At 71.3% G+C, this 109,007-nt stretch carries 104 protein-coding genes and 1 riboswitch (2 of these 105 cut by a window edge); of the genes, 48 read left to right on the forward strand and 56 right to left on the reverse strand.

The features are described from left to right. From lysC to QSJ33_RS07045, 5 genes are all read right to left on the reverse strand, one after another. Positions 1-461, reverse strand: partial view of a lysine-sensitive aspartokinase 3 gene (gene lysC, locus QSJ33_RS07025; RefSeq protein ID WP_285723960.1) — the start only. The gene continues 877 nt to the left of window position 1, outside the view; 461 of the gene's 1,338 nt are visible here — the first part of the coding sequence; it begins with the start codon at positions 459-461; its stop codon lies beyond the left edge, outside the window. Next, on the reverse strand, positions 458-1,513 hold the full coding sequence (asd, locus tag QSJ33_RS07030; RefSeq protein WP_285723962.1) for an aspartate-semialdehyde dehydrogenase: 1,056 nt from the start codon (positions 1,511-1,513) through the stop codon (positions 458-460). The genes lysC and asd overlap by 4 nt, the downstream gene beginning before the upstream one ends. A 17-nt stretch (positions 1,514-1,530) precedes the next feature. After that, positions 1,531-2,565, reverse strand: coding sequence for a M20 family metallopeptidase (locus QSJ33_RS07035; RefSeq protein ID WP_285723965.1), 1,035 nt, complete (start codon positions 2,563-2,565; stop codon positions 1,531-1,533). A gap of 58 nt (positions 2,566-2,623) precedes the next feature. Beyond that, positions 2,624-2,803: riboswitch (Lysine riboswitch) on the reverse strand. 42 nt (positions 2,804-2,845) lie between these two features. Beyond that, entirely contained in the window at positions 2,846-3,370 is a 525-nt protein-coding gene (locus QSJ33_RS07040) for an RBBP9/YdeN family alpha/beta hydrolase (protein WP_285723967.1), read from the reverse strand. A 26-nt stretch (positions 3,371-3,396) separates the two neighbouring features. Next, entirely contained in the window at positions 3,397-4,011 is a 615-nt protein-coding gene (locus QSJ33_RS07045; RefSeq protein WP_285723969.1) for a TetR/AcrR family transcriptional regulator, read from the reverse strand. Positions 4,012-4,098: 87 nt separating this feature from the next. Here QSJ33_RS07045 and rhlP point away from each other — a divergent pair, with 87 nt between their 5' ends. Genes rhlP through QSJ33_RS07060 form a run of 3 tightly spaced genes read left to right on the forward strand, consistent with a single transcriptional unit; the run spans position 4,099 to position 6,429 of the window. Then, on the forward strand, positions 4,099-4,905 hold the full coding sequence (gene rhlP, locus QSJ33_RS07050; RefSeq protein ID WP_285723971.1) for a rhombotarget lipoprotein: 807 nt from the start codon (positions 4,099-4,101) through the stop codon (positions 4,903-4,905). A 37-nt stretch (positions 4,906-4,942) separates the two neighbouring features. Beyond that, positions 4,943-5,608 (forward strand): hypothetical protein, encoded by a 666-nt coding sequence (locus QSJ33_RS07055; RefSeq protein ID WP_285723973.1) that lies wholly within the window; start codon positions 4,943-4,945, stop codon positions 5,606-5,608. Between the two features lie 44 nt (positions 5,609-5,652). Then, positions 5,653-6,429 (forward strand): thiazole synthase, encoded by a 777-nt coding sequence (locus QSJ33_RS07060; protein WP_285723975.1) that lies wholly within the window; start codon positions 5,653-5,655, stop codon positions 6,427-6,429. 71 nt (positions 6,430-6,500) lie between these two features. Here QSJ33_RS07060 and QSJ33_RS07065 read toward each other — a convergent pair whose 3' ends face one another. After that, on the reverse strand, positions 6,501-7,946 hold the full coding sequence (locus QSJ33_RS07065) for a M20/M25/M40 family metallo-hydrolase (protein ID WP_285723977.1): 1,446 nt from the start codon (positions 7,944-7,946) through the stop codon (positions 6,501-6,503). A gap of 103 nt (positions 7,947-8,049) precedes the next feature. On the opposite strand from QSJ33_RS07065, the gene QSJ33_RS07070 reads away from it, so the two are divergent. Beyond that, complete coding sequence (locus QSJ33_RS07070) at positions 8,050-8,691, forward strand: YceH family protein (protein ID WP_285723979.1); 642 nt, start codon at positions 8,050-8,052, stop codon at positions 8,689-8,691. 1 nt (position 8,692) lies between these two features. On the opposite strand, the gene QSJ33_RS07075 is transcribed toward QSJ33_RS07070, so the two are convergent. From QSJ33_RS07075 to QSJ33_RS07085, 3 genes are read right to left on the reverse strand one after another with little or no spacing between them, the layout of a single operon-like run. After that, positions 8,693-9,157 (reverse strand): barstar family protein, encoded by a 465-nt coding sequence (locus tag QSJ33_RS07075; protein ID WP_285723980.1) that lies wholly within the window; start codon positions 9,155-9,157, stop codon positions 8,693-8,695. After that, positions 9,157-9,570 carry a guanyl-specific ribonuclease gene (locus tag QSJ33_RS07080; RefSeq protein WP_285723982.1) on the reverse strand — a complete coding sequence of 138 codons (414 nt, stop codon included), beginning with the start codon at positions 9,568-9,570 and terminating at the stop codon, positions 9,157-9,159. Before QSJ33_RS07080 ends, QSJ33_RS07075 begins: the two co-directional genes overlap by 1 nt. Positions 9,571-9,601: 31 nt before the next feature. Continuing rightward, the gene (locus tag QSJ33_RS07085) at positions 9,602-10,924 is read right to left on the reverse strand and encodes an MFS transporter (RefSeq protein ID WP_285723984.1); all 1,323 of its coding nucleotides are present in this window, start codon (positions 10,922-10,924) and stop codon (positions 9,602-9,604) included. 287 nt (positions 10,925-11,211) lie between these two features. Between QSJ33_RS07085 and QSJ33_RS07090 the strand changes: the two genes are divergently transcribed. Together QSJ33_RS07090 and QSJ33_RS07095 are read left to right on the forward strand one after the other, a co-directional pair. Further along, positions 11,212-12,897 carry a M4 family metallopeptidase gene (locus QSJ33_RS07090; RefSeq protein WP_285723986.1) on the forward strand — a complete coding sequence of 562 codons (1,686 nt, stop codon included), beginning with the start codon at positions 11,212-11,214 and terminating at the stop codon, positions 12,895-12,897. A gap of 92 nt (positions 12,898-12,989) precedes the next feature. Continuing rightward, positions 12,990-13,712, forward strand: coding sequence for a hypothetical protein (locus QSJ33_RS07095; RefSeq protein WP_285723988.1), 723 nt, complete (start codon positions 12,990-12,992; stop codon positions 13,710-13,712). 6 nt (positions 13,713-13,718) lie between these two features. Here the strand turns inward: QSJ33_RS07095 and QSJ33_RS07100 are convergent, their stop codons facing one another. From QSJ33_RS07100 to QSJ33_RS07110, 3 genes are read right to left on the reverse strand one after another with little or no spacing between them, the layout of a single operon-like run. Beyond that, the gene (locus tag QSJ33_RS07100) at positions 13,719-15,650 is read right to left on the reverse strand and encodes an APC family permease (RefSeq protein ID WP_285723990.1); all 1,932 of its coding nucleotides are present in this window, start codon (positions 15,648-15,650) and stop codon (positions 13,719-13,721) included. Positions 15,651-15,688: 38 nt separating this feature from the next. Next, positions 15,689-17,584, reverse strand: a complete 1,896-nt coding sequence (locus tag QSJ33_RS07105; RefSeq protein WP_285723992.1) for an APC family permease — start codon at positions 17,582-17,584, stop codon at positions 15,689-15,691. Positions 17,585-17,602: 18 nt separating this feature from the next. After that, positions 17,603-18,013 (reverse strand): EamA family transporter, encoded by a 411-nt coding sequence (locus QSJ33_RS07110; protein ID WP_285723994.1) that lies wholly within the window; start codon positions 18,011-18,013, stop codon positions 17,603-17,605. A gap of 309 nt (positions 18,014-18,322) precedes the next feature. Here QSJ33_RS07110 and QSJ33_RS07115 point away from each other — a divergent pair, with 309 nt between their 5' ends. From QSJ33_RS07115 to QSJ33_RS07125, 3 genes are read left to right on the forward strand one after another with little or no spacing between them, the layout of a single operon-like run. After that, positions 18,323-18,598, forward strand: a complete 276-nt coding sequence (locus QSJ33_RS07115; protein ID WP_285723996.1) for a hypothetical protein — start codon at positions 18,323-18,325, stop codon at positions 18,596-18,598. A 58-nt stretch (positions 18,599-18,656) separates the two neighbouring features. Continuing rightward, the gene (locus QSJ33_RS07120) at positions 18,657-19,499 is read left to right on the forward strand and encodes an MbnB/TglH/ChrH family RiPP precursor modification enzyme (RefSeq protein WP_285723998.1); all 843 of its coding nucleotides are present in this window, start codon (positions 18,657-18,659) and stop codon (positions 19,497-19,499) included. Then, positions 19,492-20,280, forward strand: coding sequence for an HvfC/BufC family peptide modification chaperone (locus tag QSJ33_RS07125; protein WP_285724000.1), 789 nt, complete (start codon positions 19,492-19,494; stop codon positions 20,278-20,280). The genes QSJ33_RS07120 and QSJ33_RS07125 overlap by 8 nt, the downstream gene beginning before the upstream one ends. Before the next feature lie 3 nt (positions 20,281-20,283). Here QSJ33_RS07125 and QSJ33_RS07130 read toward each other — a convergent pair whose 3' ends face one another. Next, positions 20,284-21,186: a hypothetical protein gene (locus QSJ33_RS07130; protein ID WP_285724001.1), complete on the reverse strand. Its 903-nt coding sequence runs from the start codon at positions 21,184-21,186 to the stop codon at positions 20,284-20,286. 39 nt (positions 21,187-21,225) lie between these two features. Between QSJ33_RS07130 and lipA the strand changes: the two genes are divergently transcribed. After that, entirely contained in the window at positions 21,226-22,152 is a 927-nt protein-coding gene (lipA, locus tag QSJ33_RS07135; protein ID WP_285724003.1) for a lipoyl synthase, read from the forward strand. Between the two features lie 109 nt (positions 22,153-22,261). Continuing rightward, positions 22,262-23,446, forward strand: a complete 1,185-nt coding sequence (locus tag QSJ33_RS07140; RefSeq protein WP_285724006.1) for a glycoside hydrolase family 5 protein — start codon at positions 22,262-22,264, stop codon at positions 23,444-23,446. 7 nt (positions 23,447-23,453) lie between these two features. Here the strand turns inward: QSJ33_RS07140 and QSJ33_RS07145 are convergent, their stop codons facing one another. The 3 genes from QSJ33_RS07145 to purB are packed head-to-tail and all read right to left on the reverse strand — an operon-like array spanning position 23,454 to position 26,402. Beyond that, the gene (locus tag QSJ33_RS07145; RefSeq protein WP_285724008.1) at positions 23,454-24,101 is read right to left on the reverse strand and encodes a 4Fe-4S dicluster domain-containing protein; all 648 of its coding nucleotides are present in this window, start codon (positions 24,099-24,101) and stop codon (positions 23,454-23,456) included. Continuing rightward, positions 24,101-24,934: a hypothetical protein gene (locus QSJ33_RS07150; protein ID WP_285724010.1), complete on the reverse strand. Its 834-nt coding sequence runs from the start codon at positions 24,932-24,934 to the stop codon at positions 24,101-24,103. Before QSJ33_RS07150 ends, QSJ33_RS07145 begins: the two co-directional genes overlap by 1 nt. Before the next feature lie 16 nt (positions 24,935-24,950). Continuing rightward, the gene (gene purB / locus QSJ33_RS07155; RefSeq protein WP_285724012.1) at positions 24,951-26,402 is read right to left on the reverse strand and encodes an adenylosuccinate lyase; all 1,452 of its coding nucleotides are present in this window, start codon (positions 26,400-26,402) and stop codon (positions 24,951-24,953) included. A gap of 118 nt (positions 26,403-26,520) precedes the next feature. Here purB and QSJ33_RS07160 point away from each other — a divergent pair, with 118 nt between their 5' ends. Together QSJ33_RS07160 and QSJ33_RS07165 are read left to right on the forward strand one after the other, a co-directional pair. After that, positions 26,521-27,759, forward strand: coding sequence for a serine hydroxymethyltransferase (locus QSJ33_RS07160; RefSeq protein ID WP_285724014.1), 1,239 nt, complete (start codon positions 26,521-26,523; stop codon positions 27,757-27,759). A gap of 77 nt (positions 27,760-27,836) precedes the next feature. Beyond that, a complete protein-coding gene (locus QSJ33_RS07165; protein ID WP_285724016.1) occupies positions 27,837-28,268 on the forward strand; it encodes a gamma-glutamylcyclotransferase family protein in 432 nt (143 codons plus the stop codon). A 54-nt stretch (positions 28,269-28,322) separates the two neighbouring features. Here QSJ33_RS07165 and gyrA read toward each other — a convergent pair whose 3' ends face one another. The 4 genes from gyrA to dnaA all read right to left on the reverse strand — a co-directional run bounded on the left by gyrA (position 28,323) and on the right by dnaA (position 36,296). After that, a complete protein-coding gene (gene gyrA, locus QSJ33_RS07170; protein WP_285724018.1) occupies positions 28,323-30,923 on the reverse strand; it encodes a DNA gyrase subunit A in 2,601 nt (866 codons plus the stop codon). Positions 30,924-30,977: 54 nt separating this feature from the next. Then, entirely contained in the window at positions 30,978-33,530 is a 2,553-nt protein-coding gene (gyrB, locus tag QSJ33_RS07175; RefSeq protein ID WP_285724020.1) for a DNA topoisomerase (ATP-hydrolyzing) subunit B, read from the reverse strand. 40 nt (positions 33,531-33,570) lie between these two features. Then, positions 33,571-34,704: a DNA polymerase III subunit beta gene (gene dnaN / locus QSJ33_RS07180; RefSeq protein WP_285724022.1), complete on the reverse strand. Its 1,134-nt coding sequence runs from the start codon at positions 34,702-34,704 to the stop codon at positions 33,571-33,573. Between the two features lie 215 nt (positions 34,705-34,919). Beyond that, positions 34,920-36,296, reverse strand: a complete 1,377-nt coding sequence (gene dnaA / locus QSJ33_RS07185; protein ID WP_285724024.1) for a chromosomal replication initiator protein DnaA — start codon at positions 36,294-36,296, stop codon at positions 34,920-34,922. Positions 36,297-36,513: 217 nt separating this feature from the next. On the opposite strand from dnaA, the gene rpmH reads away from it, so the two are divergent. Genes rpmH through thiS form a run of 9 tightly spaced genes read left to right on the forward strand, consistent with a single transcriptional unit; the run spans position 36,514 to position 43,600 of the window. Next, entirely contained in the window at positions 36,514-36,648 is a 135-nt protein-coding gene (rpmH, locus tag QSJ33_RS07190; RefSeq protein ID WP_285724026.1) for a 50S ribosomal protein L34, read from the forward strand. Between the two features lie 25 nt (positions 36,649-36,673). After that, on the forward strand, positions 36,674-37,039 hold the full coding sequence (locus QSJ33_RS07195; RefSeq protein ID WP_285724027.1) for a ribonuclease P protein component: 366 nt from the start codon (positions 36,674-36,676) through the stop codon (positions 37,037-37,039). Continuing rightward, positions 37,036-38,583, forward strand: coding sequence for a YidC/Oxa1 family insertase periplasmic-domain containing protein (locus QSJ33_RS07200; RefSeq protein WP_285724028.1), 1,548 nt, complete (start codon positions 37,036-37,038; stop codon positions 38,581-38,583). The genes QSJ33_RS07195 and QSJ33_RS07200 overlap by 4 nt, the downstream gene beginning before the upstream one ends. Positions 38,584-38,593: 10 nt before the next feature. Next, a complete protein-coding gene (locus QSJ33_RS07205; RefSeq protein WP_285724030.1) occupies positions 38,594-39,058 on the forward strand; it encodes a R3H domain-containing nucleic acid-binding protein in 465 nt (154 codons plus the stop codon). Between the two features lie 16 nt (positions 39,059-39,074). Beyond that, the gene (locus QSJ33_RS07210) at positions 39,075-40,391 is read left to right on the forward strand and encodes a tRNA modification GTPase (RefSeq protein WP_285724032.1); all 1,317 of its coding nucleotides are present in this window, start codon (positions 39,075-39,077) and stop codon (positions 40,389-40,391) included. 13 nt (positions 40,392-40,404) lie between these two features. Continuing rightward, positions 40,405-41,865 carry an Asp-tRNA(Asn)/Glu-tRNA(Gln) amidotransferase subunit GatB gene (gene gatB, locus QSJ33_RS07215; RefSeq protein ID WP_285724035.1) on the forward strand — a complete coding sequence of 487 codons (1,461 nt, stop codon included), beginning with the start codon at positions 40,405-40,407 and terminating at the stop codon, positions 41,863-41,865. Positions 41,866-41,885: 20 nt separating this feature from the next. Continuing rightward, positions 41,886-42,173, forward strand: coding sequence for a hypothetical protein (locus QSJ33_RS07220; protein WP_285724037.1), 288 nt, complete (start codon positions 41,886-41,888; stop codon positions 42,171-42,173). 36 nt (positions 42,174-42,209) lie between these two features. Beyond that, positions 42,210-43,403, forward strand: coding sequence for a trans-sulfuration enzyme family protein (locus QSJ33_RS07225; RefSeq protein ID WP_285724040.1), 1,194 nt, complete (start codon positions 42,210-42,212; stop codon positions 43,401-43,403). Further along, the gene (gene thiS, locus QSJ33_RS07230; RefSeq protein ID WP_285724042.1) at positions 43,400-43,600 is read left to right on the forward strand and encodes a sulfur carrier protein ThiS; all 201 of its coding nucleotides are present in this window, start codon (positions 43,400-43,402) and stop codon (positions 43,598-43,600) included. Before QSJ33_RS07225 ends, thiS begins: the two co-directional genes overlap by 4 nt. A gap of 6 nt (positions 43,601-43,606) precedes the next feature. On the opposite strand, the gene QSJ33_RS07235 is transcribed toward thiS, so the two are convergent. From QSJ33_RS07235 to ftsY, 3 genes are read right to left on the reverse strand one after another with little or no spacing between them, the layout of a single operon-like run. Further along, positions 43,607-45,289: a hypothetical protein gene (locus tag QSJ33_RS07235; protein WP_285724045.1), complete on the reverse strand. Its 1,683-nt coding sequence runs from the start codon at positions 45,287-45,289 to the stop codon at positions 43,607-43,609. Positions 45,290-45,339: 50 nt separating this feature from the next. After that, positions 45,340-46,461 carry a bifunctional diaminohydroxyphosphoribosylaminopyrimidine deaminase/5-amino-6-(5-phosphoribosylamino)uracil reductase RibD gene (gene ribD, locus QSJ33_RS07240; protein WP_285724047.1) on the reverse strand — a complete coding sequence of 374 codons (1,122 nt, stop codon included), beginning with the start codon at positions 46,459-46,461 and terminating at the stop codon, positions 45,340-45,342. Beyond that, positions 46,454-47,359: a signal recognition particle-docking protein FtsY gene (ftsY, locus tag QSJ33_RS07245; RefSeq protein ID WP_285724049.1), complete on the reverse strand. Its 906-nt coding sequence runs from the start codon at positions 47,357-47,359 to the stop codon at positions 46,454-46,456. The genes ribD and ftsY overlap by 8 nt, the downstream gene beginning before the upstream one ends. A 147-nt stretch (positions 47,360-47,506) precedes the next feature. On the opposite strand from ftsY, the gene QSJ33_RS07250 reads away from it, so the two are divergent. The 4 genes from QSJ33_RS07250 to QSJ33_RS07265 are packed head-to-tail and all read left to right on the forward strand — an operon-like array spanning position 47,507 to position 51,483. Then, positions 47,507-48,604, forward strand: coding sequence for a hypothetical protein (locus tag QSJ33_RS07250; protein WP_285724051.1), 1,098 nt, complete (start codon positions 47,507-47,509; stop codon positions 48,602-48,604). Beyond that, the gene (locus QSJ33_RS07255) at positions 48,597-49,070 is read left to right on the forward strand and encodes a QcrA and Rieske domain-containing protein (RefSeq protein WP_285724053.1); all 474 of its coding nucleotides are present in this window, start codon (positions 48,597-48,599) and stop codon (positions 49,068-49,070) included. The genes QSJ33_RS07250 and QSJ33_RS07255 overlap by 8 nt, the downstream gene beginning before the upstream one ends. Position 49,071: 1 nt before the next feature. Continuing rightward, positions 49,072-50,124, forward strand: coding sequence for a cytochrome b (locus QSJ33_RS07260; protein ID WP_285724056.1), 1,053 nt, complete (start codon positions 49,072-49,074; stop codon positions 50,122-50,124). A 3-nt stretch (positions 50,125-50,127) separates the two neighbouring features. Further along, entirely contained in the window at positions 50,128-51,483 is a 1,356-nt protein-coding gene (locus QSJ33_RS07265) for a c-type cytochrome (RefSeq protein WP_285724058.1), read from the forward strand. A 42-nt stretch (positions 51,484-51,525) separates the two neighbouring features. Here the strand turns inward: QSJ33_RS07265 and QSJ33_RS07270 are convergent, their stop codons facing one another. Genes QSJ33_RS07270 through QSJ33_RS07300 form a run of 7 tightly spaced genes read right to left on the reverse strand, consistent with a single transcriptional unit; the run spans position 51,526 to position 59,718 of the window. Further along, entirely contained in the window at positions 51,526-52,365 is an 840-nt protein-coding gene (locus tag QSJ33_RS07270; RefSeq protein WP_285724060.1) for a tetratricopeptide repeat protein, read from the reverse strand. After that, positions 52,365-54,767, reverse strand: a complete 2,403-nt coding sequence (gene lon, locus QSJ33_RS07275; RefSeq protein ID WP_285724061.1) for an endopeptidase La — start codon at positions 54,765-54,767, stop codon at positions 52,365-52,367. The genes QSJ33_RS07270 and lon overlap by 1 nt, the downstream gene beginning before the upstream one ends. A 27-nt stretch (positions 54,768-54,794) precedes the next feature. After that, complete coding sequence (nrdR, locus tag QSJ33_RS07280; RefSeq protein ID WP_420801379.1) at positions 54,795-55,334, reverse strand: transcriptional regulator NrdR; 540 nt, start codon at positions 55,332-55,334, stop codon at positions 54,795-54,797. Between the two features lie 33 nt (positions 55,335-55,367). After that, positions 55,368-56,918, reverse strand: a complete 1,551-nt coding sequence (locus QSJ33_RS07285) for a diguanylate cyclase domain-containing protein (RefSeq protein ID WP_285724065.1) — start codon at positions 56,916-56,918, stop codon at positions 55,368-55,370. Then, positions 56,911-57,300 carry a response regulator gene (locus QSJ33_RS07290; RefSeq protein ID WP_285724067.1) on the reverse strand — a complete coding sequence of 130 codons (390 nt, stop codon included), beginning with the start codon at positions 57,298-57,300 and terminating at the stop codon, positions 56,911-56,913. Before QSJ33_RS07290 ends, QSJ33_RS07285 begins: the two co-directional genes overlap by 8 nt. Next, positions 57,297-59,222: a PAS domain-containing sensor histidine kinase gene (locus QSJ33_RS07295; RefSeq protein WP_285724069.1), complete on the reverse strand. Its 1,926-nt coding sequence runs from the start codon at positions 59,220-59,222 to the stop codon at positions 57,297-57,299. Before QSJ33_RS07295 ends, QSJ33_RS07290 begins: the two co-directional genes overlap by 4 nt. Before the next feature lie 49 nt (positions 59,223-59,271). Further along, complete coding sequence (locus QSJ33_RS07300; protein WP_285724071.1) at positions 59,272-59,718, reverse strand: OsmC family protein; 447 nt, start codon at positions 59,716-59,718, stop codon at positions 59,272-59,274. Between the two features lie 78 nt (positions 59,719-59,796). Here QSJ33_RS07300 and QSJ33_RS07305 point away from each other — a divergent pair, with 78 nt between their 5' ends. Continuing rightward, positions 59,797-60,960 (forward strand): CsgG/HfaB family protein, encoded by a 1,164-nt coding sequence (locus QSJ33_RS07305; protein WP_285724073.1) that lies wholly within the window; start codon positions 59,797-59,799, stop codon positions 60,958-60,960. 39 nt (positions 60,961-60,999) lie between these two features. After that, positions 61,000-62,283, forward strand: coding sequence for a transcription antitermination factor NusB (locus tag QSJ33_RS07310; RefSeq protein ID WP_285724075.1), 1,284 nt, complete (start codon positions 61,000-61,002; stop codon positions 62,281-62,283). A gap of 1 nt (position 62,284) precedes the next feature. On the opposite strand, the gene QSJ33_RS07315 is transcribed toward QSJ33_RS07310, so the two are convergent. The 10 genes from QSJ33_RS07315 to QSJ33_RS07360 all read right to left on the reverse strand — a co-directional run bounded on the left by QSJ33_RS07315 (position 62,285) and on the right by QSJ33_RS07360 (position 68,886). Further along, a complete protein-coding gene (locus QSJ33_RS07315; RefSeq protein ID WP_285724077.1) occupies positions 62,285-62,698 on the reverse strand; it encodes a nuclear transport factor 2 family protein in 414 nt (137 codons plus the stop codon). Next, on the reverse strand, positions 62,695-63,072 hold the full coding sequence (locus tag QSJ33_RS07320) for a cupin domain-containing protein (RefSeq protein ID WP_285724079.1): 378 nt from the start codon (positions 63,070-63,072) through the stop codon (positions 62,695-62,697). Before QSJ33_RS07320 ends, QSJ33_RS07315 begins: the two co-directional genes overlap by 4 nt. 50 nt (positions 63,073-63,122) lie before the next feature. Continuing rightward, positions 63,123-63,623 carry a hypothetical protein gene (locus QSJ33_RS07325; RefSeq protein ID WP_285724081.1) on the reverse strand — a complete coding sequence of 167 codons (501 nt, stop codon included), beginning with the start codon at positions 63,621-63,623 and terminating at the stop codon, positions 63,123-63,125. 3 nt (positions 63,624-63,626) lie between these two features. Further along, a complete protein-coding gene (locus QSJ33_RS07330) occupies positions 63,627-64,130 on the reverse strand; it encodes a TspO/MBR family protein (RefSeq protein ID WP_285724083.1) in 504 nt (167 codons plus the stop codon). After that, the gene (locus tag QSJ33_RS07335; RefSeq protein ID WP_285724085.1) at positions 64,127-64,663 is read right to left on the reverse strand and encodes a hypothetical protein; all 537 of its coding nucleotides are present in this window, start codon (positions 64,661-64,663) and stop codon (positions 64,127-64,129) included. Before QSJ33_RS07335 ends, QSJ33_RS07330 begins: the two co-directional genes overlap by 4 nt. A gap of 32 nt (positions 64,664-64,695) precedes the next feature. Then, a complete protein-coding gene (locus QSJ33_RS07340; protein WP_285724086.1) occupies positions 64,696-65,151 on the reverse strand; it encodes a GNAT family N-acetyltransferase in 456 nt (151 codons plus the stop codon). 81 nt (positions 65,152-65,232) lie between these two features. Next, positions 65,233-65,625, reverse strand: coding sequence for a nuclear transport factor 2 family protein (locus QSJ33_RS07345; protein WP_285724089.1), 393 nt, complete (start codon positions 65,623-65,625; stop codon positions 65,233-65,235). A 7-nt stretch (positions 65,626-65,632) separates the two neighbouring features. Beyond that, positions 65,633-66,145, reverse strand: coding sequence for a hypothetical protein (locus QSJ33_RS07350; protein WP_285724091.1), 513 nt, complete (start codon positions 66,143-66,145; stop codon positions 65,633-65,635). A 382-nt stretch (positions 66,146-66,527) separates the two neighbouring features. Continuing rightward, the gene (locus QSJ33_RS07355; protein ID WP_285724093.1) at positions 66,528-68,114 is read right to left on the reverse strand and encodes a M28 family peptidase; all 1,587 of its coding nucleotides are present in this window, start codon (positions 68,112-68,114) and stop codon (positions 66,528-66,530) included. Positions 68,115-68,160: 46 nt separating this feature from the next. Next, the gene (locus QSJ33_RS07360; protein WP_285724095.1) at positions 68,161-68,886 is read right to left on the reverse strand and encodes an RsmE family RNA methyltransferase; all 726 of its coding nucleotides are present in this window, start codon (positions 68,884-68,886) and stop codon (positions 68,161-68,163) included. 88 nt (positions 68,887-68,974) lie between these two features. Between QSJ33_RS07360 and QSJ33_RS07365 the strand changes: the two genes are divergently transcribed. Continuing rightward, positions 68,975-69,919, forward strand: a complete 945-nt coding sequence (locus QSJ33_RS07365) for a TerC family protein (protein ID WP_285724097.1) — start codon at positions 68,975-68,977, stop codon at positions 69,917-69,919. Continuing rightward, positions 69,919-70,854: a bifunctional riboflavin kinase/FAD synthetase gene (locus tag QSJ33_RS07370; RefSeq protein ID WP_285724099.1), complete on the forward strand. Its 936-nt coding sequence runs from the start codon at positions 69,919-69,921 to the stop codon at positions 70,852-70,854. The genes QSJ33_RS07365 and QSJ33_RS07370 overlap by 1 nt, the downstream gene beginning before the upstream one ends. Before the next feature lie 19 nt (positions 70,855-70,873). On the opposite strand, the gene QSJ33_RS07375 is transcribed toward QSJ33_RS07370, so the two are convergent. The 3 genes from QSJ33_RS07375 to QSJ33_RS07385 all read right to left on the reverse strand — a co-directional run bounded on the left by QSJ33_RS07375 (position 70,874) and on the right by QSJ33_RS07385 (position 72,295). After that, positions 70,874-71,062 (reverse strand): hypothetical protein, encoded by a 189-nt coding sequence (locus QSJ33_RS07375; protein ID WP_285724101.1) that lies wholly within the window; start codon positions 71,060-71,062, stop codon positions 70,874-70,876. A 111-nt stretch (positions 71,063-71,173) separates the two neighbouring features. After that, positions 71,174-71,503, reverse strand: a complete 330-nt coding sequence (locus QSJ33_RS07380) for a hypothetical protein (RefSeq protein WP_285724102.1) — start codon at positions 71,501-71,503, stop codon at positions 71,174-71,176. A 177-nt stretch (positions 71,504-71,680) separates the two neighbouring features. Further along, the gene (locus tag QSJ33_RS07385) at positions 71,681-72,295 is read right to left on the reverse strand and encodes an acyltransferase (protein ID WP_285724105.1); all 615 of its coding nucleotides are present in this window, start codon (positions 72,293-72,295) and stop codon (positions 71,681-71,683) included. A gap of 30 nt (positions 72,296-72,325) precedes the next feature. Between QSJ33_RS07385 and QSJ33_RS07390 the strand changes: the two genes are divergently transcribed. Next, positions 72,326-73,009 carry a MarC family protein gene (locus QSJ33_RS07390; RefSeq protein WP_285724107.1) on the forward strand — a complete coding sequence of 228 codons (684 nt, stop codon included), beginning with the start codon at positions 72,326-72,328 and terminating at the stop codon, positions 73,007-73,009. Here QSJ33_RS07390 and QSJ33_RS07395 read toward each other — a convergent pair whose 3' ends face one another. Continuing rightward, complete coding sequence (locus QSJ33_RS07395; protein ID WP_285724110.1) at positions 73,010-73,561, reverse strand: glutathione peroxidase; 552 nt, start codon at positions 73,559-73,561, stop codon at positions 73,010-73,012. It lies immediately after the preceding gene. Between the two features lie 70 nt (positions 73,562-73,631). Next, entirely contained in the window at positions 73,632-73,988 is a 357-nt protein-coding gene (locus tag QSJ33_RS07400; protein WP_285724112.1) for an energy transducer TonB, read from the reverse strand. Between QSJ33_RS07400 and QSJ33_RS07405 the strand changes: the two genes are divergently transcribed. The 3 genes from QSJ33_RS07405 to QSJ33_RS07415 are packed head-to-tail and all read left to right on the forward strand — an operon-like array spanning position 73,975 to position 78,892. Next, positions 73,975-75,201, forward strand: coding sequence for a sensor histidine kinase (locus tag QSJ33_RS07405; protein ID WP_285724114.1), 1,227 nt, complete (start codon positions 73,975-73,977; stop codon positions 75,199-75,201). The two genes, QSJ33_RS07400 and QSJ33_RS07405, sit on opposite strands and share 14 nt — an antisense overlap. Then, complete coding sequence (locus tag QSJ33_RS07410) at positions 75,198-75,923, forward strand: LytR/AlgR family response regulator transcription factor (RefSeq protein ID WP_285724116.1); 726 nt, start codon at positions 75,198-75,200, stop codon at positions 75,921-75,923. Before QSJ33_RS07405 ends, QSJ33_RS07410 begins: the two co-directional genes overlap by 4 nt. Positions 75,924-75,964: 41 nt before the next feature. Further along, positions 75,965-78,892 carry a WD40/YVTN/BNR-like repeat-containing protein gene (locus QSJ33_RS07415; RefSeq protein WP_285724118.1) on the forward strand — a complete coding sequence of 976 codons (2,928 nt, stop codon included), beginning with the start codon at positions 75,965-75,967 and terminating at the stop codon, positions 78,890-78,892. A gap of 135 nt (positions 78,893-79,027) precedes the next feature. On the opposite strand, the gene QSJ33_RS07420 is transcribed toward QSJ33_RS07415, so the two are convergent. Genes QSJ33_RS07420 through uppS form a run of 4 tightly spaced genes read right to left on the reverse strand, consistent with a single transcriptional unit; the run spans position 79,028 to position 82,903 of the window. Beyond that, on the reverse strand, positions 79,028-80,161 hold the full coding sequence (locus QSJ33_RS07420) for a M50 family metallopeptidase (protein ID WP_285724119.1): 1,134 nt from the start codon (positions 80,159-80,161) through the stop codon (positions 79,028-79,030). Positions 80,162-80,175: 14 nt separating this feature from the next. Continuing rightward, positions 80,176-81,333 carry a 1-deoxy-D-xylulose-5-phosphate reductoisomerase gene (gene dxr / locus QSJ33_RS07425; protein ID WP_285724120.1) on the reverse strand — a complete coding sequence of 386 codons (1,158 nt, stop codon included), beginning with the start codon at positions 81,331-81,333 and terminating at the stop codon, positions 80,176-80,178. After that, on the reverse strand, positions 81,330-82,217 hold the full coding sequence (locus QSJ33_RS07430) for a phosphatidate cytidylyltransferase (protein ID WP_285724122.1): 888 nt from the start codon (positions 82,215-82,217) through the stop codon (positions 81,330-81,332). The genes dxr and QSJ33_RS07430 overlap by 4 nt, the downstream gene beginning before the upstream one ends. Beyond that, on the reverse strand, positions 82,217-82,903 hold the full coding sequence (gene uppS, locus QSJ33_RS07435) for a polyprenyl diphosphate synthase (protein ID WP_285724124.1): 687 nt from the start codon (positions 82,901-82,903) through the stop codon (positions 82,217-82,219). The genes QSJ33_RS07430 and uppS overlap by 1 nt, the downstream gene beginning before the upstream one ends. A gap of 444 nt (positions 82,904-83,347) precedes the next feature. Between uppS and QSJ33_RS07440 the strand changes: the two genes are divergently transcribed. Next, on the forward strand, positions 83,348-85,726 hold the full coding sequence (locus QSJ33_RS07440; protein ID WP_285724126.1) for a PAS domain S-box protein: 2,379 nt from the start codon (positions 83,348-83,350) through the stop codon (positions 85,724-85,726). Between the two features lie 64 nt (positions 85,727-85,790). Further along, positions 85,791-86,984 (forward strand): hypothetical protein, encoded by a 1,194-nt coding sequence (locus QSJ33_RS07445; protein WP_285724128.1) that lies wholly within the window; start codon positions 85,791-85,793, stop codon positions 86,982-86,984. Positions 86,985-87,033: 49 nt separating this feature from the next. Here the strand turns inward: QSJ33_RS07445 and QSJ33_RS07450 are convergent, their stop codons facing one another. Next, positions 87,034-87,753 carry a response regulator transcription factor gene (locus QSJ33_RS07450; protein WP_285724130.1) on the reverse strand — a complete coding sequence of 240 codons (720 nt, stop codon included), beginning with the start codon at positions 87,751-87,753 and terminating at the stop codon, positions 87,034-87,036. A 57-nt stretch (positions 87,754-87,810) separates the two neighbouring features. Here QSJ33_RS07450 and QSJ33_RS07455 point away from each other — a divergent pair, with 57 nt between their 5' ends. Next, complete coding sequence (locus tag QSJ33_RS07455) at positions 87,811-88,761, forward strand: glycosyltransferase (protein ID WP_285724131.1); 951 nt, start codon at positions 87,811-87,813, stop codon at positions 88,759-88,761. A 4-nt stretch (positions 88,762-88,765) separates the two neighbouring features. Here QSJ33_RS07455 and QSJ33_RS07460 read toward each other — a convergent pair whose 3' ends face one another. Then, complete coding sequence (locus QSJ33_RS07460) at positions 88,766-88,957, reverse strand: DNA gyrase inhibitor YacG (protein WP_285724133.1); 192 nt, start codon at positions 88,955-88,957, stop codon at positions 88,766-88,768. Between the two features lie 153 nt (positions 88,958-89,110). Here QSJ33_RS07460 and dnaK point away from each other — a divergent pair, with 153 nt between their 5' ends. The 7 genes from dnaK to QSJ33_RS07495 all read left to right on the forward strand — a co-directional run bounded on the left by dnaK (position 89,111) and on the right by QSJ33_RS07495 (position 97,933). After that, positions 89,111-90,997: a molecular chaperone DnaK gene (dnaK, locus tag QSJ33_RS07465; RefSeq protein ID WP_285724136.1), complete on the forward strand. Its 1,887-nt coding sequence runs from the start codon at positions 89,111-89,113 to the stop codon at positions 90,995-90,997. Positions 90,998-91,076: 79 nt separating this feature from the next. Continuing rightward, the gene (locus QSJ33_RS07470; RefSeq protein ID WP_285724138.1) at positions 91,077-92,141 is read left to right on the forward strand and encodes a J domain-containing protein; all 1,065 of its coding nucleotides are present in this window, start codon (positions 91,077-91,079) and stop codon (positions 92,139-92,141) included. After that, the gene (locus tag QSJ33_RS07475; RefSeq protein ID WP_285724140.1) at positions 92,134-92,514 is read left to right on the forward strand and encodes a MerR family transcriptional regulator; all 381 of its coding nucleotides are present in this window, start codon (positions 92,134-92,136) and stop codon (positions 92,512-92,514) included. The genes QSJ33_RS07470 and QSJ33_RS07475 overlap by 8 nt, the downstream gene beginning before the upstream one ends. Before the next feature lie 55 nt (positions 92,515-92,569). Then, positions 92,570-93,433, forward strand: a complete 864-nt coding sequence (locus QSJ33_RS07480; protein WP_285724142.1) for a sigma-70 family RNA polymerase sigma factor — start codon at positions 92,570-92,572, stop codon at positions 93,431-93,433. A gap of 38 nt (positions 93,434-93,471) precedes the next feature. Further along, on the forward strand, positions 93,472-94,317 hold the full coding sequence (locus QSJ33_RS07485) for a P-loop NTPase family protein (protein WP_285724144.1): 846 nt from the start codon (positions 93,472-93,474) through the stop codon (positions 94,315-94,317). Continuing rightward, entirely contained in the window at positions 94,314-96,881 is a 2,568-nt protein-coding gene (locus QSJ33_RS07490; RefSeq protein WP_285724146.1) for an MMPL family transporter, read from the forward strand. The genes QSJ33_RS07485 and QSJ33_RS07490 overlap by 4 nt, the downstream gene beginning before the upstream one ends. Next, positions 96,878-97,933: an SAM-dependent methyltransferase gene (locus QSJ33_RS07495; protein ID WP_285724147.1), complete on the forward strand. Its 1,056-nt coding sequence runs from the start codon at positions 96,878-96,880 to the stop codon at positions 97,931-97,933. Before QSJ33_RS07490 ends, QSJ33_RS07495 begins: the two co-directional genes overlap by 4 nt. 3 nt (positions 97,934-97,936) lie before the next feature. Here the strand turns inward: QSJ33_RS07495 and QSJ33_RS07500 are convergent, their stop codons facing one another. The 3 genes from QSJ33_RS07500 to QSJ33_RS07510 all read right to left on the reverse strand — a co-directional run bounded on the left by QSJ33_RS07500 (position 97,937) and on the right by QSJ33_RS07510 (position 102,322). Further along, a complete protein-coding gene (locus QSJ33_RS07500) occupies positions 97,937-99,853 on the reverse strand; it encodes a CocE/NonD family hydrolase (protein WP_285724149.1) in 1,917 nt (638 codons plus the stop codon). A gap of 55 nt (positions 99,854-99,908) precedes the next feature. Continuing rightward, positions 99,909-101,042 (reverse strand): methyl-accepting chemotaxis protein, encoded by a 1,134-nt coding sequence (locus QSJ33_RS07505; protein WP_285724151.1) that lies wholly within the window; start codon positions 101,040-101,042, stop codon positions 99,909-99,911. Between the two features lie 110 nt (positions 101,043-101,152). Continuing rightward, complete coding sequence (locus QSJ33_RS07510; RefSeq protein WP_285724153.1) at positions 101,153-102,322, reverse strand: hypothetical protein; 1,170 nt, start codon at positions 102,320-102,322, stop codon at positions 101,153-101,155. Positions 102,323-102,429: 107 nt separating this feature from the next. Between QSJ33_RS07510 and QSJ33_RS07515 the strand changes: the two genes are divergently transcribed. From QSJ33_RS07515 to QSJ33_RS07530, 4 genes are read left to right on the forward strand one after another with little or no spacing between them, the layout of a single operon-like run. Continuing rightward, positions 102,430-102,573: a hypothetical protein gene (locus tag QSJ33_RS07515; RefSeq protein ID WP_285724155.1), complete on the forward strand. Its 144-nt coding sequence runs from the start codon at positions 102,430-102,432 to the stop codon at positions 102,571-102,573. Next, a complete protein-coding gene (locus tag QSJ33_RS07520; RefSeq protein ID WP_285724157.1) occupies positions 102,570-103,241 on the forward strand; it encodes a PIG-L deacetylase family protein in 672 nt (223 codons plus the stop codon). The genes QSJ33_RS07515 and QSJ33_RS07520 overlap by 4 nt, the downstream gene beginning before the upstream one ends. Next, positions 103,238-104,362 (forward strand): glycosyltransferase family 4 protein, encoded by a 1,125-nt coding sequence (locus tag QSJ33_RS07525; protein ID WP_285724159.1) that lies wholly within the window; start codon positions 103,238-103,240, stop codon positions 104,360-104,362. Before QSJ33_RS07520 ends, QSJ33_RS07525 begins: the two co-directional genes overlap by 4 nt. Before the next feature lie 34 nt (positions 104,363-104,396). Then, a complete protein-coding gene (locus QSJ33_RS07530) occupies positions 104,397-105,551 on the forward strand; it encodes a glycoside hydrolase 100 family protein (RefSeq protein WP_285724161.1) in 1,155 nt (384 codons plus the stop codon). Here QSJ33_RS07530 and QSJ33_RS07535 read toward each other — a convergent pair. Both QSJ33_RS07535 and QSJ33_RS07540 read right to left on the reverse strand, forming a co-directional pair. Then, positions 105,542-107,005 carry a glycoside hydrolase family 130 protein gene (locus QSJ33_RS07535; RefSeq protein WP_285724163.1) on the reverse strand — a complete coding sequence of 488 codons (1,464 nt, stop codon included), beginning with the start codon at positions 107,003-107,005 and terminating at the stop codon, positions 105,542-105,544. The genes QSJ33_RS07530 and QSJ33_RS07535 overlap by 10 nt on opposite strands. Beyond that, positions 107,002-109,007: the 3' portion of a glycosyltransferase family 4 protein gene (locus tag QSJ33_RS07540; protein WP_285724165.1), read on the reverse strand. Its footprint extends 277 nt past the window's final position; only the last 2,006 of its 2,283 coding nucleotides appear in the window; its start codon lies off the right edge, out of view — the gene reads right to left on this strand; it ends in the stop codon at positions 107,002-107,004. The genes QSJ33_RS07535 and QSJ33_RS07540 overlap by 4 nt, the downstream gene beginning before the upstream one ends.

Consider the following 109,007-nt stretch of genomic DNA (forward strand, 5'->3'; position numbering starts at 1 on the left):
CCGAAGGCGCCGTCCGTGCGGAGGACGGTGCGGGCGTCCACCCAGGCCGCGCCCAGCCGCTCCGCGAAGATCCGGGTGGAGAGCCGCTCGCCCAGGGAGGCGATGGCATCCATGCTCCGGGGGCTCAGCTCCCGCAGCAGCGCCACGCCGCGCAGCAGCAGCTCCAGCTCGCCAAAGTGCTCCGTGAGGGCCGTGTCCAGCGACTCCGGCACGGCCCCTGCGAAGAGCTCCTCCGCGGCCCGCCGGTGGGCGGTCATGATGGCCCGCTGCACCTCCAGGGCGCCGGGGAGGTCCCCGGATTCCGCTGTCCTGGCCGCCTGGAAGAGCGCGTTCGTGGTCTTGCCCATGGCCGAGAGCACCACCAGGGGGGCCTCCGGCAGGGCCGCGCGCACCAGGGTCTCCACCTGGCGCATGCAGGCCGCATCCGCGACGCTGCTGCCGCCGAATTTCATCACGATCATCGGAGGTACCCCTTCGCGTGGGCCAGCTCGGCATTGAGGATGCTGCCGCCGGCCGCCCCTCTCTCCGTGTTGTGTCCGAGCAGCGCGAACTTCACGCCCAGCACGGGGCAGGCCCGCAGCCGCCCGATGTGGATGCTCATGCCGTCGTCCAGCTCCACATCCCGGCGCACCTGGGGGCGGTCCTCCTCGTCGTGGAGGCGGATGGGCACCGCGGGCGCCGAGGGGAGGCCCAGGTGCTGCGGCTCGGGATGCCAGTCCAGCCAGGCGGCGCGGACATCCTCCAGGGTGGGGTTCCCCCGCAGGCGCACGCTGACGGCCTCGGTGTGCCCCTCCAGCACCGGCACCCGGTGGCAGAGGGCGCTCACGGCCAGGTCCGCGGGCGTCACGGTGCGACCCGCGAAGCGCCCCAGCATCTTGGGGATCTCCTCCTCCACCTTCGGCTCCTCGTTGCGGATGAAGGGGATCACGTTGCCGAGGATGTCCAGGCTGGGCACGCCGGGATAGCCCGCCCCGCTGACGGCCTGCATGGAGGTCATCAACACCGCCTCCACCCCGAAGGCGGCATGGAGGGGGGCCAGGGCCATCACCAGCACGGTGGCCGTGCAGTTGGCGTTGGTGACGATGCCGCCCGACCAGCCGTGGTGGGTGCGCTGGACCTTCAGCAGCTCCAGGTGTTCGGGGTTCACCTCGGGCACCAGCAGGGGCACCTCCGGGGCCATGCGGAAGGCGGAGGCGTTCGAGAAGACCAGGGCCCCGGCCCGGGCGAAGGCGGGCTCCAGCTCCGTGGCGGGGCCCGTGTCCAGGGCGCTGAACACGACCGGCGAGAGGGTGTGCTCGGGGGCGCCCTCGCCCATGACCTGGTCGCCGAGGCCGCCGTAGGGTTCGCCGTCCAGGCGCCAGGCGCAGGCCTCCCGGTAGCGCTTGCCGGCGCTGCGGTCGCTGGCGGCGAGGTGCTCGATGCGGAACAGGGGATGGTCGGCCAGGCGGCGCACGAAGCGCTGGCCGACGACGCCGGTCGCGCCCAGGACGGTGACGGGGATGCGGTGGCTCATGGGGCGTCTCCTTGGGATCAGGCGTTCAGGAAGTGGTGGGCGAGGCGGAGGTTGAGGCCCACGCCCGCCTCGAGGTCGGCCAGGGCGAGGTGCTCGTCGAGGGTGTGCGCCACGGCGATGCTGCCCGGGCCCGCCAGCACCACGGTGCGGTCCGGCACCAGGGCCCGCAGGGCCGGGGCGTCGGAGCCGAAGGGCATGGCCGCATGCTCGAAGCCCGGGATCTCCGGGTAGCGGTCCGGCGGCTCGTCCAGGCGCACCTCCAGTGAGCCCTCCGGCGGCGCCAGGCGGCGCACCGCCTCCGCGAAGCCGCTGCCCGGGAGGCTGCGCAGGAGGATGTCCGCCCGGGCGGCGGCCGGCACCGAGTTGAGCGCTTCCCCCGCCTGCAGCAGGCCCAGGTTCCACACCTCGGGGCCCAGCTGCGGGTCCGCCGCCCGCGGCAGGTCGCGCAGGCGCTGGAGCCAGTCCAGCAGGGGCCAGGTGGCATCGTGGCCCAGTTCGGGACTGCCGCTGTGGGCCGCCCGGCCCGCGCACTGGAGGCAGAGGTGCTGCACCCCCCGCTGTCCCGTGGCCAGCTTCAACTCGGTGGGCTCGCCGTTCACCAGCACCCGCAGGTCCTGCAGCAGGTCCGCGAGGCCCAGCGCCGCACGGGCCCCGGCGCTGTCGGTCTCCTCGCCCACCACCCCCAGCCAGGCCACGCCCTCGGCCCCCTCGGCCAGGAGCCGCTTCACGGCCCCCAGCTGGGCCATGATCTGGCCCTTGGCGTCGCAGGCCCCCCGGCCGTGGAGGATCTCCCCTTCGAGGCGGGGCGGCAGGAAGGGGGGCACGGTGTCGAGGTGCGTGGAGAAGAGCACCCGGGGCCGTCCCCAGGTGGCCAGGACGTTCGTGCGGCCCGGCCCCACCGGCTGCTCGACCACCTCCGCGCCGAGCTCCGCCAGCAGGGGCAGCAGGACCGGCCGAAGGGCGTCCTCCTCCCCGGAGGTGCTGTCGCAGGCGCACAGGGCCTCCAGCCGGCCCGTGAGCCAGGTTCGGAGATCGGCGGTGGAAGCGTCCATGGAACCCTCGTCGTGCCGACGGTGCCATCCGGAACGCGGGAGGCCTGGGGCCTGCCGCCGCTCCTCAGGCCCTCCACGCGGGGTGTCCCGCGCGACAGCCGCCGGGCTTTCGCCTCGACGTCCAGGGTGCGCGCCGATGATTCGCGAACCCTTCGGCGATCCTCCCCGTTCACGTCGGGTCACCGGGTTCATCGCCCTCGCCGCCGCTACTGATGGGGACCGCTCCTCCATCGGAACCTCCACCTTCCCATGGTCCGGGGACCGGACACAACCCCCGTGGCTACATCAACTCCTGCAGGAGGGCTTCCCCCAGGGGCCATTCCCCGTGGCCGGAGGCCTGGTTCAGGTGGCCGCAGGGCCCGAGGTCCACGAAGCGGGCCCCCCAGGCCTCCGCCAGCCACCGGGCCCGGTCCAGGGCCATGAAGGGGTCGTCGCTGGAGGCGGCCACCAGGGCCGGGAAGGGCAGCGTGGCCCGGGGGATGGGGCCGAAGCCCCGGAGCACCTCCAGGGTGTCGGGCCGCTCCACATCCGGCGGGACCGCCAGCAGCGCTCCCCGCACCTCCCGCGGGCTCCCGGCGGCCCAGTGCACGATGGCCAGGCACCCCAGGGAATGGCCCACGAGGAGGGGCGGCTCCCCGCAGGCCGCGACGGCGTCATCCAGGGCCTCCACCCAATCCGCCCGGTGGGGGAAGTCCCAGTTGGGCATCTCCACCCGCCGGGCATCCCGCTGGGTGCCCTCCCAGAGGCTCTGCCAGTGGCCGGGGCCCGAGTTCTGGTAGCCGGGGACGAGGAGGATGGGGGACATGGGACACCCGATGTGGGTCCCGGCCGTCAGGGCCCGGGAGGATCTGGGATCGCGGGCGGGGGCGCGACGGCATCCGCCAGGTGGCGGACGTAGCCGCTCAGGTCCGTGACCGCCCGGACAGCCTCGGGCGCGGCCCGGAGGAGCTGGAAGTAGCCCAGGTAGGCCGCATAGACCAGGAGGGCCCGCTGCCGGCTTTCGGCCTCGGATAGCCCGAGGGCCTGGAAGGCCTCCATGCCCAGGGCCATGCGCCGCTCCGTGGCGCGGCGCAGGAAGGGGCTCACCCGGGGATCCTCGCTGGAAGCCGCCAGGGCGGCGAAGATGAGGCCGTTCTCCAGGTCCTCGAAGGCCGCGAACATGAGCACCCGAAGGCGGCGGTGGGGATCCAGGATGCCCCGGTAGCGGTCCACCACATCGGTGCTCTGGTCCTGCTCCCAGGCCTCCAGGGCCGCCTGCACCAGGGCGTCCCGGTTCTCGAAGTGCCAGTAGAAGCTGCCCTTGGTCACCCCAAGAACCTGGGCCAGGGGTTCCACGGCGACGGCGGACACCCCCTCCCGGGCCATGAGCAGCTGGGCCGCCTTCACCCAGGCCTCCGGAGAGAGGGGACCGGCCGGTCGGGCGGCCTTCTTGCGGGGAGGGGGCATGGGGACCTTGACAGGGCGGACGCCATGACCATACTCGTCAGTATGGAATCCATACGCAAGCGTATGTTCATCCAACCCGGAGGTCCCATGAGCCTCTCCCGCAGCATCCTTGCCGCCGTAGCCCTGGCCCTGCTGGCCCTGGGCTGCGCCACCCCCGAGACGGTCCAGCGCCGCAGCAGCCTGGCCTCCTACCTGGGCGCCAAGCCCGCCCCGCCGGCCGCCCCCGCCCCGGGGCCCGCCGAGGTGGCACTCCCCTTCCGGCTCGGCATCGCCTTCGTGCCGGCCGATCCCACCCAGAGCCGGGGCGACATCGCCCCCACCAACCAGCTGGGCCCCCTCGGCGCCGGCCAGGAGCCCGAACTCCTGGATCGGGTGACCACCTCGTTCGCGCAGAAGGCCTGGGCCAGGGACCTGAAGCCCATCCCCTCCCTCTACCTGGCCCGGGGCGGTGGCTGGGAGGACCTGGACAAGGTGGCCCGCAGCTTCCAGGTGGAGGTCATCGCCCTGGTCTCCGTGGACCAGGTCCAGTTCAGCAATCCGAAGTGGTACGCCTGGACCTACTGGACCCTGGTGGGCGCCTACATGGTGAAGGGCGACAAGAACGACACCACCACCGTGGTGGATGCGGCCGTCTACCACGTGCCCTCCCGCACCCTGCTCTTCCGGGCCGGGGGCCTGGGCACCGCCAAGGGCACCTCCACCTGGTCCGGGCGGGAGGACGCCTTCCGGACCCAATCCCGGGAGAGCCTGGCCCTGGCCATGGCCGACCTCTCCGCCTCCCTCGACCGCGAGGCCGCCGCCTTCCGCCAATCCGTGGCCAAGGGTGCCCGGACGGACGTCCGCCTGGTGGACCCCACCCTGCCGGCGCCCCCCACCGAGCCCGTCTCCCGCTGACCCGCCCGGAGCCGGACGGCGGGCCACGGAGGCTCCCATGAAACCGGTGCTCCTCGCCCTTCTGTGCGCCCTGGTCGCGGCCCTCGGCTGCGCCCGCATCTACCGGCCTGTGGCCCTGGCCATGCCTCCGACGGCCGCCTCCACCGAGGGGCTCGCGGGCTCCCTGGCCCTCCAGCCCTGGGGCGACAATTCCCGCTACGAGGCCCAGGCCCGCCGGGCCGGGCTCCGGGTGGCCGTCCTGGTCCTGGAGAACGGCTCGGCCTCCGACCTGGAGCTCCTGGGCCTGGAAGCCCCCGACAACGTCAGCATCCTCTCGGCAGAGACGGCGGCTGGCCTCGTGAAGCAGCACGCCGTGGCCTACCTCCTGTACCCGTTGGTGCCGGGGATGCTCATCCCGGGATCGGCCACCAAGGGATCCTACGGCCCCTCCGACCAGGCGATGTTCTCGGCCCTGGCCATCGTCGGCGCCTGCATCGGCGTGCCCAATGCCCTCGTGGCCGCCCGGAGCAACCGCCGCCTGGAGGCCTTCCTCCGCGACTCCGCCTGGGCGCCGGGGACCCTGCGCCCGGGCCAGGTGGTGCGGGGCCTGGTCTTCGTCCGGAGCCGGGATCCCTACACCCCCCTGGTCCTCCGCCTGCGCGCCCGCGGGGGCACCGGGGAGCAGGCCCTGGCCCTGGCCTGTCCCGGCGTGAGCCCGCCCTGAGCCGTGACTCGGGCCGGCGCTAGACTGGAGGTCTGGAGCGCGCCATGTCCCTCGTGATCGCCGGCAGGACCTTCGAGAACCGCCTCGTGCTCGGCACGGGCAAGTATCAGGACTTCGCCACCATGCAGGCCTGCTACCGGGCCGCGCGGGTGGAGATGGTGACCCTCGCCGTGCGCCGCTTCGACCTCAACGCCGCGGGGGAGGAGAACATCCTCAACTGGATCCCCAAGGACATCGCCCTGCTGCCCAACACCGCCGGCTGCTACACCCGCGAGGAGGCCCTGCGCGTGGCCCGCCTGGCCCGCGAGGCCCTGCAGACGGACTGGGTGAAGCTCGAAGTGATCGGCGATCCGAAGAGCCTCTACCCCGACAACGAGGAGACCCTGGAGGCCGCTAAGATCCTCGTGAAGGAGGGCTTCACGGTGCTGCCCTACGTGAACGCCGATCCCATCCTGGCCAAGAAGCTCTGCGACGTCGGCTGCGCCGCCGTGATGCCCCTGGGCAGCGCCATCGGCTCCGGCCTGGGCGTCCAGAACCCCATGACGCTGCTCCTCATCAAGGAGGTGGTGGAGGGCTACAAGCTGCCCATGATCGTGGATGCCGGCGTGGGCACCGCCTCCGACGCCACCCTGGCCATGGAGCTGGGCGCCGACGGCGTGCTGCTCAACACGGCGGTGGCCGAGGCGGGCGATCCCATCCGCATGGCCCAGGCCATGGACCACGCGGTGGTCGCCGGACGCCTGGCCTTCGAATCCGGCCGCATGCCCAGGCGCCTCTACGCCAGCGCCAGCAGCCCACTGGCGGGCGTCGTGGGGCGGTAGGACCTGGCCGGGCTGCAGGACAGGAAGGGGCCCCGGTCGGGGCCCCTTCCGCTGGACAGACGAGCCCGGGGCTAGTCCTTCTTCTCCGCCGGCGCGATGTGCGGCACGCGCTCGGGCATGTTCAGGAACTCCCAGGCGGTGGCGGCCATGGCCTGGGCCCCCTGGATGAGGTCCGCCGGGATCACGTGCGTGAAGGTGTCCGCCTGGCTGTGGTGGGTGATCTTCATGTAGTCCACGGGATCCTGGATGGCGGCGAAGGCCGGCACGCCCAGCTGGAAGAAGGGCCAGTGGTCCGTGTCGCCGGGCTGCGTGAAGGCGCCGATCTCCCGGCAGCCGAGGTTGTTGGCCGGGGCCATGGCCTGGGCGAGGGGCGCCCGCCAGATCTCCTGGCCCATGTCCGGCCAGCCCAGGATGCGGCCGGTGCCCATGTCGTCGATGAGCACGGCCTGCAGGTTCGCGGCCTCGGCCGCGTGGGCCTTGGCGTAGGCGTTGGAGCCCAGGAGGCCCTCCTCCTCGCCACTGAAGAGCACCACGCGCAGGGTGCGCCGGGGCTTCAGGCCCAGGGCCTGGATGGCCCGGAGCACCTCCATGGCGGCCATGGCGCCGGTGCCGTTGTCCGTGGCGCCCGTGCCCAGGTCCCAGGAATCCAGGTGCCCGCCCACGATCACCACCTGGTCGGGCCACTCCGAGCCCTTGATCTCGGCCACCACGTTGTGGGCCTGCACGGGCTCCTTGCCCATCTCCCCGGCGATCTGGATCTCCACGACGGGGTGCTGGCCGCGTTTCACGAGGCGCGTCAGCATGTCCGCCTGCTCGCCGGAGAGGAAGGCGGTGGGCGTTGTGGCGCGGCCCCAGCGGGGCACGGGGCTGCCGGTCATGTTGAGGAGGTCGTCCGGGCGGCCGGAGCCGCGGAGCAGCACGGCGGCCTTCAGGTCCTTCATCAGGCCCATGAGCTCGCTGTAGTAGGTGCGGCGGTCGACCTTGGGGTCGGGCTTGGGCAGGGCGCCCATGAGCACGATCTTCCCCTCGAGCGTGGGGAGGAGTGCCTTGAGCTCCTCCACGGTCTGGGCCTGGAGGACCACCAGCTCCCCCTTCACCGGGCCCTTCGTGGCCGGGCTCCAGGCCATGGCCGCCAGGTGCAGGTCCATCCCGTTCAGGTTCACCAGCCGGCCCCAGTCGTGGCCCCGGGTCCAGCTCGGGCCGAAGTCGTAGGCCTCCGTGTGGACGTTCAGGGCCCCGTAGGCCTTGAACTTGTCCATGGCCCAGGCTTCCGCCTTGAGCAGCCGCTCCGACCCCGTCAGGCGGGGGCCGATGTCGTCGCTCAGGGCCTCCAGGTTCGTCACGACCTGGGGGCGTTCCCCGATCTCGCGGATGAGGCGCGCCACCTCGCTGGTGAAGGGCTTGTCGGGGATGCCGAACTCGAAGCGGGGCTTCTCGGCCTTCCTGGGCTCGGCCGGAGCCTGGGCCAGGAGGGAGAGGGCGCCAAGGCCCAGGGCGAGTGCGGAGAGGGGACGCATGGGGGCTCCGGGAAATCAGCCATCACCTTACGAGGGTGGAATAGCTACCGCAACAGGAAATCGGGGGCTACCCCGGCTCCGGGGTCCATGGCCCAATACGGCCATGTCCCACCCGGCCCTCGCCCCCCTCGAAGCCCGCATCCTCGGCTGCCTCATCGAGAAGCAGCTGAGCACGCCGGACGTCTACCCCCTGTCCATGAACGCCCTGCTCCATGCCTGCAACCAGACCAGCAACCGGGACCCGGTGATGCAGGTGGCCGAGGAGGACCTGCCGGCGGCGGTGGACCGGCTGGTGGACCAGGGCCTGGCCGAACGGTGGCCGGGACGGGTGCTGAAGCTCGCCCACCTGGCCAAGCCCCGCTGGAACCTCTCCGTGCAGGAGTCCGCCCTCCTGGCGGAGCTGCTGTTGCGGGGCCCCCAGACGCCGGGCGAGCTGCGGACCAACACCCGGCGCATGTACCCCTTCCCGGACATGGCTGAGCTGGAGGCCTGCCTGGGGGCCCTCCTGGAGGCGGATCCGCCCCTCGTGCTCCGCCTGCCGCGCGCCCCGGGGGCCCGCGAGGCCCGGGTGGCGCACCTCCTCGGGGAGCCCCCCACCGGGGGGACGGAGGCCGCGCCCCCCCCTGCCCTGGCGACGCCGGCCCGGACGGGCCGTCTGGAGGCGCTGGAGGCCGAGGTCGCGACCCTGCGGACCGAACTGGCCGAGCTCCGGGACGCCTTCGAGGCCTTCCGCGCCCAGTTCTGAATCAGACCTCGTCCGCGCCCAGCCCCAGGGCCCGCAATCCCTCCAGCAGGGTCCCGTAGCGGGCGGGGTCCGCCTGAAACACCACGTGGAAGGGCCGGTCGGCGAGCTCCTCCGCCACCTCCCGCAGGATGGCACCGAGGGTGGCCGCCTCCTGGGGCGGAGCGTCGGCCAGGAGCCGGTCCGCCTCCAGCACGAAGAAGGCGGCCCCCGCCTCGGGCAGCTCGGCCAGGGCGTCCCGGAAGGCGTCCCAGGTGCCCCCGAAGTAGGGCGGGAACTGGGCGGCCGCGGCCCACTCGTCCAGCAGGCCCGCCTTCGTGCGCATGTGGCCACCCCGGAGCCAGCGGAGGGAAGGCCGGCCGGGTCCCTGCGCCGCCAGGGCCGTGACTTCGTCGGCCAGGTCCGCCGCCGACCCCTGCCAGGCGTGGAACCGCGGCCCTTTCCCCGAGGCGAGGAAGGCCCAGGCCATCACTTCACCTCGAGAAACGTGCGGTAGTGGTCATCGGTGTACCAGGCCCGGCCGTCGCTGCCCGTCACCAGCCGCTCGGCGCCGCGGTTCCGGTGCTCGGCCATGGGGTGGACGTCCCACTCCCGGTAGAGGATGCGCTTCCGGCGGGCGTCGTAGCGCGGCAGGACGCCCTCGTAGTTGCCGAAGACCCGGCCGCCCACATAGCCCGGCGCGGCGTAGCCGTGCTGGCGGATGTAGGCCAGGGTCTCCCGGGCCGCCGGGGGGATGCGGTCCTTCGGCGCCGCCTGCACCTGGGCCTGGGCCGCCGGGGGGGGCGGAACCTCACCGCCGCCGCAGGCTCCCAATCCCAGGAGCGAGGCCGCCACCAGCAGGCCCCCGGCCAGGGATGCGAGGGTCCTCCGCCAGCAGGTCATGGGGCCTCCGTGCGAGGGGAAGTGTACGCCCTCAGCCTTCCTTGGCGCGCCCAGCCTCCAGCACCCCGCCCAGTCGCTTGTCGGACCGGAGCAGGAGGAAGGCGAAGATCAGCCCGGCGATGCCGAGGCCCGCGAACATGACCTGGGTGGCGGTGTAGGTGCCCGTCAGGTCCCGCAGCTTGCCGTTCAGGAAGGGGAACAACCCGAGACCCAGGTTCTGGATGGCGGTCATGAGCCCGAAGGCGGTGCCCACGCGCTTCTCGTCCACCACCAGGGGCACGGAGGGCCACATGGCGGCGGGCACCAGCACGAAGGCCGCGCCCAGCATGACCATCATCGGGATCGGGTTCCAGTGCGTGATGCCCATGAGGAGGTGGGCGGGTATGAGGATCAGGGAGCCCACCACCATGAGGGAGGCGCGCCGGCCGATGCGGTCCACGAGGTCCCCCGCGAAGGGCGCGAAGATCATGGAGGCGGCGATGACGATGCTGGTGATGCCCGGCGCCGTCGTGAACATGTGGGTGAAGTTGAAGAAGACCTGGGACAGGAAGCTGCCCGAGCTGGCGCTCACGAGGGGCAGGCCCCACTTGTCGTGGAACATGTCCGTGGCCAGGGCCGTGAAGGGGAAGATGGCGCTGTAGAAGGTCACGCAGAGCAGCACCACGAACCAGTACGAGGACGTGAACTTCTTCACATCGGAAAGGACGATCTTGTCCCCGGCATCCGGCTTGGGGAGGGCCAGGACCTTCTCCCCGTGCTTGTCCATGAGGTTGAAGACCAGGTTGCAGAGGACCGAGAACAGGCACAGGAGGGCCGCGGCCCAGAGCGCCGTCCGGAAGCTGTGGGTGTAGCTCGCGATGAGCTCCTCCGTGTTGAAGCTGAAGAGCGTCCCCACGCGGCTGATGGTCAGGGCGATGCCGAAGGCCATGGCCATCTCCTTGCCCTTGAACCAGCGGCTGATGATGGCGCTCTGGACGACAATGAGCGATTCGGACCCGGCCCCGAAGATCAGGCGTCCGCCGAAGAGCATCCACTTGGTCCGGGCCATGGCCACCATCACGGCGCCGAGGAAGATGAGGCAGCTGAAGAGGAGGCTGGCCCGGCGGGGGCCCAGCTTGTCGTAGAGCATGCCACCGAAGAACACGATGGCGATGGCGGCCACGGAATAGGCCGTGTAGAGGTTGCCGATGGTGCTGCGGTCCAGGTGCAGCTCCCGCATCAGCGTGGTCTCCAGCGCGCCGATGCTGTCGTAGGCGAAGTAGCTGCCGAAGACCAGCAGGCTGATGAACAGCAGGATCGTGAAGCGGTAGAGGCGGGTGCTGGGGTGGAACCCGCCGGGGTGTTCGGTCGTCATCGCATGCACCTCATGGCCAACATCGCTGCGGATCCGTCCGGGGCGGACCGTCCGAACACCCGCCCCGGAAAGGCGTGGAGGGTTTCCATCCGGCCCTGCTTGGACGCCGCCAGGCGGGCCCAGACCCTGCGATGGTGCCACGGCCCCGGGGGGCCGCGCATCAATGCAATTGATTTACCGTCTCCTTGACAACTCTTAACACCCCCGGTCCCGCACGCCTCCTACACTTCGGACACCTTTCCGTCCCATCCCCATCCCATTGGAGTTCCCACTCCGAGGAGGCCCCCGTGCAGACCCGACTCGCCCTCCGGCTCGTGGCCACCCTGGCCCTGGCCACCCCCACCCTCTTCGCGGCCCGTCCCGACGGCCTGGCCTCCGAGGCCCAGCGCCACCTGGACGCCCGGGTGTACGACCTGGGCCTGGACCGTGACCACAGCTTCGCCCTCAAGAACGTGTTCGAGGAGCCCTCGGGCGAGGCCCACGTCCGCATGCGCCAGTTCTACAAGGGGGTGCGGGTGATGGGCGGCGAGGCCATCGTCCACCTGACCGGCGGCCGGGTCTATGACCGCACGGACGCCCTGGTCCGCGGCCTCAGCCTGAACGTCACGCCGGCCCTGGGCCGGGCCGAGGCCCTGGCCGCCGCGGACCGCGCCCTGGCCCCGAAGGGCGCCTACGCCGTGGCCCCCACCGCCGAGCTCGTCATCGCCCAGGTGGACACCGAGCTCGTCACGCGCGGCGGGTCGCGCACGGTGACGCGCCCCGTCCTGGCCTACCACGTCCACACCGAGCTGGAGAACGCCCAGGAGACCCGTCACACCGACTTCCTGGTGGACGCCCGCACGGGCGCCGTCCTGGAATCCTGGAACACCCTCCACACCGCAGGCGCCACCGGGACCGGCAACTCCCAGTACTCCGGCACGGTGGCCCTGGCCACGAACAGCGCCACGGGCGGCTACGAATTGCGGGACATGACCCGCGGCACAGGCGGCACCTTCGGCGCCAATGTGGTGACCAACCTGAACCACGCCACCTCCGGCAACGGCACCCTCTACACGGACGCCGACAACACCTGGGGCGACGGCGCCAACTACGTGGAGGGGTCCTCCACCACCGCCGCCAACGGCGAGACCGCGGCCGTGGATGCGGCCTACGGGGTCCAGCAGACCTGGGACTACTACAAGAACGTGTTCGCCCGGAACGGCATCGACGGCGCCGGCACCGCCACCTACAGCCGGGTGCACTACAGCAACAGCTACGACAACGCCTTCTGGTCGGACAGCTGCTTCTGCATGACCTACGGCGACGGCAGCAGCTTCCAGACCCTCACTTCCATCGACGTGGCCGGCCACGAGATGAGCCACGGCGTCTGCGCCCGCACGGCGAACCTCACCTACCGCGGCGAATCCGGCGGCCTGAACGAGGCCAACTCCGACATCATGGGCACCATGGTGGAGTTCATGGGCCACGGCGGCGGCACCACCACCATCCCGAACTACACGGCCATCGGCGGCACCATCAGCACCGTGGGGGGCGTGGTCCCGGCGGCCAACTACCTCATCGGCGAGCAGCTCGAGACCTCCGCCTTCGCCCACCCCCTGCGCTGGATGTACAAGCCCAGCCTGGACGGCAAGAGCCCCGACGCCTGGTCCACCAGCCTCAAGCGCCTGGACGTCCACTACAGCTCCGGCGTGGCCAACCACTTCTTCTTCCTCCTGGCCCACGGCAGCCAGATCGACGCCTTCTCCGGCAACATCCAGTCCCCCATGGCCAACGGCGTCACCAGCGTCGCGGGCATCGGCAACGACAAGGCCGCCCGCATCTGGTACCGGGCCCTCACGGTCTACATGACCTCCAGCACCACCTACGCCGGCGCCCGCACCGCCACCCTGAGCGCCGCCAAGGACCTCTACGGCGCCACCTCCGCCGAGTACAACGCGGTCAACACCGCCTGGCTGGCCGTGAATGTGAAGTAGGCCCTCCAGCCGCCCCTGGAAGCCCCGGCCCCGGCCGGGGCTTCCCCTGTACCGGGTTCCCCGCGGGCGCCGGATGCCCGATAGTGGGGGCGATGAGCACCTCCACCCGGCGCACCTGCCCCAGCTGCCACACCCGCCTCTCGCCCCTGGCCGCGGAGTGCCCGGAGTGCGGCCTGGCGCTGGCACCCGCCCGGCAGGGCCGGCCCATGCTCTTCCAGGCCTCCGCCCTGGCCCAGGCCTCCTTCGACCCTCCTCCACGGGCCCTCACCGCCCCCGCCCTGGGCCGGATCGCCCCGGTCTCCATTGAGATCGCCCCCGAAGAACTCCACCGGACCCAGGATCCCGCCGAAACCCTCCCCGAAGCCCCTGTCGAGCCCCGCCCTGCCCTGGCGGACCAGGAGCCCGTGGCGAGCTTCTGGCCCCTGGTGAAGGTCGAAGTGACGGAGGCCGTCCTCCTGGTCGCCTTGCAGGCCCTGGCCCTGGCCCTCCCCGCCTGGGCCCTCGGGGTACCCCCCTTGCGGATGCTGGGCGGCGCCTGGCCCTTCGTCGTCCCCTACCTCCTCGCCACCTCGTGGGTGTTCTTCATGGCCCCCCTCGTCCTCACGGGCAAGTCGCCGCTCATGGGGCGCTTCGGGGTCACCCTGGCCGAGAACAGCCCCGAGCGGCGCATCGCCTTCTCCCTGGTCCACCTGCTGTCCGTGCTTTGTTTCCCCCTGAGCTTCCTCTGCATGGTGCTCAGCCCCCGGCACCAGACTCTCGCCGAGCTGCTGAGCGGCCAGGAGCTGCTGTCGCGGCCCGCCGACCGCCTGCGCTGAGACGCCCTACTGGGGCAGGTGCATGGGCACGGAGGTCACGATGATCCCCGGCTTGAGCAGCAGCGAGGCCTTGATCCGGAAGGCCGTCTGGTTGTGGAGGAACTGCTGCCACCACTTCGGGGCCACGAACTCCGGCAGGATGACCGTGAGGGCCAGCTCCGGCTCGGCCAGGCGGATGCGGTCCACCTCCTCCAGGATCGGCTCCACCACCTTCCGGTAGGGGCTGTGGAGGCAGCGGAGGGGGACCCCCATGCCGTAGCTGGTCCAGTCCGAGCGCAGCTTCTCCATGGCCGGGCTCTCGTGGTACCCGTCGGAGCCCAGGTCCACCGTGAGGGCCTCCACCCGGTCCCCGGCGATGAGCCGGCCGTAGAGGAGGGCCTGCACCACGCCCCGGTGGATGCCGTTCACCAGCACCAGCGCGTGGTGCTTGGTGGGGAGGAAGGCATCCGTGCGGCTGGCGGCCAGCCGAGACTTCACGCTCACGTAGTGGCGGCGGATGTTGAAGTGGATCACCACCAGCACCGGCACCAGGAGGATCACGATCCAGGCGCCGTGGATGAATTTCGTGATGGCGATGTCCAGCAGCACGATGAAGGCGGTGAGGGCGCCCAGCCCGTTGATGGCCGCCTTGGCGTGCCAGTGGGTGCCGCGGATCTTCAGCCAGTGGACCACCATGCCCGTCTGGCTGAGGGTGAAGCCCATGAACACGCCGGCGGCATAGAGGGGCAGCAGCACGTCCGTGTTGGCGTGGAAGAGCCAGACCAGCACCCCCGAGAAGACGAAGAGGATGAGGATGCCGTTGGAGAACACCAGGCGGTCGCCCTGGCTGGCGAACTGGCGGGGCAGGAAGCCGTCCCGGGCCTGGAGGGCGGCCAGGCGCGGGAAATCCGCGAAGGCGGTGTTGGCGGCGACCACCAGGATGGCGAAGGTGAAGCCCTGCACGGTGTAGTAGACGAGCTTGGGGAATCCGTGGGTGACGTCGCCCAGGATGGCCTTGTTCAGCTTGGACAGGAGGGTTTCCGCCACCACGGACGGATCCGCGCTGTGCTGGTAGGTCACCCCGAAGCGATGCGCGAGCAGGGTGATCCCCAGGAACATGGTGGCCAGGAGCCCCACCATCCAGATCATGGTCTTGGCCGCGTTGGGGCCCGTGGGCTCGCGGAAGGCGGTGGTGCCGTTCGAGATGGCCTCCACGCCCGTGAGGGCCGTGCAGCCCGCGCTGTAGGCCCGCATGAACACCCAGACCATGGTGAGTCCGGCCAGGCGGCTGCCCTGGTCCGCGGCCTGCTGCACCTCCACGGGCGAGGGGACATGCCCCAGGAGCAGGCGCACCACGCCGTAGCCCAGGAGGCCCAGGATGCCCACCACGAAGCCATAGGTGGGCACGGCGAAGAGGCTGCCGCTCTCCCGGATCCCGCGGAGGTTCATCAGCGCGATGAAGCCGATGGCCGCCAGGGTGAGGGCCACGTTGTGCCCCGACAGGGCCGGCACCGCCGCCGTGATGGCCGCCACGCCGGAGGAGACGGACACGGCCACCGTCAGGATGTAGTCCAGGAGGAGCGAGGCGCCCGCCGTGAGGGCGGCGATGTCCCCGAGGTTCTCCATGGCGACGATGTAGGCCCCGCCGCCGCCGGGGTAGGCCAGGATGGTCTGCCGGTAGCTGATGGCCAGGATCACCAGCAGGGCCACGATGCCGAGGGCCACCGGGATGGACCAGCCGAATATCGCGTACCCCGCCGCCCCGGCGAGGGCGGTGGCGCCCAGGACATGCCCCACCGAGGCGGAGAGCGCCGCCATGATCTCCTGGGTGGCGTAGGCCACCGAGGAGAGGGCGTCCGAGCTGAAGACCGCCAGGGCGATGGGATTGCTGATCCGGGTCTGGTGGGTCTCCTCGCTGGCGAGCCGCCGCCCCAACAGGATCCGCCGCAGGTTCAACATGCCCCTCCGCTCACCAGCCCGAGGCCGGTTCCTGGAAGCTACTCCAGTATCGGCTCCAGATGGTAGGGGATCGAGATCACAACCGTCTTCGGCTTCATCAGGAGGGTGCCCTTGATGCGCCAGGCGGTCTGGTTGTGGAGCAGGTTCTCCCACCAGTGGGCGGTCACGAACTCGGGGAGGATCACCGTGATCGTGTACTCCGGCTCCACCCGCCGCATGCGGTCCAGCTCCTCCACCACGGGCTCCACCACCTTGCGGTAGGGGCTCCGGATGGCCCGGAGGGGGATGCCCTCGCAGTAGCGGGGCCAGTCGGACCGGAGCTTCTCCAGGGCCGCGCTGTCCCGGCCGTGCTCATCGGGAAAGTCCACGGTGAGGGCCTCGACATTGCCGTGCTCGGCGATGACCTTGGCGTAGTTCAGCGCCTGCACCACGCCGGAATGGATGCCGGAGACCAGCACCACCACCCGGTTCTTGCGGGGCGAGATGAAGTCCGCCCGGCTGGCGGCCAGGATGGACTTCACCCGGATGTAGTGCCGGTGGATGTTGAAGAAGGTGGCCACCATCAGCGGCACGAGGACGATCACGATCCAGGCGCCGTGGGTGAAGCGCGTCACGGCGATGACCAGCATCACGAGGAGCGTGGTGAGGGCCCCCAGGCCGTTGATGAGGGCCTTGACCTGCCAGTGCGGCCCCTTCCGGCGGAACCAGCGCCGCACCATGCCCGTCTGGCTGATGGTGAAGCCCAGGAACACGCCCACGGCGTAGAGGGGGAGCAGGTGGTCCTCCTTGGCCCCGAACATGGCCACCAGGAAGCCAGCCGCCAGCGACAGGATGAGGATGCCGTTGGAGAAGACCAGCCGGTCGCCCTGGCTGGTGAACTGGCGGGGCAGGAAGCCGTCCCGGGCGTGGAGGGCCGCCAGCCGCGGGAAGTCCGCATAGGCCGTGTTGGCCGCCAGGGCCAGGATGGCCATGGTGAAGCCGGTGGTCGCCAGGTAGATGAGCCGCGGGACCCCGTGCTCCGCACCGCCGAGGATCTTGTGCGTGAGCTGGGAGAGCAGGGTCTCCGGGGAATCCGGGTGGTAGGTGAGGCCGTAGTGGTTCGTGAGGTAGGTGATCCCCAGGAACATCGTCCCCAGGAGGACCACCATCCAGGTCATGGTCTTGGAGGCGTTGTGGGACACCGGCTCCTTGAAGGCCGTGACCCCGTTGCTGATGGCCTCCACCCCCGTGAGGGCGGTGCAGCCCGCGCTGTAGGCCCGGGCGAAGAGCCAGACCGCCGCCAACCGGGCGGTGCCGTCGATGTGCACCGGGGGCGCCGTGAAGTGGCCCGCGCCCTTGTCCCCCATGGCCACGTTCCAGAACCCCCGGGCCAGGAGCCCGAGGATGCACATCACGAAACCGTAGGTGGGCAGCGAGAAGATCAGGCCGCTCTCCTTCACGCCCCGCAGGTTCATGAGCCCGATGAAGGCGATGATCCCCTCCGCGAGGAACACGCGGTGGGGCTCCAGGGCCGGGAAGGCGGAGGTGATGGCCGAGACGCCCGCGGAGACGGACACGGCCACGGTCAGGATGTAGTCGATGAGCAGGGAGGCGCCGGCGGTCTGGGCTGCGCCCTCGCCCAAGTTGTCCTTGGCCACCAGGTAGGCCCCGCCGCCGCTGGGATAGGCGTGGATGGTCTGCCGGTAGCTGACGTTCAGCACCAGCAGCAGGCCCACGATGCCCAGGGCCACCCACCAGGACCAGCCCAGCACCCCCGCGCCGAACATGGCCACCGCCATGGTGAGGGGCGTCATGATCTCCTGGGTGCCGTAGGCCACGGAGGAGAGGGCGTCGGAGCTGAACACCGCGAGCGCGATGGGGTTGCTGATCCGGGTTTCGTGCGTCTCTTCGCTGGTGAGGCGTCGGCCCAGGAGGATGCGTCGGAGGTTCGCCATGGCGTCGTCCTGGGGAGATCAGCGGGCCATGAGCCAGAGGCCCGCGAGGGTTGCGGCCAGCCCCACCAGCCGGGTGGGCTGAAGGTGCTCGCGGAAGAACAGGAAGGCCAGGAGGGCCACCAGCAGGAAGTTCGCGTTCATGATGCCGATGACGATGGCCGTCCGTCCGCCGCGGGAGAAGCTCTCGTTGACGAAGACCAGGGCCAGGGACGTGGCGAAGCCCGCGCCGAGGGCCCAGGCCACCGCGCCGGCCGGGGCCCCGGACCGCCCGCGGAGCATCCCGTAGAGCACCGCCAGCGGCAGCTCACCGGCCACCACCCAGAACAGCACGCCCGCGGAGGAGAGCCCCCGCTGGCTCGCCGCCTTCATACCGAGATTCCCCAGCCCCATGAAGACGAAGGCCGCCAGTGCCCATCCCAACCACGCCATGCCCGACCATCCCAAAGGGACCCATTATGGCCCCAGGTCCCCCGGCCTCGCGCCACGAATCCCGCGGCAGGGCCACGCCCGCCTCCGCCACGGCGTCGCCGACCGGTGGGTCCACAACCGACATATCAACAAGATTAATAAAAACAGCTAAATACATATTTTTTGAAAAAATGATCCGCCCCCGCCGTGATCCCTGTCACAGCCCGGGATGGACCCGCACCCAACAAGGCACATCGCTCCTTCGGGAGGATCCCCACTCACCGGGTCCACCGGACCCATCGGCGGAAGCGTCCGCCAGGAGACCTCGACATGAACCGCACCACCCCCTCCCTCGCCACCCTCTTCGCCGCCGGCGCCTTCGTGGCCGCCAGCGCCGTCCCGGCCGTGGCCGCCACCCCCGTCTCCACCCACTCCGCCAACACCTTGACCGAGGCCGGCTGCGGCGCGAAGGACGCCAAGGACGCGAAGTGCGGCAAGGACGGCAAGTCCAAGAAGGACGCCAAGGAGACCAAGGACACCAAGAAGAAGGGCGACAAGGACGCCTCCTGCGGGAAGGGCTCCTGCGGCAGCCAGAAGAAGGGCTGAGTCGTTCCGGGATCGCGGGCGGAGCGCTGCTCCGCCCGCCCCGCCTTTCCGAGGAGCCATGACCTTCAGCGGCGTCGGACTGGGCCTGCGGCGGCCCCACATCGAGCAGGTCGCGGCCCTGGCGGCCGCGCCGGTGCCCTTCTGGGAGATCGCCCCGGAGAACGTGGTGGGCACGGGCGGCGCACGGCACCGGATGCTCACGGGCGTCCTGGAGCGGGACGACGTGATCACCCACGGCCTCTCCATGTCCATCGGCGGCTTCGACGCCTGGCTGCCCGAGGTGCTGGATCGCCTCGTGGCCTTCCTCAAGGCCACGGGCACGCCGTGGCACTCCGAGCACCTCTGCTGGAGCAGCTTCGGGGGCGCCCACACCCACGAGCTGCTGCCCATGCCGTTCACCCGGGAGGCCGTGCGCCACACCGTGACCCGCGTGAAGGCCCTCCAGGCAAGGCTTCCCGTGCCCTTCCTCCTGGAGAACATCAGCTACTACGCCGAACTGGGCGCCGCGGAGATGTCCGAGCGGGAGTTCGTCCTGGAGGTGCTGGAAGGCGCGGACTGCGGGTGGCTGCTGGACATCAACAACGTCTACGTGAACAGCGTGAACCACGGCTTCGACCCCAAGGCCTGGCTTGCGGGGATGCCCCTGCATCGGGTGGCCCAGCTGCACATCGCCGGCCACACATGGCTGGAGGCGGAGGGGGTCCTCCTCGATACCCATGGCGCCCCGGTGGTGGATCCGGTGGCGAACCTCCTGGCCTGGGTGCTCGCCCGCCTCGGCCGCCCGGTGCCGGTGCTCCTGGAGCGGGACCACGAGATCCCGGAGCTGGCGGTCCTGCTGGCGGAGCGCGAGGCGCTCCAGCGGGTGTACGACCGGGCCCTGGCGGGGGTGGCCCATGCCTGAGGCCGGGACTCCGCACCTGGCGCGTCTGCAGGGCCTCGTCACGGACCTCGTGCTGGCACCGGAGGCCGACGGCTTCCGGGAAGACGCGGCTGCCTTCAGCGCGGAGCGCGGCCTCGGGCCTGACGACCAGGCGGCCCTGGTCCTCCGCCGCGACCGCTGGCTGCTCTACCGCGACCTCGTCCGCACGGCCCTGGAGGATCCCCTCCTGGATGCCTTCCCTGTGACGCACGCCCTGCTGGTACGGCAGGAGGCCTGGACCTGGGCCGTGGACGCCTTCCTGGCCAGCCGCACGGTCTCGAGCCCCTACTACCGCGACGTGGCCCCGGCCTTCGTGGCCTGGCTGGCCGACAGCCGCTGGGGCCAGGACCGCTGGCCCTTCCTGCTCCAGCTCGCCCATTTCGAGGTGCTGGAACTGGACGTGGTGCGCCATCCCGACGAGCCCCCGCCCCCGGGGCTCCTGCGCGAACCCGCCAGCGACCGGGTGGCCGTGCTGGATCCGGCGGCCCGGAACGTGGCCTACGGCTTCGCGGTCCAGGCGGCCACCGTCGAGGCGCCGGAACCCCCGAGCGCCTGCGCCTGGCTCCTCTGCCACCGGGACCGCGACGGGACCTTCCGCGTGCTGGAGCTGACGCCCCATGTCTCCGCCCTGCTGGCCCGGAGCCAGGAGGGCCAGGCCCTCGGCCCCGCCGCCGCCGAGCTGGGCGTGGACCCGTTGGCGGCCTTCGAGCTCCTGCGAGACTTCCGGGACCGGGGCGCCCTCCTCGGGTTCCGCCCCGCCTGACCCTCAGGGCCGGGCGTGGAGGGCCTCCACCAGGTGCCGCTGGTCCGGGGCCAGGTCCCAGAGCCAGCGTCCCCGGGCCCCCACCGTCAGGCCCGAGCCGGTGAGGAGGGCCGGGACATCGATGCCGGCCAGGGGATCCCGCGCCTCCAGGGGCGGGGCCGATATCTGCAACTGGTCCACCCAGGCGTCGGTCCAGGGCCCCAGCTCCAGGCGCCCCCCGCTGAAGACCACGGCCCGGTCGTGGACCAGCCAGAGGTCCGCCCCGCTGGGGACCAGCACCTGCAGGAACGCGGCCACGGCCCGGGCGGTCCAGGCCTCCAGGGCCTCCGCCAGGGGGTCCGGCCGCTCGGGGTCCGTCTCCCAGGGCGAGGCCGGGAGGAACAGGGCCTCCACCAGCCCCTCGGCCACCACCCCGAACTGGCCCATGAGGTTGGCGGCGAGGATCGTCCCCGGCCGGTGCTCCCCGATCCAGGCCGACAGGGCCACGGGTCGCGGCTGCAGCGAGGGGAGGAGCCCCGTGAGGCGTCGCGCCGCAGCCCGGGGATCCCGGTGCCGGCCGGACCAGGGTTCCCCCAGGGCCCGACGGACCGTGGCCTCCAGCTCCGCCAGCCCGCCCGTGGCGTCCTCGAAGGTCCAGGGCGCCCAGCGGAAGTGGCGGAGCCAGGTGCGGACCCGGCTCCAGGGGTCCGCGTCCCACCCCTCCGTCAGGGGCGGCGCCAGGGCCCAGGGCACCTCCAGGCCGGACCCCGCCCCCAGCACCAGCACGGGCCGGGCGGGGTCCGCCGCCGTGAACCCCTCGCCCAGGAAGGCCCGCACCCGCGCCAGATGGGCCTTCCAGCCGGCCCGGTCCCGGGCCAGGAAGGCGCGCTGCTCGCGGCGCAGCAGTCGGGAGAGGGGTTTGGACATGGAGGAGATGCTACGGGAAACTGGGGGTCTGGAGTTCGAATGCCCCGATTCTCGAAACGCGTCGGCCGCGAAGTGCTGGAGGGGCATCCCCGGCTGCCCGAGTGGATCACCAAGGAGCGGGTGAAGCTCGGCGACCTGCACGGCATGAAGAAGGACCTCCGGGCCTCGGACCTCCACACGGTCTGCGAGGAGGCCCGCTGCCCCAACCGCACCCACTGCTTCACCCACGGCACGGCCACCTTCCTCCTCATGGGCGAGGTCTGCACCCGGGCCTGCGGCTTCTGCAGCATCCAGAGCGGGAAGCCCAGGGCCCTGGATTCCCGGGAGCCGTTTGAAACGGCCGAGCGCGTGGCCGCGCTCGGATTGCGCTTCGCGGTGCTGACGTCGGTGAACCGCGACGACCTGCCGGACGGCGGCGCCGCCCACTTCGCCGACACGGTCCTGGCCATCCGCCGCCGCAACCCGGGGGTGGGCGTGGAGGTGCTGGTGCCGGATTTCCTCGGCGACCTGGACGCCGTGGCGCGGGTGGTGGCGGCGGGTCCCACCGTGTTCAACCACAACACGGAGACCGTGCCCAGCCTCTATCCCGAGGTGCGCCCGGCGGGGCGTTTCGAACGGAGCCTCGCCGTCCTGCGCCACGCCAAGGTCCTGGGCACCTCCCTCTACGGCTCCGCCATCCAGACCAAGAGCGGCCTCATGCTGGGCCTGGGCGAGTCCGAGGCCGAGTTGATGACGGTCTTCGAGGCCCTGGCCGGCGCCGGCGTGGACATCCTCACCCTGGGCCAGTACCTGCGTCCCACCCGGCACCAGCTCCCCGTGAAGCGGTATGTCCATCCGGACGAGTTCGCCGCCCTTGGGGCCAAGGCCAAGGCCTTCGGCTTCCAGACCGTCTACGCCGGTCCCCTCGTCCGCTCCAGCTTCAACGCCCACGAGGTGGCGGAGATGAAGGGGATCAGCATCGCCTAGGGGCCCCGGGGCCAGCGCGGCGGGTTTCCGACGGCGCCCTTCAACCCTCCATGGGGCTGGGACCTCCATGGACTATCCCTGTACCGCGGACCTCCGACCCCGAGCCCCCATGCCCCCGCCTCCCGCCGCCCCCAAGCCCCCCGGCCAGCCGATCACCCGGCGCACGGCCCTCCTCGCCCTGGCCAGCACCCTCGGGGCCGTGGCCTGCGGAGGTGGCCCCTCGTCCGGGGCCGCCGCGCCTCCCCCCGCTCCCCCGCCCACCGGTGCCCCCGCCCGGCTCACCCTGAAGGGCTCGCAGGTGCTGCTGCCCGACGGCACCCCCGTCGTCCTCCGCGGGATGAACGAAGGCACCTGGGGGGAGATGCAGGGCTACGACGCCCCCACCCTCGCCGGGCAGGGGGCCCGGGTGGTCCGCCTGCTGATCCGCTGGTGGGGGCTCTACGGGGGAAACGACGTGGAGAGCCGGGCGGACACCGCCCCGGGCCATTTCGACCCCGCGCACCTGGCGCGCCTGCTCCAGGAGATCCAGTGGTGCATCGACGCCGGGCTCTGGGTGGTCGTGGCCATCGATTCGAACTGCGGCCAGAACGGCCTCCAGAGTGCGGCCATGGCCAGCTACTGCGACCCGGCGGGCACCTACCCGGGCGGACGCAACTTCTGGACGGACCTCAGCCAGCGGCAGCTCTTCAAGGAATCCTGGATCTACCTCGCGGGCCTCCTCAAGGGCACCCGGAACATCGCCTGCTACGAGCTGCTGCCCGAACCCCTGGCGGGCCGGGACTCCTCCTACGGCGCCGAGGTCTCCGCCTTCTACCAGGAGCTGATGGCCGCCATCGAGGACCAGGCCGGGGACACCCGCACCCCCTTCCTGGTCGGCCCGCGGGACGCCTACAACATCACCCTGTGCGACGAGGCCTACATCCCCGACCCCCGCTGGGCCAACCGGGTGCTCTACACGGGCAACCTCTTCATCCACCCCACCGGGGCCCTCGACCCGGACCTGGCGACCCTGGACGCCCGGCTCGGCGCCCTCGTGACGATGAAGGCGGCACGCAATGTCCCCGTCTTCATCCAGCAGTTCGGCGTCCGCAGTGGCGACGACCCGAACCAGGTCTACCTGGACGCCGGCCTGAGCCGCCTGGACGCGGCCGGCATCGGGTACACCGGGTGGCAGTGGCGGCAGAACACCACCAGCCCCGACGAGTACGCGGTGGTCCTCACGGATCCGAACACCGGCCAGGATGTCGTGAAGACGGCCGTCCTCGCCGTGTATTCGAAGTACTGGCGGGCCTGAACCGGCGCTAATCCCGCCGCGGCTCCACGACGATGGCGGGCTCGGCGGTGGGGCAGGCGAAGACGCAGAGGCCGCAGCCCGTGCAGACGTCGGCGATGACCTCCGGGTGGCCGATGGCCTCGCCCTCCGCGGGCTCGGCGATGCGGATGGCCTCCTCGGGATAGGGGCAGCGATCCACGCAGACCCGGCACGCCCGGGCCTGGCGGGTCTCCGTCTCGTAGGTCACGCAGAGCCGCGGCTTCACCCGGGCGGTGCCCATCCGGGTGGCCTTGGCCCCTTCGAGCACCGTGCCGTCGGCCAGGGTCCGTTCCGGCCAGACCAGGGCCCCGTCGTCGCACTCGGCCACGCAGGGCAGCGTGACGCAGAGGAAGCAGGGGATGCCCCGGGGCTCGATGTAGGGGGTGTTGAGGGCCAGGCCCATGTTCGCGCCGGCCTTCTTGATGGCGTTCTCCGGGCACGCCCGGATGCACTTGTCGCAGCGGGTGCAGGCCGTGAGGAAGGCGAACTCGTCGAGGGCGCCGGGGGGCCGCAGGAGCTTGGGGCCCAGGCCGGTGATGGCGTCCTCCAGCCGGCTGGCCACGAAGCCGGCGAAGAGGCTGCCCAGGGACTTGAAGAAGTCCCCCCGCTCCTGCGGCTCCTCGAACTTCTTGGCCATCAGCCCTCCATGAGGCCCAGGACCCGCATGGCCGGCCGCAGGACGCCCCACAGGATGGGATCGAAGCCCAGGACCAGGGTGGCGCTGGTTCCGTCGGCGCTGGCCTCCAGGTGGGCCAGCAGGTCCGAGCTCACGGCCACGTCGCGGGAGCTGGGGGGGGCTTCCACCCAGCGCACCCCGGCCGGGGGCTCCTTCCTTGCCAGGCGCTGGCCCTCGGCGGACCGCAGGTGGAGGACCAGGAGGTCGCCGTGGAAGGCCGGCACGCGCACCTCCAGCAGGCGCCCCTTGCCGGCCAGGGCCGGCACCGGCACCACCTCGAAGGCCTGCCGGTAGCCCAGCTTGGCCAGATCCGGATCCTCGCCATTGAGCACGGAGAGCGTCTGCTCCATGAGGCCGTCCAGGCCCCGGTCGCCCATCCAGGCCACGGGGCGCAGGTGGGTGCCCGCCACCTCGCCCAGGTGGTCCACCAGGGAGGGCAGCAGGGCCAGCACCTGCTCCAGGGCCGGGCGCGCCCGCAGGGCGGGGGCCTCCTTGGGCCAGCGGCCCGCCAGGGGCATGGCCTCCAGCTTCGGGTCGGGCTCGGGCCGAAGGTCCAGGAGGCGCCCGTGGAAGGTGTCCAGCTGGCCGGGGCCCGGCGTGTCCGCCAGCAGCACCACGTCCAGGCCCACGAGGAGGGCCGGGTCCGGGGCGAACATCACGAGGTCCCCCTCCTCCTCCGCCAAGGTCAGGGGGCCCGTGGACAGGGGCACCACGGAGGCCTCGGCGGCCTCCAGGGCCCCCACCAGTTCGCGCCCCAGGAGGGTCTGGGCGCCGATCACCGCGAGCTTCAACATGGACGACCTTTCAGGTTCAGACACGGACGGCGGCTTCATCCGCCGGGAGATGGCCCGCCAGGGCCGCGGCCACGGGGCCGGCCAGGAACGTGCGCACCTGCTCCCCGGCCCGGCCGGTGAACCGGCGGGCATCGAGCAGGGCGGCCAGTTCGAGTTCGGTCATGGCCCAGGCGGGGTCCTCGGCCAGGAGCTTCAGCAGCTCGTTGGGCCGGCCCTCGGCCTTGATGCGCCGGCCCGCCTCCAGGGCCGCTCCGCGGAACCGCTCGTGCAGGTCCTGGCGGTCCCCGCCCCGCTTCACGGCCTCCATGAGCAGCACCTCGGCCGCCATGAAGGGGAGCTCCTGGGCGAGGCGCGCCTCGATCATCCTCGGGTACACCACGAGGCCCGAGGCCACGTTGCGGAAGAGCACGAGGATGGCATCCACGGCCAGGAGGCCCTGGCTGATGGCCAGGCGCCGGTGGGCGCTGTCGTCCAGGGTGCGCTCCATCCACTGGTTGGCGCTGGTCTGGTAGGTGGAGGGCATGAGGCCCAGGACGAAGCGGGCGAGGCTGTTGATGCGCTCGGAGCGCATGGGGTTGCGCTTGTAGGGCATGGCGCTGGAGCCGATCTGCTTGGACTCGAAGGGCTCCTCCACCTCCTTGAGGTGCTGGAGCAGGCGCAGGTCGCTGGCGAACTTCCCGGCGCTGGCGGCGAGCCCGCAGAGCACCTGGCCGATGCGGTCCTCCAGCTTGCGGGTGGCGGTCTGGCCGCTGACGGGGATGGCGGGGAAGCCCACCTTTTCGCAGAACCGCCGCTCCAGGGCCTCCACCTTCGCGCCGTCGCCCCCGAACAGCTCGAGGAAGCTGGCCTGGGTGCCCGTGGTGCCCTTCACGCCCCGCACGGGCGTGGTGCGGATGAGGTGGTCCAGGTCCTCCAGGTCGAGCAGAAGGTCCTGGATCCAGAGGGTGGCGCGCTTGCCCACGGTGGTGGGCTGGGCCGGCTGGAAGTGCGTGAAGCCCAGGGTGGGCTGGTCCTGCCACTGCGCGGCGAAGGCCGCCAGGGCGGCGATCACGTCCTGCAGGCGGCGGCGCAGGAGGGCCAGGGCCTCCTGCACGATGAGCAGGTCCCCGTTGTCGGTGACGAAGCAGCTGGTGGCGCCCAGGTGCAGGATGGGCCGCGCCCCGGGCGCCTGCTCGCCCCAGGCGTGGATGGCGGCCATGACGTCGTGGCGGAGGGCGGACTCGTGGCGCGCGATGGCCTCGAGGTCCACGTCGTCCTGGGTGGCCCTCAGCTCCGCGATCTGCGCGGCCGTGACCGGCAGGCCCAGCTCGGCTTCCGCCTCGGCGAGGGCGATCCAGAGGCGCCGCCACACCCGCTGGCGGTAGAGGGGCGAGAGCAGGCGCACCATGGCCTTGCTGGCATAGCGGCTGGCCAATGGGTGCTCGAAGCGCTCCAGCTCGGAACCATCGTGGGGAGGCAGGAAGGACATGGGATCTCCGACCCTCCAGTTTCGCACGGACCCGGAGCTGTGATCCCGCTCACGAATCGAGGTCCTTGGCGGGCGCGGGCCGCGGCTAGGATAGGGACAACTTCTCGGAGTCTTCCCCATGTACGAAGTGATCCGCACCTCCGATCCCGCGGTGTTCCAGGCCCTGGAGCTGGAGGTCCAGCGCCAGCGGCACCACCTGGAGCTCATCGCCTCCGAGAACTACGCCTCCCGCGCGGTCATGCAGACCATGGGCTCCCACTTCACGAACAAGTACGCCGAGGGCTACCCGGGCAAGCGCTACTACGGCGGCTGCAGCCACGTGGACACGGTGGAGAACCTGGCCCGCGACCGCGCCAAGCAGCTCTTCGGGGCCGAGCACGCCAACGTGCAGCCCCACAGCGGCGCCCAGGCCAACATGGCCGTCTACCTGGCCGCCCTGAAGCCCGGCGACACCGTCATGGGCCTGGACCTGGCCCACGGCGGCCACCTCACCCACGGCCACCCCCTCAACAGCTCCGGCATCCTCTACAAGTTCATCCCCTACCACGTGCGCCAGGAGGACGAACGGGTGGACATGGACGAGGTCCGCGCCCTGGCCCGGGAGCACAAGCCCCGCATGATCGTGGTGGGGGCCTCCGCCTACTCCCGCACCTGGAACTTCCCCCTCTTCCGGGAGATCTGCGACGAGGTGGGCGCCCTGCTCATGGTGGACATGGCCCACATCGCGGGACTGGTGGCCACGGGGCACCACCCCAACCCCGTGCCCCACGCGGATTATGTCACCACGACCACCCACAAGACCCTGCGCGGCCCCCGCGGCGGCATGATCCTCTGCAAGGCCCAGTACGCCAAGGACCTCGACCGCGCCGTCTTCCCGGGCATCCAGGGCGGCCCCCTCATGCACGTCATCGCCGCCAAGGCCGTGGCCTTCCATGAGGCCCAGCAGCCCGACTTCAAGGCCTACAGCGGCCAGGTCATCCGCAATGCCCACGCCCTGGCCAAGGGCCTGCAGGAGCGCGGCTGGCGCATCATCAGCGGCGGCACGGACAATCACATGTTCCTGGTGGACCTGCGGGACCACGGGCTCCTGGGCCACGAGGCCGAGGACTGCCTGTACCGGGCCGGCATGACCATCAACAAGAACGGCATCCCTTTCGACCCCAACCCGCCCCTCAAGCCCTCCGGCATCCGCCTGGGCAGCCCCGCCCTCACCACCCGGGGCATGAAGGAGGAGGAGATGGACCAGATCGCCCGCTTCATCGACGCCACCCTGCGCCACCGGGCCGACGAGAGCACCTTCGCCCGAATCAAGCAGGAGGTCTTCCACCTCACGGACCAGTTCCCCATCCCGGAATAGCGGCCCTTCCCACACCATCCCGCCCTCTACCGCCAAGGCGCCCTGCGCTTTGGCGGTATGTTTCTGGAGGGGGTACCATGATCGCGGCGGATGGGTTGTTCGTGTACGGGGCCCTCCGGGAGGGCGGGTCGAACCACGCCTGGCTCCAGCGCACCCACCCCGAGGGGATGACCCGGGCCTGGGTGCCGGGGCGGCTCTTCCACCTGCCCGAGGGTTTCCCCGCCCTGGTGGCCGGGCCCGAGCCCCCCGCCCCGCCGCCGGGACCGGGCTGGGTGGTCGGTGACTTCGTGGGCTACGAGGCTCCGGGGGATCTCGAGGCCGCCCTGGCGGACCTGGACGCCCTCGAAGGCGTGGCGGAGGACCGGTTCAGCCGGGAGCTCCTGCCCGTGGTCCTCCAGGGAGGCCACCGCTACCTGGCCTGGGCCCACGTGTTCCATGTGGAACGCCTGCCCCGCCTGGAGCGGCACGCCGTCGAGCTGACGGACGGGGACTGGGGCCCCTACCTCTAACGATCAACGGCGCGAAACCGCGCCGTTGATCACAGGTGAAGTTCCAAGAAGAAGCTAAAGATCGAGCTTCGGCTGCTGGCCCCCCTCGTCGGGACCGGGGTGGCCCGCCTCGCTCTCGAGGAGATCCTCCTCCTCGTCCAGGGCCATGGCCGAGGCGTCGATCTTGGCCAGGCCGACCACCTTGTCCTGGGCGCTGGCCAGCTTGAGGAGGCTGACCCCCTGGGCGGCGCGGCCGGTCTTACGGACCTCGTCGATGAGGAAGCGGATGACCATGCCCTCCTGGCTGATGAGGAGGCAGCCCTCGCCGGGCTTGACCAGCTTGAAGCCCACCACCTGGCCGTTGCGGACGCCGGCGCGGATGTTGATGACGCCCGTGCCGCCCCGGCCCTGGAGCCGGTAGTCCTGGAGCAGGCTGCGCTTGCCGTAGCCCTTCTCGCAGACCGTGAGCAGCATGCCGTGGTCCTCGGTGCTCTCGTCGGGCTCCACGCCCTCCGGCAGGTCCGGCAGGGGGTCGGCCACCTCCATGTCCACGATGTGGTCGCCCTTGGCCAGCTTCATGCCGCGGACGCCCGTGGTGGCGCGGCCCGTGGCGCGGATGTCCTCCTCGGGGAAGCGGATGGCCTTGCCCTGGGCCGTGGCCAGGACGATCTGCTGGCTGCCCGTGGACCGGCGCACGGTGACCAGGGTGTTGCCGTCGTCGATGTTGAGGGCGATGAGGCCGTTGGCCCGGATGTTGGCGTAGGCCGCCAGGCTGGACTTCTTCACCGTGCCGTCGCTGGTGGCGAAGACCAGGTTCTCGCCCTCGGGGAAGTCGCGGAGGGCCATGAGGGTGACCACGTTCTCCCCGTCCTTCAGGGAGATCAGGTTGCGGATGTGCTTGCCCCGGGTGGAGGCGGCGGCCTCGGGCAGGTCATAGACCTTGAGGGCGTACACGATGCCCTTGTCGGTGAAGGCCATGAGGGTGTCGTGGGCCTTGGTCATGAAGAGCTGCTCGACGAAGTCCTCGTCCTTGGTCTTCATGCCCACCTTGCCCTTCCCGCCGCGGCGCTGGCGGCGGTAGGCGGTGAGGTCGGTGCGCTTGATGTAGCCGGCCTTGGACATGGTGACGACCATGGGATCGTCGGGGACCACATCCTCCATGCGGATCTCGCCGGAGTAGCCCACGATCTCCGTGCGGCGGTCCTCCCCGAACTGGTCCGCGACCTGCTGCAACTCCTCCTTGATGACCTTCAGGAGGAGCTTCTCGTCCTCCAGGATGGCGTGCAGGCGCTTGATGAGGGCCTCGATCTCGGCCAGCTCGGCCAGGATCTTGTCCCGCTCCAGGCCTGTGAGGCGCTGGAGGCGCATGTCCAGGATGGCCTGGGCCTGCAGGGCCGAGAGGCAGAGGCTGGGGTCCTTCTTGAGGGCCGCGGCGGTGGCGAAGGCGCCGGCCATGAGGCCGGCCCTGGCCTCCTCGGGGGTCTTGGCGGCCCGGATGAGCTTGATGACGGCATCCAGGTGGTCGAGGGCGATCTTCAGGCCCAGCAGGATGTGGTGCCGCTCCTCCGCCTTCTTCAACTGGAAGAGGGTGCGCCGGGTGACCACCTCGCGGCGGAAGCCGATGAACTCCTGGAGGATCTCGCGCAGGGTGCAGATGCGGGGCTGGCCGTTCACGATGGCCAGCATGGTGATGGGGAAGCTGTTCTGGAGCTGGGTCTGCTGGTAGAGCTGGTTCAGGACGATGTCGCTGGGCTCGTTCTTCTTCAGCTCGACCACCAGCCGGATGCCCTCCCGGTCGGACTCGTCCCGCAGGTCGCTGATGCCGTCGATCTTCTTGTCCCGGACCAGCTCGGCGATCTTCTCGATGAGGGTGGCCTTGTTCACCTGGTAGGGTAGCTCGGTGAAGACCAGCTGCTCCCGGTCGCCTGCCCGCTTGATCTGCTCCACGTGGGACTTGGCCCGCACCACGCAGCGGCCGCGGCCGGTGCGGTAGGCCTCGACCACGCCCTCGGTGCCCAGCATGAGGCCCCCGCCGGGGAAGTCGGGGCCCTGGATGTGGGTCATGAGCACGTCCAGGCCGATCTCGGGGTGGTCGATGAGGGCCATGAGGGCGCCGCAGCACTCCCGCAGGTTGTGGGGGGGGATGCTGGTGGCCATGCCCACGGCGATGCCCTGGGCGCCGTTGATGAGGAGGTTCGGGAAGCGGGCCGGCAGGACGAGGGGCTCCTCCAGGCTGCCGTCGTAGTTGGGCCCGAAGTCCACGGTCTCCTGGTCGATGTCCCCCATGAGCTCGTTGGAGAGCCGGGAGAGCCGGGCCTCGGTGTAGCGCATGGCCGCCGCGGAATCGCCGTCGATGGACCCGAAGTTCCCCTGCCCGTCCACCAGGACGTGGCGCATGGAGAAGGGCTGCGCCATGCGCACCATGGTGTCGTAGATGGCCGAGTCGCCGTGGGGGTGGTACTTACCCATCACGTCGCCCACGGTGCGGGCGGACTTCTTGTAGGCCCGGTTCCACTCGTTCCCGGACTCCTTCATGGCGTAGAGCACGCGCCGGTGCACGGGCTTGAGGCCGTCGCGGACATCGGGCAGGGCCCGGCCCACGATGACGCTCATGGCGTAGTCCAGGTAGGACTTCCGCATTTCCTTTTCGATTTCCAGGGGCTCGATTCGACTCATGTCACTTCCGATGTTCTACGTGGAACGCGATTCGACATCTTGGGGATGCGGAACTTAGATGTCGATGTTCTCCGCCAGGAGGGCGTTGTTCTCGATGAAGCGCCGGCGGGGTTCCACGGCGTCGCCCATGAGGATGGTGAAGATCTCGTCGGCCTCCACCGCGTCGTCCACCCGGACCTGGAGCAGGGTGCGGCGCTCGGGATCCATGGTGGTCTCCCAGAGCTGCTCCGGGTTCATCTCGCCGAGGCCCTTGTAGCGCTGGATGCCGAGGCCCCGCTTGCCCTCCTCCAGGACCATGGCCAGCATGGCCTCTGGATCGGTGAACACCTGCTCCTTGCCGAGCTGGGTCGGGCTTTCCTCGCCGTCCTCCTCCTTCTCTTTCTCCTTGGCGACATCCTTCAGGCGGCGGAGCCGCAGCTCCCCCCCGCGGAAACCCGCCAGCTCGACCTGGAGGGCGGCCAGGCGGCGGAACTCGCCCCAGTGGGCCACCTGGCTGTCGATCCAGAGGGTGATGGGACGGCTCAGGTGCATGCGCACCACCCGCAGCCGGTGGCTGGCGGGGATCGTGGTCGCGGGCTCCTCGCCCTGGGCCGGCAGTTCCACGGCCTCGGTGGTCTCGATCTCGCAGGTGCCGAGCTTCTGCCGGGTGATGGACTCGGCCAGCTGCGCCAGGGATTCCCGGGTGGCGAAACGGTCCGCATCCAGGAGCCCCTCGGCCAGCAGCGCCTGCACCAGGGGCCGGGCGTAGCCGCGGCGGTCCAGCTTGCCGAAGAGCTGCTGGACCTCGCCCCACTTCTTCATCTCGCGTACCAGGGTGGCGCCCTTGTGCTCGGTGCCGTCCGGCAGGGTGAGGGTCCAGCCGTCCAGCGCCTTCTGGAAGAGGAACTCCTCCAGGGCCCGCTCGTCCTTGAGATACTTCTCGGTCTTCCCCTTCTTCACCTTGTAGAGCGGCGGCTGGGCGATGTAGAGGTGGCCGCGGAGCACCAGCTCCGGCATCTGGCGGTAGAAGAAGGTGAGCAGCAGGGTGCGGATGTGGGAGCCGTCCACGTCCGCGTCGGTCATCAGGATGATCTTGTGGTAGCGGAGGTTCTCGATCTTGAACTCCTCCTTGCCGATGCCGGTGCCGAAGGCCTGGATCAGGAGGCGGATCTCGTTGTTGCCCAGGACCTTGTCGAAGCGGGCCTTCTCGACGTTGAGCACCTTGCCCCGCAGGGGCAGGATGGCCTGGGTGGCCCGGTGGCGGCCCTGCTTGGCGGAGCCGCCGGCGGAGTCGCCCTCCACCAGGAAGATCTCGCTGAGGGCCGGGTCCTTCTCCTGGCAGTCCGCCAGCTTGCCGGGCAGGCCGCCGCCGTCCAGGGCGCCCTTCCGGCGGGTCAGCTCGCGGGCCTTGCGGGCCGCCTCGCGGGCCCGGGCGGCCTCGATGGCCTTCTCCAGGATGGCCTTCGCCTCCCGGGGGTTCTCCTCGAAGAAGCTGGAGAGCTTGTCGTAGACGATGGTCTGGACGATGCCCTTCACCTCCGAGGAGACGAGGCGATCCTTGGTCTGGCTGGAGAACTTGGGATCAGGGACCTTGGCGCTGATGACGGCGGTGAGTCCCTCGCGGACATCCTCGCCCGAGAGGCTCACCTTGGCGGACTTCAGCAGGTTGTTCTTCTCGGCGTAGGTGTTGATGACGCGGGTCATGGCCGCCCGGAAACCCTCCAGGTGCGCGCCGCCGTCCCGGTTGCGGATGTTGTTCGTGAAGCAGTAGAGGGTCTCCTGGTAGGAGTCGTTCCACTGGAGGGCCACCTCCACGGTGGTGTCCTGCTTCTCGTCCTTGATGAAGATCGGGGGCTTGTGGAGGGCCACCTTGTTGCGGTTGAGGTGCTCGACGAAGGCGCTGATGCCGCCGGCGTTCATGAAGTCGTGGGTGTCGCCCGTCCGCTCGTCGGTGATGCGGATGTGCACGCCCTGGTTCAGGTAGCTGAGCTCCCGCAGGCGCTGGCTCAGGGTCTCGAAGCTGAAGTCCAGGACGTTGTTGAAGATCTCGGGATCGGGCATGAAGCGCACCCGGGTGCCCCGGCGGGCCGTGGGGCCCACCACCGCCAGGGGGGCGTCGGCCTTGCCCTGGCTGAAGGTCATGGCGTGCTCCTGGCCGTCCTTCCAGACCGTGAGCCAGAGCTTGCTGGAGAGGGCGTTCACGCAGGACACGCCCACGCCGTGGAGGCCGCCGGACACCTTGTAGGCGTTCTTGCCCTCGGTGCTGGTGTTGTCGAACTTCCCGCCGGCGTGGAGCACCGTCATGATCACTTCGGCGGCGCTGCGGCCCTCCTCCTTGTGGATGTCGACGGGGATGCCGCGGCCGTTGTCCTCCACGCTGCAGCTGCCATCGCCGTGGAGCATCACGTCCACGCGGGTGCAGAAGCCGGCGAGGGCCTCGTCGATGGCGTTGTCCACCACCTCGTAGACCATGTGGTGCAGGCCGCTGCCGTCGTCGGTGTCGCCGATGTACATGCCGGGGCGCTTCCGCACGGCCTCGAGGTCGCGCAGAACCGTGATGTTGTCGGCGGTGTAGCTGTCGGATTCCTGGGGGGTGTGGACGCGTGCGCTGAGGACTTCTTCGGACATCAAGACTCGCTTTGTCGGTTGCTGTGGAATGCGGTGCTGATCAGGCGGTGGCGCTGTTGGCGAAGCGCACCGGCATGAGGACGTAGCGGAAGCTGAAGTCCTCCAGGCTGGGGGACATGAAGACGCCCTGGCCCACCTCGTCCTTGAACTGGTAGACGACCTCCTCGCCGGGGAGCCGCTCCAGCAGCTCGGTGAGGTAGTCGATGTTGAAGGCCAGCTCGAAGGGCTGCTCCTCGCCCGAGAACGGCAGGGTGGCCTGGTTCACCCCCTCGTCGGGGTGCTGGAAGACCGTGCGGAGGTTCGGGAACTCGTAGAACAGGCGCACGTTCTTGTTGTAGTCGTCCTTCTTCAGGCCCACGAAGCGCAGGGTCCTGAGGAAGACCTCGCGGTCGAGGATGACCTTCTTGGGCAGCTCGGCGGGGAGCACCTTCTCGTAGGCGGGATAGTTGCCCGTCACGAGGCGGGTGCTGAACTTCAGGCCCGGCTGGTCCAGGAAGAGCGTGGTGCCATCCCAGCAGAGCTCCACCTCGCCCTCGTCCCCCAGCAGGGTGGGGATCAGGTCCAGGGCGCGCTTGGGCACGATGAGCCGGACCTCGTCCTTCAGCTTCGTGTCGCAGGGCACCTCGGCCACGGCGAGCCGGAAGCCGTCCGTGGAGACCACGCGGACGTGGTGCTTGGAGAGGTGCACCAGCACCGCGGACAGGGTGGGCTTGGTGGCGTCCTTGCTGACGGCGATGGAGCCCAGCTGGATGGCCCGCTTGAAGCGCAGCACGGGGATCCGCACCACCGGCAGCTCCTTGCCCGGGGCGGGCAGCTCCGGGAACCCCTCGCCGGGCTGGATGTTGTGCTCGGAGTTCATGCCCTTGGCGCGGAGCCACAGGCGGCCGCCGGCCTCGGGGCACTCCAGGCTCAGGATGCCCTCGGGGAAGACCCGCACGGTCTCGATGAACTTCTTGCCCGGGACGGCCATGGTCCACTGCCCCTGGCCCTCACCGGGGACCGTGGCCTCGAAGGCCAGCTCCATGTCCGTGGCCTTCAGCACGACCTCCTTGGGCCGGATGTCCACGAAGATGTGCTGGAGGATGGGCAGGGTCACGCGCCGGTCGAGGGCGTGCTTCAGGATGCCCAGGGTGCGATCCAGACGATCCTTGGATACCTGTAGCTGAAGATTCATGAATCACCCTTGATGATGCTGAGGACGGGCGGTGCCTGTGGATTGGAGCGTCAAAGCCCTATCTTAACGGAGTTTTCCGGGCCGCGGCAGCCTGCGGGAACGGTGTCCAGGACGGTGGATTCCTCGCCCCGGGGAGGGCCCGTCCCGGGGGATGGGCGGCGCTGTGGACAGCGGGGGTGTGGAGCGCTGCGGATTGTCCTGCAAGGTGAGGCTGGTCAATGGATGCTGTTCAGCAGGGCCTGGACCATCCTGTGGAATTCCTGATCCCGGGTCATGCGCTGCTTCACGGAGTCGATGGCGTTCATGACGGTGGAGTGGTGCATGTTGAAGGACCGCCCGATGTCCGTGAAGGGCAGCGAGGCGATCTCCCGGGCCAGGTACATGGCCACCTGGCGGGGGACCATGATGGTCTGCTGGCGGGAGCGCTTCTTCATGAGGTCCACGAAGGGCACGTTGAAGGTCTCCGCCGTCATCCGGTAGATCCGCTCCGGCGGGATGGCGGCCGTGGGCTCCTCCCCGCTCTGCCCCTGGAAGGCCGCATGGGCCACCTCCAGGGTGGGCGGCACGCCGATGAGGCTCGCCTGGAAGATCACGCGGGTGAGGAAGCCCTCCAGGTCCCGGACGCTGCCCTTGGCCTTGTGGGCGATGAAGGTGAGGACGTCCTCGGGGACGGACGGGAGGCCCTTGAAGTCCGCGTCCTCCAGCTTCTTCTTCAGGATGGCGATGCGGGTCTCGAAGTCCGGCGGCTGGATGTCCGCCGTGAGCCCCCACTTGAAGCGGGTGATGAGGCGCTCGTGGCAGCCCTCCAGGCGCTGGGGCGGCTTGTCCGAGGTGAGGATGATCTGCTTCCCGTGCTGGAGCAGGTACTCGAGGATGTAGAAGATCTCCTCCTGGGTGCGCTCCATCTTCCCCAGCGTCTGCACGTCGTCCAGCAGCAGCACGTCGTTCTGCTGGTACTTCTTCCGCATGGGCTCGGTGTTCCGGGCCTTGATGGCCACGGTGAGCTCGTTGAAGAAGTTGTCCACCTTGAGGTAGGCCACCCGCAGCTCCGGATGCCGGACCTGGATCTCCTTGCCGATGCCCACCATGAGGTGGGTCTTCCCCAGGCCCGCCCCCCCGTAGATGAAGAGGGGGTTCATGTTGAGGGGAGTGGCGGCCTTGCCGTAGTTGTCGGCCACGGCCTTGGCCGCGGCGAAGGCCAGCTGGCTTCCGGGCCCCACCACGAAGCGGTCCAGGGTGTAGCGGTGGAACAGGTGGGGGAAGGCCACGGCGGGCTCGGAGGAGCCGGCCGATGCGAGGGGCGCGGGGCGGGCCGCGGCCTTGGGCGCCACCGTGCCGGTGCCGGAGACCTGGAAGACCAGCCGGAGGTCGCCGAGGCCGCCCTGGGCCAGGGCGTCGTTGAACTCCTCGGGGAGCTGCTGCTCGATCCAGAGCTTGGCGGCGGGGCTCGGCACCTGGATCCACAGCGCGTCCTCCTCCAGGCGCAGCGGCTGGCAGGGGACGATCCACTCCCTGAAGCTGGCCTCGGGGAGCTGCTTGGACAGTCCCTGTCGGATGGTCTCCCAGAGGGCGTCGGGATCGGGGGTGGGCATGGATTCACCAGGAACGGCAGGGCGGGGACGACGGGACGCGACACGCCTCACGCCGGGGCGCTTCGCGCCGGGGGCCTCGCCTGGCCTGCGGGGGGGATCCCAATCTAGCACCACGGGAGGGGGATGGAAGGCCAGAAACGCCCTTGAGCGGGACAGCCGGGACTGATAGGCTCGAAGGTTCGTCCTCCTCCCCGGGAGGGGACCCCGAGGTGGAACCATGAAGCGTACCTTCCAGCCGAACAATCGCCGCCGGGCCAAGACCCACGGCTTCCTCAGCCGCATGAAGACCAAGAACGGCCGCCTGGTGCTCAAGCGCCGCCGCGCCAAGGGCCGCCACCTCCTGGCGGTCTGAACCCAGGCCGCCTGGGTTCCGTCCCGTGATCTTCAAGGGCCGCTTCCGGACCGTCCGGCACACGGATCATGCGGTTCCCTCCGCCCTGCCCCGGCCGTTGCTGGGGCAGGACGCGTTGCTCGACATCCGGGCCTGGCGTCTCCAGGGGGCTGAGCTGCCCCTGCTGCTGGTCACGACCTCCCGGAAATCCGGACCGGCGGTGCGCCGCAACCGGTTCCGGCGCCGCGTCCGGATGGCCTTCCTGAGTGTGGGCACCGGCCTCCAGGCCCCCTGGGTGGTCTGGATCCGCCCCCTCCGCAAGGGTCCGCCCCTCGACCGCCTCTCCATCCAGGACATCGAGGGCCAGCTGCGGCTGGCCCTGCGCCGTCTCGCACCCACGGGCCAACCATGAGCAACCGCAACGTCCTTCTGTTCATCCTGGGAACCCTGGTCCTCTTCGGCGGCCAGATCTGGCTCACCTCCCGGTACACCAAGCCGGTGAAGGCCCCCGTGGCCGTCGAGCAGACCCAGGCGGCCCCGGCATCCCCCGCGCCCGCGCAGGCGGCGCCCGCCGTGCCCGCGGCCGCGGCCCAGGCCGGCCCCGCTGCGCCCACCGCGGACCTTTCCGCCACCCACACCACCACCACGGCCGACCTGACGCTCACCTGGCAGGTGGCCACGGGCGCGCTGAAGCAGGCCGTGTGGCGCCAGGACGGCACCCTGTTCTTCCCCGGGGACTTCCCCGGGGTGGGCGGCGTGCGGGGAACGGCCTTCCAGTCCGTCCACGAGGAGGCCGGGGCGGAGGCCGTCACGGTCGTATTCGAGAACGCCCAGGGCGCCCGGCTCGCGTACCGGGTCCCCCGGCACGGCAGCACCCTGTCCCTGGCGGGTGTCCTGCCCCAGGGCGCACGCCTCCAGCTCGTGACCCTGCCCGCGGACCTGAAGCCCGTGGAGCACCTGGGCCGGGTCTTCACCCTCACGGACCGGAAGATCGAGGCGGTCACCTGGCTCGACATCCTGCACGATCCCTTCTTCAGCTTCCTGGGGGCCAAGCGGAAGGTCCTTCCCCCCGCGGAGTCCCGCCTGGGCCTGGATGCCGGGCTGGATCCGGACCCCAAGGCCCAGCGCAACCACTACTTCGCGGCCCTCTGGAAGCTGCCCAGCGTGGCCGGACGGGATGAGTCGGGCTACTCGCTGACCCCGGAGGGCGGCCGCCTCGCCGCCGACCTCTACCTGGGCCCCAAGCAGGCCGCCCCGCTGGAGGCCTTCGAGAAGCCCTTCACCCGGGTCATCGACTACGGCTTCTTCGGTGCCGTGGCCCAGCTGTTCTTCTGGGTGCTCCAGAAGCTCCACGCCGTCATCGGGAACTGGGGCTGGGCCATCATCCTGTTCACGCTGATCCTCCGCGCCGTCACCTGGCAGCTGAACAGCAAGCAGATCGTCTCGATGCTGCGGATGAAGGACTTCGAGCCCCACCAGAAGGCCCTGCAGGCCCGCTACGAGAAGTTCGGCAACGACATGACGAAGAAGGCCGAGATGCAGAAGGAGCTCATGGCGCTCTACAAGAAGAACGGCCACAATCCCATGGGCGGCTGCCTGCCCATGCTGCTCCAGATGCCCGTCTTCCTGGCCTTCTGGTCCATGCTGAACGCCGTGTTCGAGCTGCGCCACGCGCCCTTCTTCGGCTGGATCCACGACCTGTCCGTGCACGACCCCTTCTACGTCTACCCGGTGCTGATGGGGGCCTCCATGTTCGTGCAGCAGGCCATGACGCCCGCCACCGGGGACCCGGCCCAGCGCAAGATGATGATGATCCTCATGCCCGTGATGATGATGGTGATGTTCGCCAAGCTGCCCGTGGGCGTGATCATCTACTACTTCGCCTCGAACCTCATCGGCATCGCCCAGACCTGGTGGGTGAAGCGGAACTACGTGCCCCAGCCCATCGAGGTGTGAGGAGGTCCCCATGCGGAAGCAGCACGCCAGCCTGGACGCCGTGCCTGACCTGATCGCCCGCTGGACGGGCCTGCTGGGCCTCAAGACGGAGGCCCGGTACCAGCCCTCCGGGGACGAGGAGGCCTTCCCCAACCGCCTGCTGATCACGGGTCCCGACGCCGACTGGCTGGCCGCCAGCCGCGGCCAGGCCCTCGACGCCCTCCAGTTCCTCGTGCACGAGGCCCAGGGCGAGCGGGAGGACACGAAGCTGGCCTACCTGGACGTGAAGGGCGCCCGCCTCTTCCGCATGCAGGAGGTCATGGCCATGGGCCGCCTGGCCGCCGAGCGGGCCCGGGAGCTGGGCAGCCACACCCTGGGCGCCCTCAGCCCCCGGGAGCGGCGCTGGGTGCACCTGGTGGTCTCCCGGGAGGAGGGCCTGGGCACCGAGAGCGAGGGGACGGGCACCTTCAAGCCCGTGAGGGTCTTCCGCAAGTAGCCGGTACACTGCCGGCGTGGTCCACGACCCCGATCCCATCTGTGCCCCCGCCACGCCGCTCCTGCCCTCGGCGGTGGCCGTGGTGCGCGTGTCGGGCCCCGGGCTGGCCGACCGGCTGGCACCGCTCGTGGCCCTGCCCCCGCCGCGCCGCGCCGCGGTCCGGACCCTGGCCTGGGACGGATTCCGGGAGCAGGCCCTGGTGCTCTTCTTCCCCGCCCCCGCCAGCTACACGGGCGAGGACGTCGCGGAACTCCAGGTCCACGGGAACCCCCTCCTGGTCCAGCGGCTCCTGGCCCAGCTGGGCACCCTGGGCATCCGCCTGGCGGAGCCCGGGGAGTTCACCCGCCGGGCCCTCCTGAACGGCCGGCAGGGCCTCCTGGAGGTGGAGGCCCTCCGCGACCTGGTGGGGGCGGAGACGGACACCCAGATCCGCCTGGCCCAGGCCCGGGCCGGGGCGCTGCCCCCCTGGATCCTGGAGGCCCGGGCCACCCTGGCCCCCTGGATGGCCAGGGCCGAGGCCGCGGTGGACTACGGGGAGGAGGAGGACATTTCCTTTGATTTCAAGAACATGAAGCGGGACCTGGCCCCCCTCCGGACGCGGTTCCACGTGGAACACCGCCGGGCCCGGGCCGCCAGCCACCTGCGGGACGGCCTGCGCCTGGCCCTCGCCGGGCGACCCAACGCGGGGAAGAGCACCCTCTTCAACGCCCTGGCCGGGGAGGACCGGGCCATCGTCACCGAGATCCCCGGCACCACCCGGGATGTCCTGGAGGTCCGCTGCGAGTGGCGGGGCCTCCCCCTCCGCCTCTTCGACACCGCCGGCCTCCGGGACACGGAGGATCCCGTGGAGCGCCTGGGGGTGGCCCGGGTGCGCCCGGTGCTGGAGGCCGCCGACCTGGTGCTGCACCTGGTGCCCCCCGGCGAGGGGACGGCCGATCCGGCCTTGGACGAGGCCCTGGCCCCCTTCGCCGGCAAGGTGGCGGTGGTGCGGACCATGGGGGACCTGCCCGGAGCCACCCCGGCAGGCGCCGTCGTCGTGTCCGCCCTCGCGGGGGACCTGGATGCCCTGGAGAGCCTCCTGAAGGAGCGGGTCCTCGGGGGCCTGGCGCCCGACGCCTGCCTGGGGGCCCTGGCCACGGGGCGGCAGGTGGCGCTGCTCGAGGAGCTGGCGCGCCAGGTCGAGCTGCTCCTGGAACTCGCGCCCGGCGGTCCGCCGGAGCTGCCCGCCTCCCTCCTCCAGGGGGCCTGGGGGCTCCTGGCCCGCCTCACGGGGGAGGATCGGGCGGAGAGCGCCCTGGACCAGGTGTTCAGCGGATTCTGTCTGGGGAAGTAGGATCGGGAGCGTCATGCAGCCAGGGTTGGAAGCCATCATCGGTCTCGAGGTCCACGTCCAGCTCCGGACGCGGACCAAGCTCTTCTGCGCCTGCCGGAACGCCTACGGGGCCCCGCCCAACAGCCTCACCTGCCCCGTCTGCCTGGGCCTTCCCGGCGCCCTCCCCGCCCTCAACGGCGAGGCCGTGCGCATGGCCCTGCTCCTGGGGGCGGCCCTGGAGGCGCGGATCCAGCCCCTCAGCACCTTCTACCGGAAGCAGTACGTCTACCCCGACCTGCCCAAGGGCTACCAGATCACCCAGGGGCCCGTGGCCCTGGTGGAGGGCGGGATCCTGGAGATCCCCGGCGATCCTGCGGTGAGGGGGGCGGAAGGGCCCTTGCGGGCGCGGATCGAGCGGGCCCACCTGGAGGAGGACGCCGGCAAGAGCAGCCACGACCAGGGCGAGGCCATCAGCCTTGTGGACCTGAACCGGGCCGGGGTGCCCCTCCTGGAGATCGTGGGGGCCCCGGATCTGCGGAGCCCCCAGGAGGCCTCGGACTACCTGAAGGCCCTCCACCGACTCGTGGTCTTCCTGGGCATCTGCGACGGCAACCTGGAGGAGGGCAGCTTCCGCTGCGACGCCAACGTCTCGGTCCGGCCCGCCGGCGCGGCGGCCTTCGGCACCCGGGTGGAGATCAAGAACCTCAACTCCTTCCGTTTCGTGAAGCAGGCCCTGGCCTTCGAGATCGGCCGGCAGGCCGCCGCCCTGGCCCGGGGCGAGGCCGTGGTCCAGGAGACCCGGGGCTGGGACGCGGCCGCCGGGGCGACCCGGGCCCAGCGGACGAAAGAGGCGGCCATGGACTACCGCTTCTTCCCGGAGCCGGACCTCCCTCCCCTCGCCGTGGCTCCGGAGGAGGCGGCCGCGGCCCGGGCCGCCCTGCCCGAGCTGCCGGAGGCGCGGATCCGCCGCTACCAGGGGGAGACGGGCCTGTCCCGCGAGGAGGTCCTCACCCTGATGCAGAGCCCCGCCTTCGCCGACTGCTTCGAGGCCGTGGCCAGGACCAGCGGCCAGCCCCGGGCCGCCGCGACCTGGATGCTGGGGGACGTGAGCCGGGTCCTGAACGGGCGGGGCCTGGACCTGGCGGGGCTGGGCCTGGCCCCGGAGTCCCTGGGGGAACTGGTCCGCCTCGTGGCCGAGGGGAAGGTGGGCCTGGGGGCGGCCCGGGAGGTCGTCTTCCCCGCGCTCCTGGCTGGGGAGGGCCCGGCCGGGGAGATCGTGGCCCGGAAGGGTCTCGCGCTCGAGGCGGATCCCGGGGCCCTGGCCGCCCAGGTGGAAGCTGTCCTCGCCGCCCATCCGGACGTGGTGGCCCAGGTCCGAGGAGGCCGCACCAGCCTCAAGGGTTTCCTGGTGGGCCAGGTCCTGAAGGCCGGCGGGGGGAAGCTGGATCCGAAGGCCGTGACCCGCGCCCTCGACGAGGTCCTCGCCAAATCCTGAGGGCCACCCCATCCTGGGGCATGTCCAACGAGATCCCCCCCTCGCTGCAGGCCTACCTCCCCGGCGCCAGCCACCTCTGCACCCAGTGCGGCCGCGCCATCCTGGACGCCGTGGAGACCCCGGGCGAGCCCTTCCGGTGCGCCGAGTGCCGGGGGCTGGTGGCCCCGCCGGAGGACGAGCTGACCCGCCAGGCCCTGGAGGACCGGAGCCCCGTGGACCTGCCCGACGACCGGCCCACCTTCTGGCGGGTGATCGCCCTCCTCGTCTTCGCCATCGTGGCCCTGGTCATCGTGTTCTGGAACCGCTGAGGCCTCTCCACCTATGCTGGGAGGCGGGAGCCGACCATGCCCAGACCCTGGGGACCCACCACCACCGCCATCCACGCCGGGAAGCGCTTCAACCCGACGCGGGCCGTGACCACGCCCATCTTCCAGACCTCCGTGTTCCAGCTCCTGGAGAACCGAGAGGGCGCGGAGTTCGCGGCCAGCATCGAGCCCCCGGCCTTCTACACCCGCTGGGGCAACCCCAACACCAGCGAGGTGGAGGCGGTCCTGGCGGAGCTGGAGGGCGCCGAGCGGGCCCTGGTGGCGGCCTCGGGCATGGGGGCCTTCGCCCTGGTCTTCGAGGCCTTCCTGAAGGCCGGCGACCACCTGGTGGCCCCCGCCGCCATCTACCTGGGCACGGAGCAGCTCATCCGCCGCTGGGAGGCGGAGCGGGGCCTGAAGGTCACCTGGATCCAGGACGCCCTGGACCTGGGCGAGTGGGCGGCGGCGATCCGCCCCGAGACGCGGATGCTCTGGGTGGAGACCCCCTCCAACCCCACGCTCGCCATCACGGACCTGGCCGGCGTGGCGGCCCTCGGGAAGCGGCACGGCATCCGCACCGTGGCGGACAACACCTTCCCCAGCCCCATCCACACGAAGCCCCTGGCCCTGGGCATCGACCTGAGCGTGGCCTCGGCCACCAAGTACCTGGCGGGCCACTCGGACGTGGTGGCGGGCGTCATCGCAGGCTCCGAGGCGGACGTGGTGGCCTGCTGGCAGATGACCAAGGTCTTCGGCCCCACCCTGGATCCCATGGCCGCCTGGCTCCTGCACCGGGGCCTCAAGACCCTGGCCCTGCGGGTGCGCCGGGCCTCGGACAACGCCCAGGCCCTGGCCCAGTGGCTGCTCTGGCAGCCGGCCGTGGCCCGGGTGGACTACCCCGGCCTCCCCGGCCACCGGGGCCACGAGGTGGCCGCGCGGCAGATGGTGGAGGGCTTCGGCGCCATGATCGGCTTCGAGCTGCGGGCGGGCCTGCTCGCGGGCCAGCGCTTCTGCGAGGCCCTGGAGGTCGTCACCCGCGGCGTGAGCCTGGGCGGGGTCGAGAGCCTCATCCAGCACCCGGCCAGCATGAGCCACCTGAAGACGGCCCCCGAGGTGAAGGCCCGCCTGGGCATCAGCGACGGCCTGCTCCGCTTCTCCGTGGGCATCGAGGACCAGCCCGACCTCATCGCCGACCTGGAGCGGGGCTTCCAGGCCGCGGCGGAGGCCCGGTGAGGCTGGTGCTGAACGGGCAGCCCCGGGAGGCGCCGGAGCTGGCCACCGTGGCCGACCTGGCCGCCTGGCTGGCCCTGCCGGCCTTCGGCAGCGCCATCGAACTGAACGGCGAGGTCATCCGCCGCGCCGACCACGCGGCCACCCCCCTGACGGAGGGTGATCGCCTGGAGGTGGTGCGGCTGGTGGGCGGCGGCTGAACCCGATCAGTTGATGCTGATCGTGTACCCGTAGGTCCCCGTGGCGGAGGTGTAGCCCGCCCGGACCCGGACGGCGTAGACGCCGGCAGGCAGGTTGCTGAGGCTGAGGGTCCGGGTCTGCCCGGCGAGGGTTGAATCCGTGTTGCTGGCCCACAGGCCGCCCGGTCCCAGCAGCTCCACGAAGAAGTCCTGGCCGCCCGTGGGGGTCAGGGTGATGGTCCGGGCCCCGCCGAGGTGGGTGAACCGGTAGGCCTGGCTCTGGTTCCAGTCGTAGTAGCGGGCCTGGGAGGCATCGTAGGTCTGGAGGCTGCCGCTGCCGGAAAAGGGCACGCCCACGGTGAGCCAGAGGGCATTGGTGTTGAAGTAGGCGGGCGAGGGGTCGGGCACCGCCTCCAGGGCCAGCTCGCCCAGGATGGCGTTCCAGGTGGGGCTGGTCACCCGGTTGGCCACGCCCAGGAGGTAGCTGGGGTAGCAGCCCAGGGTGGCCTGCTCGTATTCCCCGGTGCCGTCCGCATAGGCGGTGCTGGAGGTCACGGCCTGCCAGAGGGTGTGGAGGCCGGCCTGGCCGCCGCCCAGGTCGTTCTTCCACATCCCCCAGAGGCTCACGGCGATGGAGCCCCGGGTGAACGCGCCCTTGTTGGCGGCGCTGACCATGGCGTGGCTGGCGAGGTCGAAGGCGTCCACCCGGGCGACCCCGCTGCCGTCCACGTAGCTGTCCAGGATCTGGGGCGTGTTGCGGGCGGCGGCGGAGAGGAAGTCGGAGAAGCCGGCCACGAAGGCCGCCGTGGATTCGCTGGGGGTGTACCGGCTCACGTAGCGGTTGTCGTTGTCCCGGCGCAGGAGGGAGAGGGCGCTGCTGCCGTCGGGCTTGTAGCTGTAGTCGGCGAAGAGCAGCCGGGCGAAGGTCTCCTGGAGCACCCCGTCATCCCATTCGTCGGTTTCCGTGTTCGCAGCACCCGTGCCCAGGCCCTCCACCTGGTGGCTGAAGAGGGCGCGGCCGCTGCTACTGGTGAGAATCGAGGTGGCCGAAGCCCAGGTCACCTCGGGATAGGTGCGGGTCTGGTCCGCCGGGTTGAGGCTGGTGGTCCAGAAGGTGTGGAGGTTGGGCAGGCGCAGGGTGCCCGTGCCGTCCATGTCCCGCACCGCCGTGGCGAAGGTCACGGCCTGGTCCGCGATGTTGAAGGCGCCGGCAATGCGGTTGCTGGCCAGGGCCGTGACGGTGAGGGTGCCGTCCTGGTTGGCCGTGAAGGTGTTGCTGGTGACGTACCAATCAGGGATGTTGCCGAAGGCCCCGGAGCCGATGGTGGGCTGGGTGACATAGAGGGGCGAGTTCTTCACGCTGCCCCGCAGGAAGAAGCTGTTGGGGTCGGCGCTGGGCACCTGGTAGCGGGCGTAGACGTTCACGTAGACCTGGGAGCCCCGGGCCACGTAAGTGGTTCCGGTACCTGCGCTTCCCAGGTAGTCCGCGGCCAGCACGGCGCCGGTGGACGCGTCGCAGACCTCGGCGTAGCAGTACCGGGCCGGCAGGGTTGTGGTGGCCCCGAAGCCGGTGGGGGTCAGGGCGACCTTCTCGAACTGGGCCTGGATGGTGATCTGGGCGTCGGAGGAGGTGCTGGAACCGCCGCCGCAGGCCGTCAGCCCGGCCACGGCCAGCAGGGCCAGGGCGAATCGCCAGGTTCGGATGGGCATGGGACCTCCGGGGGAATGGCGGGACAGGTCAAGGGTCGTGCCAACCCGGCCTAGCGCCAGACCTCCCAGCGTCCGCCAGGCCATCCCGCCGAGGCCTGGAGGCGCCAGGCCGCCGGCAGGGTGAGCAGGACCGCGGGTCCGCCCGCGGGGGCCTCGGCCTGGAAGCGGTGGAATTCGTCGGCCAGGCCCTGGTCGAGGAAGGCCCGGGCCAGGTCCCCCCCGCCCTCCACGAGCACCCGGCCCACCCCCAGGGCCGCGAGTTCGTGCAACAGGTGACGCAAACTGCATCCTCCGGGCCCCGGGGGCAGGTGGAGGTCCTCCACCCCGCGCAGGGGCTGGGGGTCGCCGGTGACGGCCCGGAGGGCGGGCTGGCCCTGGACCGCCTGCCAGACCCGGGCCGTGGGGGGCACCCGACCCTCCCGGTCCAGCACCACCCGGTAGAAGGTGCGGTGGGGAGCGGTCGGCGCGGGCCAACGGTCCGTGAGCTGGGGATCGTCCACCTCGGCGGTGTGGCGCCCCACCACGATGGCCTCGGAGGCCCGGCGCAGGGCGTGGCCCAGCTGCTGGATGGCAGGGGGCGTGACGGGGGTGGGCCGCCCCTCGGGGCCCAGGGCGCCATCGGAACCCAGGGCCAGCTTGAGGCTCACCCAGGGCAGGCCCGTGCGGATGAGCTTGAAGAAGGGGGCGTGGAAGCGGGCGCAGGCCTCGCCCAGCACCCCCTCCTCCACGGCCAGCCCCTGGGCCCGGAGGATGGCCAGGCCGCCGCCGTCCACCCGGGGGTTGGGATCCCGCACGCCCACCACCACCCGGGCCAGGCCGGCCTGGAGGAGGGCCAGGGTGCAGGGGCCCGTCCGCCCGTGGTGGCAGCAGGGCTCCAGGGTCACGTAGGCCGTGCCGCCGTGGACGTCCTCGCCGCGGATCTCCGCGTCCCGCAGGGCCATGATCTCGGCGTGGGGATCCCCGGCCCGGGTGTGGACCCCCCCCCCCACCACGCGCCCGTCCTTCACCAGGACGCAGCCCACGGGCGGGTTGGGGCTGGCCAGGCCCACGCCCTTCAGGCCCTCCTCCAGGGCCAGGGCCATGAACCGGGCGTCGCCCGGAAGCGCCGCGGGATCCGGCCAGGGGCCGCCCGTGGCCAGGGCCCAGGCGAGGGAGGGGGTGAGGTCAACCATCCAGCAGCCCGTCCACGAAGGCCCCGGGGTCGAAGGGGATGAGGTCGTCCACGCCCTCGCCCACGCCCACGAAGGCGATGGGGAGCTTCAGCCGCTCCAGGATGGGCACCACCACGCCCCCCTTGGCGCTGCCGTCCAGCTTGGTGAGCACCAGGTCCGTCACGCCGGCGGCCTGGGTGAAGGCCTCCGCCTGCTGGAGGCCGTTCTGGCCCGTGGTGGCGTCCAGCACCAGCAGCACGCGGTGGGGGGCGTCGGGGATCACCTTCTGGAGGCTGCGCCGGATCTTGTCCAGCTCCTTCATGAGGTGGTCCTTGGTGTGGAGCCGGCCGGCGGTGTCGATGAGCACCCAGGACGTGCCCTTGGCCTTGGCGCTGGTGGCGCCGTCGAAGGCGATGGCCGCGGGATCCCCGCCCATCTGGTTGCGGATCACGGGCACGCCGGCCCGCTCGCCCCAGCGCTCCAGCTGGTCGATGGCGGCGGCGCGGAAGGTGTCGCCGGCCACCACGAGGACGCCCTCGCCCCGGGCCTTCAGGTGGGCCGCCAGTTTGCCCAGCGTCGTGGTCTTGCCCACGCCGTTCACGCCCACGAGGAGCACCACCTGGGTGCCCGAGGCCTGGAAGGGCTTCGCGGGCCGCTGGCGGAGGATCTGCAGGAGCTCGTCCTTGAGCACCGCCTTGGGGTCCACCTCGCCGGAGGCCTTCAGCTCCGCGCGGAGCCGCGCCATCAGCCGGTCCACGCCATGCACACCGAGGTCCGCCTGGAGCAGGAGGTCCTCCAGCTCCTGGAGCTGGTCCTCGTCCAGGCGGCGGAGGCCGAGGAGACGCCCCAGGGGCGCCAGCACCAGATCCTGGGTGCGCCGGAGCCCCTGCTTGAATTTGTCGAAAAGGCTGCCGAGCACGCCCACCTCGCGGACTTTCAGTCTACCTGCGCATCCCTTCAAACCCGCGCCGGGATTGTGATCCACGGCATAGGGGCCAGGACGATCATAACGTCCATACCTTCCAGCCTCGGGTGGATGCGACCCGAATCCAGATGTGGAGCGACCATGATCCCGCTTCCGATTCCGCCCGCGGACCCGCTGCCGCTGCCGCTGCCGCCGGTCATCCTGAAGGCGCTGCATCTCCTCACGTTCGCGCTCCACCTGCTGGCGGTGAACCTGGGCGTGGGCGGCACGGTGCTGAGCTTCGCCCATGCCGCGCGGGGCCGGGAGGGCGACCGGGACCTCGTGCGCCGCGTGGCGCCGCTGCTGCCGCCGGCCGTGACCTTCGCCGTGACCCTGGGCGTGGCGCCCCTGCTCTTCATCCAGCTCAGCTACGGCCCGTTCTTCTACTCGGCCACGGTGCTGTCGGCCTTCCCCTGGCTGGCCCTGGTCTTCCTGCTGATCGCAGGCTACGGCCTGCTCTACCGCTTCGTGGGTTCCGTGGCCTCGGACCGCTTCCGGCTCTGGTCGGGCGCCCTGGCCTCGCTGCTGCTCCTCTCCATCGCCCTGGTGCTGGCGAACATGACGACCCTCTCCATGCGTCCGGACCTCTGGCGGGGCCTCGCGGCCAGCTCGCCCCACGGGACGCGCCTCAACCTGGCGGATCCCAGCCTCTGGCCCCGCGTCCTGCACCTCGTCACGGGCATCACGGCCTCGGCGGGGATGCTGCTGGCGGGCTGGGGCGCGTGGAAGGACCACGCGGGGGCCCGGGAGGCGGGGCTGCGCTGGTTCATCGGCGCCACGCTGTGCCAGGCCGCCTGGGGCACCTGGCTGCTGCTGCGGCAGCCCGAGGCGGCCTTCCGGATGCTCCTCTCGGGCCACGCCTTCGGCAGCCTGGCCCTCTGGTTTGGCATCGGCTGCGCCGCCCTGGCCCTCCTCATGGCCATCCCCGCCAGCCTGCGCGGCGCGGCGCGGAAGGCGGTGGGGCCGCCCTTCCTGCTGGCCCAGGGCGCGGTGGTGGGGATGATCCTGGCGCGGGACCAGGCCCGGGACGCCACCCTGGCCGCCGTGGGCTTCGACCCCTACGCCCTGCCCTTCAAGACCGACTGGACCTCCCTGGCGGTCTTCGCGACCTCCCTGGTGCTGCTGATCGTGCTCCTCACCACCCTCGTCCGCTGGGTCCTGGCCCCCGTCCAGGCCGGCGCGGAGGCCCGCCATGACTGACATCTCGCAGACCGTCGGAAGCCCGAGGCCCCTGAGCCGCCGGGCCCTGGGCCAGAGTCTCTTCGCCGCCGCCGCCGCGATGTACACGGCCGCCCTGGCCTGGCCCATCTTCCGGTACCTGAAGTCCGGCACCACGGGCGCCGACGAGGGGCCCCAGGTGAACGAGGTGAACCTGGGCGCGGAGAAGGACTACGCCCCCGGCAGCGGCAAGCTGTTCCTCTTCGGCAGCAAGCCCGCCCTGATCCTGCGCCGGAAGGACGGCCATTTCGTGGCCCTCTTCGCCACCTGCACGCACCTGGGCTGCACGGTGAAGTTCGCCCAGGACCAGGACCGCATCACCTGCGCCTGCCACGGGGGCGTCTACGACCCGGACACCGGGCGGAACATCGGGGGGCCGCCGCCGGCGCCCCTGAAGCCCCTGGTCGTGAGCACGGACGGCGGCGCCGTCGTGGTGAGGAGGGCCTGAGATGAGCGTCCACGCCTGGCTCGACGACCGCATCGGCCTCGCCGACTTCCTGTCCTTCCTCCGCAAGAAGGAGGTGCCCGACCACTCCCACGCGGTCTGGTACTTCCTCGGCGGCATGACCCTCTTCTTCTTCATGATGCAGGTCCTCACGGGCCTGCTGCTCATCGTCTACTACCAGCCCGGCAGCGACGCCAGCTACGGCTCCGTGCAGCGGATCACCTCCCAGATCGAGTTCGGCTGGCTGATCCGCAGCGTGCATTCCTGGTCGGCGAACCTCATGCTGCTGTCGGCCTTCTTCCACATGTTCAGCGTGTTCTTCATGAAGGCCTACCGCGCCCCACGGGAGCTGACCTGGTGGAGCGGCATGGGCCTCCTGGGCCTGGGCATGGGCTTCGGGTTCTCGGGCTACCTCCTGCCCTGGGACCAGCTGGCCTACTTCGCCACCAAGATCGGCCTCGACGTGATGGAGAAGAGCCCCCTCATCGGCAAGGAGCTGGCCACCATGCTCCGGGGCGGCGCGGACGTGGGCGTCATCACCCTGCAGCGCTTCTACGCCCTCCACGCGGCGGTGCTGCCCGTGCTCTTCATGCCCCTCCTCCTGCTCCACCTCTGGCTGGTGCAGAAGCACGGCAACGCCGCGCCCCCTTCGGTGACGGAAAAGAAGTCCGTGCCCTTCTTCCCCACCTTCCTCTACAAGGACCTGATGGTCTGGTTCCTCTGCCTGAACCTGCTGGCCCTCCTGGCCAGCCTCTGGCCCTGGGACCTGGGCCCCCAGGCGGACAAGCTGGCCTCGGCCCCCGACGGCATCCATCCCGAGTGGTACTTCATGAGCCAGTTCCAGCTCCTGAAGCTCATCCCGGGCAAGGTGGGGCCCGTGGACGGGGAGCTGCTGGGCATGGGCCTCTTCGGGGCCGGCGGGGTGCTCTGGGCCCTGGTGCCCCTCTGGGACCGCGGGTCCCGGGGACGGCTGGTCAACCTGGTGGGTCTCGGGGCCGTGATCGTCCTCATCGTGCTGACGATCTGGGGCTACGCCGGCGTCGCGGGAAAGGGGTGAGCCATGAACTATCCGGTCTGGGACGTCCCCTTCCTCGGCAGCGGCTGGGTGGTCGGCATCATGGCCATCATCCACATCTTCCTCTCCCACTTCGCCGTGGGCGGAGGCCTCTTCCTCCCCGTCATGGAGGCCCATGCGCGGAAGCACGGCGATGAGGCCATGCTCCGGTGGCTGCGCAAGCACGCCCGGTTCTTCCTCATCGTCACCGGCGTGGCCGGGGCGGGCACCGGCGTGGGCATCTGGGTGGTCATCGCCCTGGCCAACCCCCAGGGCGTGGGCCACCTCATCCACGGCTTCGTCCTGGGCTGGGCCACGGAGTGGATCGTCTTCATCGCGGAGATGGCCTGCATCACCGTCTACTACTACGGCTGGGACCGCCTCACGCCCGAGCGGCACCTGAAGGTGGGCTGGCTCTACGCCATCTGCAGCTGGCTCACCCTGGCCGTCATCAACGGCATCATCACCTTCATGCTGACGCCCGGGAAGGGCTGGGCCGAGAGCCACTGGATGTGGGACGGCTTCTTCAACCCCACCTACGCCCCCAGCCTGATCATGCGCACCCTCGTGATGTGGGCCCTGGCGGGCGTCTACGCCTTCTGGACCGCCGCCACCATCGAGGACCTGGACCTCAAGGAGCGGGTGCTGCAGGTCTCCGCCCGGTGGGTGCTGCCCGCCTACGTGCTGCTGCCCCTCCTCGGCGGCTGGTACTTCCTGAACATCCCACCGGTCTCCCGGGAAGTGCTGCAGGTGGGCATGGCCGGCGCCGCCGCGGGGAACTTCTCCATGGCCACCCGGGTGACCATGCTGACGGTGATGTCCACGGCCACCATCGGGGTCATCGTCTACTTCGGCCCCTTCCGCAACGCCCGGGCCTTCACCCGGGGCATGGCCGGCGCCGTGGCCGTGGTGGCCCTCCTGGCCACCGGGGCCTCGGAGTGGGCCCGGGAGGTGGCGCGGAAGCCCTACGTCATCCGGAACGTCATGTACTCCAACGGGGTCCGGGTGGAGCAGGTGGAGGCCTTCCAGCGGGAGGGCTACCTGCCGAACAGCGTCTGGGCCCGGGAGTACGCGGGCCTGAAGGGCGACACCGCGCTGGCCCGGGGCGAGGCCCTCTACCGGGGCCAGTGCGTGGCCTGCCACACCTGGGACGGCTACCGCAGCATGCAGAAGTTCATGGCCCCCCGGAACCTGGACAGTGCCCGGAACATGGTCCGCATGCTCCGGTCGCGGGATCCCAGGGAGAACATCTACGCCAAGTTCATGCCCCCCCTGGCCGCCACCGAGGCCGAGGGCGAACAGCTGGCCGCCTACCTCTACCAGCGGGCCCATCCGGGCCCGGCCGCCGTGGCCCGGAAGTAGGCCCTGCCTGGGTCTCCCCTGCACGTTCCACGTGGAACAAGGTCACTTGCGCTGGGATACCCCGGCGTAGCGCTCCGCTTGGCGGAGGTTCTCCTGGAGGACGGCATCGCCGGGATGGAAGGCCAGGGCGGCGCGGAAGTCGTCCCGGCTCGCCACGTAGCGCTTGAGTTCGAAGCGGGCCCGGCCGCGGTTGAACAGGGCCTCGAATTCATGGGGATCGAGGGCCAGGGCGCGGTCGAGGGCCTCGTCGGCCTCGGTCCAGGCCTTCCGCTCGTTCAGGCAGCGGCCGAGGTTCGACCAGGCCAGGGCCTGCTTGGGATCCGCGGCCACCGCCGCCCGAAGCACGGGCTCCGCCTCCGCGAAGCGGTCCCGGCGGGCCAGGGACTCGCCCTTCCAGGCCAGGGCCTCGCCATCGGCGGGGTTCTTCGCCAGGAGCTGGTCGGCCAGGCGCTCCAGGGCGATCCAGTCGGGGACGAGCCGGGCCTCGGCGCAGGCGTTCCGGGTGCCGTCCGGATAGCCCAGGTCGCCGTTCTGGGCGTGGGCGGCCATGGCCTCGGCGTGGCGCCCCAGCTGGCTGAGGGCCTGGGCCCGGTAGAGGCGGTAGACGGAGAGGCGGGGACCGGTCTTGGCCTCGATCTGGGTGATCACGGCCCCGGCGACCTCCTGGAGCCGATCCCAGCGCCCGGTGCGCTGGAGGGCCTTGAGCCAGTCGTTCAGGACGGCGCCGCGCCTGTGGGCATCCAGGGTCTCGGCCAGGTCGCAGGCCTCCGCCCAGCGCCCGGCCTTCACCAGCTCGGCCATGCGGGCGAGGGCGGGGTCCACCGGCGCCGCGGTGGACGGGGGCGCCGGCACCGGGAGGGGGGGCGGGGCCTGGGGCAGCATCAGCGCCGCTTCCGGGGGGCCGCGGCGGCCTCCGGCCGCTTCCAGCCCACCAGGGCCCACTCGAAGACCTCCTCCACGTGCTTCACGGGGTGGAAGCGGAGCTGGGCCCGCAGCTCGGGGTCGATCTCCTCGAGGTCCTTCTGGTTGGCGTGGGGGATGAGGATGTCCTTGATGCCCACGCGCAGGGCCGCCAGGGCCTTCTCCTTGAGGCCGCCGATGGCCAGGGCCTCGCCGCGCAGGTCGATCTCGCCGGTCATGGCCAGGGTGTTCTTCACGGGGACGCCCTTGAGCACGGACAGCAGCACGGTGGCGATGGCCAGGCCCGCGCTGGGCCCGTCCTTGGGGATGGCGCCCTCCGGGAAGTGCACGTGCAGGTCCTGCTTCTGGAAGACCTCGGGGTCGATCTGGAAGGCCTCGCTCCGGCTGCGGATGTAGCTGAGGGCCGCCTGGGCGCTCTCCTTCATCACGTCGCCCAGCTGGCCCGTGAGGGTGAGGAGGCCCTTGCCGGGCATCCTCAGGGCCTCGACGAAGAGCACGTCGCCGCCCACGGCGGTCCAGGCCAGGCCCGTCACCACGCCCACCCGCGGCGCCTTGAGGCGTTCGTCCTGGAGGAACTTCACGGGGCCCAGGAGCGCATGGAGGCCCTCGGCGTCGAGGGTGTACTTCTTCTTCTGGGTGCCCTCGGCCACGCGCCGGGCCACCTTGCGGCAGACGGCGCCGATCTCGCGCTCCAGCTGGCGGAGCCCCGCCTCCCGCGTGTAGCCGGTGATGATGCCCTTGAGGGCGGCCTTCGGGATGGACAGCTGCTGTCGCGTGATGCCGTGCTTCTCCAGCTGCTTGGGGATGAGGTGGCGCTCGGCGATGCCCAGCTTCTCCTCCAGCGTGTAGCTGTTGAGGTAGATGATCTCCATCCGGTCCCGGAAGGCCGGGTGGATGGGCTCCAGCTCGTTGGCGTTGGCCAGGAAGAGCACCTGGCTGAGGTCCAGGGGCACGTTCAGGTAGTGGTCGCGGAAGGTGTGGTTCTGCTCGGGGTCCAGCACCTCCAGCAGGGCGGCGCTGGGGTCGCCGCGCATGTCGCGGCCGATCTTGTCCACCTCGTCGAGCATGATCACGGGGTTCATGCTCTTGATCTGGTGGAGGGCCTGGACGATGCGCCCGGGCATGGCCCCCACGTAGGTGCGGCGGTGGCCGCGGATCTCGCTCTCGTCGTGGACGCCGCCCAGGGAGATGCGGGCGTACTTCCGTCCCAGGGCCCGGGCGATGGACTTGCCGAGGGAGGTCTTGCCCACGCCCGGAGGGCCCACGAAGCAGAGGATGGTGCCCCGGAGGTCCGGCTTGAGCTTGCGCACGGCCAGGAACTCCAGGAGGCGGTCCTTGATCTTGGCCAGCCCGAAGTGGTCCTCGTCGAGCACTTCCTTCGCCTGGGCCAGGTCCAGGTTGTCCTCGGTGAAGCTGCCCCAGGGCAGCTCCGTCATCCACTCCAGGTAGGTGCGGGTCACCGCGGTCTCGCTGGAGTCCGGATGCATGCGCTCCAGCTTCTTGAGGTTGCGCTCGATCTCGACCAGCGGCTCCTCGGGCACCTTCATCTTGGCCAGCTTGTCCCGGAAGGCCTGGATCTCCTCCGCCAGCTCCGAGCCCTCGCCCAGCTCCTGCTGGATGGCCTTGAGCTGCTGGCGGAGGTAGTACTCCCGCTGGCTCTTGTCCATCTCGCCGCGGGCTTCCATGGTGATCTTCTGCTGCACCTCCAGCAGCTGGATCTCCCGCATGAGCAGCTCGTTCACGCGCTTGAGCCGCTGCCCCGGGTGGGCGATCTCCAGCACCTCCTGGGTCTGCTGCAGCTTCAGGTCCAGGTTGGAGGCCACCAGGTCCGCCAGGCGCCCCGGGTTGTCCAGGTTGCCGGCGATGACCAGCACCTCCTGGGGCAGGGCCTTGCCCAGGGCCACGGCCTTCTCCAGGGTCTGCTTCACGCTGCGCAGGAGGGCGTCCCGCTCCAGGTCCGGCGAGGGGAGCTCCGGCTCGCCCAGGGGCTCCACCCGGGCCTTGAAGAGGTTCTCCGTCTCCGTGAAGTACTCCACGCGCACCCGCTGCAGGCCCTGCACCAGGGCCCGGATGCGGCCGTCGGGCAGCTTGAGGACGCGCATGATGAGGGCCGCCGTGCCCACCTGGTAGAGGTCGTCCGGGCCCGGGTTGTCCATCTCCACCTGCTTCTGGGAGAGGAGCAGGATCATGCGGTTCTCCACCAGGGCCGTGTCCACGGCGCGGATGGACTTCTCCCGGCTGACGCTGAGGGGCAGGATCACGTAGGGGTAGACCACCACGTCCCGCAGGGGCAGCACCGGCAGGACCTCGGGCAGCTTGGGGGACTCGTCGGGCTGGGCGGGCTGGAGGACTTCATCGGCCACGGGAAACCTCGGGGCTCCAGTGTAGCCCTACTTCTTCCGGGCCCTCAGGAGCGGGACCTCCGGCGCCTCGCCGGGGAACAGGGCCTGCGGCAGGGGCGTGGCGGGTTCCGGCGCGGCGGGGGCGGCGCCCCGCGCGGCCTCCTTGTGCATGAGGCCCTCCAGGGCCTTCACGAAGTCCGGCAGGTCCTTGAAGTCGCGGTACACGCTGGCGAAGCGGACGTAGGCCACCTGGTCCAGGCCCTTCAGCTCGTCCATGATCAGCTCGCCCAGCTCCCGGCTGCGGATCTCCCGGTCGGGACGCTCCATGAGGCGGGCCTGCAGGTCCGTCACCAGCTCCTCGATGCGCGCCAGGGAGACGGGCCGCTTCTGGCAGGCCAGGAGGAGCCCCTTCATGAGCTTCTGGCGGTCGAAGGGCTCGCGGCGCCCGTCCTTCTTGAGGATCACCAGCGGCACCTCCTCCACCCGCTCGTAGCTGGTGAAGCGGCGGCTGCAGGCGAGGCACTCCCGGCGCCGGCGGATGGAATCCCCCTCGCGGGACTCCCGGGAGTCCACCACCTTGTCTTCCATGTGCCCGCAGAAGGGACAGCGCATGGATGAACGCTAGCAGCTCGGACCGGGCGTTGGCGCGGTTTCCACCCGGTTGCGGCCGCCGGCCTTGGCGGCGTACAGCGCCCGGTCCGCCGCCTCGCAGAGGCCGGCCCCGTCCCCGTGGGCGGGGAAGTCGGCCAGGCCGGCGCTGAAGCTGACGCCGAAGTCGCCGCCGGGACCGTGGAAGCGCAGGGCGGCGAAGTCCTCCCGCAGCCCTTCGAGGAGGGCCCTCGCCTCGGCCAGCTCCGTGTCCGGCAGCACGATCCCGAACTCCTCCCCGCCGTAGCGGCCCAGGGCGTCCGTGCGGCGCAGGCGCTGCTGGAGCAGCCGCGAGAAGGCCCGGAGCACCTGGTCGCCCATCCCGTGGCCGTGGGTGTCGTTCACCCGCTTGAAGTGGTCCAGGTCCGCCATGGCGAAGACGAGGCGGCCGTCCAGGCGGCGGGCCCGCGCCACTTCGTTGTCGAGCTGGTCCAGCAGGGCCGAGTGGTTGAGGAGGCCCGTGAGCCCGTCCCGGACCATGAGGCCCAGCAGCAGGCGGCCCCGCCAGGCGCGATGGGTCACATGGGCCACCAGCCGTTCCGGCGCGATGGGCTTGGTGAGGAAGTCGTCGGCGCCCTCGCCCATGGCGTCCATCTGGCGGGCGAAGTCCCGTTCCCCGGAGAGGAACACGATGGGCAGGCCCGCCAGGGGTTCCACCTGCCGGATGACTGCCGCCACCTCCTTCCCGGTGCAGGCGGGCATGTGCATGTCCAGGAGCAGCAGGTCGGGCCGCGTCTCCGCCAGGGCTCCCAGGATCTCCAGGGGGTCCGCCAGGGAACTGGCCAGCATGCCCGCGCGCCGCAGGGTGAGGGCCAGCCCCTCGGCCACCTGGGGATCGTCGTCCACCACCAGGACGCGATAGGGGTCCTGGGGCTGCCGGGCGCAGAGGGCGTCCAGCCGGTCCGCCAGGGCCGAGGCGCTGGTGGGACGGGCGAAGAAGGCCTGGCCGCCGGCCCGGATGGCCCGCAGCCGGCTGGCCATGCCGCCGTGGCCGGAGAGGAAGACCCGCGGGGCGGCGAGCCCGGCGATGGCGGAGGGCAGCGGCCGGTCCGCGTCCAGCAGGAGCGCGTCCGGGGCGGGTCCGCCGGGCAGGAGGGGGGCCACCCGGTAGCCGAGGGCCTCCAGCTGCCGGCCGAGGGCCTCGTCCTCGGGGTCGGCCGGATCGAACCCGATGAGCGGCAGGGTGGGCGCCGGCGGGGCGGTGGGCTCCGGGGCGCCGGGGGTCAGCAGTGCGAGGGACTGGAGGATCCGATCCACCCGGGCGGCCTCCTCCTCGACGAGGGCCCTGCCCTCCTCCGCCGGGGCCTTCAGCAGGCGCTCCAGCTCCCGGGCCCACTGGGCCAGGGCGGCGTAGCCGAAGGTGCCCGCCGAGCCGGCCAGGCGGTGGGCCAGGAAGTGGGTGCGGGTGGCCTCGCCCGCGTCCCGGTCCGCCTCCCGGGCCGCATGGAGGGCCTCGATGCGCGCGGGGAGGTCGGCGGCGAAGGCCTCGCGCAGGGCCGCGAGCTGGGCCTGGAAGTCAGCCATGGTGGGCCTCCCAGAGGGCGCGCACTTCCCCGGCCAGGGTCATGGGATCGAAGGGCTTGCCGATGACGCCGAGGGCCCCCTGGGCCTTCAGGGCGGCCACTTCGGGGGCCTGCACCTTGGCCGTGAGGAAGATCACGGGCGTGCCGAGGCCGCGGTCCCGCAGGGCCGCCAGCGTGGCGGGGCCGTCCAGGCCCGGCATCATCACGTCCATGAGGATGAGGTCGGGCCGGTCGGTCTCCAGCCGGGCCAGGGCCTCGGGCCCGGAGGTGCAGAGGTCCACGCCGTAGCCGCCGACCTCCACGAGGCAGAGCCGCAGCAGGTTCCGGATGTCCGGCTCGTCGTCCACGACCAGGATGCGGGCCAGGGGTGCGATGGGGCTCATGGGGCCACCTCGGGGAGCTCGAAGAAGAAGACCGTCCGGCCCGGCTCGGACGTGAAGCCGATGTGGCCGCCCATGCGCTCCACCAGGGCCTTGGCGATGCTGAGGCCGAGCCCGGTGCCCCCCCGCTGGCGGCTGTCGGAGCCATCGGCCTGGGCGAACTTGTGGAAGATCCGCTCCCGGAAGGGCGGCGGGATCTCGGGCCCCCCGTTCTCCACCTCCACCCGCAGCCGCCGGCCCGCCCGGAGGAGGCGGACGCGGACCCGCTCCCCGGGCGGGCTGAACTTGACGGCGTTGCTGAGCAGGTTGCCGAACACCTGGAGCAGCCGCCCCTCGTCCACGGTGGCCCGGGCGGTGCGGAGGTCCGCGGGGGCCGGGTCCAGCTCGCAGGCCACCTCGAGGCCCTGGGCATAGCCCCCCAGGTCCTCCAGGGCCTGCAGGAGGAGGGGATGGAGCGGGAGGTCCCGCAGGTCGAAGGCCATGCGGCCCGTCTCCACCTTCTCCAGGTCGAGGATGTCGTTGATGAGGATGAGCAGGCGGTCCGCATTCTTCTGGGCGGTGGCCACCAGCTCCTTCGCCAGCCCGGGCAGCTCGCCGGCCACCCCCCCCGACAGGAGGCCGAGGGAGCCCTTGATGGCCGTCAGGGGGGTCCGCAGCTCGTGGCTCACCGTGGACACGAACTCCCGTTTCAGGCGGTCGACGGCCTTCCGCTCCGTGATGTCCTGGACGATGCCCACCATGCTCAGGGGCCGACCCCCGGCCTCGCGGAAGACCTCCCCCTGCTCCAGCACCACCCGCTCTTCGCCGTCGGGCCGGAGGATCCGGTGCTCGATCCGGTAGGGGGCGTCCTCCTCGAGGCTCCGGCGCAGGGCCTCGCCCACCCGGACCTGATCCTCCGGGGGCAGGGCGGCCATGAACCGCTCATAGGTGGGGGTGAAGCTCCCCGGGGTCTGGCCGAAGATGCGGTAGATCTCGGCGGACCAGCCCACGTGCCCGGTGGCCAGGTCCAGGTCCCAGTTGCCGAGGTGGGCGACGGCCTGGGCCCGGGCCAGGCTCTCCTCGCTGGCCCGGAGGGCGGCCTCGGCCTCCTTGCGGGCGGTGATGTCGAACTGCAGAGACAGGAACGTGGTGGGCCAGCCCTGCCGGTCCAGGAGGGGGGCGATGGTGGCGTCCACCCAGTAGAGCCGCCCCCCCTTCGCCCGGTTGCGGATCTCGCCCCGCCACACGCGGCCCGCCAGCACCGTGTCCCACAGCTCCTTGAAGAACGCCGGGGGGTGGTGGCCGCTGTTGACGATGCGGTGGGATTGCCCGACCAGCTCCGCGGCGCCGTAGCCCGAGAGGGCGCAGAACAGGGGGTTGGCCTCGAGGATGCGCCCCCCGGCGTCCGTCACCGAGATCATGGCCGCCGCGTCCAGGGCCGCCTTCAGGTGTCCCAGGTCCCGGAGCAGCCGGTCCGCCTCGGCCCGGTCGGCCTTGGCCCGGGTGAGGTCCTCGGCGATGCCCATGAACCCCGCCAGGGCGCCCTCCGCGCTGCGGATGGCCGACACAGAGAGGGCGACGGGGACACGGGTCCCGTCCCGGCGGAGGTAGGTCCACTCCTGGGGGTCCGCCAGGCCCAGCCGTGCCTTGGCCACGAAGGCCTCGAAGCCCGGCGCCACCGGCCGGCCCAGCTCCCGGGTGAGGGCCTGGGCCCGCCGGGCCACCTCCTCCGGGTCATGGAAGAGGGCCGGCGTGGTCCGACCCACCACCTCCTCCGCCCGGTAGCCCAGCAGCCGCTCCGCCGCGGGGTTGAAGGTGCGGATGATCCCCTGGGGATCCGTGGAGATGATGGCGTGGGCGGCCCCGTCCAGGATGGCCCGGCGCAGGGCCGCCTCGTCGAGCGCGGGCTCGATCCGGGCGGGATCCTCGGGGGGCGGGGGCGGCATGGGACCTCCCACCCCTCATCGGATGGGGCCCGCCCGGGGCCCAGTTCCGTCAGACCTCGACCACCCGGGGTGCCATCACCGCCTCGCAGGTCACCGAGTTGGCCACGAAGCAGTACTTGTGGGCCTTCTCGAACAGCTCCTCCACCTTGGCCATGCTGGTGCCCCGGGGCACGCGGATGACCGGCCGCAGGTGGACCTGGGTGATGCGGGTGACCTTGTCCACCGTGTCCAGCACGGCCTCGGCGTGGTCCTCGTAGCCGCGGACCTCCACCTTCGCCTTCGCGCAGAGGGCCAGGAAGGTGAGCATGTGGCAGGTGGCCAGGGCCGAACCCAGCAGGTCCTCGGGGTTCCAGCGGCCGGGGTCGCCCGCGTACTCGGGGGCGCTGCTCACGGCCAGGTCGTGCTTGCCGGCGGTGGCCACGGTGGCGTTGCGGTTGTAGGTGCCGTCCAGGGTGTTGCCGGTCCAGGTCAGGGTGAGCGGGTAGGTGTGGGCCATGGGGGACTCCTCGGAAAGCCAGGGGACCAGGGTAGCCGGTCCGGACCTGATAGCCTGACAGGGCCGTCCGGAGTGTCCATGCGCCTGTCCGTCCCCGCCGCCCTGGTGCTGCTCGCCCTGCCCGTCCACGCCCAGTTCTGGAGCGAGCTGGCCAACCCCAAGGTGGAGGTGGCGGTCACCCATCCCCCGGGCCTGGGCCTCAAGATCGCCCGCCTGGCCTTCGCCCCCGCGCCCGACGCCAACTCCCGGGAGCTGGCGGACGCCCTCACCGCCGACCTGGTGCAGAGCGGCCAGGTGGAGGTGGTGGACCGGGCCCACCTCGACGCGGTGCTGAAGGAGCAGGAGCTGGGCGCCAGCGGCTACATCGAGCCCGCCACCATCGCGAAGCTGGGGAAGCTGCTGGGCCCCAGCGCCCTCGTCATCGTGAACGTGAACCGCTCCGACCTCAGCCACACCCAGGCCACCAAGGAGGAGCGCAGCACGGACTACAAGACCAAGCAGGAGGTGGTGCGCCTCCGCCGCACCAGCATCACCAGCCTGGATTTCAGCGCCACCGTGCAGGTGGTGGACCTCAGCACCGGCCGCGTCTTCGGCGCCCAGCGCCTGGAGGACACGCCCAGCCTCGTGAACAGCTCGTACGACGGCTGGCCCGCCTACCCGCGCGACGCCGACGTGCGCCGCCTGGCCTTCGAGACCGCCAAGGGCAAGGTGCTGCGGATGCTCCTGCCCTGGAGCGAGACGCGCAAGCTCACCTTCTTCGACGACAGCGTCTTCGGCATGGACCGGGCCCACGAGCGCCTCAAGGCCGGCGACCTGCGGGGCGCCCTGGACCTGGCCGAGACCGGCCTCGCCCAGTCCAAGGCGGACAAGGGCCAGAAGCCCAAGTACTACCCCCGGGCGTACTACAACCTGGGCATCATCCGCTTCGCCCAGGGCCAGTACGAGGAGGCCCTCCCCCTGCTCCGGTCGGCCCTGGACATGCAGCCCGACGCCAGCATCTTCCAGAACGCCCTGAAGGAGTGCGAGGACGCCCTCGCCCTGCAGGACGCCCTGCGTCGGGTGGAGGCCCGCTCCGCCCCCGCCGCGGAACCGGCCCCTCGCCCCGCGCCCGAGACCGCCGCGGCCCCGGCGAAGGCCAGCCCGGAGGAGCGCCTGAAGCGGCTCCAGGAGCTCTACAAGAAGGGCCTGCTGGACAAGAAGGAGTACGAGGCCAAGAAGGCCGAGATCCTGAAGGAGCTGTGAGGCCCTTCGCGGGATAATCGGGGTTTCGCCCGGAGTCCCATGCCCACCCCCGCCCGCCTTCACGTCGCCCACGCCCTGCACGGGGTCTTCGGGGACGGGGAGCGGGTGCCGGACGTGTGGGACCGCGGCCTGGGCGAGGAGGCGGGGCTGGCCCAGGCCCTGCTGGGCCTCTGCCTGCGCCACTGGGGGCGGCTCCAGGCCTTCGTGAAGCCCCAGCTCAAGGATCCCGACCGGGGCGTGCCCCTGGGCACCCGGGTGGCCCTGGCCGTGGGCCTGGCCCAGCTGGCCTGGCTGCCGGGCGTGGCCGACTTCGCCGCCGTGAACGAGGCCGTGGGCCTGGCCGCGGACCGGGCCATCGGCTTCCCGCCCCACCGCGGCCTGGTGAACGCCCTCCTGCGCCGGGCGGCGAAGGACCGCGACGCCCTGCGGACGGCCCTGGAGGCCCTGCCCGCCCGCCTGGACCGCAGCCCCTTCGCGGAAAAAGTGCTGGCCGCCGCCCTGGCGCCCCACGGCCAGGCCCGGGACACGGAAACCCTCTGGACCCGCCTCAGCCGGCCCCCCCACGCGGCCTTCCGCCGCCTGGCGGGCGAGGTGCCCGCGGGCCTGGAACCCGACGGGGCCATCCCGGGCTGCCTGCGCCAGGCGGAAGACGCACCCTTCCCCCGGGCCTGGCTGGAGGCGGGCGGCGGCATGGTCCAGGACCGCAGCTCCCAGGCCCTCCTGGCCTACGCCTGGGACCGCACGCCCACCCGCATCCTCGATGCCTGCGCCGCCCCCGGCGGCAAGACCACGGGCCTGGCCCTGCGCCACCCCGGGGCCGAGCTCTGGGCCCTGGAGCAGCAGCCCGGCCGGGCCGAGCGCCTGAAGCGCACCCTCCAGCAGCGGGGCCTGAAGGCCGAGGTCGTCGTGACCGACGCGGCCGTCTGGCTGGAAGACACCCCCGGAACCTTCGACCTCCTCCTCCTGGACGCCCCCTGCAGCGGCAGCGGCACCCTCCAGAAGCACCCGGAGCTGCCCTGGCTGGGGGATGCCCTCGACCTGCCCCGCCTCGCGGCCCTCCAGCGGCGGCTCCTCCTGGCGGCGGCGGACCGCCTCGCCCCCGGCGGGCTGCTGATCTACGCCGTCTGCTCCTGGCTGCCCGAGGAGGGCGCCGCCCACCGCGCCGCCCTCCTGGCCGCCCGCCCCGACCTGCGCCCGGCTCCCGTCTGGCCCGCGGCCCTGGGGGCCGCCTCGGAGGCCGAGGGCGACCGCACCAGCTTCTTCCGCCCCGATCCCCTGGCCTGGGAGGGCGAGGGCTTCCAGGCTTTCGCCCTCACCCGCTGACTCAGCGGGCGGACAGGTCCAGGGCGTAGGTCCGGATGAGGGGGCCGGCCAGCTCGAAGACCCAGGTCTGGACGGTGGCGGTCCCCGCCTGGACGCGGACCCGGACCCGGACGGTGGTCCCGGTGCGCGCCGGCGTGCCGGCCTCCACCTGGAGGTCCGGGTGGTCCCGGAAGGTGCGCTGGAAGTAGGCCTGGATCTGCGCCCGGTCCAGGGTGCCCCCGGTGCCCCGGAAGGTGGCATCCGCCGTGAAGCACCGCATCAGGCCGTCCAGGTCCCGCTGGCGGTAGGCCTCGAAGAAGGCCTGCACCGTCCGGATGCCGGGATCGGCCGAGGCCGGGACGGTCCCCGAGGGGGGATGGCAGGCCCCCAGGAGGAGGAGGGCCGGGAGGGCGGCCCATCGCCCGGCCCGGCTCATGGCAGGGGCCGCAGCTGGTCCGCGAGGGAGCGGGTCTGGGCAATGGTCGTGTCGCCGGTGTGCCGGGTGGTCTTCCGCTCGATGAGCAGCAGGTGGCACTCCGCCTCGGCCACGGGCAGGTGGCCCACCCCCTTCGGCACCACGAAGAGCTCGCCCTCCCCCAGCGCCACGGCGGCCCGGTCCTCCAGCTCCAGCCGGAGGCGGCCCTTCAGCACGTAGAACAGCTCGTCCTCGTCGTCGTGGCGGTGCCACACCAGGGTGCCCTCCACCTTGGCCACCTTGACGTAGACGTCCTCCAGCTCCGCCACCACCCGCGGCGACCAGCGCTCCGTGAGGGCCGCGGCGAGGCGGGCGGGCGAGCGGGGGGCGTCCATGGGACCTCCTACGGGGCCATCCTCCCACCGGGGCCCATCGGCCGGAAGCCTCAGGCCCGGGGTTCCCGCCCCAGGAAGCGGAGCAGGCCGGCCAGGAGGCCGGTGAGCGTCGCCACCGTGTACGCCAGGTTCCGGCCCTCCCACAGGCCCTCGAACCACTGGCGGAACTGGGTGGCCAGGATGTTGGCCTTGCCCCCGAAGACCTCCAGCTCCCGCAGGTAGCGCTTGGTGTCCAGGGGGTCGTAGCCCAGGGGATCCGGCGGCGCGGGCTTCGCCGTGGCGTAGATCAGCAGCGCCGTCCCCAGGCCCAGGATCAGCGTCCACCGGGCCAGGGCCCGCAGGCGCCGGGGATCGGGGCCCGACGATTCAGCCGGCGCCAGGGCGGCCTCAAGGGCCTGCCACTCCGCCTCCGTGGGCCCCCGGCCCCGCCGCCGCAGCTCCTCCGCGGCGGCCCGCACCGCCTCGGGCCGGTAGTCGCCGGGGCGGTCCAGGTAGGCCCGCAGCGCCGGCTCGGCCAGCGTGGGGATGCGCTGGAGGAAGGTGTCGGCCACGGCTCAGCCCAGCAGGCGGGGATTGGCCCGCCACACGGCCCAGGTGAGGGCGGTGGCGAAGGTGACCCAGGCCAGGTAGGGCAGGAGCAGGACCCCCGCCAGGGGCCGGTGGTGCCGGAAGGCCAGGGCGCAGGCCAGGATGAGCCCCCAGAGCAGGAGGACGTCCACCATCGCCGCGGCGCCCAGGTGCCAGCGGAAGAACAGCCAGCTCCAGAGGGCGTTGACGGCCAGCTGGAGCAGGAACAGGAGCAGGGCGCCCCGGGCGGCCCGGAAGCCGCCTTCGCGCCAGACGAGCCAGGCCGCCACGCCCATCAGGAGGTAGAGCACGCTCCACACCGGGCCGAAGATCCAGCCCGGAGGCGCCCAGGCCGGGCGCTGGAGCTGCGCGTAGAAGGCCCCGGCCCGCACCGAGGCCACGGCCCCCAGCGCCGCCGCCGCGAAACAGAGGCCCTCCCAGCCCAGGAGGCCGAGGAGGCTGGGGGCGGACATGGGCGCCAGGCGGGTCATGGGGTCCTCCGGGGGACGGCGCGGGTCAGGGTCACCCGCCCGAAGGGGATGGCCTTGCCATCCTGCACGTTGTCCAGGGCCCAGGTCCAGGTGTCGGTGGCGGGGTGGTAGGCGAAGGTGTTGGTGAAGGACAGGCGGCCGTCCCGGTCGCGGAAGGCGAAGGGGATGGCCTCGCCCGTGCGCCGGCCCAGGCCGAGGAACTGGGGCGCGAGGCCGCCGCCCCCGGTGGTGTCCAGCCACAGGCACTGGTACTCCTGCGTCGCCGCGTCCCAGCCCAGGAGGACCAGGGCCTCGTACTGGGAGCGCCCCTGGGCGTCCAGCTCCCGGGCCCGCTCCCGGAGCGTCAGGTACTGGTGGCCCAGCTCCCAGGTCCCCGTCACGTCGTGCGTGGTCGTCTTCCCCGCCAGCGTCCCCCGCAGCACCCAGGTCCCCGCCAGGTGCTCCAGCAGCGGATCCCGCAGGGGCGCCCCCTGCCCCGGGAGCGGAAGGGCCAGGACGCAGGCGGCGAGGAAGGGGGCGAGGGGTCGGCGCATGGGGCCTCGGGGGGGAGGGTTTCGAGGGGGGCTTACAGCGCGCGGGTCATGAACACGCTGTTCGGATCCTCCGTGTAGCCTTCAAACGGGGGGCAGTACTGGAAGCCGAAGCGCTCGTACAGCCGGCGGGCGGGCTCGAAGGCGGGCTGAGCGCCCGTCTCCAGGCTCAGCCGCTGGTAGCCGCGGGCGGCGGCCACGCCCAGGATATGGCGGAGCATGGCCTGGGCCACGCCTTTGCGCCGGTGGTCGGAGGCCGTTCGCATGGACTTGACCTCGCCATGCACGGGGCTGAGCTCCTTCAGGGCCCCGCAGCCCACCAGCACGGGCCCGGACCAGGCGGACCAGAACGTGACCCCCGGCTGGCGCAGCGCCGTGAGGTCCAGCGCATGCACGCTCTCGGGGGGCGAGAGGCTGCGCATGTTCCGCAGGTGCTCCTCCAGGAGGGCCTGCACCTCAGGGCCGGAGAGATCGTCGCGTCGGATGTCCATGGGATCGGGGGCGGGGTCCGGAAGGCGGGGAGGGGGAGGGCCGCAGGGGTGTCGGCGACGGCCCGGAACAGGCCGGGGATGCTAGAGCTTCACGGCGGCTTCGACGTCGGTGTAGACCTCCATGCGCGCGATCAGGCCCGCGTCGGAAAACCGCTGGAGCTGGGCCGTGGTCATCAGGTACCGACCCTGGCCCCAGCTTGGATTCTCCACCGTGAGCTCGGTGACGGTCAGGGTGGAATTCCCGTGCACGAAGAACCGGGATCCGTGGGTCTGGATCGCCGGGACCTTGGAGAACAGCTCCGAAAAATACGCCCGGACGGAAGCCCGGCCCTTCAGGGGGTGGTCCAGGAGCGGGGAGTCGAACTCGCAGGCCTCCTCGAAGCAGGCCGACAGGGCCTCGGCATCCTGGTTTCCCCAGGCCTCGACATAGGGCCGGAGCGGCGGCGGCACCTTGGCCTTGTTCGGGAAATCCATCGGAACCTCACGGGAGAGGCGGGTGACGTGGATCGGGCGCGGGCAACGATGAGGAGGGGTCCAGATCGGGCTTCGGTTCAGGGGGCGGTCTCAAACCGCTGGGAAGCGGCCTTCGCGAGGACCCTTCCTGAAGGGCCGAGGTCGGTGGGAAGCCCAAGTTGTAAAGGCGGGCGCCATCGGGGAGGTCCTTCAACCTTAAGGGGTCGATGGCCTGGAGTTCCCTCCGGACTTGGCTTTGGAAGTCAAAGGAGGCGCGAATGGAGCTTGGGAGGAAGACGTATTGATGTGGGTTGGGATTCCCACGGTACTTCTCTTTGCTGATGACCTCCAGCGCCAGGAAGAGGGAACTGGCGATCCAGGGTTCCAGGGCATCGTGACACCGTGTCCAGGCGAGGATGGGGACCTCGATGTTGACCTGGTACTCCCCATCTGCAGCCGAGACGGTGAACTCGAACCGCGCGCCGAGTCCGGGGAGCAGCCGGTAGCGTGCCTTGCCGTCGGCGGCGGCCAGTTGACGCACCACCCCCTGCAGGCTCACGGAATGGGCCACGGTCCAGTGGTATACGCCCAGGATCAGCGCGTCTGACCCGGGTAACAGCGGCAGGTCTGCCACGGGATTGGGGGCCTGGACAGGCGGCGGAGGGGAATGGATCAACGCGATCCTCACCATTCAGGGGGCATGCGCCAAGGGATTTCGACGGATCGGCGTGGCCCAACGATGAATCAGGCGAACCGCAGGCCTGGGGCTTCGTTCGCGGGGTTGGTGGTTTTTCAAAGCCCCTCAGCCCCACGGGCTCGGCCTGGGCTCGGATGGGCGTGGGTCATCCGGGCATCCCGGGAAAGGGACCCCAGGGTACCAGCACAGGCGACGGGAAGGTCGGTGGTCGTGTAAGTGCGGGGCCCTACCGTGCGGCCTTGAAGGTGGGCTTGGTGGGGGCGTTGGCGACGGCCTGGCCGAGGTCGAGGGTGAATTGGGCCTGCTGGATCATGCCGCCCAGGTTCCAGGCGGGGTCGTACTCGTCGGTGACCTGGTGGTAGCGGGCGCCGTAGGCCTGGGCCTGGGCCTTGAGGGCGGCGGGGTCGGCGCCCACGTAGTCGCGGCCGCCGTAGATGGAGAGGGCGGGCACGCCGGCCTGCACGAAGCTGTAGTGGTCGGAGCGGAAGTAGCCGCCGCCGGTGTCGGGCCGGGGGGCGGCCACGGCCAGGTGCTCGGCCTTCGCCAGGGCGGCGCCCAGATCGCCCAGGGTGCTGCGCTCGGCGAAGGGCAGGCCGATGTCCCGGGTGGGGGCCACGAAGTTGAGGCTGTCCAGGTTCAGGTCCGCGGCGGTCTTCGCCAGGGGCCACAGGGGATCGGCCGTGTAGCCCTTGGAGCCCAGCAGGCCCTGCTCCTCGGCGCAGACGAAGAGGAACATCTGGCTGCGCTTCGCGGGGTGCTGGATGGCGCCCTGGGCCATGGCCAGCAGGCCCGCGCAGCCGGAGGCGTTGTCCACGGCGCCGTTGTAGATGCCGTCGCCGTGGGCATCCGGCGCGCCCGTGCCCAGGTGGTCCCAGTGGGCGGAGTAGATCACCACCTCGTCCTTCAGCTTCGGATCCGTGCCGGGCACCACGCCGGCCACGTTGAACTGGGGCACGGTGCGCACCTCGCTCACCAGGGTGCCCTCGGCCCGCAGGTCCAGGGGCACGGGGTGGAAGTCGCGATCCTGGGCCCGGGCCCGCAGGGCGTCGAGGTCCTGGCCGCCCTGGGCGAAGAGCTTCTTGGCCGTGGCCTCGCTGAGCCAGCCCTGGAGGGGCGTCCCGCCCTGGCCCTTGAGTTGGAAGCGCTCCGCGTCCCAGCCGTTCTGCACCACGCTCCAGCCGTAGCTGGCGGAGGCCGTGGTGTGGATGAGCAGCACCCCGGCGGCCCCGCGGCGGGCGGCCTCCTCGAACTTGTAGGTCCAGCGGCCGTCGTAGGTGAGGTCCTGGCCCCCGAAGCGGTGGGGCTCGGCGGCCGTGGGGGCGGGCTCGTTCACGAGCATGACCAGCACCTTGCCCCTGGCGTCCAGGCCCTTGTAGTCGTCCCAGTGCTCGGCGGGATCGGCGATGCCGTAGCCCACGAAGACCAGGGGCGCGTCGAGGCGGAGGTTGGCCGCGGGCTGGCCGGCGCCGTAGACGATCTCGGAACCGAAGGCCGGCGTGGCGCAGGTGTTGCCCCCCGCGAAGCTCAGGATGCTGCGGCCCGGCAGGGTGCGGATGCCGGCCAGCGCCACGGGCTGGCGGTAGGAGGCGCCCCGGGCAGGCTGGAGGCCCAGGGCCTGGAGCTGGGTCTCCAGGTAGCGCACGGCGAGGTCGCCGCCCCGCTGCCCGGTGCCCCGGCCCTCCAACAGGTCGTCCGCCAGGAAGGCCAGGTGGGCCCGCAGGGGGGCTTCCATCACCTTCGGGGCTGTGTTCGGCGCCTGGGCCGGCAGCAGGCCGGCGGCGAGGAGGAGGGACAGGGCGCGGCGGGAGGGCATGGCGGCTCCGGGGGGTGGATCGCCCAGGATACCTCGCAAGACGCGGCTAAAGCGAGCGGCCCAGCTCGAACTGCACGGCCCCCAGGAGGGCCACGGGGGCCGTGACGGCCCGGAGGATGCTGCGGCCCAGGCTCACGGACACCCAGCCGGCCTGGGCCAGGGCGGCGAATTCGTCATCCGTGATGCCGCCCTCGGGCCCGCAGGTGAAGGCCAGGGGTTCGGGCCGCAGGGCGGGGTTGGCCTGGCCCGTGGCCAGCTCGTAGGCCACCCATTTCTGCGCGGTGGGCCAGGCGAGGAGGCCGTCGAAGGCCATGGGGGGGCGCAGCTCGGGCCGCCGGGTGCGGTGGCTCTGCTCGCAGGCGGCGAGGATGAGGCGGCGCCAGCGCTCCATGCGGGCGGCGGTCTTGGCGGCGTCGAACTCGCTGCGGGCGAAGGCCACGGGCTGGATGCGGGTGACGCCCAGCTCCACCAGGGGCGGCAGCCACTCGTCCCAGAGGCTGAGCTGGGCCGTGAGGGGCAGGCAGGCCTCCAGGGCCACGGGGGGCTCGCGGTCCTCGGCCAGGGGGGCCACCAGGCGGGCCAGGGCCCGCTCCCGGTCCAGCTCGGCCAGGTCCGCCCGCCAGGCCGCCTCGCCCAGCACCACCTCGAGGGCGGCCCCGGGACGCAGGCGCAGGGCCCGGAGGTGGCGGGCCGCCTCGGCCCCCAGGGGCAGGGCGAGGCCCTCGGCGGGGGGCGTAGACGGGGCGTCGAGGAAGAAGCGGGGCAGGCTCACGGGGCCATCTTCCCATCGCCGGAGCGCGTCGCAAGGGTCATCGGCGCCCCCCTTCCCTGCCTCGCTAAGCTGGAAGACCGGAGGATCCTTGGCCGACGCCCTGCTTCAAGCCGCTCCCTGGTGGGCCTGGGGAGGCTTCCACGCCTTCATCTTCTTCATGCTGGCCCTGGACCTGGGCGTGTTCAACCGCCGCATCCACGCGCCCAGCATGCGGGAGGCGGCCGCCTGGAGCGCCGTGTGGATCGTGCTGGCCATGGGGTTCTGCGGCCTGATCTTCTGGGGCGAGGGCACCCAGAAGGGGCTGGAGTGGATGACCGGCTACGTGCTGGAGAAGTCCCTCAGCGTGGACAACCTCTTCGTGTTCGTCCTCGTGTTCCAGAGCTTCGAGGTGGACCTCCGGCACCAGCACCGGGTGCTCTTCTGGGGCGTGCTGGGGGCGCTCATCATGCGCGCCGCCATGATCCTGGCGGGCACGGCGCTGCTGAACCGCTTCGAATGGATGATGTACGTCTTCGGCGGCTTCCTGGTCTACACGGGCCTGAAGATGCTGCTGGTGAAGGAGAAGGAGGCCGACCCGGCGGACAACTGGATGGTGCGGACCTTCCGCCGCCTGGTGCCCTTCGACGAGAAGGGAGGCCACGAGCACCTGACCGTACTGAAGGCCGGGCGGCGCTACGCCACGCCCATGCTGCTGGTGCTCCTCACCATCGAGGTGACGGACCTGGTCTTCGCCGTGGATTCCATCCCCGCCGTGCTGGCGGTGACCCGCGACCCCTTCGTGGTCTACACCTCGAACATCTTCGCCATCCTGGGCCTGCGGAGCCTCTACTTCCTGCTGGCCAAGATGATGGACCGCTTCCACCACCTGAAGACGGGCCTGGCCGTGGTGCTGGCCTTCGTGGGCGTGAAGATGTGCGTCGCGGAGTGGGTGCACATCCCCGTGCAGTACAGCCTGCTGGTGATCGCGTCGGTCCTGGCGGGCAGCGTGGTGGCCAGCCTGGCCTGGCCCGCCGAGCGGGGGGAGGGCGCCTGATGGAGGTCTGGCATCACGCCCTGGAGGAGGCTCCGGCCGCCGGCCCCCTCGTCGTCACCCTGGGCAACTTCGATGGCGTCCACGCCGGCCACCGGGAGCTCCTGCGCGCGGCCGCGGCCCGCGCCCGGGCCCTGGGCCTGCGGGCGGCGGTGGTGACCTTCGATCCCCACCCCACCGTGGTGGTGGCGCCGGAGCGGCGGCCGAAGCTGCTCATGACCCTGGCCCAGCGCCTGGCGGCCTTCGAAGCCGAGGGCATGGACCTGGCCTGGGTGATCCCCTTCAGCCGCCTCTTCTCCGAGCTGTCGCCCGAGGCCTTCCTCCACCAGCTCCGCCGGGCCCTGGCGCCTGCGGAGCTGCACGTGGGCCGGGCCTTCTGCTTCGGGCGGGACCGCCGGGGCGACGTGGCCACGCTGGAGGCCTGGGGCGAGGCGCACGCGTGCCGCGTCCACACCCTGGCCCTGAAGGCGGCGGACGGCGGCCGCCTTTCCAGCACCCGCATCCGGGAGGCCCTGGACCGGGGCGAGGTGGAAGCCGCCGCGGCCCTGCTGGGCCACCCCTACGCCCTGACGGGGGTGGTGGTGGAGGGCGACCGGCGCGGCCGGCACCTGGGCTTCCCCACGGCCAACCTAGCCTGGGAGCAGGAGCAGCTGCCGGCCCATGGCGTGTACGTCACCCAGTCCCTCTGCCCCCACCATGGCGAGCCCCGCATGGGCCTCACCAACGTGGGCGAGAAGCCCACCTTCGAGGGCAAACGCCTCACAGTGGAGACCCACCTGCCGGACTTCGAGGGCGACCTCTACGGGGCCCGCCTGGAGTTGCGCTTCCTGCACCGCCTCCGGGGCGAGGCGAAGTTCGCCTCCGTGGACGCGCTGCGGGACCAGATCGAGAAGGACGTGGCCCAGGGCCGCGCCTGGTGGGCGGCGAACCAGGGCTGAAGGGCCCGGCGGCCGGCCCTCAGCTGGCGGCCGCGACCCGCCAGCGGGCGAGGGGCCGCTCCGCCAGATCCCAGACCTGGAACCCCAGGGGCAGCCGGGTCACCCCCAGCTTCCGCCGGATGTTCGCCTTGGCTTCGTCGAGGCTCCGGGCCTCGACGGGGCCGTATTCCATGAAGTAGCCGCTGAATTTGTAGCCGAAGGTCCGCATGGGAAGCTCCGTCCGATGGAGCCAGTATTCGTCTTTTTTTCGTGTTCGTCAAGGGGGGGATGTCGAGCGCTCCCGAGATCATGGTGGGGGCTCCGGACGGACAATGGCTGTCTACCAGCCGAAGCGGAGGACGATCCGGCTCCGCCAGGGGGGCGCCAGGGGCCGGGGGCGGACCACCACCACGTCGTCGTCGTAGGCGCGGTACCGGGGGCGGTCGTCGCGGCAGGCCCGGTCCTCCCAGCGGTCGTCGTCACGGTCGTAGCGGTCGTAGCGGTCATAGCGGTCATACCGGTCGTAGCAGCGGTCGTCGCGATCGGGGCGGGCTTCCAGCACCACCACGCGCCGGGGGCCGCGCCCGCGCCAGGGGCCGTGGTCGTGGTCGCGGGCGGCCAGGGGCAGGACGGACAGGATGAGCAGGCCCAGGGTGGCAAGGCTTCGCATGGCTTCCTCCAGGGAAGGGAGCCTCCGGGCGGGTGCGGCAGGAGGCTCGCCGGGGGTGTTTCACGGCCCGTGCCAAGGCTGGATAAGCTGCAAACGATAGGCTTGACATGGGTGTCGGAAAAGCCGATCGCGCGAAATGCATCCTCCGAGCCGGCCCCTGTTGCAGGGGGCCACGCCCTACCGCTCCCGCCTGTCCCCCACCACCACGGCGGGCACGCCGGCCACGATGGCCCAGTCGGGCACGTCCCGCGTCACCACGGCGCCCATGGCCACCACGGCGTGGTCGCCCACGGTGACGCCGTCCGTGACGCCGGCGTTGGCGCCGATCCACACGTCCGCGCCGAGGCGGATGCCCCGGGAGCGCACGGGCTGGTCCCGCACGGGCCGGTCGGGGCGGATCCCGTGGTCGAAGGCGTAGAGGACGGCCCCGCTGGCGATGCGCGTGCCGTCGCCCACGGTGATGCCCTTCCGGCCGCCGTCGAGCCGGGCCCCGGCGTTGATGCTCACGTCGTCCCCCAGGGTGAGGGGCCCGTGGAGGAAGGCCTGGGCCGCCACGGCGCAGCGGTCGCCCGTGACGATGCCGCGGCCGGGTTCGCCGAAGAGGGCGGCCTCGGGCGCGATGAAGCACCCTGCTCCGAGGCGGACCGTCTCCTGCGCCTGCAGGCGGGCCTGCACCTCCGCCTGCCAGGCCTCGGCCCAGGCCCGGTGGCGGGGCTTGAGGGCGAAATAGAGCCAGGGCATCCAGCTGAGCCGGCGCTGGTGCTGTTCCCGGAGGGCCGCGAGGTCGCGCATGGGCCCCATGGTACGCGCTACCCTGGGCCCATGCCGCACCTGACGCCCCTGCCCACCTGGTCCTTCGCCCTCGGGGCGGTCACCACCCTCTTCTCGGTGCTGAACCCCATCAGCGGCGCGGCGGTGTTCGCCGCCTCCACGGCGGGAATGCCGTCGCCGGCCCTGCGCCGCAGCGCGCGGAAGGCGGCCCTCACGGCGGGCACGGCCATGGTGGCCTTCGCCCTCGTGGGCCAGTTCATCTTCAGCCTCTTCGGGTTCACGGCGCTCGCCATGCAGTTCGTGGGCGGCGTGCTGGTGCTCTACCGGGCCATCTCCATGCTGTACGGCGACGACCCCCGCGAGCGCAGCACGGAGGACGAGAAGGCCGAGGCCAGCCGCAAGCTGCCGGAGGACTTCGCCATCATCCCCTTCGGCATCCCGCTCCTGGCGGGCCCCGGCACCCTCTCCACAGTGATGGGCATGATCGCGGGCCTCAGTTGGTCCGAGTACGGCGTGGTGCTGGTGGCCATCCTGCTGAACGCCTGGATCGTCTACCTCTTCCTGCGCAACGCGCCGGCGGTGTTCGCCCGCCTGGGGGCCATCGGCACCAAGGTGGTGAACAAGCTCATGGGCCTCATCCTGGCGGCCGTGGCCATGCAGTTCCTCATCAACGGCGTGAAGGCCCTCGCCGTGGAGATCCAGCACGCGCCGGCGGCGGTCGCGGCGCTGAAGTAGCTACTTCAGCGCGGCCTCGAGGGCGGCGGTCAACTCGGGGCTCTCGGGGGCCACCTTGCTCGGGAAGGCCTGGAGCACCCGGCCGTCCCGGCCCACGAGGTACTTGTGGAAGTTCCACTGGGGCTCGCCGAAGCCCTTCGTGAGGAACTGGTACACGGGCGCCTGGTGGGGGCCCTTCACGTCGAGCTTGGCGAACAGCGGGAAGGTGACGCCGTAGGTGGTGCTGCAGAAGGCCTGGATCTCCGCGGGGGTGCCGGGCTCCTGGCCGCCGAACTGGTTGCAGGGGAAGCCGAGCACCACGAGCCCCTGGTCGCGGTAGCGCTGGTAGAGCTTCTCGAGGCCCGCGTACTGGGGCGTGTAGCCGCAGGCGCTGGCCACGTTCACGGCCAGCACCACCTTGCCGCGGTAGGCGGAGAGGGCCTGGGGCTTCCCGGCGAGGGTGTCGAGGCTGAAGTCGTAGAGGGACATGGGGGCCTTCCTTTCGGGGGCGGGGCCGCCGGCGGCGGCGGGGGCCAGGACGAGCAGCATCGCGGCGAGGGGAAGCAGGCGCATGGGCCCTCCGGAGCCGAGAGTATAGGTCGCGACAGGGAAGCCCGCCCGGGCGCCGATCTGGACACGGCCCTCAGGGCCAGGCCACCTGGAAGACCATGCGGCAGGGGTGGGCCTGGCCCTCGAGCCGCGCCGGGCTGAAGCGCCAGGCCCGGGCCCAGGCCGTCAGCTCCGCCGCGGCCTCGGGGGGGCCGCCCTCCAGCCGGACCTCCGCCACGCGGCCCGTGGCGTCCAGGGTCAGCTCCAGGCTCACGGTGCCGGTGAAGCCCGGCAGGAGGGGCCGGGCCGGGATCTCCAGGGGCTCCGCGGGCTGGGCCTGCACCCGGGCGGGGTCCTTCCCCGCCGCGGCGAGGCGCTGGGCCACCGAGTGGTCCAGGGCGGGCTCGGGCAGGGGCGCGGAACGTCGGAGGAGCCGGGTGAGCCAGGACATGCCCCAGGATGCCATGGGGGCCGCCCCGGCTCGCCGGGCCCCGGATGCCGCTGGGCGGCGGGAGGGAACCGCCGGGAAGCCCGGGCTGGGGATCCGGGCCCGCCTCGGGCAAGCTGACGGCATGCGCCTGGACCCCCTGCACCGGCACTTCCGTGCCCGCCTCCGCAAGCGGACGCCCTGGATCATCGTGCTGATCTTCGCGGTGCTCTTCACCGTCGTGCAGTTCGTCCTGGGGCCGTTCTCCCCGCAGATCCACCACCCCGGGGCCCTGGCCAACGCCCTGCTCATGCCGTTCCTGATCTCCTTCTCCTACGGCTTCCTGAGCCCCCTGCCCTGGCGGTGGACGGGGGACGACCGGGGCCGGGCCTCCTTCCTGCGGGGGATCCTCCAGGCCCTCCTCTCCAACACCCTGCTCATCGTCCTCCTGGTGAGCCTCAGCTGGTTCCTGGTGGGGCACAACGCCGCCAAGGCCGAGATCATGGGCACGGGCGCAGGACGGCCCGTCACCTTCCTGCGGGTCCTCGGCCTCCAGGCCTTCCTGGGCGCGCCCATGATGACGATCATCGGCGCCATCATCTCCTTCGGGGAGACCACCGCCGAGGAGAAGGAGGCTGCGGAGGCCCGCCTGGAGGAGGCCCAGTGGATCCTCCTGCGGGGCCAGCTCAGCCCCCATGTGCTGTTCAACTCCCTGAACGGCCTGGCGGAGCTGGTGCGGCAGGATCCCGAGGCCGCGGAGCAGGCCATCCTGGACCTCTCCGAGCTGTACCGGGCCCTGCTGCGCCACGGCGACCGGATGCGGGCGCCCCTGGCGGACGAGCGGCGGCTGGTGGAGCGCTACCTCGCCGTGGAGACCCTGCGGCTGGGAACGCGGCTGCGGGTCTCCTGGGAATGGGACGGGGCCCTGGATCCGGTGGCGGCGCCGCCCTTCCTCCTGCAACCCCTGGTGGAGAACGCCCTCAAGCACGGCCTGGCCCCCCACCTGGAGGGCGGCGAGCTGGCCATCTCCCTGCGCCGCCAGGGCGAGGGCCTGTGCCTGCGCGTGGCCAACACCGGCCGGCCCATGGCCCTGGTGCTGGGCAACGGCGTGGGCCTGCGCAACCTGGAGGCCCGGCTCCGGCTGGCCTACGGTCCGGCGGCTTCCTTCCACCTGGGAACGGAGGGACCCTGGTCCGTGGCGACCATCCGCCTCATGACCCTGGAGACGCGGCGATGAGACCCCTGCGCGTGGCCCTCGCGGACGACGAGCCCCTGGCCCGGACCCGGCTGGCCCGGCTCCTCCGGGAGGCGGGCTGCGAGGTGAAGGCCGAGCTTGCCGACGGCCCCTCGGTGCTGGCCTGGCTGAAGGGCGCCCCGGACCTGGATGCCCTCTTCCTGGACATCCAGATGCCCGGCGCCACCGGGCTGGAGGTGGCCGTGGAGCTGGCGGACTGCCGGACCTGCCCCCCCGTGGTGTTCGTCACCGCCTACTCCGAGCATGCCGTGCGGGCCTTCGAGGCCGCGGCGGCGGACTACATCCTGAAGCCCGTCTCCGCCGAGCGCCTGGCCAAGTGCCTGGCCCGCCTGGGGGAGGGTGGGCCCCGGCGGTCCGAGGCTGTCGGACCCCTGCCCCAGCGGTTCCCCGTGAAGGCCGGCGAGGGCCATGTGTTCCTCGACCTCAAGCGCACCTCCCACTTCGAGGTGGAGACCGAGGTGGTGTGGGCCTGGGCGGCCGGCTCCCGCCACCGCACGGCCTGGACCACCCTGGCCGAGGTGGAGGCCGCCTTCCCGGGGGCGGGGCTGCTCCGCATCCAGCGCCACCTGCTCCTGCGCCCCGAGGCCGTGCTGGGCCTGAAGCCCCTGGAGGGGGGCCGGGCCTCCGTCCGCGTGGGGGAGGGCCTCGACCTGGAGGTGAGCCGCAGCGTCACCCCGCGGCTGAAGGAGCTGCTGGGGCTGTAGCCGCAGGCCGCGCTATGCTGGCCTCACTACACGAGGTTCCCATGCGGATCACGGCACTCACGGCGGTTCTGGCGGTTTCCGGCGCGCTCCTGGCGGCGGCCGAGGGGCCCCAGACCAAGGCCCAGCAGGCGGCGGCGTTCCATCCCGAGGTGCCCACGCCCTCCCGGACCGGGGTGGACGCGGCCGCGGCGGCCCGGGTGGCCCTGGAGGCGGCGAGTCCCTTCCGGGCCGTGCCCTTCCGCTGCGTGGGGCCCATGGGCCAGGGGGGGCGCGTGGTGCAGATCGCGGCGGACGACCGGGCGCCCGAGCACTGGATCGTCGCCTTCGCCACGGGGGGCCTCTGGTCCACGGCGGACGGGGGCAGCACCTGGACCTCCCTCTTCGACCGGGCCCCCGTGGCGGCCCTGGGCGACTTGGCCGTGGTGTGGGGCGCGCCGGGGGTGCCGAGGGTCATCTGGGCGGGCACGGGCGAGGCCAACGCAAGCCGCAGCACCTACGACGGCGCCGGCCTCTTCAAGTCCCTCGACGGCGGGCGGACCTGGCAGGCCGCGGGCCTGGCTGACAGCCACCGCATCGCCCGCATCGTGGTGGACCGCTCGAACCCCGACGTGGTCTACGTGGCGGCCCAGGGCCCCCTCTACACGGAGGGCGGCCAGCGGGGCGTGTTCAAGACCACGGACGGCGGCCGCACCTGGACCCAGGTGCTGAAGGCCCCGGCCCGCACCGGCGCGGTGGACCTGATCCAGGACGGGAAGGACGCGGACACCCTCTACGCCGCCCTCTGGGAGAAGGACCGCAAGCCCTGGGACTTCCTGGAGAGCGGGGCCGGTTCGGGCGTCTACAAGACCACGGACGGCGGGCGCACCTGGACGCGCCTGGGCCACGGGCTGCCGGAGGGGGCCACGGTGGGCCGCATCGGCCTGGCCCAGAGCCACCAGGACCCGAGGAAGCTCTTCGCCTTCGTGGACAACCAGACCCCCCTGCCCGCAGGCGAGCCGGACCCCTACGCCGATCCGGAGGCGCTGACGCCGACCCGGGTGGCCGCCCTCTCCGAAGCGGAGGTGGCGAAGCTCGAGCCCAAGCGCCTGGACGCCTTCCTGCGCCGGAACGGCTACGACGCCTCCGTCACGGCGAAGGAGGTGCAGGCCCGGATGAAGGCCGGCACCCTGACGGTGAAGAGCCTGCTGGCCTCCCTGGGCGACGCGGAGCGGGCCCTCATCGACGCCCGCATCGTGGGGCCGGAGCTGTACGCCAGCGAGGACGCCGGCGCCACCTGGCACCGCACGCACCAGGACCGGCTGGAGCAGTTCACCTACACCTACGGCTACTACTTCGGCCAGGTGCGGGTGGACCCCGCGGACGACCGGCACATCTACCTCCTGGGCATGCCCGCCATCGTCAGCGAGGACGGGGGCCGCACCTTCAAGGGGATGAACGGGGAGGACTGGGACACGGTGCATCCCGACCACCACGCCCTCTGGATCGATCCCCGGGACTCCCGCCGCCTCGTGCTGGGCAACGACGGCGGCCTGAACGTCTCTACCAACGGCGGCCGCACCTGGCGGGCCGTGAAGAACCTGCCCGTGGGGCAGTTCTATTCCATCGCCACGGACCGGGCCGAGCCCTACCGTATCTACGGCGGGCTGCAGGACAACGGCGTGATGACGGGCCCCGCCGAACCCCTGAAGCCCGGCCAGCAGAAGGACCGCTGGAAGGCCATCTACGGCGGGGACGGCGGCATGGTGCAGGTGGACACGAAGACGAACGGGACGGTGTACACGGAGTACCAGTTCGGGTCCATGGCGCGCATCGACGGCGGCGCGCCCACGGGCATCAAGCCCAAGCCGAAGCTCGGCGACGGCCCCTACCGCTTCAACTGGGTGACACCCCTGGCCCTCTCGCCCCACAGCCCCGACATCCTCTACACCGGCGCCCAGGAGGTGCTGCGCAGCCTGGACCGCGGGGCCACCTGGGCCCGCATCAGCCCGGACCTCACCTCGAATCCGCACCAGGGCAACGTGCCCTTCGGCACCCTCACCATGGTGGTGGAGAGCCCGAAACGCTTCGGCCTGCTCTACGCGGGCACGGACGATGGCCGGGTGTGGGTGAGCCGGGACGGCGGCTACGCCTGGACCCGCTGCGGCCAGGGCCTGCCCGCGGACCGCTGGGTGACGCGCCTGGAGCCCAGCAGCCACGCCGAGGGCACGGTGTACGCCACCTTCAGCGCCTACCGGAACGACATGGCCGAGGCCCTGATCTTCCGGTCCACGGACTACGGCGCCACCTGGACTTCTCTCGCCGGCAACCTCCCGGCGGAGAACCTGAACGTGGTGCGCGAGGACCCCGCCAACGCCGACCTGCTCTTCGCGGGCTCGGACCTGGGCGTCTTCGCCAGCCTGGACGGCGGGAGGCGCTGGGAGGCCCTGGGCGCGGACCTGCCCCACGTCCCCGTGCATGACCTGGCCATCCAGCCCCAGGCCCACGACCTCGTCGTGGGCACCCACGGCCGCAGCGCCTGGGTGGCCCCCATCGGGGCCCTGGAGGCGCTGACGCCCGCGGTGCGGGCCGAGGCCGCCCACCTCTTCGAGCCGGCCAAGGTGCAGGCCCAGGCCTGGTGGAAGGAGGACCGGCCCACCTGGTTCGTCACCCGGGAGCCCAAGGCCGAATCCTTCTGGTTCCACCTGGCGAAGGCCGGGGACGCCACCCTGACCCTGGCCGATGCCAAGGGGGTCGTGCAGCGCCGGTGGACCGTGACGGGCGCCGCGGGCCTCAACCGGGTGGACTGGGACCTGCTGGTTGATCCCGCCCTGCGGAAGGACCTGCCTCCGGGCCGCCGGCCCTTCGTCCTGGCGGGCGACTACTCGCTCACCCTGGAGGCCGCCGGGAAGAAGCTGACCACCAAGGTCCCCGTGGAGAAGGCCAAGGATGCGCCGCCCAGCGACGACGACGAGGCGGAGGCGGGGCGCTGAGGGAGGCCAGACCCATCTCAAAAGATCTCCACGAAGGACACGAATGAGGGGGCTCGGGATCGAGGGTTCGCCTTCGTGCCCCTGGTGCTTTGCTTCGTGCCCTTCGTGGAGAGCCTTTTTCCGGGGAAGGCCGCCCTACTTCCGCAGCTTCATCAGGTCCAGGAAGATCACCAGGGCCATGAGGGAGGCCAGCAGGAGGAAGCCGCCGGTGAGGATCTTCTCCTTCAGGTCGAGGGAGAGGTCCTTGCCGCGGACCCGCTCGAAGGCGAGGAGGGCCATGTGGCCGCCGTCCAGGGCCGGGATGGGCAAGGCGTTGAGGATGGCCAGCTGGAGGCTGATGGCCCCGCACATGAAGAGGAAGGTCTCCCAGCCGCTCTTGGCCGCCTGGCTGCCCTGGCGGATGATGCCGATGGGGCCCGCCACCTCGCCGCTGCGGGCCTGGAAGCTCACCAGCCGCTTGAGGAACGCGAACACCTGGCCCGTGAGGCGCCAGGTGGTGATCCCGGCGTAGCGGGCGCCCTCGAGCACGTCGCCCGGGCGGAAGGCCCGGCGTTCCAGGGGGATGGGCACGGGGAACTGGCTGAAGCCCAGGCGGCCCTTGCCGCCCTCCAGCCGGGGGGTCAGGTCCATGGCGAGGGGCTTCCCGTCGCGGACGAGGCGGAAGGGGATGGGCTGGCCGGGGTGGGCCTGGATGTAGGCCACGGTGTCCTCCCAGGTGGTGCCGGGGAAGGCCAGGGGGCCGATGGACTGGATCTCATCGCCCGCCTTCAGCCCGCCCTGGGCGGCGGCGGAGCCGGCCGCCACCTCCACCACGGTCCAGGTCTCCTGCACCTTGGTCACCCGGGCCTGGCTGATGCCCACCAGGGTGAAGAGCACCAGGGTGGTGGCGAGGTTGGACAGGATGCCGCCGCTGTAGAAGAGCATGCGGCGCCACACGGGCTGCTTGAGGAAGCCGTAGGGATCCTCCGCGCCGGGCTCCTCGGGGTTGAAGCCCGCGAGCTTGACGTAGCCGCCCAGGGGCAGGGCCGCCAGGCGGACATCTGTCTCCTTCCAGCGGAAGCCCATCAGGCGGGGCCCGAAGCCCAGGGAGAAGACCTCCACGGGCATGCCCATGCGCTTGGCGGCCAGGAAGTGACCCAGCTCGTGGAGGAAGATGAGGCCCCCCAGCATGAGGACGGGCCCCCAGAACCCCACCCCCGGCCAGTGGAGCTGGACGAGGGCCAGGGCGCAGGCGGAGGAACTGAACACGGCGGCGGAGCGGAAGGACATGAACACCCTGGGGACTAGCGGGACGCGACCCACCCTTCAGCATGACGCCTCGCGGCGGCATCCGCATCCAGGACCTGGGCCAGGGAGTCCAGGGGCTCGGAGGGGAGGGTCTCCAGGATGGCCCGGTCGCAGGCCTGGATGTCCCAGAAGCCGATGCGCCGGGACAGGAAGGCCGCCACGGCCACCTCGTTGGCGGCATTGAGGATGGCCGGGGCGGTGCCGCCCGCCCGCAGGGCCTCGAAGGCCAGGCCCAGGCAGGGGAAGCGGCCCAGGTCCGGGGGCTCGAAGGTCCAGGTGCGGGCCTCGGTCCAGGGGTAGGGCGGCACGGGGCCCGGCCGCTGGTCCGGGTAGAGGAGGGCGTACTGGATGGGGAGCTTCATGTCGTTGGCGCAGACCTGGAGCTGGTAGCTGCCATCCCGGAAGCCCACCATGGCGTGCACCTGGCTCTGGGGGTGGACGGTGACGGCCACCTGGTCCGCCGTGAGCCCGAAGAGCACCGAGGCCTCGATGACTTCGAGCCCCTTGTTCATGAGGGTGGCGCTGTCGATGGTGATCTTGGGCCCCATCTTCCAGGTGGGATGGTTGAGGGCCTCCTCCACCGTGGCGGCCTGGAGGCGCGCCAGGGGCCAGTCCCGGAAGGGGCCGCCGCTGGCCGTGATGCGCACCTCGCGGATGGAGGCCGGGTCGCGGCCGTCCAGGAGCTGGTGCAGGGCCGCGTGCTCGCTGTCCACGGGCAGCAGTTCGCCACCTCCGGCCAGGGCCGCCGCGTGCATGAGGCCCCCGCCCACCACCAGGGACTCCTTGTTGGCCACGCAGACCCGGCGGCCGGCCCGCAGGGCGGCCTCCGTGCTGGCCAGCCCCGCGCTGCCCACGAGGGCGGCCACCACCGTGTTGGCTTCCGGATGCAGGGCGCAGGCCAGGAGCCCCTCGGGGCCCCAGTGCAGGTCCGGCGCGTAGGAGAGCCGGGACCGCAGCCAGTCCGCGTCCTCCCTCAGGCCCACGGACAGGGCCCGGGGCCGGAAGGCCTCGGCCTGGGCCAGGAGCAGGTCCCGGTTCCGCCCCCCCGCCAGGGCCACGACCGCAAGCTCCTCGGGATGGGCCCGGACCACGTCCAGGGTGGAGGTGCCGATGCTCCCCGTGGAGCCGAGGAGGGCGAGGTGGCGGAGGGTCAATTGAATCCCAGGACGAAATGCACGTACCCGTAGAGCACCGGCGCGGCGAAGACGAGGCTGTCCACGCGGTCCAGGATGCCGCCGTGGCCGGGGATGGCGACGCCCACGTTGGAGTCCTTCACGCCGGCGCTGCGCTTCCAGGTGCTCTCCACCAGGTCGCCCAGCTGGCCGGCCACGCCCATGAGCAGGCCCAGGGCCACGGCGTCCACCCAGGTCCACTCGGTGCAGACGGTGGCGACCATCAGGAAGGCTCCGGCCACGTTGCCGGCCAGGTTGCCCGCGGCGCCCTCCCAGCTCTTCTTGGGACTCACCCGGGGCGCCAGCTTGTGCTTCCCGAGGAAGGTCCCCACGAAGTAGGCGGCGGTATCTCCCAGCCAGGTGATGACGAAGAGGGCCAGGACGAGGCGGCTGCCCGTCTTGGGCAGGGTGCCCTGGAGCATGAAGAGCTTCTGCTGGAAGCCCAGGCCGAAGCCCAGGGTGAGGGCCGCGAGCCAGGTGATGGCCTGGCTGGGCAGGGCCTCCTCCAGCTTGGGATCGAAGAAGAGGGCGCCGAAGTGGATCACCAGGAAGCCCCCGGCGAAGACCGCCCAGAGGGGGAGCGGGTCCGAGTTGCCGGTGACGAGGAAGAAGTGGGCCAGGATGCCCCAGGCCACCAGGAGGCCCGTGGCCAGGGAGGGGTTGAAGCCCCGCACCCGGGCCATGAGGGTCATCTCCCGCACGCCGCCCAGGATGGCCACGGCCATGAGGGTGAGGTAGGTCCAGGCGGCCCAGGGCCGGTCCCCGTGCCAGAGCAGGGTGAGGAAGAAGACGGCGAACACCAGCCCCGTGGTGATCCGCACGGTCATGTTCCTCTTGTCCACGGTGGGCGTGGTGCGGTCGGGCATCAGAGGCCTCCGAAGCGGCGTTCCCGCTGGGCGTAGTCCTCCAGGGCCTCCCGCAGCTGGACCGGACCGAAGTCGGGCCAGAGGCAGTCGGTCATGTGGAACTCGGCGTAGGCGGACTGCCAGAGCAGGAAGTTGGAAATGCGGTGCTCCCCGCTGGTGCGGATGAGCAGGTCCACGTCCGGCACCCCGGCGGTCCAGAGGCGGGCGGCCAGGGCCCCCTCGTCCACCTGGTCGGCCTTCAGGCCATCCGCCACGCAGCGCCGGGCGGCCTGGACCAGTTCCAGGCGGCTGCCGTAGTTCACGGCCAGGTGGAAGGTCATGCCCGTGTGGCTGGCGGTGGCGGCCTCGAGCCGCCGGATGTCCTCGCGGATGCCGGCGGGCATGCCCTCCAGGGACCCCAGGTGGTGGAAGCGGATCCCCTTCTGGGCCAGCTTGGAGACGAACATCCGCAGGTACATGCGGAGGAGCGCCATGAGGGCCCCCACCTCGAGGGCGGGACGCTTCCAGTTCTCCGTGGAGAAGGCGTAGAGGCTCAGGTGGCCGATGCCGGCGTCCGAGGCGGCCTCGAGGATGCGCTCCACGGCCTGCACCCCGGCCTTGTGCCCCTTGATCCGGGGCCAGCCCCGCTGGGCCGCCCACCGGCCGTTGCCGTCCATGATGATGGCCACATGGGTCGGGATGCTCATCGTGGGCCTAACAGGCGGAAAGGGAGGTGTGCCCCCCGTGGCCGGCCTCGCGTATCCCCGCAGGGGATACCGAGAGGATGAGGGCCGGGGAGGTCGACGCTGTCATCGCGGGCTCCAGGTGCCCATGGCAGAAGGCCGTTCCGCGTGGCCGGCCTCGCGCATCCCCGCAGGGGATACCGAGAGGATGAGGGCCGGGGAGGTCGACGCTGTCATCGCGGGCTCCAGGTGCCCATGGCAGAAGGCCGTTCCGCGTGGCCGGCCTCGCGTATCCCCGTAGGGGATACCGAGATGATGATGGCCACGTGGGTCGGAATGCTCACGGACGCGGGTCCCCGGAAGTGAAAAAGGTCATGCTATCACGGGGGTTGCCGACGAGACGGGGAGGGGCTGGACCCGGAAGCCCCCGTGCTAGGCTTGTTCCCACCCATTTCCCGGCGACCGCCCATGGTTCAGTTCAATACGCGTGCCAATGAGATCCTGCTCAAGCTGGTCTACTACGGCCCGGGTCTGTCCGGAAAGACGACGAACTTGCAGTCCCTGCACGCCATGTGCACGGACACCCAGCGGGGCGAGCTGTTCTCCGTGAACACCCAGGAGGACCGGACCCTCTTCTTCGACCTGCTGCCCATCAACCTGGGCTACATCTACGGCAATGCCATCCACCTGCAGATCTATACCGTGCCGGGCCAGGTGCAGTACGACGCCAGCCGCCGGGTGGTGCTGGGGGGGGCCGACGGCGTGGTGTTCGTGGCGGATTCCGCCGAAGCCAAGATGCAGGAGAACGTCGATTCGCTGTCGAACCTCTACCACAACCTCAACGCGAACCGCCTGAACATCAAGCAGATCCCCTTCGTCATCCAGTACAACAAGCGGGACCTGCCCGACGCCATGGCCGTGGGCGTCATGAACCGCCGCCTGAACTTCCGCAGCGTCCCCTATTTCGAGTCGGTGGCCAACCGGGGCACCGGCGTGCTGGAGACCTTCCTGGCCATCACCCGGGAGACGGTGGGCTACACCTTCAAGAAGTACCACCTGGACAAGAAGATCAAGGACTTCGACGAGATGCTCAACCTCATCGAGTCCAACGTGCGCTCCAACCTCCGGGAGCTGCCGCCCCAGCCGGAGCAGGCTTCCGCCCCGTCCTCCGAGGCCACCGTGCTGCGCCACAGCAACGTGAGCGTGGCGGACCTGGTGCCGGGCAAGGTGGCGGACGCCCAGGAGCTGCTGGAGGATGCGCTCAAGTCGAACATGGAGACCGCCCGGCTCTACTCGGAGCTGAAGCAGGCCAAGGAGAGCCTGGAGAAGAAGAACGAGGAGATGAGCCAGCTCTACACCCAGCTGGACCGGGCCAACCAGGACAACCTGAAGACCCGGAAGTACCTCGAGGGGCTCGTCCAGAACATGGGGGAAGCCGTCATCTCCTTCACCGCCGACGGCAAGATCCTCACCTGGAACGCTGCGGCGGAACGCATCTTCGGCTACACCCGCCCCGAGATCGTGGGCCGCAACATGGCCCAGCTCTCGCCGGACCGCCTCCTGTCGGAGCTGGAGGTGGCCCTCCAGCAGGTGGGCCGGGGCCAGGTCGTGCGCGACATGGAGACCACCCGGCTGCGCAAGGGGGGCGTGGCCTTCCCGGCCAGCGTCACCTATGCGCCCGTGCGGGGCGGGGACGACCGCGTGCTGGCCTACTCCGCCCTGGTGCGCGACCTGGGCGAGAAGAAGGCCCTGGAGGAGCGCCTGGTGCACTCCCAGAAGCACGAGGCCCTGGGGCGCCTGGTGCCGGCCCTCTTCCACGAGGCCGCGAACCGGCTGACGCCCGTGCTCCTGGAATCCCGGCTGATCGCCGAATCCGCCCTGGATCCCCACCAGGCCGGGCAGGCGGAGCGCCTGGTGCGCGCGGTGGAATCCGTGCAGGCCCTGCTGCTGCCGCTCCAGACGGTCCTGAACCCGCCGGCCCCCCACCGGGGGGCGGTCCAGCTGAACGAGGTGATCCAGGAGGCCGCCCGGTTCGCGGAACTCAAGGCCCAGCGCATGGGGGCCAACCTGGAGCTGAACCTCGAGGAGGGCCTGCCCGAGGCCTCGCTGGACCGGGCCCTCCTCTTCCAGGCCCTCACCAACCTCTTCCTGAACGGCCTCCAGTCGGTCTCCCTGAGCCCCGTGAAGCGGGTGCGGGTGGCCAGCCGTCGCGTGGGGGACAGCCTCCAGGTGGTGGTCCAGGACTCCGGCCCGGCCCTCCAGGAGGGGCAGCTGGCGGGGCTCTTCGACCCGGCCTCGGCCACGTCCACGGAGGGCCTGGCCCTGCCCGTGGCTGAGACCATCGCCCGCCAGCACGGCGGACGGCTCACGGTCCGCAGCCAGGACGGCCTGGGGAACGCCTTCCTGCTGGAACTGCCCGCGGTCCCGGTGCCCGCGGCCGCCCCGGTCCCGGCCGCGGGGCTCGGCGGGCGCAAGGCCCTCGTCGTGGACGACGAGAGCTTCCTGCTGGAGTGCCTGGTGGACGCCCTGACCGCCTGGGGCGTGGAGGCCGTCGCCTGCACCCAGGGCGAGGAGGCCGTGCGCCACCTGGAGCAGTCCGACGCGTTCGACTTCATCGTCTCCGACATCCGCATGCCCGGGCTCTCCGGGATGGACCTCTTCGATTGGCTGAAGGCGAACCGGACAGGGATGACGCGACGCATCCTCTTCACCACCGGCGATGCCTTCGACGCGCAGACCCGGACCTTCCTCGAGACGAACGGCGTGCCGCACCTGGGTAAGCCTTTCGATCTACGCCAGCTCAAGCAGAGTCTCGAATCGCTGGTAGAGACTCCGATCGAGGCGTGACGCCCGGCCTTGGGGCATAATGAGGGGCTTCCACAACAGCCCGTCATCTCCGAGGAGGAGCGTTATGCAGCGCAGCTGGGTCATGGCACTCATCGTCGGGTCGGGGCTCCTCGCCCAGACCCCTCCCCCGGAACCGCCTCCCGCCCCCGCCCCCGTGGCCCCGGAGGCCAAACCCCAGGCGCTCAAGCCCGAGCCCGCGGTGAAACCGGAGGCCCAGGCCCCCGCCGCCGAGGCCCAGGCGCCCGCGCCGGAGGTGAAGACCGCCGCGCCGGAGGCGAAGCCCTTCGACCAGTGGCGCCCCACCCAGCGCAAGTACGCCTACGACCTGGACCGCGCGGCCCTGGCCGCCCACGAGCTGGGCTACTACCGCAGCCATCCCCGGGCCGTCGAGGTCCGCGACGCCCTCGAGGCGCTGGTGGGCACGAAGGAGGCCCTGCCGGACAAGGCCAAGGAGGGACTCGCCCCCGTGGAGGCCTACCTGGCGGCCTTCTATGCCAATCAGGGTCCCTATGGCGCCGACGGGAAGAAGGTCCTGATGGAGGGCAACTGGAAGGGCCTGCGCTCCCTGGCCCTGGCGGCCACCAAGGCCGGAACCCGCACCGGGGATGCCGCCACCAAGGGACTGGAGGGCCGGCTGGCGCGGGTGCGCGGCCTCCTCTTCGATCCCAAGGTGGATGCCGCGGCGCCCACCTGGGCCGAGCCCGAGGCCGCCAAGGGCAAGAAGGCCCGGAAGGCCAAGGCCCCCAAGGCCCCCGAGGGCTTCCACGAGCAGAAGGCCGTCCTGGCGTTCTGGGTGACACAGGCCATGCACTATGTGGAGGACACCCCCCAGGAAGTGGTGGTCAAGGGCGAGAAGAAGATGCGGCTGCTGCCTGATCCCGGGCCGACCAAGGCCCTCGGCGGCCTGGTCACCTGGCTGGACCGCGACGACCTCGAGGTGCTCCGCGATCCGGGCATGGGGTGGCTGGACCTGCGCCGCCTGGTCCCCTCGGCCGGAGCCGACCAGGGCCGCCTGGGCTTCGGCCTGCTGGACCATGCCGCCGACATCGCGGCGGCCAAGGCCCCCGAGGGCGCCCCCGCGGCCCTGCCCCTGCTGCCCGGGATGCAGCCCGTCATGGGCGAGAGCAAGTTCAGCAAGGGCGACGAGAAGCGCGCCATCCTGGCCGACGTGAAGCTGCTGCCCCCCGCCGCCACACTCCCCGAACAGATGGCGGCCTTCGGGAAGCTGGGCCGGAGCCGCGGGTTCGAGGTGAAGTGAGCCGGATCCGGAGGACGAGAAGGGGGCGCCGCGGCGCCCCCTTCTCCGTTTAGTCCTCGCCGCGCCGCTGCTTGCCCTCGGGATCGAACTGGTAGCCGACGCTGCGGATCGTGTGGACCCAGCGCGGGTGGTGGGGGTCCTCCTCGATGGCGCGGCGGATGCGGACGATGAAGTTGTCCACGGTGCGGCTGGTGGGGTAGGCGTCCTCGCCCCAGACCTTGTCGAGGATGTCCGCGCGGCTCACCACCTGGCCCGGCCGCTCCACCAGCAGCTTGAGGATCATGCACTCCTTCACGCCCAGCTGGAACGGGCCCGTGGGACCCTCGCCGCAGAAGTTGTCGAAGTCCACCCAGTTGGTCCCGAACTTCTGGCGGCTGCCCATGTCGCGGTTCTTGTACCAGGCCTCGCGCCGGAGGATGGCCCGCACGCGGAGCAGCAGCTCGCGCACCTGGAAGGGCTTGCCCAGGTAGTCGTCCCCGCCGGTCTCGAAGCCGTGGACGCGGTCGTCCTCGGTGTTCTTGGCCGTGAGGAAGAGGATGGGGGTGAAGTTCTTGGCCTCGCGCACCCGCTCGCAGACGCTGAAGCCGTCCATGCCGGGCAGCATCACGTCGAGGATCACCAGGTCGAAGGTCTCGGCGAGGATGCGCTTCAGGGCCTCGTCCCCCCGGGGGATCCAGGTGCAGGGGAGCCCCTCCAGTTCGAGGTTCAGCTTGATGCCCTCGGCCAGGCTGAGCTCGTCTTCCACCAGCAGGATCTTGGGTTCGGCCATGGGGGCTCCGGGGACTGGCTTCGATCCTACTAGAATGGCCCTGTGCCCGGAGTCGCCATGGAGCCCTACCTCAGCATCGTCATCCCCATCTACAACGAGGAGGAGAACATCCCCGTCCTGTGGGAGCGGCTCTCGAAGGTGATGGCGGAGGCCTTCCCGGATCCCGCCAAGCCCTGGGAGATCGTGTTCACGGACGACGGCAGCCGGGACCGCAGCCTGGCGATGCTGGTGGAGATCGCGAAGGCCGAACCCCGGGTCAAGGTCGTGGAGTTCAACCGCAACTACGGCCAGCACAGCGCCATCTTCGGGGCCTTCGCCGAGGTGCGCGGCCGCATCGTCGTCACCCTCGACGCGGACCTGCAGAACCCGCCCGAGGAGATCCCCAAGCTGGTGGCCAAGGTGGAGGAGGGCTACGACGTGGTGGGCGGCTGGCGCCAGGGCCGGCAGCAGAACGACAGCTTCTTCCGCACCATGCCGAGCAAGATCGTCAACGCCGTCACCCGGAAAACCACGGGGGTGAAGCTCCACGACTACGGCTGCATGCTCCGGGCCTACAGCCGCGAGGTGGTGGACGCCATGCTGCTGTGCAAGGAGCGGTCGAGCTTCATCCCCGCCCTGGCCAACAGCTTCGCCAAGCGCATCACGGAAGTGCCCGTGGCCCATGCGGAGCGGGCCGCCGGCGAGAGCAAGTACGGGCTCTGGAAGCTCATCAACCTCCAGTTCGACCTGCTCACCAGCTTCTCGCTGCTCCCCCTGCAGATGCTCTCCGTGGTCGGCGTCCTCATCGCCTTCCTGGGGTTCGCCCTCTTCGTGGGCCTGATGGCGTACCGGTTCCTCCACCCCGAGGGCACCGTGGGGGGCGTGTTCAGCCTCTTCGCCCTGCTCTTCTTCTTCGTGGGGGCCCAGTTCATCGCCTTCGGCCTGCTGGGCGAGTACATCGGCCGCATCTACCAGGAGGTGCGGGACCGGCCCCGGTACATGGTGAAGAAGGTCCACCAGTCCAAGTAGCGGCCTACTCCCCTGCCTCGTCTTCGCCGCTCCACCCCTCCCCTTCCTCCTGGGCGGGACGGTCGGGGATCGCGTAGCGCTCGCTGGCCCAGGCCCCCAGGTCCCGGGTCTGGCAGCGCTCCGAGCAGAAGGGCTTCCAGGGGTTTCCCTCCCAGGAGGTGGGGGTGCGGCAGAGGGGACAGGGGCGAACCATCATGTTCCCAGCTTATCCATGGAGGCATGGAAACAGGATGAGAAGAAAATATTAGTCAATTTTAGAAGATTCCATTGACAGACCCGTCGCCTCCCCTACCATGGAGGATCGGGGCGACCCCCGCCCGGCACCGTCACCGGAACCTGGAGGCAAGACATGGGCAAGATCATTGGCATCGACCTGGGCACCACCAACAGCTGCGTGGCCGTCATGGAGGGCGGACAGCCCAAGGTGATCCCGAACCCCGAGGGGGCGAACACCACCCCGTCCGTGGTGGGCTTCAACCCCAAGACCAGCGAGCGGCTGGTGGGCGTCTCCGCCAAGCGGCAGGCCGTGGCCCAGCCCAAGAGCACCATCTACTCCATCAAGCGCTTCATGGGCCTGCCCTTCGCCGACTCCGAGAAGGAGCAGAAGCTGGTGCCCTACAAGGTGGAGCGGGCGGAGAAGGGCGGCTGCGCCGTGGTGGTCAACGACAAGCGCCTCAGCCCCGAGGAGATCAGCGCCGTGGTGCTGACGAAGATGAAGGAGGCCGCCGAGGCCTACCTGGGCGAGAAGGTCACCGAGGCCGTCATCACCGTGCCCGCCTACTTCAACGACGCCCAGCGCCAGGCCACCAAGGACGCCGGGGCCATCGCCGGGCTTGACGTGAAGCGCATCGTGAACGAGCCCACGGCCGCGGCCCTGGCCTACGGCCTCGACAAGAAGAAGGACGGCACCATCGCCGTCTTCGACTTCGGCGGCGGCACCTTCGACATCTCCATCCTCGAGGTGTCCGAGGGCGTGGTGGAGGTGAAGTCCACCAACGGCGACACCCACCTGGGCGGCGACAACGTGGACCAGGCCATCATCGACTGGCTGGCCGACGAGTTCCAGAAGGCCGAGGGCATCGACCTGCGCAAGCAGGCGGACGCCATGCAGCGCCTCAAGGAGGCCGCGGAGAAGGCCAAGATCGAGCTCTCCAGCACCACCCAGACCGACATCAGCCTGCCCTACATCACGGCGGACGCCAGCGGTCCCAAGCACATCAACCAGACCCTCAGCCGCGCCAAGTTCGAGCTGATGATCGAGCCCATCCTCCAGAAGCTGAAGGTCCCCTGCGAGAACGCGGTGAAGGACGCCAAGCTGGCCCACCACGAGATCGACGAGGTGGTGCTGGTGGGCGGCTCCACCCGCATCCCCAAGGTGCAGGAGATGGTGAAGGCCATCTTCGGCAAGGAGCCCAACAAGAGCGTGAACCCCGACGAGGTGGTGGCCGTGGGCGCCGCCGTGCAGGCCGGTGTGCTGGCCGGCGACGTGAAGGGCGTGCTGCTCCTCGACGTGACGCCCCTGAGCCTGGGCATCAATGCCAACGGCGGCCAGATGAGCGTCATCATCCCCCGCAACACGACCATCCCCACCAAGCGCTCGGAGATCTACACCACGGCCGTGGACAACCAGCCCGGCGTGGACATCGAGGTGTTCCAGGGCGAGCGGCCGGTGGTGGAGGGCAACAAGCTCCTGGGCCAGTTCCACCTGGGGAACATCGCCCCGGCCCCCCGCGGCATGCCGCAGATCGAGGTGGTCTTCGACATCGACGCCAACGGCATCGTCCACGTCACCGCCAAGGACAAGGGCACGGGCAAGGACGCCAGCATCACGCTGACGGGCAGCACGGGCCTCTCCAAGGAGGAGATCGAGGCCAAGGTGCGTGATGCCGAGGCCCACAAGGCCGAGGACGAGTCCCGCAAGGCCCTGCTGGAGGAGAAGAACCACCTCGACCAGATGGTCTACCAGGTGGAGAAGCTCCTGAAGGAGAACGGCGACAAGCTGCCCGAGGCCGACAAGAAGGAGGCGGAGGCGGCCGTGGTCGAGGCCAAGGAGGCCCTCGCCAGCCTGGACAAGGACCGCATCAAGAAGGCCCTGGAGAACCTCACCGCCAAGAGCCACAAACTGGCCGAGAGCCTCTACAAGCAGGAGCCGCCCGCAGGCGGCGCCCCTGGAGCTCCCGCGGGCGAGGAGAAGAAGGGCGACGACAACGTGATCGACGCCGAAGTCGTCAGTTAGTCCTTCCACAAAAAGGGGGAGCTCCTGGGCTCCCCCTTTTTGTGGCTAAAAGAAATCTTAGTGTCCTAGACTAAAGACCATGTCCCACCCCGACTACTACAAGATCCTGGGCGTCCCCCGGTCGGCCTCGGAGGAGGACATCAAGAAGGCGTACCGGAAGCTGGCGCGGAAGCACCACCCGGACCTGAACCCTGGCGATGCCAAGGCCGAGGCGGCCTTCAAGCAGCTCACCGAGGCCAACGAGGTGCTTTCCGATCCCGAGAAACGGAAGAACTACGACACCTACGGCGATCCCGCGGGGCCGGGGACCCAGGTGCCGCCGGGCTTCCAGGGCGGCGGGGGATTCTCCTTCGAGGACCTCTTCACGGGCTTCGGCGGCCGGCCCAACCGCCATGGGCCGGAGCGGGGCGAGGACCTGGTCCATGCCGTGCGCCTGGGCTTCCGCGAAGCCTTCGAGGGGACGCGCCTGTCCCTCCGGATCAACCGCTCGGAACCCTGCCTGGCCTGCCGGGGGACGGGAGAATCGGGGCGGAAGCAGGAGACCTGCCGCACCTGCCAGGGCAAGGGCCGGGTGGGGGGCGGCGGGGGCTTCCTGGCCCTGGGGCGCACCTGCCCGGACTGCGGCGGCCGGGGCGTCCGCGTGCCGCCCTGCCCCGATTGCCAGGGCACGGGGCGCCATCCCCGCCAGGAGACGGTCACCATCGCCATCCCGCCGGGCGTGGAGGACGGGGCCCGTCTGCGGGTGCCGGGCAAGGGCGAGGCCGGCCGCCGCGGCGGCGGGCCGGGGGACCTCTTCCTCCAGATCGGCATGGAGGCCGACGCCCGCTTCGAACGGAAGGGGGCCAACCTCTACGTCCGCCTGCCCGTGAGCTTCAGCGAGGTGGCCCTGGGGGCCAAGGTGGAGGTGCCCACGCCCGAGGGCCACGCCACCATCAAGGTGCCCCCCGGCACCCAGACCGGCGCCCGGCTCCGGCTGAAGGGCCAGGGCATGCCGATTCCCAAGTCCGCCCACCGGGGGGATCTCTTCGCCGAGATCCAGGTGGTCACGCCCCAGGTGCAGGACGAGCGGAGCAAGGAACTGCTGCGGGAGCTGGCGGAGCTGAACGACGCCGCGGTCCACGCGCAACGAGGGCACCATGGCTAAAGATCCGAGGATGGGCGCCTACATGATCGGGGTGGTCTCCACCCGCTACGGGGTGCATCCGCAGACGCTGCGTCTCTACGAACGGGAGGGCCTGCTCTGCCCCAGCCGCACGGAAGGGAAGACCCGCCTCTACAGCGACGAGGATCTGGAGCGTCTGGAATTCATCCTCAACCTCACCCGGGACCTGGGGGTGAACCTGGCGGGGGTGGAGGTGGTGCTGAACCTGCGGGACCGCCTGAACCGGCTGCAGGAGGATCTGGAGCGCATGGTGCAGGCCATGGAGGCCGCGGGGCTCAAGGATGTGCCCCACCCCACGGCCGCGGCCACCGGGCTGGTGAAGCTGACCCACCACGGATTGCGCAAACGGTCCTGAACGCGATGGCGGGGGGGCCGGGCTTGCTATGCTGGACCCTCCCCCAAGGTGATCCGTGCCCCTCCGGCATCTCGAAGAGCGATCGCTCGACAAGTACTTCGATTCCATCCGCCACCTTCCGCTGCTCACGGCGGAGGAGGAGCGGAAGTACGGCCGGATGTGGCAGAACGACCGCAATCCCGAGGGCCTGCGCGGGCTCGTGGAGGGCAACCTCCGCTTCGTGGTGAAGGAGGCGCGGAAGTTCGAAGGGATGGGCCTGGACCTGCTGGACCTCATCAGCGAGGGGAACCTGGGCCTCATCGAGGCGGCGAAGCGCTTCGACCCCGACCGGCTGAACAAGTTCCTCACCTATGCCTCCTGGTGGGTGCGGCAGGCCATCTTCCACGCCCTGGCCGAGCACGGGAACAAGATCCGCCTCCCCCAGAAGGTGGCGGGCCACCTGGTGCAGCTCAACCGCGTGACCCAGCGCCTGAGCCAGGAACTGGGCCGGACGCCCCTCCAGCAGGAGATCGCCGACGCCGCGCACCTCAGCCTGGAGGAGGTGGAGCGGCTCCAGCTCCTCCAGCAGACCACCTCCACCGTGTCCACAGAGCAGGGCCTCGGCGACTCGGACCTCACCGTGGGGGACAGCCTGGAGCAGGAGGTGGAGCCCTCCGCCATGCACACCCTCAACCAGGAGGCCTTCCTCGAGCAGATCGAGGCCAGCCTGGCGTCCCTCAGCGAGAAGGAGCGCACCATCATCTCGCTCCACTTCGGCCTGAACGGCGACGATCCCCTCACCCTGGAGCAGATCGGCAAGCGCTTCGATCCGCCCATCTCCCGCGAGCGGGTGCGGCAGCTGGAGGAGCGGGCCTTCGCGCGCATCCGGGAGCGGCGCCGCGAGGTGCTGGGCGGCTTCCTGCGGGGGGAGACGCCGTGAAGGGAAGGCCGGACTGCCCCCGCTGCCAGGGGCGGGGCGTGATCCTGGACCCGGACCCGCTGAAGCCGGCCCGGATCTGCGGCTGCACGCCCGAGGGACAGCAGGATGCCGCCGAGGTGGGCCTGCCCGCCCGGTACCGCGAGGCCGACTTCACGCGGTTCTGGAAATGGTGGAACAACGCCCAGGCCAGCCACGCGCGCACCCTCCTGGACCGGGTGGGCGACCTGGAGGACCTCCTGGCCCGTCCCCTCGACGAGGTGGGCGAGGTGGAAGGACGCGAGGAGCTGGGCAAGCTGCTCCAGGCCCTGCGCCGCCGGCCGGAGCACGGCATCCGTCCGGCCGGCGCCGAGGGCCTGGCCCAGTGGGCCACCAGCGGCAAGCACCGGTTCCGCCACGGCTGGGAGCTGTGGTGGATCCACGGCCCCGCCCAGAGCGGCCGGAGCACCCTGGCCGCCGCCGCCCTGCGGGCCTGGTCCGAGCGCACGGGACGGAGCGTCCGGTACGTCTCCGTCCGCGCCCTCAGCCAGGCCATCAAGGACGCCTACTATGACGTGCGGAGCTACCAGAACCAGGCCTTCCAGAGCGTGCGCGACCTGATCGAGCCCCTGGAGACCCCGGGCCTGCTGCTGCTGGACGACTGGGACCGCATGGACTCGGACATCCGCGTGGCCGCGGCCCTGGCCCAGCTGGTGGACCACCGCTACAGCGAGGAGCTGCCCACGCTGCTCACGGCCGCGGTGCCGCCCGAGGCCCTGGAGCGGCGCGAGGGCCACCCCCTCGCCCGGCTGGACGACGCCAGCCTCCTCGAGCGGCTGCGCGGGGCCGAGCGCGTGGAGATGGTGCCCGCCCTCAAGCCGTGGATCGACCGGCTGGCGAGGCCATGAGGCGACTGCTGAGGCGCCTGCTCCGCCTCCACCTCACCCGCACGCCGGCGCTCTGGGCGGTGGTGGCCGGCCTCACCCTCCTGCTGGGCTGGGGCACCCTGCGGGTGGAGCGGGCCCTGGACCTCATGAGCCTCCTGCCCACCCAGAACCCCGCCGTGCGCGCCAACCTGGAGGCCGGCGTGGGCCAGCAGGAGCTGCTGTGGCTGGTGGCCGAGGGCAACGACGCGAACCTGGACGACCGTCGCGCCTGGGCGGAGGACCTGGTGGACCGCCTCCTGACCCGGGGCAACCTGCCCATGAACGGTCTGGCTGCGGAGGGTCGCCTCTCGGATCCCGTGCCCGTCCCGGGGCCCGGCGGGGTGAGCCCCTGGCCCGCCCTGCTGGCGGTGGGCGCGATCCCCGAGGGGGATCCGGCCGCGGGCCGCCTCACCACGGAGACCCTCTACACCCTGGCTCCGGCGTGGCTGGGCGACCGCCTCGGCCCCCTGAAGGATCCCGCCGAAGTGGCGCGGCGCCTGGCGGCCACGGCCCGGGCCCTCCGCTCGCCCGAACCGCTGCAGGCGGCCCTGGCCCGGCTCGATCCCCTGGGTCTGCGGGAGCTCGCGCCGCAGGATGGCGAGGGCATGGGCAAGGCCCGGGAACTGGGCCGGGCCTTCAGCCTCCGCATGCGCACCGGCTACTTCGAGACCAAGGACGGCCGCATGGTGCTGGTGCCCCTGGTGGCGGGCTTCCCCGCCACGGACACCCGGGCCACCCAGCGGGTCCTCCTCTGGCTGGGGCGGGGCGCCCGGGGCCCCCTGCCCGCCCGGGCCAGCCTGCAGGAGGCCGCAGCAGCCCTGGGGCCCACGGCGGACCGGCCCTTCCCCCTCGAAGTGACGGGCGCCCACGCCATCACGGCCTGGGAATCCAGCCGCCTCTCCCGGGAGGTGGCCCTCAGCCTGGCCCTCAGCTTCGTCCTCATCGGCCTCGTCTACTGGCTGGGCTTCCGCACCCTGGCGGGCTACGGCTTCGTCATGGGGCCCCTGCTGGTGGGCATGATCTGGGCCCTGGGCCTCACGGGCTGGGTGCTGGGGCGGCTCAACCTCATGGCCGCGGGCTTCGGCGCCGTGCTGCTGGGCGTGGGGGACGACGTGGGCATCCTCCTCTTCAGCCGCTACCGGGATGAGCGCCGGGCCGGGCGCGGCAAGGTGCGGGCCCTGCGCGCCGCCCTCCTGGGCACGGGCCCGGGCGTGGTGGCGGGCGCCCTCTCCACCGCCTTCGCCTTCCTGGCCCTGGCCTTCGCGCCCTTCCCCGGCATCCGCGACCTGGGCCTCACCACGGGCCTGGGCCTGCTGGCCTGCCTCGCGGCCACCTTCCTCCTGCTGCCGCCGCTCCTGCTCGGGCTCGACCATGGCCGCGGCACCTTCGCCCCCGGCCCGCCGGCGGCCCTGCCGAGGCGCCGGCGCTGGGCGCCCTGGGCGGCCCTGGCCCTGCTGGCCCTGGCCCTCCTCGGTGCCCCCCGCACCCGCTGGCAGGAGGACCTCCGCCGCTTCCGGGCCCAGGGCAACCCCGCCCTCACCCTCCAGGAACGCCTCACGAAGACCCTGGGGGCCAGCCTCCAGCCCCTGGCCCTGCAGATCCCCCTGGAGGATCCGGACCGCCTGCCCGCCCGCTGGAACCGGCTGAGCCCGCTCCTCCGCGAAGCGGGCGTGCCCATGCCCGACTGGAAGAGCCTCGATCCCGAGCTTCGCCACACGCTGGGATCGGAGACCTGGCGCCGGCGGGTGCTCGACGAGGCGGCCAAGGCCGGCCTGGATCCCGTGGCCCTGGAAGGCCCCCTCACGGCCCTGGGCACGGCCGCGTCGGATCCCGTGTTCCCCGTGCGGGCGCTGCAGGCCCTGCTGCCCCGCTCGGACCAGCCGGATCCGGCCCGCGCCTGGAACCTCTGGGATGCCCTGCGGGGGACCCCCCGGCCCGCGCCCCTGCCTCCGGCCCTGACCCTCCCCCTGCGCCTGGACGAGGCCACCCTCAACCGCCTGACGCCGGCGGTGGAGGCCGCCGGGGGCCGCTTCGTGGGCACGCAGCCCCTCTTCCGGGTGGTGAAGGACATCGCCAAGGATGCCGTGCGCCAGGCGGTGCTGCTGGCCCTGGCCGGCATCTTCGCCGTGATCGCCCTCTTCGGGCGGAGCCTGCGCTTCGCGGCGCTGGCCGTGGTGCCCCTGGCGGCCAGCCAGGCGGGCGTCTTCGGGGCCCTGGGCTGGGCCGGGGAGCCCCTGACGTTCCTCTCCCTGATGGCCATCCCCATCGCCCTGGGCGTGAGCGTGGACACGGCCTTCAACCTGCTGCACCGGGCCCGGGCCGAAGCCGACGCCCCCCGGCGGGTGGCCCGCGTGAACGCCGTCTGCGCCGGCACCACCCTGGCCGGCTTCGGCGGCATGGTCTTCAGCGGCTACCGGGGCCTGCGGGGCCTCGGCCTCGCCTGCCTGGGCGGCGTGGCCCTGGCCCTGGCCCTCACCCAGTGGCTGCTGCCCGTCCTGCTGGCGAAGTGGCCGCTGGAGAAGCGGCCGAAGGAGCGTCCCCGATGAATCCCCTGCAGTCCCGCCTGGCCGCCCGGGTGGCCGAGGCCCCCGTGCCCGCCGCCGAGGTGATGGCCCTCGCCCTCTACGACCCGGACCACGGCTACTACCGGCGAGCCGAAGGCCCCTGGGGCTTCGACGGGAAGGACTACTACACGGCCCTGGACCTGGGCCCGCTGCTGGGCCAGACCCTGGCCCTGCGCCTGGAGGCGGCCTGGGAGCGGCTGGGGCGGCCCGCGCGCTTCACGGCCCTGGAGCCCGGCGCTGGCCGCGGCTGGCTGGGGCGGGACCTCCTGAACGCCGTGTCCGGTCCCTTCGCCGAGGCCCTGGTCTACGTCCACCGCGACGACAATCCGGCGGCGAAGATGGCGGCGAAGACCGCCCTTGCGCCTTTCCTCGCGGCCAATCGCGCGCGATTGGCCGCCGAAACGGAGCCCCTGGAGCCGTTCCTCGGCTGCGTCTTCAGCAACGAGCTCTTCGATGCCCTGCCCGCCCAGCCCTGGCGCTGGGATGGAACCCGCTGGGTGCGCGAGGTGCTCGCGGCGGAGGGGCCCGAGTGGCAGGCCGCCGAGCCCGGCGCGGCCGGCGCCTGGTTCACGCAGCACTCCGACGGCCTGGAGCCCGGCGACGGCAGCCTCTGGTGCGAGGCCCTGCCCGGCTTGGTGCACGACCTGGCCGCGCCGCTGACGGCGGGCCTCTTCCTCACCATCGACTACGGCGAGTCCGCGGCGCGCCTGCTGGCCAAGGGCGCCGACCTGCGCCGCTTCAAGGCCCACACCGTGGACGGGAAGTGGCACGAGGACCTGGGCGAGGCGGACCTCACCGCCGACGTGGACTTCACGCGCCTGGCGCACCTGCTCGAAGGCCAGGGCCTGAAGGAGCTGGCGCACGTCGAGCTGAGCAAGTGGATCCGCACCCACGCCCCCCTGGACGAATGGGGCGCCGGCTGGATGGCCCTGCCCGAGGCCCAGCGCCTCAAGCGCATGGAGAACCTCCTGCAGCTCACCCTGCCGGGCCAGATGGGGAGTCGGTTCCGGGTGCTGGAGGGGTGGAAGGGCTGAGGGCTACCGCGCCTCGTCCCTCCACACCCCCACGCCCAGGCCGCTGGGATGGGCGGCGTCGTGGAGGACGGTGTGGGTGGCCTTGCGGTAGTCGGCGGGCGTCGCGGTGTTGATGTCCATGAACTGCTGGGGATTGCGGTCCATGAGGGGGAACCAGCTGCTCTGGATCTGGATCATCACGCGGTGGCCCTTGCGGAAGGTGTGGAAGACATCGTTCTGGGTCCAGGCCACGCGGGTGGGCTGGCCGGGCACGAAGGGCTCGGGCTGGTTGAAGCTGTTCCGGAACTTGCCGCGCATGACCTCGCCGCGCACCAGCTGCTGGTAGCCGCCCAGCACGTTGGGGGCGGGGGTCCAGGGGTCCGGGCCCGGCTGGTAGCTCGGATCCCTGAAGTCGTCGGGATAGACGTCGATGAGCTTCACCACCCAGTCCGCGTCCGTGCCCGTGGTGGCCACGAAGAGCTCGGGGCGCAGGGGCCCGGCGAAGGTGAGATCCTCCGCCAGGGGTTCCGTCTGGTAGACGAGCACGTCCGGCCGCCGCCCCGCGAAGCGCTGGTCGGCGCACATGTATTCGCGGGGCATGCCGATGGCGATCTGCTCGATGAAGGGCACGGGCTTGGCGGGGTCCGACAGGAAGGCGTCCGAGCCGCCGTCCGTCGGGGGCGGCGTGAAGTCCAGCCGTCCGCCGGGTTCGAGGTAGAGCGTCGCGGGCTTCGTGTCCTTCGGGGGCCAGGCGTCGAAGCGGTGCCAGCGGTTGGCGCCCGTCTCGAAGACCGTGGCCTTCGCCGGCTTCGGTTCCGGGGCGCCCTTGAGGTAGTGCATGAAGAAGGGGAAGAGCACCTCGTCCTGGAAGAACTCCGAGGTGGGCGCGCCGAAGGTGACGGCGCCCAGGTGGTCGCCCTTGGTGCGCTCCCAGGCCCCGTGGGACCAGGGGCCCATGACCAGGCGGTTCTCCGTGGCGGGGCTCTGGCGGTCCACGGTGCGGAAGACCTGCAGGGCGCCGTAGAGGTTCTCGGCGTCGAACCAGCCCCCCACGGTGAGCACGGCGGGCTTCACGTCCTTGAGGTGGGGCCGCAGGTTGCGGGCCTGCCAGAAGGCGTCGTAGGTGGGGTGGTCCAGCATCTCGTTCCAGAAGGCCACCTCCTTCGTGTAGGCCCGCGTGCCGGCCGTGGAACCCAGGCGCAGGAACCATTCGTAGCCGTCCGAGGTGCCGTGGTGGAAGGGCTCGCCCCAGTCGGTGGTGGGCTTGGGCCGGGGCCGGCCGAAGTTCACGAGGAAGTTGAAGGCGTGGGGCAGCCACAGGGCGCCGTTGCGGTGGAAGTCGTCACCCGTGAACCAGTCCACGATGGGCGCCTCGGGGGAGGACGCCACCAGGGCCGGGTGCCCGCAGAGCATGCCCGCGGCGGTGTAGAAGCCGGGATAGCTGATGCCCCACTGACCCGCCTTGCCGTTGTTCCCGGCCACGTGCTTCAGCAGCCAGTCGAGGGTGTCGTAGGTGTCCGTGCCCTCGTCGATGTCGGTGGCCCTGGGATGGGCGTCCAGGGCCGGCCGCATGTTCACGAAGGTGCCTTCGGACATCATCCGGCCCCGCACATCCTGGTAGACGAAGATGAAGCCCTCCTCCATGAAGCGGTCGGAGGGCCCCAGGTGGGGCTTGTAGGCGTCGGGACCGTAGGGCGCCACGCTGTAGGGCGTGCGCTGGAGGAGGATGGGGTAGGTCCGCGAGGTGTCCTTCGGTGTGTAGATGGCCGTGAAGAGCCGCACCCCGTCCCGCATGGGGATGAGCACCTCGCGCTTGGTGTAGGCCGCCTGGGCGGCGGCCGCCTCGGGCGGGTGGGGCGGGGGCGTCGCCGCGACCCGGAGGCCCGCGCCCAGCAGCAGGACGGGCAGCAGCAGGAAGCGCAGGGCGCGAACCGGCCTCATGGGACCTCCGGAGGGTGAACCCTCACGATACGTGGCATCGACGCTGCTGTCAGCCCTACAGCTTGAACTGCCCCACGGCGTGGTGCTGCTCCTCGGCGGCGCGGGCCAGATCCGCGGCCGTGCGCGCGATCTCGGCCACGGCGCGGGCCAGCTCGCCCGTGGCGGTGGCGTTGTGGACCACCCGGCCCATGGTGTCGTCCACCTGCTGGGCCACCTCGGTGCTCGTGTGGGCCTGTTCGCCCGCGGCGGCGCCCACCTGGAGGAGCATGGCCGCCAGGCCCTGGATGTTCGTGTCGATGGCGGCGAGGGCATCCACGGTGGCGGCCACCGTGCGGGCCCCCTCGTCCACGGAGGCGTTGCTCTGCTCGATGAGCTCGCCGATCTCACGGGCGGCGGCCCCGCTGCGCTCCGCCAGCTTCCGCACCTCCTCGGCCACCACGGCGAAGCCCTTCCCCATGGTCCCGGCCTTGGCGGCCTCGATGGCGGCGTTGAGGGACAGCAGGTTGGTCTGCCGGGCGATGTCCTGGATGAGGCGCACGGCGGTGACCATCCGGCTGGCGGCGGCGCGGATGTCCTCCATGGCCTCGGCGCTCTTCCCCCCGGCGGCCGCCCCCTGCTGGACGGCCTCGACGGCGGCCCGGGACTCCTGCTCGGACCGCGAGATGCTGCCGGAGACCTGCTCGATGGAGGCCGACAGCTGGGTCACGGCCGCGGCGATGCGCTCGAAGGCGGCCCGCTGCACCTCGGAGTTGTCGGCGATGATGGTGCTGGTGGCCGAGATCTGCTCCGCCGAGGCGGAGAGCTGGGTGGAGCCGCTGGCCACCTGGGTGGAGGTGCCGGCCAGTCCGTGGAAGACCTGGCGGAGCCGACCGTTGTAGGCGTTGAAGGCCGCGGCGGCCGCACCGATCTCGTCCTGGCTTGTCGCGGAGAGCCTGAGGGTGAGGTCACCCTCGGCCAGGCCCTGGGCCAGGTCCTGCAAGGGCCGGGTGATGCTCCTCCCGATCCGGTACACCGCGTAGAAGGTGATCATCCACACCAGGAAGGAGGCGGCGAACTCGAGGGTAAAGATCCGCCAGGCCGCGGGCTGCTGCAGGGGATCAAGGGTCTGGATCCGGAGGTAGTCGGACCAGGTGAAGCGGAGGTTGAAGAACGAGAACCCGAGGAAGGGCAGGAGGAGCAGAGCGATCAATTTGCCTCGAATGGTGAGGCGATCGAGCAGGGACGACATGGCCGGTTCCTTCGGGGCGGGCGGGGTGCCCTTGAGGTCCCCTATCGGCCCCGGGGGCTGTGATCTGAGTTTCAATTGAACAGCTTCAGCGTGTCATCCAAGGCGCGGATCACGGCCAGGACCCTGAAGGGCTCCACCACCAGGTGGTCGACGGCGCCCGCCGCGATGGCCCGGTTCCGCTTGAGGTCGGCTTCCTCCTCCGTGCCGGCCACCAGCACCGGCAGGGGGCACTGCTCCTCCTGGACCAGCCGGCGGCAGGCCTCCAGGGGGGACCCGGACCGGACGCGGTGGTGGACGAGGATCAGGCGGACGCGCCCCCAGCCGGATTCGGGCCCGCCACCCAGGTCGGCCAGGTGGGGCCGCACGGCCCCCCGGACCAGGTCCAGGGCGGCCACGCCGAACTTGCGCCCCACGGCCTCCGTGAACCGGGCGGGGAAGGCCTCGCCCTCCGCCAGCACGAGGATCAGGGGATCCCGGTCGGAGAGGAGGCGGACCCGGGGCCCGGCGGGGGAGAGCTCCCGGGTCTGGGGACGGGCCTCGGCGCCCCCGGGCTCGAAGCCCTTGAGATCCTGCTGGGCCTGGGCGCGGCGGGCCTCCTGCAGCCACTGCCGGTAGCGGCCCAGGAGCTGGGGGTCCACGGTGTCGGCGAAGCGCATCCCCCAGAAGCGGTCCCCGAAGTAGGCCACGCGGACGGGCATCACCAGGCTCGCGTTCCCCGCGAGGCGGAACTCCACGGTGGAGGTCGCGTTCAGGCGGAGGACCTGGGGCAGGCTCGCCACGTTCTCGGGGGGGGACAACTCCAGGCCATCCACTCCGAAGGCCTGGACGGCGCCATCCTTCACGTTGCTCTGCTGGTCCGCGAAGGAGCAGGCCACGGGCCGGTCGGGCACGTAGTCGGCCAGGCGGTGCGCCTCCGTGGCGCGCAGCAGGCGCGGCGGGGCGAAGTGGCTGGCCTCCTGGCCCTGGAAGCGACCATGGCCCTGGAACTCCACCACGGCCTCGAAGGGCAGGCCCCGGTCCGAGAGGCCCAGGGTGAGCCGGGTCCCGGGCTTGAGCTGCCACTGGCCGCGCTCCACATCGCCCAGGCCCACGACGACCCGGTCCGGCGCCTCGGCCAGGAGGCGGAACTCGCCGTGGAACGCGCCATAGGCCAGCCGCACGGAGCCTCCGGTCTGGCAGAGCCGCTGGAAGACCAGCCGGATGGCCTCGGGGTCTTCCTTGTTCAGGCCGGGGGAGCTCATGTCCGCGTTATCGGAACGCGGGCGCGGGGCTCAAGCCTTGGCGGGTTCCGTGGCCCGGCTCCGGGCGGGACGTACATTCAGGCGGACATCCCGGGAAGGAGGGCGCCTTGGGCGTGAACGCGCGGCTGGCCGACCCGGAGGCTCCAACCCCCGGGCGCGTGGGCCAGGTCCTGCCGCCGGTGGACCTGGACCCGGGTGACCGGGCCCGCACCACCCGGGCCGGGCTCCCGGGGCCCCGGGAGACGGGGTGAATCCGCACCGGGAATCGCGACCGGGCCTGGACGGCATCCGGCACGTGGCCGTGGTGGTGGCTCACCCCGACGATGAAACCCTGTGGGCCGGAGGGCTGCTCCTCAGCCATCCCGAGTGGTCGCCCTTCATCGTGACGCTCTGCCGCGGGGGGGACCCGGACCGGTCCGCCAGGTTCCGCATGGCCCTCGCCCGACTCAAGGCCGAGGGCGCCATGGGCGGCCTGGACGATGGTCCCGACCAGCAGCCCCTCGCCGCCAGGAAGGTTCAGGAGGCCATCCTGGCCCTGCTTCCGCAGCGGCCGTACGACCTCCTGCTGACCCACGCCCCGAAGGGCGAATACACCCGGCACCGGCGGCACGAGGAGGTCTCCCGGGCGGTCCGGGCCCTCTGGCGGAGGGGCGCCATCCGCGCCCGGAACCTCTGGCTGTTCGCCTATGAGGATGGCGGCCACGCCTATCCCCCCCGGCCCAGGACGGACGCCGACCTCCAGCTGCCCTTGCCGGACGCCCTGTGGGCGCAGAAGTACAGCCTCATCACCGAGGTCTATGGATTCGGGGAGGCCACCTGGGAAGCCCGGGCGGTGACGCGCCAGGAGGCCTTCAGCTGTTTCAGGGGGCCGGAATCATTCCCTGGCACGGAGGAGAAAGGGCGGATACTGAGCCCATGAAGATCCTAGTTCTTTACAACTACCCACCAGCGCCCGGTGGGCTTTCGACCCAGGGGGACCTCCTCTACAAGGGGCTCCTCGAGATCGGTGTGGACGCCCACGCGACCCACCTCCGGTCGGATCTCGAGAAGGAGTGGTACTACCGCTGGTTCAAGCCGGACGTCGTGGTGGGGGTGGGCTTCTGGGGCGACGTGCCCGATATCGTCCTCCACCCCCAGCGCTTCGGGATGCGGGCCGTGCCGTGGCTGCTGGCGGACGGGTACGTCGCGAACTACCGGGACATCCTGGATGGCCTGCCCCTCATGCTGGTGACCTCGAACTGGGTCCGCGAAACCCTCGTGCGCGATGGCATCCGGGGGGACCACACGGTGACCCTGCCCGTGGGCTGCGATACGGAGCATTTCATCCCGCGGGCCCCGGAGGATCCACGGGTGCGCGCGGCGCGCGACAGCCTGGGCGTCCTGCCGGGGGAGCTCCTGATCCTCACGGTGGGCGGCGATGCGGCCTCCAAGGGGGGGCGCGAGGTGATGGAAGCCCTGGCCACCCTGGGGGAGGAGGTGCCGCCGTGGCGATACGTCTGCAAGGTGTGGCCCCAGGAGCGGACGAACATCCAGAACAGCCTGGACGCCGACCTGGCCCGCTCCCTCGGGATCCAGGACCGGGTGACCTTCCAGACCCACTTCGTCTCCCGGGACCTCATGCCCTTCCTCCTCGCGGCCTGCGATGTCTATGCGGGCCCTTCCAGGCTGGAGGGATTCGGGATGCCGCAGGTGGAGGCGGGCGCCTGCGGCAAGCCGGTCATCGGGATCCGGGCCATGGCCATGCTGGATACGCTGGTCCACGGCGAAACGGCGCTGCTCGCTGAGGTCGGCCAGGAGATCCGCATCTCCGGGGCGGTCCTGGGACCGGAATCGGGGTTCGAGCCCGGCCATCACCTGGTCTTCGACCCGCCTCGCATCTCGGACTACCGCGCCAGTCCGCAGGACATCGCCGTCCACCTGAAGCGCCTGCTCAACGACGCGGACCTCCGGAGGCGGATGGGCGAGGCGGGGAGGCGCAGGGCGGTGGAACACTTCGACTACCGGCTCGTTGCGCGGCGCCTGGTGGAGATCCTCGGGTAGGGACAGGACGGCCACACGGAGAGGCGGTGGGGACATGGACGCTTCACGTCAGGATGCCAAATGCGCCGCCCTGGCCGTGCTCCTGCACAATGCCGCCGGTCCCTTCGCGGGCCTCCCGCGCACGGCGGGGTGGGGGTACCCGGAACCCTACACCCGGGATCTCCTCATCTCGTCCCTGGGCATCTTCGCCTCCGGCCACGACTCCCTCCTCCGCTCGCTGCGACGGGTGCTGGAGACCCTGGCCCTGAACCAGAGCCCCCACGGCCAGATCGCGTCCCTGGTGCACGACCGGGAGGATCGGGGGGCCAGCGATACGACGCCGCTGTTCCTGCTGGTCCTGGGCCTGTTCCGGCGCTTCACAGGCGAGGCGGCCTTCCTGGAGGAGGCCGGAGCCAGGGCGCTCCAGTGGATGGACTTCCAGACCATCGACGACCGGGAACTGGTCGGCCAGCAGCCCACCAGCGATTGGCGGGACGAGCAGTGGGTCCTGGGCCACGGGCTCTACGTCAACGCCCTCGTGCACGGCTACCTGAAGGCGCTGGGCCTGCAGGACCGGGCGGAGGCCCTGCGGATGGCCGCGAACCGGGCGGACGGCCGCGGGTTCGTCAGCGAGGGACGGCCCGTCTTCGCCCTGTGGTTCTACAAGGTGCTGCGGGACACCCGATGCGATGTGCTCGGGAACAGCCTCGCCATCCTGACGGGCCTGGCCGATCCGCGGCGCGCCCGCGACATGGTGGCCTGGATCGAGGCCGGCTGCGCGGAGCTGCGCGCCCGGGGGGAGCTCGCCCTGGACCTTCCGCCCTGCCTGTTCCCCTTCGTGCAGCCCACGGATCGCGACTGGCAGCCCCGCTACGAGCGCTACAACCGCCCGGGACACTACCACAACGGCGGGGTGTGGCCCTTCGTCTGCGGCTTCTACGTCGCGGCCCTCGTCGCGGCGGGCGAGCTCCCCCTGGCGGAGGCGAAGCTGCGCGCGCTCACGGCGCTCGTGCGGCCCGCGCGCACCTCGCTCCCGGCTCCGCACGGGGCCTTCGGCTTCAACGAGTGGTTCCGGGCCCAGGATGGCCTTCCCGCCGGCGAGGACTGGCAGACGTGGTCCGCATCCATGTACCTCTACGCGGCCGCCTGTGTGGAGGCGGGAGAAGCGCTGTACTTCGGGAGGCCAGCCTCTGCGGGGACTCAGGCCTGATCGCGCATGGCGGCGAACAGTTCCTCCAGGGGAACACAGGCGATGGCGGAGGCGCGGTCGCTCATGGCGTAGGGAAGGATGAGCTCCCCGCGGTGCACGAGGGATCCGCAGCTGTAGACGACGTTGGGCACGTAGCCCTCGCGTCCCGTGCCCTCCGGGACCAGCAGGGGTTCGCGCAGGCGGCCGATGACCTTCGTCGGATCCTGCAGGTCCAGCAGCGCCGCCCCGATGCAGTACTTGCGCATGGGACCGACGCCGTGGGTGATCACCAGCCAGCCCGCTTCCGTCTCGATGGGGGAGCCGCAGTTCCCGATCTTCACGGATTCCCACATCTCCGCGGGGCGCAGGAGCACCTTCAGGTCGCCCCAGTAGTGGGGGTTGTCCGAGAACATGATGAAGAGGTTCTCGTCGTCCTGCCTCGAGAGCATCGCGTAGCACCCGTCGATGCGCCGCGGGAAGAGGGCCATGCCCTTGTTCTGGACCGCCGAGCCGTTGAGGGTGAGCACGCGGAAGTGGAGGAAGTCCTGCGTCTCGATGAGCTGGGGCAGGATGACGTGGCCGTCGTAGGCGGTGTAGGTGGCGTAGTACATCGTCGTTCCATCGTCTTCCGTGAAACGCACGAAGCGGGCGTCCTCGATGCCGTTGCTCTCGTTCGCCGAGACCGGGAAGATGGCGCGCTCGCTCATGGCGAGGCTCGGCGAGAAGGTCATCTCGTAGTTGGAGTCGGCGAGCCACTTGATGCCGTGGAGGGTGTTCTTGAGCTCCTGGGTCACGGGAGGCGCCTCGCGCCGGATGCGATGCATGCTCTGGTTCAGGTCGCTGCGGGAGAACGTGTCCCCGAGCGGTTCCATCACGGAGGTCGTGTAGCCGTTGTCGAAGCCCATCTCGTGGAGCTTGACGATGAACGGCACCTTCTTGTAGGTGGGGTTCGGGTCGATCTCGGGCACGGTGACGTAGCGGGAGACAGGATCCAGCTGGATGCCGCCGTCGGGGGCGATGAGGCCGGTGCGGAACTCGATGGAGGAGATGTGCCCTTCCCCGGTGGCACGAAGGCTCAGGATGAACCGCAGGGCGCCCTCGGGGACGCCGTCCTGGTTCGGATGGGGGACCATGGACGGATTGAAGAGGGCGGCGGATTCCAGCGCGTACTCGCCCGAGAAGAGGGCCCCGATGAGGAGCTGGCGGGAGCGGGAGAGGGGGCGATGGGTGAAGACATGAGGGGCCACCCGCTCGAAATTCGCGAGCAGGGAGGATTCGATGTCGAGGTGCCTGGCGTCGAATTCCTTGAACATGGCCTCCAGGCCGAGGGTGGTGTCCTCCTCGCTCAGGGCGAGGGCCCGGCCGATGATCGTCGTGATGCGCTGCGCGTGGGCCGGAATGAAGGGCCGGATGAGGACGCGGGCACTCTCGGGGACGAGGGTGATGTCCTGGCGGCGGATGGTGATGGGAGTCATGGGGTCCTGTCGGTCGAAGAGGCGAGGGCGTTGTCGGCGAAATTCATCTCGGCCAGCGAGAGGTGGAAGGCCAGGGTCGACTCGGCGCCCTGGTTCTCGTTGACCCGATCGCGGTGAAGGCCGTCGCCGCAGCCTCCGGTGCTGGAGTCGTAGAGCGGCAGGCCGAGGTCGTTGCGGCCCAGGAACCACTCGAAGGCGCGCTTGGCCTCGCGGGACCAGCCGGCGTCCTGGGTGGCGCGGAAGGCCTCCAGGCAGGCGGAGACCATGGCCTGCGCCTCGACGGGTTGCTGGTCGAAGTAGGCGTGGCCCCCATCCCGCTCGTAGAAGCCGTCGCTGCCGATGGGCCGGAAATGGCCGGCCTGGGTCTTCTGCACGGAGGCGAGCCAGCCCAGGGACTTGAGGCCGATCTCGAGGGCCCGGGGGTGGGGCATGTGCTGGCCGCTCAGGAGGAGGGCCTGGCTGAGGCGGGCGTTGTCGTAGGTGGCGGTGGGCTCGAACCACGGCCAGTTCTCGGTGGCGCAGTCCTCCCACAGGCGGACGAGTCGGGCGGTCAGCCGCTCCCGCGCGGCCTCGGCCTGGACATGGCCCGGGAAGCGGCGCAGGTATTCGTGGATGCCCAGCAGGGTGAAGGCCCAGGCCCTCGGCGAGGAGAAGGACCCGGTCACGGGGAGTCCCCGTTCGAAGAGGAGCGCCGACAGCTTCCGGTGGCCCTCGTTGCGGGAGCGGCCCGCACCGGTTCCCGCCGCCCACAGGGCCCGGGCATGGCTGTCCTCGCTGCCCGATTCCTCCAGCCAATGCCGGCCGTGGCTCATGAAGTTGCGGAAGCGGCCGGTCACCGGATTCAGGGCGGCGGCGAGGAAGGCCAGGCAGCTCGTGGCCAGCCGGTCCAGCCCTTCCGTGGGGGAACGTCCGCCGAGTTCGTCCAGCAGGTTGCAGAGGATGAAGGCCCGGGCATTGTCGTCGGTGCAGTACCCCTCGTGGAAATTGGGCACGGTGAACGTGGCGTGCTGGAGGATGCCGGTGCCGTCGCTCATGCGGAGGACATGGTCGAGGCGCAGCGGGGGCAGGTCGTAGGGCCGGCTGGCCAGCGTCCATCCCGCGAAGGCCGCCCGGGGCGCTGCCCTCCGCTCGGTGCGGGCCTGCCGGAAGGATTCCAGGAAACGTAGGCCCACGGCTGGCCAGATCATCCCGCGCCCGAGCCGGTAGGCCGTCTCGCGCGTCTCCTGCAGGCGATCCGGGGAATCGAGATAGGCGCACACGCCCTCGGCGATGGCGTGCGGATCGCGGAAGGGCACGAGGATGCCGCGTCCGTCGGCGAGCAGCTCCTGGGCATGCCAGTAGGGCGTGGAGACCACGGCCTTGCCCGCGCCGAAGACATAGGCCAGCGTGCCCGAGGTGATCTGGGCCTCGTTGAGGTAGGGCGTGAGGTAGATGTCGGTGGCGCCGATGAACTCCTTCAGGTCGTCGAGGGAGACGAAGTGGTTGTAGAAGATGACGTGATCCTTCACCCCGCGTTCCTCGGCCAGGCGCTCCAGGCCGAGGCGGTAGCTCTCGCCCTCGCGGGCCACGAGATGGGGATGGGTGGCCCCCAGCACGAGGTAGACGACGTTCGGATGCCGTTTCACGATCTCGGGCAGCGCCTCGATGGCATGCTCGATGCCTTTGCCCGGCCCGAGGAGCCCGAAGGTGAGCAGGACCTGCCGGCCTTCCACCCCGAACTGCGCCTTGTAGAAGCTCGAATCGATGAAGGGCATGTCCGGGATGCCATGGGGGATGATGTCCACCTTGCTGTCCGGGACCCCGTAGACCGCCTGCAGGATCTCCGCCCCCTTGCGGGCCATGACCACCAACCGGGCGCTCCGGCGGATCAGCTCCTCCATCACCTTCCGCTGGTCGAGGTTCGGCTGGCGCAGCACGGTGTGCAGCGTGGTCACGACCGGCATGCGGACTTCCTTGAGCAGGGCCAGCAGGTGGCCCCCGGCCGGCCCTCCGTAGATGCCGA

Source organism: Geothrix rubra, from assembly GCF_030268065.1.
Classification (GTDB): Bacteria; Acidobacteriota; Holophagae; order Holophagales; family Holophagaceae; genus Geothrix; species Geothrix rubra.

Excerpts from the sequence above, each read along its gene's own strand:
- asd (WP_285723962.1), bottom strand. The coding sequence starts at position 1,513 with ATGAGCCACCGCATCCCCGTCACCGTCCTGGGCGCGACCGGCGTCGTC.
- QSJ33_RS07035 (WP_285723965.1), bottom strand. The coding sequence starts at position 2,565 with ATGGACGCTTCCACCGCCGATCTCCGAACCTGGCTCACGGGCCGGCTG.
- QSJ33_RS07040 (WP_285723967.1), bottom strand. The coding sequence starts at position 3,370 with ATGTCCCCCATCCTCCTCGTCCCCGGCTACCAGAACTCGGGCCCCGGC.
- QSJ33_RS07045 (WP_285723969.1), bottom strand. The coding sequence starts at position 4,011 with ATGCCCCCTCCCCGCAAGAAGGCCGCCCGACCGGCCGGTCCCCTCTCT.
- rhlP (WP_285723971.1), top strand. The coding sequence starts at position 4,099 with ATGAGCCTCTCCCGCAGCATCCTTGCCGCCGTAGCCCTGGCCCTGCTG.
- QSJ33_RS07055 (WP_285723973.1), top strand. The coding sequence starts at position 4,943 with ATGAAACCGGTGCTCCTCGCCCTTCTGTGCGCCCTGGTCGCGGCCCTC.
- QSJ33_RS07060 (WP_285723975.1), top strand. The coding sequence starts at position 5,653 with ATGTCCCTCGTGATCGCCGGCAGGACCTTCGAGAACCGCCTCGTGCTC.
- QSJ33_RS07065 (WP_285723977.1), bottom strand. The coding sequence starts at position 7,946 with ATGCGTCCCCTCTCCGCACTCGCCCTGGGCCTTGGCGCCCTCTCCCTC.
- QSJ33_RS07070 (WP_285723979.1), top strand. The coding sequence starts at position 8,050 with ATGTCCCACCCGGCCCTCGCCCCCCTCGAAGCCCGCATCCTCGGCTGC.
- QSJ33_RS07075 (WP_285723980.1), bottom strand. The coding sequence starts at position 9,157 with ATGGCCTGGGCCTTCCTCGCCTCGGGGAAAGGGCCGCGGTTCCACGCC.
- QSJ33_RS07080 (WP_285723982.1), bottom strand. The coding sequence starts at position 9,570 with ATGACCTGCTGGCGGAGGACCCTCGCATCCCTGGCCGGGGGCCTGCTG.
- QSJ33_RS07085 (WP_285723984.1), bottom strand. The coding sequence starts at position 10,924 with ATGACGACCGAACACCCCGGCGGGTTCCACCCCAGCACCCGCCTCTAC.
- QSJ33_RS07095 (WP_285723988.1), top strand. The coding sequence starts at position 12,990 with ATGAGCACCTCCACCCGGCGCACCTGCCCCAGCTGCCACACCCGCCTC.
- QSJ33_RS07100 (WP_285723990.1), bottom strand. The coding sequence starts at position 15,650 with ATGTTGAACCTGCGGCGGATCCTGTTGGGGCGGCGGCTCGCCAGCGAG.
- QSJ33_RS07105 (WP_285723992.1), bottom strand. The coding sequence starts at position 17,584 with ATGGCGAACCTCCGACGCATCCTCCTGGGCCGACGCCTCACCAGCGAA.
- QSJ33_RS07110 (WP_285723994.1), bottom strand. The coding sequence starts at position 18,013 with ATGGCGTGGTTGGGATGGGCACTGGCGGCCTTCGTCTTCATGGGGCTG.
- QSJ33_RS07115 (WP_285723996.1), top strand. The coding sequence starts at position 18,323 with ATGAACCGCACCACCCCCTCCCTCGCCACCCTCTTCGCCGCCGGCGCC.
- QSJ33_RS07120 (WP_285723998.1), top strand. The coding sequence starts at position 18,657 with ATGACCTTCAGCGGCGTCGGACTGGGCCTGCGGCGGCCCCACATCGAG.
- QSJ33_RS07125 (WP_285724000.1), top strand. The coding sequence starts at position 19,492 with ATGCCTGAGGCCGGGACTCCGCACCTGGCGCGTCTGCAGGGCCTCGTC.
- QSJ33_RS07130 (WP_285724001.1), bottom strand. The coding sequence starts at position 21,186 with ATGTCCAAACCCCTCTCCCGACTGCTGCGCCGCGAGCAGCGCGCCTTC.
- lipA (WP_285724003.1), top strand. The coding sequence starts at position 21,226 with ATGCCCCGATTCTCGAAACGCGTCGGCCGCGAAGTGCTGGAGGGGCAT.
- QSJ33_RS07140 (WP_285724006.1), top strand. The coding sequence starts at position 22,262 with ATGCCCCCGCCTCCCGCCGCCCCCAAGCCCCCCGGCCAGCCGATCACC.
- QSJ33_RS07145 (WP_285724008.1), bottom strand. The coding sequence starts at position 24,101 with ATGGCCAAGAAGTTCGAGGAGCCGCAGGAGCGGGGGGACTTCTTCAAG.
- QSJ33_RS07150 (WP_285724010.1), bottom strand. The coding sequence starts at position 24,934 with ATGTTGAAGCTCGCGGTGATCGGCGCCCAGACCCTCCTGGGGCGCGAA.
- purB (WP_285724012.1), bottom strand. The coding sequence starts at position 26,402 with ATGTCCTTCCTGCCTCCCCACGATGGTTCCGAGCTGGAGCGCTTCGAG.
- QSJ33_RS07160 (WP_285724014.1), top strand. The coding sequence starts at position 26,521 with ATGTACGAAGTGATCCGCACCTCCGATCCCGCGGTGTTCCAGGCCCTG.
- QSJ33_RS07165 (WP_285724016.1), top strand. The coding sequence starts at position 27,837 with ATGATCGCGGCGGATGGGTTGTTCGTGTACGGGGCCCTCCGGGAGGGC.
- gyrA (WP_285724018.1), bottom strand. The coding sequence starts at position 30,923 with ATGAGTCGAATCGAGCCCCTGGAAATCGAAAAGGAAATGCGGAAGTCC.
- gyrB (WP_285724020.1), bottom strand. The coding sequence starts at position 33,530 with ATGTCCGAAGAAGTCCTCAGCGCACGCGTCCACACCCCCCAGGAATCC.
- dnaN (WP_285724022.1), bottom strand. The coding sequence starts at position 34,704 with ATGAATCTTCAGCTACAGGTATCCAAGGATCGTCTGGATCGCACCCTG.
- dnaA (WP_285724024.1), bottom strand. The coding sequence starts at position 36,296 with ATGCCCACCCCCGATCCCGACGCCCTCTGGGAGACCATCCGACAGGGA.
- rpmH (WP_285724026.1), top strand. The coding sequence starts at position 36,514 with ATGAAGCGTACCTTCCAGCCGAACAATCGCCGCCGGGCCAAGACCCAC.
- QSJ33_RS07200 (WP_285724028.1), top strand. The coding sequence starts at position 37,036 with ATGAGCAACCGCAACGTCCTTCTGTTCATCCTGGGAACCCTGGTCCTC.
- QSJ33_RS07205 (WP_285724030.1), top strand. The coding sequence starts at position 38,594 with ATGCGGAAGCAGCACGCCAGCCTGGACGCCGTGCCTGACCTGATCGCC.
- gatB (WP_285724035.1), top strand. The coding sequence starts at position 40,405 with ATGCAGCCAGGGTTGGAAGCCATCATCGGTCTCGAGGTCCACGTCCAG.
- QSJ33_RS07220 (WP_285724037.1), top strand. The coding sequence starts at position 41,886 with ATGTCCAACGAGATCCCCCCCTCGCTGCAGGCCTACCTCCCCGGCGCC.
- QSJ33_RS07225 (WP_285724040.1), top strand. The coding sequence starts at position 42,210 with ATGCCCAGACCCTGGGGACCCACCACCACCGCCATCCACGCCGGGAAG.
- QSJ33_RS07235 (WP_285724045.1), bottom strand. The coding sequence starts at position 45,289 with ATGCCCATCCGAACCTGGCGATTCGCCCTGGCCCTGCTGGCCGTGGCC.
- ribD (WP_285724047.1), bottom strand. The coding sequence starts at position 46,461 with ATGGTTGACCTCACCCCCTCCCTCGCCTGGGCCCTGGCCACGGGCGGC.
- QSJ33_RS07250 (WP_285724051.1), top strand. The coding sequence starts at position 47,507 with ATGATCCCGCTTCCGATTCCGCCCGCGGACCCGCTGCCGCTGCCGCTG.
- QSJ33_RS07255 (WP_285724053.1), top strand. The coding sequence starts at position 48,597 with ATGACTGACATCTCGCAGACCGTCGGAAGCCCGAGGCCCCTGAGCCGC.
- QSJ33_RS07260 (WP_285724056.1), top strand. The coding sequence starts at position 49,072 with ATGAGCGTCCACGCCTGGCTCGACGACCGCATCGGCCTCGCCGACTTC.
- QSJ33_RS07265 (WP_285724058.1), top strand. The coding sequence starts at position 50,128 with ATGAACTATCCGGTCTGGGACGTCCCCTTCCTCGGCAGCGGCTGGGTG.
- QSJ33_RS07270 (WP_285724060.1), bottom strand. The coding sequence starts at position 52,365 with ATGCTGCCCCAGGCCCCGCCCCCCCTCCCGGTGCCGGCGCCCCCGTCC.
- nrdR (WP_420801379.1), bottom strand. The coding sequence starts at position 55,334 with ATGGAAGACAAGGTGGTGGACTCCCGGGAGTCCCGCGAGGGGGATTCC.
- QSJ33_RS07285 (WP_285724065.1), bottom strand. The coding sequence starts at position 56,918 with ATGGCTGACTTCCAGGCCCAGCTCGCGGCCCTGCGCGAGGCCTTCGCC.
- QSJ33_RS07290 (WP_285724067.1), bottom strand. The coding sequence starts at position 57,300 with ATGAGCCCCATCGCACCCCTGGCCCGCATCCTGGTCGTGGACGACGAG.
- QSJ33_RS07295 (WP_285724069.1), bottom strand. The coding sequence starts at position 59,222 with ATGCCGCCCCCGCCCCCCGAGGATCCCGCCCGGATCGAGCCCGCGCTC.
- QSJ33_RS07300 (WP_285724071.1), bottom strand. The coding sequence starts at position 59,718 with ATGGCCCACACCTACCCGCTCACCCTGACCTGGACCGGCAACACCCTG.
- QSJ33_RS07305 (WP_285724073.1), top strand. The coding sequence starts at position 59,797 with ATGCGCCTGTCCGTCCCCGCCGCCCTGGTGCTGCTCGCCCTGCCCGTC.
- QSJ33_RS07310 (WP_285724075.1), top strand. The coding sequence starts at position 61,000 with ATGCCCACCCCCGCCCGCCTTCACGTCGCCCACGCCCTGCACGGGGTC.
- QSJ33_RS07315 (WP_285724077.1), bottom strand. The coding sequence starts at position 62,698 with ATGAGCCGGGCCGGGCGATGGGCCGCCCTCCCGGCCCTCCTCCTCCTG.
- QSJ33_RS07320 (WP_285724079.1), bottom strand. The coding sequence starts at position 63,072 with ATGGACGCCCCCCGCTCGCCCGCCCGCCTCGCCGCGGCCCTCACGGAG.
- QSJ33_RS07330 (WP_285724083.1), bottom strand. The coding sequence starts at position 64,130 with ATGACCCGCCTGGCGCCCATGTCCGCCCCCAGCCTCCTCGGCCTCCTG.
- QSJ33_RS07335 (WP_285724085.1), bottom strand. The coding sequence starts at position 64,663 with ATGCGCCGACCCCTCGCCCCCTTCCTCGCCGCCTGCGTCCTGGCCCTT.
- QSJ33_RS07340 (WP_285724086.1), bottom strand. The coding sequence starts at position 65,151 with ATGGACATCCGACGCGACGATCTCTCCGGCCCTGAGGTGCAGGCCCTC.
- QSJ33_RS07345 (WP_285724089.1), bottom strand. The coding sequence starts at position 65,625 with ATGGATTTCCCGAACAAGGCCAAGGTGCCGCCGCCGCTCCGGCCCTAT.
- QSJ33_RS07355 (WP_285724093.1), bottom strand. The coding sequence starts at position 68,114 with ATGCCCTCCCGCCGCGCCCTGTCCCTCCTCCTCGCCGCCGGCCTGCTG.
- QSJ33_RS07370 (WP_285724099.1), top strand. The coding sequence starts at position 69,919 with ATGGAGGTCTGGCATCACGCCCTGGAGGAGGCTCCGGCCGCCGGCCCC.
- QSJ33_RS07375 (WP_285724101.1), bottom strand. The coding sequence starts at position 71,062 with ATGCGGACCTTCGGCTACAAATTCAGCGGCTACTTCATGGAATACGGC.
- QSJ33_RS07380 (WP_285724102.1), bottom strand. The coding sequence starts at position 71,503 with ATGCGAAGCCTTGCCACCCTGGGCCTGCTCATCCTGTCCGTCCTGCCC.
- QSJ33_RS07385 (WP_285724105.1), bottom strand. The coding sequence starts at position 72,295 with ATGCGCGACCTCGCGGCCCTCCGGGAACAGCACCAGCGCCGGCTCAGC.
- QSJ33_RS07390 (WP_285724107.1), top strand. The coding sequence starts at position 72,326 with ATGCCGCACCTGACGCCCCTGCCCACCTGGTCCTTCGCCCTCGGGGCG.
- QSJ33_RS07395 (WP_285724110.1), bottom strand. The coding sequence starts at position 73,561 with ATGCGCCTGCTTCCCCTCGCCGCGATGCTGCTCGTCCTGGCCCCCGCC.
- QSJ33_RS07400 (WP_285724112.1), bottom strand. The coding sequence starts at position 73,988 with ATGTCCTGGCTCACCCGGCTCCTCCGACGTTCCGCGCCCCTGCCCGAG.
- QSJ33_RS07410 (WP_285724116.1), top strand. The coding sequence starts at position 75,198 with ATGAGACCCCTGCGCGTGGCCCTCGCGGACGACGAGCCCCTGGCCCGG.
- QSJ33_RS07415 (WP_285724118.1), top strand. The coding sequence starts at position 75,965 with ATGCGGATCACGGCACTCACGGCGGTTCTGGCGGTTTCCGGCGCGCTC.
- QSJ33_RS07420 (WP_285724119.1), bottom strand. The coding sequence starts at position 80,161 with ATGTCCTTCCGCTCCGCCGCCGTGTTCAGTTCCTCCGCCTGCGCCCTG.
- QSJ33_RS07430 (WP_285724122.1), bottom strand. The coding sequence starts at position 82,217 with ATGCCCGACCGCACCACGCCCACCGTGGACAAGAGGAACATGACCGTG.
- uppS (WP_285724124.1), bottom strand. The coding sequence starts at position 82,903 with ATGAGCATCCCGACCCATGTGGCCATCATCATGGACGGCAACGGCCGG.
- QSJ33_RS07440 (WP_285724126.1), top strand. The coding sequence starts at position 83,348 with ATGGTTCAGTTCAATACGCGTGCCAATGAGATCCTGCTCAAGCTGGTC.
- QSJ33_RS07445 (WP_285724128.1), top strand. The coding sequence starts at position 85,791 with ATGCAGCGCAGCTGGGTCATGGCACTCATCGTCGGGTCGGGGCTCCTC.
- QSJ33_RS07450 (WP_285724130.1), bottom strand. The coding sequence starts at position 87,753 with ATGGCCGAACCCAAGATCCTGCTGGTGGAAGACGAGCTCAGCCTGGCC.
- QSJ33_RS07455 (WP_285724131.1), top strand. The coding sequence starts at position 87,811 with ATGGAGCCCTACCTCAGCATCGTCATCCCCATCTACAACGAGGAGGAG.
- QSJ33_RS07460 (WP_285724133.1), bottom strand. The coding sequence starts at position 88,957 with ATGATGGTTCGCCCCTGTCCCCTCTGCCGCACCCCCACCTCCTGGGAG.
- dnaK (WP_285724136.1), top strand. The coding sequence starts at position 89,111 with ATGGGCAAGATCATTGGCATCGACCTGGGCACCACCAACAGCTGCGTG.
- QSJ33_RS07470 (WP_285724138.1), top strand. The coding sequence starts at position 91,077 with ATGTCCCACCCCGACTACTACAAGATCCTGGGCGTCCCCCGGTCGGCC.
- QSJ33_RS07475 (WP_285724140.1), top strand. The coding sequence starts at position 92,134 with ATGGCTAAAGATCCGAGGATGGGCGCCTACATGATCGGGGTGGTCTCC.
- QSJ33_RS07490 (WP_285724146.1), top strand. The coding sequence starts at position 94,314 with ATGAGGCGACTGCTGAGGCGCCTGCTCCGCCTCCACCTCACCCGCACG.
- QSJ33_RS07495 (WP_285724147.1), top strand. The coding sequence starts at position 96,878 with ATGAATCCCCTGCAGTCCCGCCTGGCCGCCCGGGTGGCCGAGGCCCCC.
- QSJ33_RS07500 (WP_285724149.1), bottom strand. The coding sequence starts at position 99,853 with ATGAGGCCGGTTCGCGCCCTGCGCTTCCTGCTGCTGCCCGTCCTGCTG.
- QSJ33_RS07510 (WP_285724153.1), bottom strand. The coding sequence starts at position 102,322 with ATGAGCTCCCCCGGCCTGAACAAGGAAGACCCCGAGGCCATCCGGCTG.
- QSJ33_RS07525 (WP_285724159.1), top strand. The coding sequence starts at position 103,238 with ATGAAGATCCTAGTTCTTTACAACTACCCACCAGCGCCCGGTGGGCTT.
- QSJ33_RS07530 (WP_285724161.1), top strand. The coding sequence starts at position 104,397 with ATGGACGCTTCACGTCAGGATGCCAAATGCGCCGCCCTGGCCGTGCTC.
- QSJ33_RS07535 (WP_285724163.1), bottom strand. The coding sequence starts at position 107,005 with ATGACTCCCATCACCATCCGCCGCCAGGACATCACCCTCGTCCCCGAG.